This window comes from Luteimonas padinae, from assembly GCF_014652935.1.
Classification (GTDB): Bacteria; Pseudomonadota; Gammaproteobacteria; order Xanthomonadales; family Xanthomonadaceae; genus Luteimonas; species Luteimonas padinae.
The window spans coordinates 1-112895 of sequence record NZ_BMZT01000001.1 but is presented as its reverse complement, the minus strand read 5'-3'; the positions used below and the strand labels follow the sequence as shown (position 1 = coordinate 112895).

Annotated in this window: 101 protein-coding genes and 3 pseudogenes (1 of these 104 running past the window's edge); 35 read left to right on the top strand and 69 right to left on the bottom strand. The window is 71.6% G+C overall.

Annotated features, from left to right (window positions below; translation table 11 throughout):
* The 5 genes and pseudogenes from IE168_RS00515 to IE168_RS00495 all read right to left on the bottom strand — a co-directional run.
* Positions 1-588: the start of an ABC transporter permease gene (locus IE168_RS00515; protein ID WP_189494072.1), read on the bottom strand. 600 nt of this gene lie to the left of the window's left edge; the window shows 588 of its 1188 coding nt (coding positions 1-588); its start codon is at positions 586-588; the stop codon falls past the left edge of the window.
* Entirely contained in the window at positions 573-1607 is a 1035-nt protein-coding gene (locus tag IE168_RS00510; protein WP_189494071.1) for an HlyD family secretion protein, read from the bottom strand. The genes IE168_RS00515 and IE168_RS00510 overlap by 16 nt, the downstream gene beginning before the upstream one ends.
* Positions 1600-3044: pseudogene (locus IE168_RS00505) on the bottom strand (TolC family protein). Before IE168_RS00505 ends, IE168_RS00510 begins: the two are co-directional and overlap by 8 nt.
* Before the next feature lie 29 nt (positions 3045-3073).
* A complete protein-coding gene (locus IE168_RS00500; RefSeq protein ID WP_189494070.1) occupies positions 3074-6154 on the bottom strand; it encodes an efflux RND transporter permease subunit in 3081 nt (1026 codons plus the stop codon).
* A complete protein-coding gene (locus IE168_RS00495; RefSeq protein WP_189494069.1) occupies positions 6151-7293 on the bottom strand; it encodes an efflux RND transporter periplasmic adaptor subunit in 1143 nt (380 codons plus the stop codon). Before IE168_RS00495 ends, IE168_RS00500 begins: the two co-directional genes overlap by 4 nt.
* A 75-nt stretch (positions 7294-7368) precedes the next feature.
* On the opposite strand from IE168_RS00495, the gene IE168_RS00490 reads away from it, so the two are divergent.
* Entirely contained in the window at positions 7369-7860 is a 492-nt protein-coding gene (locus IE168_RS00490) for a MarR family winged helix-turn-helix transcriptional regulator (protein ID WP_189494068.1), read from the top strand.
* 12 nt (positions 7861-7872) lie between these two features.
* Here the strand turns inward: IE168_RS00490 and IE168_RS00485 are convergent, their stop codons facing one another.
* From IE168_RS00485 to rlmE, 14 genes are all read right to left on the bottom strand, one after another.
* Complete coding sequence (locus tag IE168_RS00485) at positions 7873-9348, bottom strand: M48 family metallopeptidase (protein WP_189494067.1); 1476 nt, start codon at positions 9346-9348, stop codon at positions 7873-7875.
* A gap of 47 nt (positions 9349-9395) precedes the next feature.
* A complete protein-coding gene (locus IE168_RS00480; RefSeq protein ID WP_189494066.1) occupies positions 9396-9767 on the bottom strand; it encodes a hypothetical protein in 372 nt (123 codons plus the stop codon).
* Positions 9697-11409 (bottom strand): CHASE2 domain-containing protein, encoded by a 1713-nt coding sequence (locus IE168_RS00475; RefSeq protein ID WP_189494065.1) that lies wholly within the window; start codon positions 11407-11409, stop codon positions 9697-9699. Before IE168_RS00475 ends, IE168_RS00480 begins: the two co-directional genes overlap by 71 nt.
* A gap of 71 nt (positions 11410-11480) precedes the next feature.
* Positions 11481-12773: an adenylosuccinate synthase gene (locus IE168_RS00470; protein WP_189494064.1), complete on the bottom strand. Its 1293-nt coding sequence runs from the start codon at positions 12771-12773 to the stop codon at positions 11481-11483.
* A 125-nt stretch (positions 12774-12898) separates the two neighbouring features.
* Entirely contained in the window at positions 12899-13087 is a 189-nt protein-coding gene (locus tag IE168_RS00465; RefSeq protein WP_189494063.1) for a DUF2065 domain-containing protein, read from the bottom strand.
* A gap of 16 nt (positions 13088-13103) precedes the next feature.
* The gene (gene hflC / locus IE168_RS00460; protein WP_189494062.1) at positions 13104-13967 is read right to left on the bottom strand and encodes a protease modulator HflC; all 864 of its coding nucleotides are present in this window, start codon (positions 13965-13967) and stop codon (positions 13104-13106) included.
* Positions 13964-15121 carry an FtsH protease activity modulator HflK gene (gene hflK, locus IE168_RS00455; RefSeq protein ID WP_189494061.1) on the bottom strand — a complete coding sequence of 386 codons (1158 nt, stop codon included), beginning with the start codon at positions 15119-15121 and terminating at the stop codon, positions 13964-13966. The genes hflC and hflK overlap by 4 nt, the downstream gene beginning before the upstream one ends.
* 92 nt (positions 15122-15213) lie before the next feature.
* Positions 15214-16521 (bottom strand): ribosome rescue GTPase HflX, encoded by a 1308-nt coding sequence (gene hflX / locus IE168_RS00450; protein WP_189494507.1) that lies wholly within the window; start codon positions 16519-16521, stop codon positions 15214-15216.
* Positions 16522-16592: 71 nt separating this feature from the next.
* Positions 16593-16877, bottom strand: a complete 285-nt coding sequence (gene hfq / locus IE168_RS00445) for an RNA chaperone Hfq (protein ID WP_189494060.1) — start codon at positions 16875-16877, stop codon at positions 16593-16595.
* Between the two features lie 168 nt (positions 16878-17045).
* Positions 17046-18017: a tRNA (adenosine(37)-N6)-dimethylallyltransferase MiaA gene (miaA, locus tag IE168_RS00440; RefSeq protein WP_189494059.1), complete on the bottom strand. Its 972-nt coding sequence runs from the start codon at positions 18015-18017 to the stop codon at positions 17046-17048.
* Positions 18007-19485: a sodium/proline symporter PutP gene (gene putP, locus IE168_RS00435; RefSeq protein ID WP_189494058.1), complete on the bottom strand. Its 1479-nt coding sequence runs from the start codon at positions 19483-19485 to the stop codon at positions 18007-18009. The genes miaA and putP overlap by 11 nt, the downstream gene beginning before the upstream one ends.
* A gap of 61 nt (positions 19486-19546) precedes the next feature.
* Complete coding sequence (gene folP, locus IE168_RS00430) at positions 19547-20446, bottom strand: dihydropteroate synthase (protein ID WP_189494057.1); 900 nt, start codon at positions 20444-20446, stop codon at positions 19547-19549.
* Between the two features lie 581 nt (positions 20447-21027).
* A complete protein-coding gene (gene ftsH, locus IE168_RS00425) occupies positions 21028-22944 on the bottom strand; it encodes an ATP-dependent zinc metalloprotease FtsH (RefSeq protein ID WP_189494056.1) in 1917 nt (638 codons plus the stop codon).
* 27 nt (positions 22945-22971) lie between these two features.
* Positions 22972-23604 (bottom strand): 23S rRNA (uridine(2552)-2'-O)-methyltransferase RlmE, encoded by a 633-nt coding sequence (gene rlmE / locus IE168_RS00420; protein ID WP_189494505.1) that lies wholly within the window; start codon positions 23602-23604, stop codon positions 22972-22974.
* Between the two features lie 68 nt (positions 23605-23672).
* Here rlmE and yhbY point away from each other — a divergent pair, with 68 nt between their 5' ends.
* Both yhbY and IE168_RS00410 read left to right on the top strand, forming a co-directional pair.
* Complete coding sequence (yhbY, locus tag IE168_RS00415; RefSeq protein WP_189494055.1) at positions 23673-23978, top strand: ribosome assembly RNA-binding protein YhbY; 306 nt, start codon at positions 23673-23675, stop codon at positions 23976-23978.
* Positions 23979-23992: 14 nt separating this feature from the next.
* Positions 23993-24370 carry an Mth938-like domain-containing protein gene (locus IE168_RS00410; protein ID WP_189494054.1) on the top strand — a complete coding sequence of 126 codons (378 nt, stop codon included), beginning with the start codon at positions 23993-23995 and terminating at the stop codon, positions 24368-24370.
* Positions 24371-24419: 49 nt separating this feature from the next.
* On the opposite strand, the gene IE168_RS00405 is transcribed toward IE168_RS00410, so the two are convergent.
* Genes IE168_RS00405 through surE form a run of 4 tightly spaced genes read right to left on the bottom strand, consistent with a single transcriptional unit; the run spans position 24420 to position 27400 of the window.
* A complete protein-coding gene (locus IE168_RS00405) occupies positions 24420-25223 on the bottom strand; it encodes a peptidoglycan DD-metalloendopeptidase family protein (RefSeq protein WP_189494053.1) in 804 nt (267 codons plus the stop codon).
* Positions 25224-25276: 53 nt separating this feature from the next.
* Positions 25277-25930, bottom strand: a complete 654-nt coding sequence (locus tag IE168_RS00400; RefSeq protein WP_189494052.1) for an exopolysaccharide biosynthesis protein — start codon at positions 25928-25930, stop codon at positions 25277-25279.
* Positions 25931-25934: 4 nt separating this feature from the next.
* Positions 25935-26618, bottom strand: a complete 684-nt coding sequence (locus tag IE168_RS00395) for a protein-L-isoaspartate(D-aspartate) O-methyltransferase (protein ID WP_189494051.1) — start codon at positions 26616-26618, stop codon at positions 25935-25937.
* On the bottom strand, positions 26615-27400 hold the full coding sequence (gene surE / locus IE168_RS00390) for a 5'/3'-nucleotidase SurE (RefSeq protein WP_189494050.1): 786 nt from the start codon (positions 27398-27400) through the stop codon (positions 26615-26617). Before surE ends, IE168_RS00395 begins: the two co-directional genes overlap by 4 nt.
* 55 nt (positions 27401-27455) lie before the next feature.
* Here surE and IE168_RS00385 point away from each other — a divergent pair, with 55 nt between their 5' ends.
* A complete protein-coding gene (locus IE168_RS00385; RefSeq protein WP_189494049.1) occupies positions 27456-28007 on the top strand; it encodes a Smr/MutS family protein in 552 nt (183 codons plus the stop codon).
* Between the two features lie 5 nt (positions 28008-28012).
* Here the strand turns inward: IE168_RS00385 and IE168_RS00380 are convergent, their stop codons facing one another.
* The 9 genes from IE168_RS00380 to IE168_RS00340 all read right to left on the bottom strand — a co-directional run bounded on the left by IE168_RS00380 (position 28013) and on the right by IE168_RS00340 (position 35777).
* Positions 28013-28180 carry a hypothetical protein gene (locus IE168_RS00380; protein ID WP_189494048.1) on the bottom strand — a complete coding sequence of 56 codons (168 nt, stop codon included), beginning with the start codon at positions 28178-28180 and terminating at the stop codon, positions 28013-28015.
* 104 nt (positions 28181-28284) lie between these two features.
* Positions 28285-29346, bottom strand: a complete 1062-nt coding sequence (gene truD / locus IE168_RS00375) for a tRNA pseudouridine(13) synthase TruD (RefSeq protein ID WP_189494503.1) — start codon at positions 29344-29346, stop codon at positions 28285-28287.
* Positions 29347-29426: 80 nt separating this feature from the next.
* Positions 29427-29906, bottom strand: a complete 480-nt coding sequence (ispF, locus tag IE168_RS00370; protein WP_189494047.1) for a 2-C-methyl-D-erythritol 2,4-cyclodiphosphate synthase — start codon at positions 29904-29906, stop codon at positions 29427-29429.
* Positions 29903-30592, bottom strand: coding sequence for a 2-C-methyl-D-erythritol 4-phosphate cytidylyltransferase (gene ispD, locus IE168_RS00365; RefSeq protein ID WP_189494046.1), 690 nt, complete (start codon positions 30590-30592; stop codon positions 29903-29905). The genes ispF and ispD overlap by 4 nt, the downstream gene beginning before the upstream one ends.
* A gap of 37 nt (positions 30593-30629) precedes the next feature.
* The gene (gene ftsB, locus IE168_RS00360; RefSeq protein WP_189494045.1) at positions 30630-30962 is read right to left on the bottom strand and encodes a cell division protein FtsB; all 333 of its coding nucleotides are present in this window, start codon (positions 30960-30962) and stop codon (positions 30630-30632) included.
* Between the two features lie 11 nt (positions 30963-30973).
* Complete coding sequence (gene eno / locus IE168_RS00355; RefSeq protein WP_189494044.1) at positions 30974-32260, bottom strand: phosphopyruvate hydratase; 1287 nt, start codon at positions 32258-32260, stop codon at positions 30974-30976.
* A gap of 248 nt (positions 32261-32508) precedes the next feature.
* Positions 32509-33342, bottom strand: a complete 834-nt coding sequence (kdsA, locus tag IE168_RS00350) for a 3-deoxy-8-phosphooctulonate synthase (RefSeq protein WP_189494043.1) — start codon at positions 33340-33342, stop codon at positions 32509-32511.
* Between the two features lie 172 nt (positions 33343-33514).
* Positions 33515-35179, bottom strand: a complete 1665-nt coding sequence (gene pyrG, locus IE168_RS00345; protein WP_189494042.1) for a CTP synthase — start codon at positions 35177-35179, stop codon at positions 33515-33517.
* 94 nt (positions 35180-35273) lie between these two features.
* Positions 35274-35777, bottom strand: a complete 504-nt coding sequence (locus IE168_RS00340) for a globin (RefSeq protein WP_189494041.1) — start codon at positions 35775-35777, stop codon at positions 35274-35276.
* Between the two features lie 146 nt (positions 35778-35923).
* On the opposite strand from IE168_RS00340, the gene parE reads away from it, so the two are divergent.
* Complete coding sequence (parE, locus tag IE168_RS00335) at positions 35924-37813, top strand: DNA topoisomerase IV subunit B (RefSeq protein WP_189494040.1); 1890 nt, start codon at positions 35924-35926, stop codon at positions 37811-37813.
* 278 nt (positions 37814-38091) lie between these two features.
* On the opposite strand, the gene hutG is transcribed toward parE, so the two are convergent.
* The 4 genes and pseudogenes from hutG to IE168_RS00315 form a co-directional block, all read right to left on the bottom strand.
* A complete protein-coding gene (hutG, locus tag IE168_RS00330) occupies positions 38092-38871 on the bottom strand; it encodes an N-formylglutamate deformylase (protein WP_189494039.1) in 780 nt (259 codons plus the stop codon).
* A 17-nt stretch (positions 38872-38888) separates the two neighbouring features.
* Positions 38889-40256 carry a glutathione-disulfide reductase gene (gene gorA, locus IE168_RS00325; RefSeq protein WP_189494038.1) on the bottom strand — a complete coding sequence of 456 codons (1368 nt, stop codon included), beginning with the start codon at positions 40254-40256 and terminating at the stop codon, positions 38889-38891.
* Positions 40253-41503 (bottom strand): NAD(P)/FAD-dependent oxidoreductase, encoded by a 1251-nt coding sequence (locus IE168_RS00320; RefSeq protein ID WP_189494037.1) that lies wholly within the window; start codon positions 41501-41503, stop codon positions 40253-40255. The genes gorA and IE168_RS00320 overlap by 4 nt, the downstream gene beginning before the upstream one ends.
* Positions 41504-41592: 89 nt before the next feature.
* Positions 41593-42069: pseudogene (locus IE168_RS00315) on the bottom strand (FKBP-type peptidyl-prolyl cis-trans isomerase); the annotation flags it as partial.
* Positions 42070-42186: 117 nt separating this feature from the next.
* Between IE168_RS00315 and IE168_RS00310 the strand changes: the two are divergent.
* The 3 genes from IE168_RS00310 (at position 42187) to IE168_RS00300 (ending at position 44511) form a co-directional block, all read left to right on the top strand.
* Entirely contained in the window at positions 42187-42702 is a 516-nt protein-coding gene (locus tag IE168_RS00310; RefSeq protein WP_189494035.1) for a C40 family peptidase, read from the top strand.
* A 109-nt stretch (positions 42703-42811) separates the two neighbouring features.
* Positions 42812-43468, top strand: coding sequence for a C40 family peptidase (locus IE168_RS00305; protein WP_229822965.1), 657 nt, complete (start codon positions 42812-42814; stop codon positions 43466-43468).
* A gap of 170 nt (positions 43469-43638) precedes the next feature.
* Positions 43639-44511, top strand: coding sequence for a bile acid:sodium symporter family protein (locus IE168_RS00300; protein ID WP_189494034.1), 873 nt, complete (start codon positions 43639-43641; stop codon positions 44509-44511).
* A gap of 39 nt (positions 44512-44550) precedes the next feature.
* Here the strand turns inward: IE168_RS00300 and IE168_RS00295 are convergent, their stop codons facing one another.
* From IE168_RS00295 to IE168_RS00285, 3 genes are all read right to left on the bottom strand, one after another.
* Complete coding sequence (locus tag IE168_RS00295) at positions 44551-45969, bottom strand: M16 family metallopeptidase (protein WP_189494033.1); 1419 nt, start codon at positions 45967-45969, stop codon at positions 44551-44553.
* Between the two features lie 10 nt (positions 45970-45979).
* Positions 45980-47380, bottom strand: a complete 1401-nt coding sequence (locus IE168_RS00290; protein WP_189494032.1) for a M16 family metallopeptidase — start codon at positions 47378-47380, stop codon at positions 45980-45982.
* A 301-nt stretch (positions 47381-47681) separates the two neighbouring features.
* Positions 47682-49022 (bottom strand): dicarboxylate/amino acid:cation symporter, encoded by a 1341-nt coding sequence (locus IE168_RS00285; protein ID WP_189494031.1) that lies wholly within the window; start codon positions 49020-49022, stop codon positions 47682-47684.
* Between the two features lie 186 nt (positions 49023-49208).
* On the opposite strand from IE168_RS00285, the gene IE168_RS00280 reads away from it, so the two are divergent.
* A complete protein-coding gene (locus tag IE168_RS00280) occupies positions 49209-50900 on the top strand; it encodes an alkaline phosphatase family protein (RefSeq protein ID WP_189494030.1) in 1692 nt (563 codons plus the stop codon).
* A gap of 37 nt (positions 50901-50937) precedes the next feature.
* On the opposite strand, the gene IE168_RS00275 is transcribed toward IE168_RS00280, so the two are convergent.
* From IE168_RS00275 to IE168_RS00265, 3 genes are all read right to left on the bottom strand, one after another.
* Positions 50938-52272: a peptidoglycan-binding domain-containing protein gene (locus IE168_RS00275; RefSeq protein ID WP_189494029.1), complete on the bottom strand. Its 1335-nt coding sequence runs from the start codon at positions 52270-52272 to the stop codon at positions 50938-50940.
* 24 nt (positions 52273-52296) lie between these two features.
* Positions 52297-52689: a hypothetical protein gene (locus tag IE168_RS00270; RefSeq protein ID WP_189494028.1), complete on the bottom strand. Its 393-nt coding sequence runs from the start codon at positions 52687-52689 to the stop codon at positions 52297-52299.
* 107 nt (positions 52690-52796) lie between these two features.
* On the bottom strand, positions 52797-53249 hold the full coding sequence (locus IE168_RS00265) for a CopD family protein (protein WP_189494027.1): 453 nt from the start codon (positions 53247-53249) through the stop codon (positions 52797-52799).
* A 145-nt stretch (positions 53250-53394) separates the two neighbouring features.
* Between IE168_RS00265 and IE168_RS00260 the strand changes: the two genes are divergently transcribed.
* Positions 53395-53985: a class I SAM-dependent DNA methyltransferase gene (locus IE168_RS00260; protein WP_189494026.1), complete on the top strand. Its 591-nt coding sequence runs from the start codon at positions 53395-53397 to the stop codon at positions 53983-53985.
* A 111-nt stretch (positions 53986-54096) separates the two neighbouring features.
* A complete protein-coding gene (locus IE168_RS00255) occupies positions 54097-55398 on the top strand; it encodes a polyhydroxyalkanoate depolymerase (RefSeq protein ID WP_189494025.1) in 1302 nt (433 codons plus the stop codon).
* Between the two features lie 40 nt (positions 55399-55438).
* On the opposite strand, the gene IE168_RS00250 is transcribed toward IE168_RS00255, so the two are convergent.
* The 3 genes from IE168_RS00250 to IE168_RS00240 are packed head-to-tail and all read right to left on the bottom strand — an operon-like array spanning position 55439 to position 58985.
* Positions 55439-57706 (bottom strand): CocE/NonD family hydrolase, encoded by a 2268-nt coding sequence (locus tag IE168_RS00250; protein ID WP_189494024.1) that lies wholly within the window; start codon positions 57704-57706, stop codon positions 55439-55441.
* On the bottom strand, positions 57703-58608 hold the full coding sequence (locus IE168_RS00245) for a sensor domain-containing protein (RefSeq protein WP_189494023.1): 906 nt from the start codon (positions 58606-58608) through the stop codon (positions 57703-57705). The genes IE168_RS00250 and IE168_RS00245 overlap by 4 nt, the downstream gene beginning before the upstream one ends.
* Complete coding sequence (locus IE168_RS00240; protein ID WP_189494022.1) at positions 58605-58985, bottom strand: PadR family transcriptional regulator; 381 nt, start codon at positions 58983-58985, stop codon at positions 58605-58607. Before IE168_RS00240 ends, IE168_RS00245 begins: the two co-directional genes overlap by 4 nt.
* A 100-nt stretch (positions 58986-59085) precedes the next feature.
* Here IE168_RS00240 and IE168_RS00235 point away from each other — a divergent pair, with 100 nt between their 5' ends.
* Complete coding sequence (locus IE168_RS00235; protein WP_189494021.1) at positions 59086-60015, top strand: peptidylprolyl isomerase; 930 nt, start codon at positions 59086-59088, stop codon at positions 60013-60015.
* A gap of 96 nt (positions 60016-60111) precedes the next feature.
* Positions 60112-60408, top strand: coding sequence for a hypothetical protein (locus tag IE168_RS00230; protein WP_189494020.1), 297 nt, complete (start codon positions 60112-60114; stop codon positions 60406-60408).
* A gap of 24 nt (positions 60409-60432) precedes the next feature.
* On the opposite strand, the gene IE168_RS00225 is transcribed toward IE168_RS00230, so the two are convergent.
* Positions 60433-60786: a GFA family protein gene (locus tag IE168_RS00225; RefSeq protein ID WP_189494019.1), complete on the bottom strand. Its 354-nt coding sequence runs from the start codon at positions 60784-60786 to the stop codon at positions 60433-60435.
* 105 nt (positions 60787-60891) lie between these two features.
* Between IE168_RS00225 and IE168_RS00220 the strand changes: the two genes are divergently transcribed.
* On the top strand, positions 60892-62706 hold the full coding sequence (locus IE168_RS00220; protein WP_189494018.1) for a DUF885 domain-containing protein: 1815 nt from the start codon (positions 60892-60894) through the stop codon (positions 62704-62706).
* 18 nt (positions 62707-62724) lie between these two features.
* Here the strand turns inward: IE168_RS00220 and IE168_RS00215 are convergent, their stop codons facing one another.
* Positions 62725-64317, bottom strand: coding sequence for a serine hydrolase (locus tag IE168_RS00215; protein ID WP_189494017.1), 1593 nt, complete (start codon positions 64315-64317; stop codon positions 62725-62727).
* A gap of 119 nt (positions 64318-64436) precedes the next feature.
* On the opposite strand from IE168_RS00215, the gene IE168_RS00210 reads away from it, so the two are divergent.
* The 6 genes from IE168_RS00210 to IE168_RS14670 all read left to right on the top strand — a co-directional run bounded on the left by IE168_RS00210 (position 64437) and on the right by IE168_RS14670 (position 69791).
* Entirely contained in the window at positions 64437-64868 is a 432-nt protein-coding gene (locus tag IE168_RS00210) for a VOC family protein (RefSeq protein WP_189494016.1), read from the top strand.
* 1 nt (position 64869) lies between these two features.
* A complete protein-coding gene (locus IE168_RS00205) occupies positions 64870-65721 on the top strand; it encodes a DUF72 domain-containing protein (protein WP_189494015.1) in 852 nt (283 codons plus the stop codon).
* Positions 65722-65819: 98 nt separating this feature from the next.
* Positions 65820-66761 carry a DMT family transporter gene (locus IE168_RS00200; RefSeq protein ID WP_189494014.1) on the top strand — a complete coding sequence of 314 codons (942 nt, stop codon included), beginning with the start codon at positions 65820-65822 and terminating at the stop codon, positions 66759-66761.
* Between the two features lie 4 nt (positions 66762-66765).
* Complete coding sequence (locus IE168_RS00195) at positions 66766-68466, top strand: ExeA family protein (protein ID WP_189494013.1); 1701 nt, start codon at positions 66766-66768, stop codon at positions 68464-68466.
* Between the two features lie 8 nt (positions 68467-68474).
* Positions 68475-69332, top strand: a complete 858-nt coding sequence (locus IE168_RS00190; protein WP_189494012.1) for a general secretion pathway protein GspB — start codon at positions 68475-68477, stop codon at positions 69330-69332.
* Between the two features lie 75 nt (positions 69333-69407).
* A complete protein-coding gene (locus IE168_RS14670; RefSeq protein ID WP_189494011.1) occupies positions 69408-69791 on the top strand; it encodes an RNA polymerase sigma factor in 384 nt (127 codons plus the stop codon).
* On the opposite strand, the gene IE168_RS00180 is transcribed toward IE168_RS14670, so the two are convergent.
* A complete protein-coding gene (locus IE168_RS00180; protein ID WP_189494010.1) occupies positions 69722-70111 on the bottom strand; it encodes an MAPEG family protein in 390 nt (129 codons plus the stop codon). The genes IE168_RS14670 and IE168_RS00180 overlap by 70 nt on opposite strands.
* A gap of 103 nt (positions 70112-70214) precedes the next feature.
* Between IE168_RS00180 and IE168_RS00175 the strand changes: the two genes are divergently transcribed.
* The 4 genes from IE168_RS00175 to IE168_RS00160 are packed head-to-tail and all read left to right on the top strand — an operon-like array spanning position 70215 to position 74632.
* Entirely contained in the window at positions 70215-70442 is a 228-nt protein-coding gene (locus tag IE168_RS00175; protein WP_189494009.1) for an RNA-binding S4 domain-containing protein, read from the top strand.
* Positions 70439-70996, top strand: a complete 558-nt coding sequence (locus IE168_RS00170; RefSeq protein WP_229822964.1) for a LemA family protein — start codon at positions 70439-70441, stop codon at positions 70994-70996. Before IE168_RS00175 ends, IE168_RS00170 begins: the two co-directional genes overlap by 4 nt.
* Positions 70993-72780 carry a DUF2207 domain-containing protein gene (locus IE168_RS00165; protein WP_189494008.1) on the top strand — a complete coding sequence of 596 codons (1788 nt, stop codon included), beginning with the start codon at positions 70993-70995 and terminating at the stop codon, positions 72778-72780. Before IE168_RS00170 ends, IE168_RS00165 begins: the two co-directional genes overlap by 4 nt.
* A gap of 19 nt (positions 72781-72799) precedes the next feature.
* Entirely contained in the window at positions 72800-74632 is a 1833-nt protein-coding gene (locus IE168_RS00160; RefSeq protein WP_189494497.1) for an ABC transporter ATP-binding protein, read from the top strand.
* A 167-nt stretch (positions 74633-74799) separates the two neighbouring features.
* Here IE168_RS00160 and IE168_RS00155 read toward each other — a convergent pair whose 3' ends face one another.
* The 6 genes and pseudogenes from IE168_RS00155 to IE168_RS00130 form a co-directional block, all read right to left on the bottom strand.
* Complete coding sequence (locus IE168_RS00155) at positions 74800-75945, bottom strand: COG3904 family protein (protein ID WP_189494007.1); 1146 nt, start codon at positions 75943-75945, stop codon at positions 74800-74802.
* Positions 75946-76060: 115 nt separating this feature from the next.
* On the bottom strand, positions 76061-79696 hold the full coding sequence (locus IE168_RS00150; RefSeq protein WP_229822963.1) for an error-prone DNA polymerase: 3636 nt from the start codon (positions 79694-79696) through the stop codon (positions 76061-76063).
* Entirely contained in the window at positions 79693-81174 is a 1482-nt protein-coding gene (locus tag IE168_RS00145) for a Y-family DNA polymerase (RefSeq protein ID WP_189494006.1), read from the bottom strand. The genes IE168_RS00150 and IE168_RS00145 overlap by 4 nt, the downstream gene beginning before the upstream one ends.
* A 123-nt stretch (positions 81175-81297) precedes the next feature.
* A pseudogene (imuA, locus tag IE168_RS00140) lies at positions 81298-81939 on the bottom strand (translesion DNA synthesis-associated protein ImuA); the annotation flags it as partial.
* Positions 81936-82610 (bottom strand): transcriptional repressor LexA, encoded by a 675-nt coding sequence (gene lexA, locus IE168_RS00135; protein ID WP_189494004.1) that lies wholly within the window; start codon positions 82608-82610, stop codon positions 81936-81938. The pseudogene imuA and the gene lexA, both read right to left, overlap by 4 nt.
* A gap of 187 nt (positions 82611-82797) precedes the next feature.
* A complete protein-coding gene (locus tag IE168_RS00130; RefSeq protein WP_189494003.1) occupies positions 82798-83016 on the bottom strand; it encodes an addiction module protein in 219 nt (72 codons plus the stop codon).
* 100 nt (positions 83017-83116) lie between these two features.
* Between IE168_RS00130 and IE168_RS00125 the strand changes: the two genes are divergently transcribed.
* The 6 genes from IE168_RS00125 to IE168_RS00105 all read left to right on the top strand — a co-directional run bounded on the left by IE168_RS00125 (position 83117) and on the right by IE168_RS00105 (position 92767).
* A complete protein-coding gene (locus IE168_RS00125) occupies positions 83117-84571 on the top strand; it encodes a Wadjet anti-phage system protein JetA family protein (RefSeq protein WP_189494002.1) in 1455 nt (484 codons plus the stop codon).
* Complete coding sequence (locus IE168_RS00120) at positions 84568-85242, top strand: DUF4194 domain-containing protein (RefSeq protein WP_189494001.1); 675 nt, start codon at positions 84568-84570, stop codon at positions 85240-85242. The genes IE168_RS00125 and IE168_RS00120 overlap by 4 nt, the downstream gene beginning before the upstream one ends.
* Entirely contained in the window at positions 85229-88657 is a 3429-nt protein-coding gene (locus tag IE168_RS00115) for an SbcC/MukB-like Walker B domain-containing protein (RefSeq protein ID WP_189494000.1), read from the top strand. Before IE168_RS00120 ends, IE168_RS00115 begins: the two co-directional genes overlap by 14 nt.
* On the top strand, positions 88654-89964 hold the full coding sequence (locus tag IE168_RS14445; protein ID WP_229822962.1) for a Wadjet anti-phage system protein JetD domain-containing protein: 1311 nt from the start codon (positions 88654-88656) through the stop codon (positions 89962-89964). Before IE168_RS00115 ends, IE168_RS14445 begins: the two co-directional genes overlap by 4 nt.
* Positions 89906-90031, top strand: coding sequence for a type II toxin-antitoxin system ParD family antitoxin (locus IE168_RS14780; protein ID WP_386658980.1), 126 nt, complete (start codon positions 89906-89908; stop codon positions 90029-90031). The genes IE168_RS14445 and IE168_RS14780 overlap by 59 nt, the downstream gene beginning before the upstream one ends.
* Before the next feature lie 204 nt (positions 90032-90235).
* Complete coding sequence (locus IE168_RS00105; RefSeq protein WP_189493998.1) at positions 90236-92767, top strand: excinuclease ABC subunit UvrA; 2532 nt, start codon at positions 90236-90238, stop codon at positions 92765-92767.
* A 30-nt stretch (positions 92768-92797) separates the two neighbouring features.
* Here the strand turns inward: IE168_RS00105 and crcB are convergent, their stop codons facing one another.
* From crcB to IE168_RS00080, 5 genes are all read right to left on the bottom strand, one after another.
* Positions 92798-93181, bottom strand: coding sequence for a fluoride efflux transporter CrcB (gene crcB / locus IE168_RS00100; protein ID WP_189493997.1), 384 nt, complete (start codon positions 93179-93181; stop codon positions 92798-92800).
* Position 93182: 1 nt separating this feature from the next.
* The gene (locus tag IE168_RS00095; RefSeq protein ID WP_189493996.1) at positions 93183-94310 is read right to left on the bottom strand and encodes an alpha/beta fold hydrolase; all 1128 of its coding nucleotides are present in this window, start codon (positions 94308-94310) and stop codon (positions 93183-93185) included.
* A gap of 67 nt (positions 94311-94377) precedes the next feature.
* Entirely contained in the window at positions 94378-94839 is a 462-nt protein-coding gene (locus IE168_RS00090) for a GNAT family N-acetyltransferase (RefSeq protein ID WP_189493995.1), read from the bottom strand.
* Positions 94840-94917: 78 nt separating this feature from the next.
* On the bottom strand, positions 94918-95802 hold the full coding sequence (locus tag IE168_RS00085; RefSeq protein ID WP_189493994.1) for a restriction endonuclease: 885 nt from the start codon (positions 95800-95802) through the stop codon (positions 94918-94920).
* A 6-nt stretch (positions 95803-95808) separates the two neighbouring features.
* Positions 95809-96111, bottom strand: a complete 303-nt coding sequence (locus tag IE168_RS00080; protein ID WP_189493993.1) for a hypothetical protein — start codon at positions 96109-96111, stop codon at positions 95809-95811.
* A 177-nt stretch (positions 96112-96288) separates the two neighbouring features.
* Between IE168_RS00080 and IE168_RS00075 the strand changes: the two genes are divergently transcribed.
* Complete coding sequence (locus IE168_RS00075; protein WP_189493992.1) at positions 96289-97476, top strand: porin; 1188 nt, start codon at positions 96289-96291, stop codon at positions 97474-97476.
* 118 nt (positions 97477-97594) lie between these two features.
* Complete coding sequence (locus IE168_RS00070) at positions 97595-98074, top strand: VOC family protein (RefSeq protein WP_189493991.1); 480 nt, start codon at positions 97595-97597, stop codon at positions 98072-98074.
* Between the two features lie 9 nt (positions 98075-98083).
* On the opposite strand, the gene IE168_RS00065 is transcribed toward IE168_RS00070, so the two are convergent.
* The 3 genes from IE168_RS00065 to IE168_RS00055 form a co-directional block, all read right to left on the bottom strand.
* A complete protein-coding gene (locus tag IE168_RS00065) occupies positions 98084-99538 on the bottom strand; it encodes a UdgX family uracil-DNA binding protein (RefSeq protein ID WP_189493990.1) in 1455 nt (484 codons plus the stop codon).
* Positions 99538-100758, bottom strand: coding sequence for a putative DNA modification/repair radical SAM protein (locus tag IE168_RS00060; protein WP_189493989.1), 1221 nt, complete (start codon positions 100756-100758; stop codon positions 99538-99540). Before IE168_RS00060 ends, IE168_RS00065 begins: the two co-directional genes overlap by 1 nt.
* A gap of 115 nt (positions 100759-100873) precedes the next feature.
* Positions 100874-101359, bottom strand: a complete 486-nt coding sequence (locus tag IE168_RS00055) for a DUF6165 family protein (protein ID WP_229822961.1) — start codon at positions 101357-101359, stop codon at positions 100874-100876.
* A 46-nt stretch (positions 101360-101405) separates the two neighbouring features.
* Between IE168_RS00055 and IE168_RS00050 the strand changes: the two genes are divergently transcribed.
* Positions 101406-102236 carry a hypothetical protein gene (locus IE168_RS00050; RefSeq protein ID WP_189493988.1) on the top strand — a complete coding sequence of 277 codons (831 nt, stop codon included), beginning with the start codon at positions 101406-101408 and terminating at the stop codon, positions 102234-102236.
* A 122-nt stretch (positions 102237-102358) separates the two neighbouring features.
* The gene (locus IE168_RS00045) at positions 102359-102826 is read left to right on the top strand and encodes a BON domain-containing protein (RefSeq protein WP_189493987.1); all 468 of its coding nucleotides are present in this window, start codon (positions 102359-102361) and stop codon (positions 102824-102826) included.
* 65 nt (positions 102827-102891) lie between these two features.
* Here IE168_RS00045 and IE168_RS00040 read toward each other — a convergent pair whose 3' ends face one another.
* From IE168_RS00040 to IE168_RS00010, 7 genes are all read right to left on the bottom strand, one after another.
* Positions 102892-104727, bottom strand: a complete 1836-nt coding sequence (locus tag IE168_RS00040) for a DUF885 domain-containing protein (RefSeq protein WP_189493986.1) — start codon at positions 104725-104727, stop codon at positions 102892-102894.
* A 120-nt stretch (positions 104728-104847) separates the two neighbouring features.
* Complete coding sequence (locus IE168_RS00035; RefSeq protein ID WP_189493985.1) at positions 104848-105918, bottom strand: ROK family protein; 1071 nt, start codon at positions 105916-105918, stop codon at positions 104848-104850.
* Positions 105919-105972: 54 nt separating this feature from the next.
* Entirely contained in the window at positions 105973-106638 is a 666-nt protein-coding gene (pdeM, locus tag IE168_RS00030; protein WP_189493984.1) for a ligase-associated DNA damage response endonuclease PdeM, read from the bottom strand.
* Positions 106622-109159 (bottom strand): ligase-associated DNA damage response DEXH box helicase, encoded by a 2538-nt coding sequence (locus IE168_RS00025; protein ID WP_189493983.1) that lies wholly within the window; start codon positions 109157-109159, stop codon positions 106622-106624. Before IE168_RS00025 ends, pdeM begins: the two co-directional genes overlap by 17 nt.
* Positions 109159-110865: an ATP-dependent DNA ligase gene (locus IE168_RS00020; protein ID WP_189493982.1), complete on the bottom strand. Its 1707-nt coding sequence runs from the start codon at positions 110863-110865 to the stop codon at positions 109159-109161. Before IE168_RS00020 ends, IE168_RS00025 begins: the two co-directional genes overlap by 1 nt.
* The gene (locus tag IE168_RS00015) at positions 110865-111857 is read right to left on the bottom strand and encodes a ligase-associated DNA damage response exonuclease (RefSeq protein ID WP_189493981.1); all 993 of its coding nucleotides are present in this window, start codon (positions 111855-111857) and stop codon (positions 110865-110867) included. The genes IE168_RS00020 and IE168_RS00015 overlap by 1 nt, the downstream gene beginning before the upstream one ends.
* 9 nt (positions 111858-111866) lie before the next feature.
* Positions 111867-112352, bottom strand: a complete 486-nt coding sequence (locus IE168_RS00010) for a pyridoxamine 5'-phosphate oxidase family protein (protein ID WP_189493980.1) — start codon at positions 112350-112352, stop codon at positions 111867-111869.
* A gap of 185 nt (positions 112353-112537) precedes the next feature.
* On the opposite strand from IE168_RS00010, the gene IE168_RS00005 reads away from it, so the two are divergent.
* On the top strand, positions 112538-112804 hold the full coding sequence (locus IE168_RS00005) for a hypothetical protein (protein ID WP_189493979.1): 267 nt from the start codon (positions 112538-112540) through the stop codon (positions 112802-112804).
* The last annotated feature ends 91 nt before the right edge of the window (positions 112805-112895 follow it).

The following is a 112895-nucleotide window of genomic DNA, read 5'->3' as shown; positions in this document are numbered from 1 at the left end:
GCCGAGCAGGAAGTGCTCGTAGCTGCGCGCGGAGTTGGCCAGCACGGTGGCCTGCACCCGCAGCGGCGGCTGGCGGACCGCCTGCGCCCCGCCGACCCGCGCCACCTCACGGCGCACGAGATGCGCACTGGTCGCCTGCGCCGCCTCTCCGATCCCCCGCAGCACCGCCTGCCCTGCCGTCTGGTGGCTGGCGTTGTAGTAGGCGAAAACAACGGCGCTGCCGCCACGCAGGACCTGGCGCTCGGCGCCCGCAGGCACGTGCACCACCGCGAACGCCCGGACCGCGCGCACCTCCGACCAGGCCTGCGTCAGGTCCGCCGGCCGCGCGGCCACCCGCAGGCCCGGCACGGCATCGAGCCTGCGCACCAGTTCGCGGCTGACCGCGCTGTTGTCATGATCGACCACCGCCACCGGCAGCTCGCGCGGCACGCCGGCCGAGAACATCCAGGCGAGCAGCGCCAGCGCCAGCAGCGGGACCCACGTGGCCAACGCCAGATCCCAGGGATCGGCGCGCAGCCGTGCGCACTCGCGCAACGCCGAACGGACGAACGCCTCGCGTGCCGTGGGCCGCGTCAGCGTTGCGGCCATGCGAACAGCACGCTCATGCCCGGCCGGAAGCCTGCGACTTCCGCGATCGGCCTCGCGCGCACTTCGAAACTCCTCACGTCGTAGCCGGCCGACTGCCGGGTCGCGCGCCAGGTCGCGAAATCGCCGGCCGGGCTGATGTGGTAGACCTCGAACTCGACGTCCTCGCGCTCCAGCGCCGGGATCGAACCGCGCAGGCGGCGGCCCACCTCCAGGCCCGCGAACTGGTCCTCGCGCAGGTGGAACGCCACCCACATGTGGTCGAGGTCGACCAGGGTGAAGACCGGATAGCCGGCCGCCACCAGCTCGCCGGTTTCGACCAGGCGCTTGGACACCTCGCCGGCCGTCGGCGCGCGGCCGCGCACTTCGCTTTCGGCCGCCTGCACTTCGGCCACGGCGCCTTCGGCCTGCCGCACCTGCGCCTGCGCGGCGCTCCTGTCCTGTTCGCGGGCGCCGGCCTGCGCCTGTTCGTACAGCGCCTGCGCTGCGCGCGCCTGCTGCTCGGCATCGATCGCCTTCGCACGGGCCTCGTCGCGCTGCTGCCGGGTGACCACGCCCTCGGCATGCAGCCGCTCCAGGCGCTGGAACGTGGAACGCGCCAGTTCGTGTCCGGCCTGGGCGCGCCGCCAGTTGGCCTCCGCTGCGCGGATGTCCTCCACGCGCGCGCCTTCCTCGGCCTTGTCCGCCAGCGCCTGCGCGGCCGCGAGCGCGGCTTCGGCCTGTCGCTGCTTCGCGGCGATCTCGGGGCTGTCCAGCTCGAACAGTACCTGCCCCGCCTCGACCCGCTCCCCCTCGGCCACCAGCAGCGCCGACACCCGCGCGGTCACCTTGGCCGACACGTTGATGCTGTCGGCATCGGCCATGCCCTGCACCAGGTCCGCCGGGCTGCGGAACGCCAGCCACAGGCCGCCGACCAGGATCACGGCAATCACGCCCAGGGCGACAAGGCGCAGGCGACGGCGGCCGGACGGTGCATCCGCAGCCACGGGTGGCGGCGGCGGCGACGGAGCGGGTTCATTCATGGGGAAATACCCTGTGGTCTGCCTTGCGGATGTACTCGCCAAAGCGCGCCGACTGGCCACCCAGCTCGAGCAGGTGCGCCAATGCCACGCAATAGTCGTAGGCGGCGTGCGCGTGTTCGACCCGTGCGGCGCCAAGGCCGAGCCTGGCGTCCATGACATCGAGCGAGGTCGACTGCCCCTCGCGGAACGCCAGTTCCTGCAGGCGCAGGTTCTCACGCGCCTGTTCGATGCTGCTGTCGAGCAGCAGGAACTGCTGGCGTGCCGTTTCCAGCGCATTCCAGGCCTGTGCCACGCCGATCCTGATCTGGTTCTGCGCTTCGCGCAGTGCGGCCTGCGCCTGCTCCTGCTGCGCGCGCGCGGCACTGATCTGGCGCGGGCGATCCCGCCCGGACAGGAAGGTGTACTTCAGGCCAATGCCGAAGGCCCAATCGGTGTCGGTCAGCAGCGCATCCTCACGGTACAGGTCGTACTGGCCGAACAGGTACACCTGCGGTTTCAGTGACGCCTCTGCACACGCACGCCTGCGCCCGCCTGGTCGTCAAGCGCCCGCAGCTGCGCCAGCTGCGGGTGCCGCTCAAGCGCGGCCCGGGTGAACGCCTCCAGCGTGCCCGGCGATGTGCCGACCACGAACAGCGGCGTGATCGGCGTCACCGGCCCATCGCTGCGCAACAGCAGCGCCAGGGCCTGGGCGGCGGCGTCGCGGTCGTTGAGCGCCTTCTGGTACTCGCGCTCGCTGGCATCACGCGCGACGACCGCCTGCAACACCTGCGCGCGCGTGGCGAAGCCTTCGCGTTCAAGCGATTCGGCATGGGCCAGGTGTTGGCGCATGCCGTCGCGCACCTCGCGGCGCACACTCAGCGCCTGCTCGGCCAGGCCCTGGCCGAAGTAGGCCTGGACCAGTTGCGACGTCAGCTTCTGGGACTGCTGCGCCCGTTCCGCGTCCGCCCCACGCAGGGCGGCCGCGGCCGCCGCCTGCGCGGCCGGGATCTGCCCGCCCGTGTACACGGGCAGCACCGTGGTCAACACCGGACGAAATCGCCGGTCGCGCTCCTGGAACCGCAACGGGCTTTCGATGCCGAACGCCTCGCCCACTGGCGCCAGCGAACCCAGCGGCAAGCTCAGCATCTTCTGGAACTCCAGGTAGCGCGCTTCGAGCGAAATCTCCGGCAGCCGCAGGCGCGCGGTCGCATCGGACAGGTCCTGCCGGGCGCGCAGGTTGGCGTCCGCGGCAGCCAGCGCGTCGGAAACCCGTTCCATCCGCTCGCGCGCCTGATCGAAGCTCAGTGCGTCCGCATCCTGCGCGAGTGCCGAGGTGGCCGGTACAAGCAGGACCAGACCCAACGCCAGACCGAATGCCCGTCCGTGCGCGGCGCGGGATCGCCTACGGTATGCCCCACCCAGCCTGCCAGCCTTGCCTGTCGACACCTGCCACTCCATTGCACCGGCCGCCGCCATCGTGATGCCAGTCATGGTGGCGCCGCAACCTCACTGGCGTCTGCGGCCCTCCGCCGCAACCTCCCGAGCACCCGCTCCTCCACATCATCCACCAGCGTGTACGCCGCCGGCACCACCACCAGGCTCAACACCGTCGAGGTGATCAACCCACCGATCACCGCCACCGCCATCGGCATGCGGAAGCTTGAATCCGCCGTCAGACCCAGCGCGATCGGCATCATGCCCGCCCCCATCGCCAGCGTGGTCATGATCACCGGCCGCGCACGCTTGTGGCACGCGTCCATCAGCGCCTCGTGGCGGGTCATGCCCTTTTCCTCGGCCATGACCGCGTAGTCCACCAGCAGGATCGAATTCTTCACCGCGATGCCGATCAGCAGGATCAGGCCGATCAGCACCGACAGCGAGATGTCCAGGCCGGTGATCAGCAGCGCGCCGAACGCGCCGCCCGCGGCCAGCGGCACGGCCACCAGGATCGTCACCGGCTGGCTCGCGTGGTTGAACAGCAGCAGCAGCACCCCGTAGACGCAGAAGATGCCGGCCACCATGGCCATGGCGAAGCCGCCGAACATCTCGGCGAAGATCTCGCTGTCGCCGGCGGCCTGGCGGTCCACGCCCGACGGGAGGTTCTGCAGCGAGGGCAGCGCGTCGATCTGGCCTTCCACCTCGCCCATCGCCATGCCGTTGAGGTCGACGGTGATCGTCACGTTGCGACGCCTGTCGAAGCGGTCGATCTGCGACGGCCCGCTGGCAGTGGTGATCTCGGCCACCGACGACAGCGGCACGCTGCCACCGGTGGCGGTAGGCACGCGCAGCTGGCCGAGCAGCGCGGGGTCCGACAGCGCGCGTTCGTCCAGCCGCACGCGGATCGGCACCTGACGCTCAGGCAGGTTGAGCTTGGCAAGGAACTGTTCGTAGTCGCCGCGGGTGGCCACGCGGGTGGCGGCGGCGATGTCGGCCGTCGACACGCCGAGGTCCGCGGCGCGCGCGGGGTCCGGGCGCACGATCACTTCGGGCCGCACCAGCGCCGCGGATGAACCCACGGTGCCGAGACCCGGCAGCTGCCGGATCTCGCGCTCCACGTCGCGCGCGGCCGCGGCCAGCTTGACCGGGTCGTCGCCAGCCAGCACCAGCTGCAGCGCGCGCCCGGGCTCGCCACCCTGGAAGCTCAGGCGCACGCCCGGCAGGTCGGCCAGGCGCTCGCGGACCACCGTTTCCAGCTCGTACTGGGTCGGGTCGCGGTCGTCCTTCCAGCGGATCGTGAGCGTGGCCTTGCGCAGTTCGGCGCTGGTGAGGTCGCCCGCGGGGCCGTTGGCACCCGAGTTGCTGCCGGCGGTCACGAACACGTGTTCGATCTCGGGGATGTCGGCGATGCGCCGGCGCGCGGTCTCGGCCACCTCTTCGGTGGTGGCGAGCGCGGTGCCCGGCGGCAGCTCGATCAGCACGTTGCTCTGGATGCCGTCGGTGGGCGGGATGAAGGTCACTTTCAGCAGCGGCAGCAGCGCCAGCGAGCCGATGAAGATGCCCAGCGCGACCACCAGCGTGCGGTTGCGATGCTGCAGCGCGCTGTCGACGAAGCGCAGGTACCACCGCATCAGCTTCGAGTCGCCCTTGTGCTCGGGCAGCGGCTTCAGCATGTACGCCGCCATCATCGGCGTGATCAGGCGCGCCACCAGCAGCGAGAACATCACCGCCGCGGCCGCGGTCCAGCCGAACTCGCGGAAGAACTTGCCCGGGATGCCGGGCATGAAGGCCACGGGGATGAACACGGCCGCCAGCGTGCACGAGGTCGCGATCACCGCCAGGCCGATCTCGTCGGCGGCCTCGAGCGCGGCCTGCTTCGGCGCCTTGCCCATCCGCAGGTGGCGGTCGATGTTCTCGACCTCGACGATGGCGTCGTCCACCAGGATGCCCACCACCACGGCGAGTGCCAGCAGGGTGATCATGTTGAGGCTGAAGCCCAGCCAGTACATCACCGCGAAGGTCGGGATGATCGACAGCGGCAGCGCCACGGCGCTGATGAAGGTGGCGCGGAAGTCGCGCAGGAACAGGAATACCACCAGCACCGCCAGCGCCGCGCCCTCGTAGAGCATGTGCATCGAGGAGTCGAACGAGTCCTCGGCCACCTGGGTGGTCGAGGCCACCTCGACCACGCGCACGCGCGGCTGCTCCTGCTGCAGCTTCGCCACGCTCTCGCGCACGGCGTTGCCGACGTCGACCTCGCTGGTGTTGGTGGTGCGCTGCACGGCGAAGCCGATCACCGGCCGGCCATCGAGCGTGGTGCGCTGGCTGACGGTGGCATTGCCGTCGGTCACCGTGGCCAGCGTCGACAGGCGCACACTGCGACCGTCGGGCATGGAGATGGGGAAGTCCTCGAGGTCGGCGGCGGACTCGACGGTGCCGAGCGTGCGCACCGCCTGCTCGCCGCCGCCCACGGTGGTGCGCCCGCCCGGCTGCTCCTGCTGGATGCGCGCCAGCTGCTGGCTGATCAGCGCCGGACTCACGCCGAAGCCCTGCACCGCCTCCGGCCGCAGGTCGACGCGGATCTCGCGGTCGACGCCGCCGATGCGGCGCACCGCGCCGACGCCGGGCACCGCAAACAGCCGCTTGGACACGGTGTCGTCGATGAACCAGCTGAGCTCCTCGTCGCTCCAGCCTTCGGCGGTCACGGCATAGGTCAGCATGTCGCCACCGGTGACGTTGACCAGCGACACGATCGGCGGCTCGACGTCGGCCGGCAGGTCGATGCGCACGCGGTCGATGGCGTCGCGCACCTCGTCCTTGGCGAGGGTGCCGTCCTTCTCGATCTCGAAGGTGAGGATGGTGGTCGACACGCCTTCGTTGACGATGGACGCCATGTTGCGCAGGCCGGCGATGCTGGCGGTGGCGTCCTCGATCTTGCGGGTGACCTGCGTTTCCAGCGTGCTGGGGCTGGCACCGGGCAGCGTGACGGTGACGTTGACCACCGGCACGGTGAGGTCCGGGAACTGGGAGACGGCCAGCTTGTTGAAGGCCAGCAGGCCCGCGGCGGTCAGCAGGATGAAGACCAGGATCGCCGGCAGCGGGCGGTGGATCGACCAAGCGGAGAAGTTCATTCGGCGACGGCCCCGGTCGCGCGCGCGGCCTTCGCGCTGGCGGCATCCGCGGCATCCACCGCGTCCTCGCCCTCGACCACGCGCACCAGGTCGCCATCGCCCAGGAAGCCGGCGCCGCGCGCGACCACGCGATCGTCCTGCGCCAGCCCGTCGCGCACCTCGACCAGGTCACCCTGCGCCCCGCCGAGTTCGACGACGCGCTCGCGCACTCGCCCGTCGTCGTCGACGGTGAACACGAAGGCGCGGCCGTCCCGGCGCACCACGGCGTCGCCCGGCACCAGCAGCGCCTGCGCGCGACCAAGCGCCAGCCGGCCCTGCGCGAACATGCCCGCGCGCAGCGCGCCGGGATCGGGGAGGTCGACGTAGACGGTGCCGGTGCGGCTCTGCGCATCCAGCGCCGGCGACACCGTGCGCACGCGGCCTTCGACCACGCCGCCGCCGGGTGCCTCCACGCGCACCGGCGTCCCGGCGTCGACGCGCAGCAGGTCGCCTTCGGCCAGCTCCGCGCGCCACTCCAGGCGGCCGTCGCGGATCAGCCGCAGCAGCTCCGTGCCGGCGCCGACCACCTGGCCGGGCTGCACGCTGCGCGCCGAGACCACGCCGTCCACCGGCGCGCGCACCACGGTGAAGTCGCGCTGCACGCGCGCGGCGTCACGGCTGGCGATGGCGGTGTTGAGCCGGGCCTCGGCGTTGGCGCGCGCGGCCTCGGCCTCCTCCGCATCCTGCAGCGCGACCATCTGCGAATCCGCCAGCTCGCGGATGCGCGCGGCCTTGCGGCGCGCGGTCTCGAGATTGGTCCGGGCCTCGCGCACCTGCGCGTCCGACTGCGCCAGCTGCGAGGCCAGGGTGCGGTCGTCGACTCGCAGCAGGACGTCACCGGCGGCGACCACGCTGCCGACCTCGACGGCCACGGTGGCGACGCGCAGGCCGGACAGCTCCACGCCCACGGACACTTCTTCCCAGGCCGCCACCGCGCCCGAGGCCACCACGTCGCTGGTGACCTCGCGCAGCTGTGGCGCGGCCAGGCTGACGGTGAGGCTGGGCACGGCCTCGGGCACCTCGTCCTCGCCGCAGCCCGCCAGGGCAAGCGCGAGCGCCAGGACACCGGAAGCCGCCAGCAGTCGGGAAGGAACGGGCATCGTCACGGACTCGTACCGGAAAGTGCGGCAAGGTATCAGCACACTGATAGTCAGTGGGTGACGACGGAGACCCGGATGGCCGGCCGCAAGACCAGCAGCCTGCAGGCATTCAGGACATCACGTGCCTACCGCACCGGCGTGCTGGCCCGCCGCCTGCATCTGGGCCTGAGCGCGGCGGTGGACCGTCGACTGCAGGAGGAAGGCCTGGACATGACCCGGCCGCAGGCGCTGGCGCTGATGGCGCTGGTCGAGCAGCCCGGTGCCTCGAATGCGGAGATGGCCCGACGCAACGGGGTCTCGCCCCAGACCATGCACCAGATCATGCTGCGCCTCGAACGCGACGGCCTGGTCCGCCGCAGCCCGCACCCCCGCCTGAAGCGGGTGCAGGCGCTGGAGGCGACCCCGGAGGCCGTGCAGCTGGTCGCGCGCGGCAGCGAGGTGGCACGCGCGGCGATCGACGCTGCGCTGCGCACGCTGAGCACGCGCGAGCAGGACCAGCTCATCGCGCTGCTCCAGCGCTGCGCGCAGGCCCTTCCGACAGCCGGCCCCCCTGCGCTGGAGGACTGAGCCTCCCGCGCGTCAGCGTGCCTTCGCGCAGGCGTTGCGGAGCGCCTCGTTCCCCGTGCCCCGGCAGCGTGCCGCATAGCCGTCGGCGACCCCCGCGTTGCCGGCCCGGCGATGGATGCGGATCCCGTAGGGCAGGAGCTCCGGCGGATCGTCCAGGCTCTGGCGGCTGGTCTCGAACATCCCCACCGCGGGCTCCGGCCGCAGCCGGCTGGACAGGTCGAGCACCAGCCGGTGCGCCGCGAACAGCGAGTCCCTGCGCGTGAGTTCCTGCTGCCAGGCGGCCGTGCCCTGGTCGCTTCCCAGCACCGGCGCCTGGTAGCGCAGCATCACGTAGCGCCCCAGCGGCGTCTGCCCCGCGGGGCTGGCGGCCACCCGGCGCAGTGCCGCCGCCTGCTCCGGCCCGGGACGCGAGAGGCGGCCATCGTTGCTGGCGATCAGCGCCTGCACCAGGTCGATCGACTCGAACAGCGAGGCGGCCTGTGCATCGCCGGCCCATGGCATCGGACGCATGTCGGGCCGCTCACGGTCGCCATGGCGCGCCTGGATGTGTTCCATCACCAGTTCGATGCGCGCATCGGAATCCCGGTGGCTGCGTCCGGCGCGGCTCACGCCCCTGCGGGTGGAATCCGCCAGCGAGGTGATCACGGCATCCACGATGCCCGTGCTGTCGCCATCGAGGCTGCGTCGTGCCGAGCGCGCCTGGTCGCTGCGCCGCGCATAGCGGACAGCCGCGTCGGCGACGCCACCCTGCGTGGCCGGCTGGCCCGCGGCGTCTGCGGCCGCCTTGCGCTGCGCCTCCCAGGCGTCGAGCCGACCGAGCATTTCGACCATGCCTACCGGGTTGTAGCCGGCCGCCACCATCAGGTCGACGCCGATGCGGTCGGCCTCGTCCTCCTGTACCCGCGCACGGCCGGGCACGATGCCGGACTGGACCGAATGCATCGCGGCCTCGCGCAGCAGCGCGCTGCGGATGAACGCGGTTTCCGGACGGGAGGCGCGCACCGACTGGTCGCCGTACTCGTAGTCCATGTACAGCGCGCTCAGGCCCGCCGCGATGTCCTTGGTCCGCTGCAGCGCCGAACGCCCGGCATGCCGGCGCAGCACGTGCGCGTACTCGTGCGCGACCAGGGCGGCGAGCTCGTCCTCGGTCTCCATGCTGCGCAACATGCCCACGGCGATGAAGATCGACCCCTCCTCTGTGGCATAGGCATGCAGGCCCGGGTCGGGCGTGACATGGATCCGGGCCGCGGGCGCGTTTCCGCCGGCAGCGCGGCGCAGGCTCTCCATCACGCGGGCGAGCGCCTGGTCCAGCGGCGGATGTTCCACCACCCCGTAGGCACGGCGCTGCCGCTCCAGCGGCGCCAGATCGGCGTCCTGGCGGAATGACTGTCGAAGGCCCTGGAGGAGACCGAGCCCGCCCTTGATCCGCTCCTGCGTCTGCCGGTCGATCAGTGGCTGGTCCGCGGATGCGACGGGCGGGGCCAGCATCGCCATCGCCAACAGCGCGCCCGCCGCGCACCTCCGGACCGTGCCGTTCACCTGCAGCCCTCGCCGGCGCCACGGACCGCGTTCATGGCCACGTCGTCGGCGAAGGACACGGAGCTGTCTCCCCCCAGCCGCCCGCAGTAGGCATTGGGCACGGCGGTGTTGAAGCGCAGGCTGAGCTTGTCGACCCACACCCGGCCGCCGGGGAGGTCCAGCAGCGCATAGCCCTTCCTGGAGACTTCGAGCACCCGCACGCCGACCAGCTCGTTTGCATCCAGCGCCCGATCGAGGCGGACGAAGCGGTTGCTCCCTTCCTGCAGATCGAACGCCGCCGGCTTGCCGTACACCTTCTCAACCAGGACCGGGGACCCCTGCTCCTGCGCCGCCAGTTGCATCGCCGGCAGCACCAGGCCCGCCAGCATCCAGACCATCCATCGCGTGTTCATCGTCGTTCCCCCTTGCACCACACTTGCAGCCTTCCGCGCCCTTGGACGCGACCCAGAGCACCGCACCCAGCACCAGCGCGCCCAAGCCCAGCCAGTCCTGCGGAGGCTGGCGGAGCACGTCCTGGACAAACCGGACCTGCAGGTAGGCGATCAATGCCAGCACGGCGGACAGCCCCAGCAGGCGCACGGCGCTCAGCCGCCCGGGACCGGCGCGGAACAGCAGCCACCCCGCGGCCAGCGACATCAGCACTGCCGTGCCCAGTCCGATCCACGGACCCAGCGACGCGTTCACGTGCACGCGGTCGCGGCCCCACTGCATGAGGTTGTCCAGCGCCATGGCGTGCAGGTAGACGCCGGGGACCTGCTGGTTGACCGGGGTTGAGACCAGGTCGTCCAGGCCGATCAGTCGGGTTCCCACCAGAACCACCCGGTCTTCCAGCAGCGGCCTGCCGCCGGGTCCGCGCTCCATCAGTGTCTCGTCGTGCACCAGCGCATCGGCGAACACGGTCAGGGGGAACACGCAGCGTTCGCGATTGCGGTCCTCCCGCCCGGGGTCCGCGGCACCCCGGAAGCTGTCCCAGGTCAGGCGCGCCGCCGAGGTCCAGCGCTCCATCCGGGTCGGCGACGGCCGCCGGGCGGCGACGTCCTGGGGCCCTTCGCAGCGCGTGCCATCACCGTCCCGGACCGGGGGCCGCCAGCCCCACTGCACGGCGAGCGGCAAACCCATCGCAGCCGGCGGGAACGCCGACGCCGCTTCCCGGCACCCCGCCTCCGAACCCGTGGCACAGGCATGCCGGTACAACGCGAATGCCACCGAGTCGGTGCCGGCCCCGGTCACGCCCGGCCGGTCGCAGGCCATGTGCGCGGCACCCTCGTGCACCGAGTCGGCGTCGACGCGGAGCGGATAGCCGGCGCCCACGCCCTGCCACCCGGTCACCACGTCCTGGACGCCGCCGTCGCTCGAGAAGATCGAACACTGTCCGGGCGCGCCCACGCCGAAGAACACCGGGATCGCCGGATCATGAGCGGCCACGGCCGCGTTCAGCGAGGCGTAGGCGCTCTCGAAGCTGTCGTCGTACTCGCGCTCCTCCAGCAGGAGGACATCCAGGTAGACGGCGCGCGGCCGCTGCTCCAGGACGCGCTGCAGCAGCGCGTCGTACTGGCGATAGGTGGGCGGCCAACCTATCCCCATGGCGTCCAGCGCGCGGTCGTCGATGAGCACCACCGCGATCGCGTCACGGGCGGAATCGTCATAGAACGGCGCGGCCACGCGCGCGCTGAGGCGCATCGACTGCGCCTTGCTGGCATTGGCCAGACCGAAGGGCTCGACCAGGTTGAGCACCAGGCCGGCCAGGAAGACCAGCACGAACACGAGTGCGGCCGCATCCAGGATGTACGCCGGCGTGGCGGGCCGCCACCGGCGCCGCGGCCCGGTCGCAACCGGGATCCGGGCTGTCAGCGGGCGGCACTTCGCAAACCAGCGGGAACGCGCAATGCGCCTGCCCTTCTCTCGCAGGAACCGGCTCAGCCCATGACGGCACGTACAACCACCCGTCTGGCGCTGCAGCCGGTCACTGGCCGTGAGGCGTTCGCACTCCTGTCCGCCGGATGCCTGCACCCGAGTTCCCTCGCCGGCTCCCCAATGCCGACGCGCCCACCTTAGTGCGGCCCCGGTCGCACTTCAAGCACTCAGGCGAACGGATCCTGCAGCACCATCGTGTGCTCGCGGTCCGGCCCGGTGCTCACGATCGACAGCGGACAGCCCGCCAGCTCCTCCAGCGCGCGCAGGTAGGCGCGCGCCGCCGGCGGCAGCTTCTCCCACTCGGTGATGCCGTGGGTGTCTTCCGTCCAGCCCGGGAACTCCAGGTACACCGGTTCGCACTCGGCCCAACCCTGGGCGTCGAGCGGCGCGTACTCGGTGCGCTTGCCGCGGTACTGGTAGCCGATGCACATCTTCAGCGCGTCGAAGCCGTCCAGCACGTCGAGCTTGGTGATGCACAGACCGTTTATGCCGTTGATCGCCACCGCGCGCTTCAGCGCCACGATGTCGATCCAGCCGCAGCGGCGCGGGCGTCCGGTGGTGGCGCCGTATTCCTGGCCGCGGTCGCGCAGGCGCTGGCCGTGCTCGTCGTCGAGTTCCGTGGGGAACGGGCCGCCGCCGACGCGCGTGGCGTAGGCCTTGCAGATGCCCAGCACGTAGTCGATCGCGTCCGCGCCCACGCCGGTGCCGGCCAGCGCGCCGCCGACGGTGGTGTTGGAGCTGGTGACGTAGGGATAGGTGCCGTGGTCGATGTCGAGCAGCGAACCCTGCGCGCCCTCGAACAGCACCTTCTTCCCCTGCTTGCGCAGGTCGTGGAGGATGCCGGCCACGTCGGACTTCATCGGCTCGACGTAGTCGCCGAAGGCCAGCGCCTCGTCATAGGTCTGCTGGAAATCGACGGCATCGGCGCCCAGGTACCGGGTCAGCACGAAGTTGTGGTAGTCGAGCGCCGTGCGCAGCAGCTCTTCCAGCTGCTTCGGGTAGTGCAGGTCGGCGACGCGGATGCCGCGGCGCGCGACCTTGTCCTCGTACGCCGGGCCGATGCCGCGGCCGGTGGTGCCGATGGCCTTGCCGCCGGCGGCCTTCTCGCGGGCCTGATCGAGCGCGATGTGGTACGGCATGATCAGCGGCGTCGCCGGGCTGATCCGCAGGCGCGAGCGCACTTCCACGCCGGCCTCTTCCAGCTCGGCCACTTCCTTCATCAGCGCCGCCGGGCTCAGCACCACGCCGTTGCCGATCAGGCACAGCGCGTCCTCGCGCAGGATGCCCGACGGAATCAGGTGCAGCACCGTCTTCTTGCCGCCGATCACCAGCGTATGGCCGGCGTTGTGGCCGCCCTGGAACCGCACCACGCCGCCGATGTCCTGCGTCAGCAGGTCGACGATCTTGCCCTTGCCCTCGTCGCCCCACTGGGCGCCCAGCACCACCACCGACTGGCCCATGGCCACATGCTCCTTGAACGGGAAAAAGCCGGAGGTCCGCGCTGTGCAGCGGGCCCTTCCGGCTTTTGTGGATTATCCCGGCTTTGGGTCCGCGGGGCCAGCCCGCGACGCGACCCCTGCGCGACTCAGCCCTGGCGCACCCACCACAGGGCCAGCACGCCGGCAGCCAGCACGATGGCGCCGACCTGGCGCAGCTGGCGTTCCGGCGTGGCCAGCATCCGCGCCATCGCCCGCTTCCAGGCGCCGGGTGCGGCGAACAGCACCAGGCCTTCGAACACGGCTACCAGGCACAGCGCGGCCCACAGGTCGTTCACGCGGCCGCGCTCCCGGTCAGCGGTCGCTGCGCATGTACTGCAGGAACGGGTCGTTGCGCTCCAGCACCACCACGGCGTCGCCCGAGGCGAAGGCGCGGCGATAGGCGTTCAGGCTGCGCTGGAAGGCGAAGAACCCGGGATCGCGGTTCGCGGCCTCGGCGTAGATGCGCGCGGCCTCGGCGTCGCCCTCGCCTCGCAGCACCTGGGCGTCGCGCTCGGCCTCGGCCAGCAGCACGGTCTGTTCGCGGTCGGCCTCGGCGCGGACGATGCGCGCCTGCTCCTCGCCCTCGGCGCGCAGCGCAGCGGCCACCTGGCGGCGCTCGGCGCGCATGCGGTCGTAGACCTGGCTGATGACGTCGCTGTCGGTGGGCAGGTCGATCTGCTTGAAGCGGATGTCGACCACCTGCATGCCCAGCGTCTTCGCGCCTTCGTTGATCCCTGGCAGCTGGCGCTCGATCAGCTCGGCGCGGTTGCCCGAGACCAGCTCCGTCAGGGTCTGCGAGTTGATCTCGTTGCGCAGCGATTCCTTGATGATCGGCGCCAGGCGCGCGGTCACCAGCTCCTCGTTGCCACCGGTGGCGCGGTAGAAGTCGGCGGCGTCGACGATGAAGCCGATGGCGACGAAGTCCACGCTCACGTCCTTGCGCTCGGAGGTCAGCGAGCGCTCCGGCGGGAACTCGTTGGCGGTGAAGCGGCGGTCGAACACGCGCGCGCTCTCCACCAGCGGGATCTTGAAGTGCAGGCCCGGCGCGAGGTCGGTGCGGGCGACGCGGCCCAGGTTCAGCACCAGGCCGACCTGGCCCTCGCGGACCACAAACATCGAGCCCAGCAGGCCGAGCACGACGACCAGGATGACGGGGAAGATCAGTTGCGGCTTCATCGGCTGGCTCCGTCACGCGGCGGGCGCGGCAGGTTGCTGGGGGCGGCCGGCACGACCGCGCCGGCGTCGCGGCCATCCGCGGCGGGCGCGACCATGTCCGGGGTCAGCAGCGGCTGCTGTGACCCGGCGCCGGCGCCTTCGCCGGCCATCGGCACGTAGATCAGCTGGCGGCCATCGCCGCCGACCACGGTGCGGTTCTCGGCGAGCACCTCTTCGACCGTCTCCAGCCACAGGCGCTTGCGGGTGACCTCGGGGGCCTTCTTGTACTCGTCGACCAGCAGGCTGAAGCGCTGGGCGTCACCGCTGGCGTTGGCGACCGCGGCGGTCTTGTAGCCCTCGGCGGTGGTGCGCACGCGCTGCGCCTGGCCGCGGGCCTCGGGCACGATGCGGGCGGCGTAGGCGCGGGCCTCGTTCACCAGGCGCTCGTTCATCTGCTGGGCGCTGTTGACCTCGTCGAAGGCCGGCTTGACCTCCTCCGGCGGACGGGCGTCCTGCAGGCTCAGCTCGGTCACGATCAGGCCGGTGCGGTAGGTCTCGAGCGAGGCCTGCAGCGAGGTCGCGGCGGCCGCCGACAGCGGGCCGCGCGCGTTGAGCGCGGAGTCGAGGTTGGCGCGGCCGATCTGCTCGCGCACGGCGCTCTGCGCCACCTGCTCGAGCACGCGGTCGGCGTCGCGCGAGCCGAACAGGTACATCTGCGGGTCGCTGATGCGGTACTGCACGTTGAACGACACGGTGACGATGTTCTCGTCGCGGGTCAGCACCGGCAGCGAGTTGCTGAAGGTGCGCACGCCGGTGGTGTTGATCTTGGTGACGCTCTCGATCGGCCACGGCAGCTTGAAGTTCGGGCCCGGCTGCATGACGCGCGCGAACTTGCCGAAGCGCAGCACCACCCCGCGGTCCTGCTCGCCCACCAGCACGAAGCAGTTGAAGGCGAGGAACAGCACCAGGGCGATGCCGATCCAGCGCAGCGGATTGCCGCCCCCGCCGCCACCGCCGAACAGGCCACGGAGCTGGTCGATGAGGCCGTCGAACGGCCCGCGCCCGCGGCCACCGCCGCTGCGGCGCGGCGGCCAGGGGTTCTGGCGGCGGTCGTTGCCACCGTCGCGGCCCGAACCGCGGTCGTCTTTGTTCTTGCCGGGGATGTTCCAGGCCATGCTGGCTCCAGTCTGGGGATCCCGCCGCCGGGGACCGGCAGCGAAGGGGCATTCTACAAGGTGCGGGCGCCGCGGTCCGGCGTCGCCCACGCTCAGTCGGCGGGCAGCAGGGCCCGCAGCGGTGCGCCGTCCCCCTGCGCCGCGAGGCGCCGGGCATCGGTGAGCGGCAGGTCGATGTCGAGCGTCCAGCCGTGCTCGTCGTGGGCTTCGGCGCGGATCGCGTCGACCTCGTGCAGGCGCGCGCGCAGCCGGCCGGCATCGGGCGGCAGGCGCAGCTCGGCCTGCAGCCGGCGAAGCCCCAGGCGCCGCGCCAGCGCCTCGCGCAGCAGGTCCAGGCCCTCGCGGTCGCGCGCCGAGATCCAGACCCGCTCGCGCACCGCGGCCTCGTCGGCGTGGTCGCCGGCGTGCGGCTGGTCGTGGCGGGCGGGCACGCCGAGGCGGTCGATCTTGTTGTAGACCAGCAGCTGCGGGATGTCGCCGGCGCCGATCTCGGCCAGCACCTCGTCGACCTGGGCGATGCGCTCGTCGCGCAGCGGGTCGGAGGCGTCGATGAGGTGCACCAGCAGGTCGGCCTCGCGGGCCTCGCTCAGGGTCGAGCGGAACGCGGCGACCAGCTCGTGCGGCAGGTCGCGCACGAAGCCGACGGTGTCGGCCAGCACCACGTGGCCGCCGGGCAGCGTGATCCTGCGCACCGTGGGGTCGAGGGTGGCGAACAGCTGGTCGGCAGCGTAGGCGTCGGCGCCGGTCAGGGCGTTGAACAGGGTCGACTTGCCGGCGTTGGTGTAGCCCACCAGGGCGACGCGCGGCAGCTCGCTGCGCACGCGGGCGCGGCGCATCTGGGTGCGCTGCACGTCCACCTTCGCAAGCCGGGCCTGGAGCTGCTCGACGCGCTTCTGCAGCAGCCGGCGGTCGGTCTCGAGCTGGGTTTCGCCGGGACCACGCAGGCCGATCGCACCGCCACGCTGGCTGTCCAGGTGGCTCCAGCCGCGCACCAGGCGCGTGGCCATGTGCTTCAGCTGCGCCAGCTCGACCTGGAGCTTGCCTTCATGGCTGCGTGCGCGCTGGGCGAAGATGTCGAGGATCAGCCCGGTGCGGTCGACCACGCGGCGCTCGAGGAACTTCTCGAGGTTGCGCTCCTGGCCCGGCGACAGCGGGTGGTTGACCAGCACGAGGTCGGCGCCGCTGGCATCGGCCGCGGCCTTGATCTCGTCGAGCTTGCCGCTGCCCAGCAGGGTGGCTGGATTCGGGCGGTCGACGCGCGCCGCCATCACGTGGGCGACGCTCGCGCCGGCCGAGCGGGCGAGTTCGGCGAACTCCTCCAGCGCACCTTCGTCCGGCGGGCCGCCGCGGTGCGGCTGGACCAGCAGTGCGTGCTCGCCCTTGCGGGAACGTTCAAACAGCTCGGTGGGCATTCGGTCGGCGGCGTCGGGTCATGCCCCCGACATGGGGGCGCCGGCGGCCGACGCAAGCGTCACTCGGCTTCGTCGTCGATCCCGGCCCCGGCCTGCGGCTCGTCCGCGGCCTGCACCACGCCGCCGCCCGGGCCCACGCGCACGTTGCGCGCCGGCACCACGGTGGAGATCGCGTGCTTGTAGACCATCTGGCTGACGGTATTGCGAAGGAGCACGACGAACTGGTCGAAGGACTCGATCGTGCCCTGCAGCTTGATGCCGTTGACGAGGTAGATCGACACCGGCACGCGTTCGCGGCGCAGCGCGTTCAGGAAAGGGTCCTGCAAGGACTGTCCCTTGGACATCAATGTTCCCCAGCTGTTGTTGTTGTTATGGGTGATGCGGCCCCCGGCCGCGCCGCCATGCCACTCCCCGGCGGCGGTCCGGAGGATCTTATACGACCCGCGCGCGCATGGGCCGGCCCGTGGGCGTGGCCGTGACGCGGCGCACGGCCGTGGAGGGCACCAGAGCGCTCAGCCGAGGAAGTCCCGCACCGCGCGGTCGAGCTCCGCCGCCTGCCTGGCCGGATCGAACCAGCGCGCATCGAGTTCGCCGCGCAGCCAGGTCAGCTGGCGCTTGGCGAGCTGGCGGGTGGCGGCGATGCCGCGCTCGCGCAGGTCCGCGGCGTCGCCCCGCCCGTCCAGGAACTCCCAGGCCTGGCGGTAGCCGACGGCGCGGATCGCCGGCAGGTCGAGCGGCGCGGGATGCCGCTGCAGCCCGGGCAGCGCCCGCAGCGCCCGCACTTCGTCGAGGAATCCGGCGGCCAGCATCGCGTCGAAGCGGCGCGCGATGCGTTCGTGCAGCACCGCGCGCCTGGCCGGCGCCACCACCAGCTTCAGCACCCGCAGCGGCAGGCGCGCGCGGCCGGCGGCGGAGTCCTGCTGCCACGCGCTGATCGGACGGCCGCTGATCCGCCAGACCTCGAGCGCGCGCTGGATGCGCTGCGGATCGTTGCGGCCGATACGCGCGGCGGCGACGGGATCGACTTCGGCCAGCGCGGCGTGCAGCGCCGACCAGCCGTGCTCGCGCGCTTCCGCCTCCAGCCCTGCGCGCACCGCGGGATCCGCCGCCGGCATCTCCGCGAGGCCTTCCAGCAGCGCGCGGAAATAGAGTCCGGTGCCGCCGGCGAGGATCGGCAGGCGGCCACGGGCCACCACGTCGTCGATCGCGGCGCGCGCGTCGCGGGCGAAGTCGGCGGCGGAATAGGTTTCCCACGGATCGCGCAGGTCGAGCATGTGGTGGCGCGCACGCGCCTGCTCGGCGGCGTCGGGCTTGGCGGCGCCGATGTCGAGGCCGCGGTAGACCAGCGCCGAATCCACGCTGATGACCTCGCCGTTGAAACGCTCCGCCCAGTCCAGCGCCAGCGCCGTCTTGCCCGACGCCGTCGGGCCCATCAGCGCGATCGCCGGGGGACGGGCGTCGGCCCGGCCTTCGTCAGTGGCCATGCTGCCGGAGTTCGGCGCGGACCCCGGCGTGGGTCGCGAGCACATGGGCGGGGGGCGCGCGCCCGAGCAGGCTGACGCCCACGATCGCGACGGTGGCGGCGATGAAGCCCGGCACGATCTCGTACAGCGCGCTGCCGGTGTGCTTCCACAGCACCACGGTGGCCGCGCCCACGAGCACACCGGCCAGCGCACCGTTGCGGGTCATGCGCGCCCACGTCAGCGACAGCACCACCACCGGACCGAAGGCGGCACCGAAGCCCGCCCAGGCGTAGGCCACGAGGCCCAGCACGCGGCTGTCGGGGTCGCGGGCGATGAAGATCGCCACCAGCGCGACCGCCAGCACCATCGCGCGGCCGAACCAGACCAGCTCGCGCTGCCCGGCCTGTGGCCGGACGAAGCCGCGGTAGAAATCCTCGGTCAGCGCGCTCGAGCAGACCAGCAGCTGGCACGACAGCGTGCTCATGATCGCCGCCAGGATCGCCGACAGCAGCACGCCGGCCACCCAGGGATTGAACAGCTGCTGCGACAGGCTCACGAACACGCGCTCCGGATCGGCCAGCGCCTGGCCGGGATGCGCGGCATACCAGGCGATGCCGAACACGCCCACCGACACCGAGCCGAGCAGGCACAGCACCATCCAGCCCATGCCGATGCGGCGCGCCTTCGGGATCGCCGCCAGCGACTCGGCGGCCATGAAGCGCGCGAGGACGTGCGGCTGGCCGAAGTAGCCCAGGCCCCAGGCCAGCGCCGACACCACTGCGATCGCGCCACCGGCGCCGACCCAGTCCAGCCGCGCCGGATCGACCTGCTCGACCAGCGCCAGGCCCTCGCCGAGCCCGCCGACGCCCACGATCACCATGACCGGCACCAGCAGCAGCGCGAAGATCATCAGCGTTGCCTGCACGGTGTCGGTCCAGCTGACCGCGAGGAAGCCGCCGATGAAGGTGTAGGCGATGGTGACCGCCGCGCCCCACCACAGCGCCTGCGCATACGGCAGTCCGAACACCTCCTCGAACAGCTTGGCGCCGGCGACGATGCCCGAGGCGCAGTACACCGCGAAGAACACCAGGATCACCAGCGCCGAGACCACGCGCAGCACCCGCGCCCGGTCGTCGAAGCGGTGGGTGAAGTAGTCCGGCAGGGTGAGCGCGTTCTTCGCGCGCTCGGTGTACACGCGCAGCGGACCGGCCACCACGTGCCAGTTGGCCCAGGCGCCCAGCACCAGGCCGACCGCGATCCAGCCCTCGGACACGCCGCCGAGGTAGGCGGCGCCTGGCAGGCCCATCAGCAGCCAGCCGCTCATGTCGGACGCCCCCGCCGACAGCGCGGTCACCACGCTGCCCAGCGATCGCCCGCCGAGGATGTAGTCGTCGAAGGTGCGGGTCCGGCGCCAGGCCCAGAGGCCGATGCCGATCATCAGCACCAGGTAGCCGGCGAAGGTGGCGATCAGCGGCAGGCTTGCGGTCATGCGGTGGTCCCCATGCCCCGTGGCGGGGCGTGCACCGCCGGGACTTTACGCGAGCGCGCGCTCAGTCGGGCCAGTCGATGGTCATGGGCGCGGCGGCCGCGGGCACGCGCGGCAACGGGACCGCGTCCACGGCCGCGAGCACCCTGAGCGCGTCGACGGTGGCCGCGACGTCGTGCACGCGCAGCAGCATCGCGCCGCGCTGGGCGGCGACCAGGTGCGCGGCCACCGAGCCGTGCACGCGCGCCTTCGCGTCGTCCCGGCCGGTGAGCTCGCCGATGCTGCGCTTGCGCGACAGCCCGGCCAGCACCGGCACGCCGAGTTCGGCGAAGCGCTCCAGCCGCGCCAGCAGGGTGACGTTGTGCTGCGTGGTCTTGCCGAAGCCGAAGCCGGGATCGGCGACGATGCGCCTGCGCGGGATGCCGGCCATCTCGGCGGCGAAGATGCGCTCGGCGAGGAAGCGGTGCACGTCGCCGACGACATCGTCGTACTCAGGCGCCTCCTGCATCGAGCGCGGCTCGCCCAGCATGTGCATCAGCACCACCGGCACGCCCAGCTCCGCGGCGGCGTCGAGAGCGCCCTCGGCGCGCAGCGCGCGGATGTCGTTGATCATGCCCGCGCCGGCGGCAACCGCGGCGCGCATCACCTCCGGGCGCCAGGTGTCGATGCTGACCGGCAGCGCGGTCTCCCGCACCAGGCGTTCGATGACCGGCACCACGCGGCGGATCTCCTCGTCCGCGCCGACGCCTTCGGAGCCGGGCCGCGTCGATTCGCCGCCGACGTCGAGGATGTCGGCGCCCTCCTCCGCCAGCTTCAGGCCGTGGGCGACCGCGGCATCGGCGTCCAAATGATCGCCGCCATCGGAGAAGGAATCCGGTGTGACGTTGACGATGCCCATCACCCGCGGCCGGTCGAGGCGCAGCGCGCGGCCGGCGCAGTCCAGGCTGGGGACGGTGTCGAACATGAGGCGCTCCGGTTGACAGGCAGACGGGATTATCGCCCCGGTGGAGGGGACCGTGGCGGGAAGGGTTTGAAAGCCCTTTTTCTAGGTTCTTCTCCCAAGTGAGGGATCGCGCGCTGTGCTGATCCTGGGCCAGGCCGGCGGGAGGGTGGTCGTGCTGCGGTGCGATGCCTGCTGCCGCTCATGTCCCCCGGCTGCGGCCTGCGGCCACAGCCTCCTCCTTGACTTCCCGTCAGCAGGCATCGCACCGCAGTCCGGAAGGGTGTCGGCCGCTGGAGGGTGGAAGCGGTCCACCTGGAACCACTGGAGAAAGGCGGCGGTACGTTGCTGCACGTTGCGGTTCACGCAGGGCAACGACGCGCGCCTGCTCTTCTTGCAACGGGCCGCCGGAACCCTGCCCGGCTTCGGCGCGTGGCCTGCTGACGGGAAGTCAAGGAGGAGATGTCGGCCCGGCGGGCCGGCATCGGGGGACATGAGCGGCAGCAGGCCATGCGTCGAAGCGCCGCGATGCCCCGACGCGCCCTTTCCCTCAGTCGAGAGAAGAACCAAAAGAAAGGGGCGGTTCCCCGCCCCTTCGGTGTAGCTCAGGCCTGTGGCGCCGGATCCGGAGAAATCGGCAGCGGACGCTTGCCGCTGTCGTCGCCGTCGTCGTCGCCCTTGGGCAGCGGCTTGCTCCAGCCCATCGGCGGCGGCGGCTCGCGGCCTTCCATGATCGCGTCGATCTGCGGCACGTCGATGGTCTCGTACTCCAGCAGCAGCTTGGCCATCGCGTGCAGCTTGTCGATGTTCTCGGTCAGGATCTCGCGGGTGCGGGCATAGGCCTTGTCGAGGATCGCGCGCACCACCTCGTCGATCTTGCGCGCGGTGTCGTCGGACACGCTCTTGTGCTGGGTCACCGAGCGGCCCAGGAACACCTCGTCGTCCTCCTCGCCGTAGGCGATCGGCCCCATCGCGTCGGACAGACCCCACTTGGTCACCATGTTGCGGGCGATCTTGGTCGCGCGCTCGATGTCGTTCGACGCACCGGTGGTGACCTTGTCCTCGCCGAAGATCAGTTCCTCGGCCACGCGCCCGCCGTACAGCGAGCACAGCTGCGACTCGATCGCCACGCGGTTCATCGAATACTTGTCGCCCTCGGGCAGGTACATGGTCACGCCCAGCGCGCGGCCGCGCGGAATGATCGTGACCTTGTAGACCGGGTCGTGCTCGGGCACCAGGCGGCCGACGATGGCGTGGCCGGCCTCGTGGTAGGCGGTCAGCGTCTTCTCGTCCTCGCTCATCGCCATCGAGCGGCGCTCGGCGCCCATCAGGATCTTGTCGCGGGCGCGGTCGAAGTGGTCCATGCGGACCTCCTTCGAGTTCTCGCGCGCGGCGAACAGCGCCGCCTCGTTGACGAGGTTGGCGAGGTCCGCGCCGGAGAAGCCCGGCGTGCCGCGCGCGACCACCATGGCGTCGACGTCGTCGGCCAGCGGCACCTTGCGCATGTGCACCTTGAGGATCTGCTCGCGGCCCTTGACGTCGGGCAGGCCGACCACGACCTGGCGGTCGAAGCGGCCCGGGCGCAGCAGCGCCGGGTCGAGCACGTCGGGGCGGTTGGTCGCGGCGATCACGATCACGCCCTCCCCGCCCTCGAAGCCGTCCATCTCGACCAGCAGCTGGTTGAGCGTCTGCTCGCGCTCGTCATGCCCACCGCCGAGGCCGGCACCGCGGTGGCGGCCGACGGCGTCGATTTCGTCGATGAAGATGATGCACGGCGCGTGCTTCTTGGCCTGCTCGAACATGTCGCGCACGCGGCTGGCGCCGACGCCGACGAACATCTCGACGAAGTCGGAGCCGGAGATCGAGAAGAACGGCACCTTGGCCTCGCCGGCGATCGCCTTGGCCAGCAGCGTCTTGCCGGTGCCGGGCGGGCCGACCATCAGCACGCCGCGCGGGATCTTGCCGCCCAGCTTCTGGAAGCGCGACGGATCGCGCAGGAACTCGACCAGCTCGCCGACCTCTTCCTTCGCTTCATCGCAGCCGGCGACGTCGGCGAAGGTGACCTTGACCTGGTCGTCACCCAGCAGCTTCGCACGCGAGCGGCCGAACGACATCGCGCCCTTGCTGCCGCCCTGCTGCATCTGCCGCATCATGAAGAACCAGAAGCCGATGATCAGCAGCACCGGCAGGAAGTTGAGCAGCAGCGACCACAGCGTCACGCCCGACTCCGGCGGCGCCTGCTTGATCTCCACGTTGTGGTTCATCAGGTCGTCGACCATGCGGTCGTCGCGGCGCGGCGCGGTGGTGATGCCGGTGGTGCCGTCCTTGCGCTGGAACTGCACCGAGCGCTCGTCGCTGGCGATGTCCACGGCCTTGATGCGGTCGGTCCGCACCTCGGTCATGAACTGCGAGTACATGACCTCCTGGCTGCCGGGCACCTTGGGGCTGAAGCTGTTGAAGACCACCATCAGCACGACGGCGACCACCACCCACAGCATCAGATTCTTGACCAGGTCGTTCATTCCACTCTCCGCGGCGATGCCGCCAATTTACTTCATCCGGGCCAGCTTGCCCTGCGCCAGCGCATAGACTTCCGGCGAACGCTGGCGCGAGGCCGCGGGCTTGCGGACCACCACTTTCGCGTAGCGCCGGCGCAGCTCGCGCACGTAGTCGTCGAAGCCGGCCCCGTGGAACAGCTTGATCAGGAAGTCGCCGCCCGGACGCAGGTGCCGGTCGGCGAAATCCATCGCAAGCTCGGCCAGGTACATGGCCCGCGGCTGGTCGACGGCTGTCACTCCACTCTTGTTGGGGGCCATGTCCGACAAGACAAGGTCCACGGACGCGCCGGCAAGGGTGGATTCCAGCTGCGAAAGTACCGCGTCCTCCCTGAAGTCCCCATGGATGAACTCCACGCCGGCCAGCGGCGGCATGTCCAGGATGTCCAGCGCGATCACGCGGCCACCGTCGCCCAGGGCCTGGCGGACCCACTGCGACCAGCCTCCGGGCGCGGCACCGAGGTCGACCACGGTCATGCCGGGCTTCAGCAGGCGGTCGCGCTCGACCAGCTCCTCCAGCTTGTAGGCGGCGCGCGACCGCAGGCCTTCGGCCTGGGCCTTCTTCACGAAGGGGTCGTTGAAGTGTTCCTGGAGCCAGCGCTGGCTGCTTTTGCTGCGGGTGGCCATCGCGTCGGCATGGGGGCGGGGGCCGGTCATGATACCCTGCGCACCCCCCGGACCTGACCCCTGCCCCCATGACCGTCGAGCTCACCGCCGCCCAGATCCGCTTCCTGCGCGGCCAGGCCCATGGGCTCAAGGCGATGCTCCAGGTCGGCGGCAAGGGCGTCACCGACGCGCTGGTGGCGGAACTCGACGGCGCGCTGGACCACCACGAGCTGATCAAGGTGAAGGTGGGCGCGGCCGACCGCGAAGAGCGCGACGCGCTGATCGGCGCCCTGGCGGAACGCACCAGCGCCGCGCTGGTGCAGCGCATCGGCCACGTGGCCGTGCTTTACCGCCCCAACCGCGAGAAGCGCCAGATCGTGCTTCCGCGCGGCTGAGGACGCGACACGCGATGGACCTCGTCCAGGAACGCCCAGACTATGAATACGTGCTGCGCGGCGCCGATGGCCGCTCGGCACTGGTCAACGACCGCCGCCTGGGCGCGAGCTTCATCGTCTCGCCGACCCGGCTGGTCGAGGAGTGGGCGGCGGCCCCGGTCGCCGGCCTGGCACCCGAGCAGCTCGAGCCGCTGCTCGCCCTGGATCCCGAGGTGATCATCCTCGGCACGGGCGACGCGCAGGCCTTCCCGCCGCCGCGCACCCTGGCCGCGTGCCTGGCCCGCGGTGTGGGCCTGGAAGCGATGACCAACGCCGCGGCCGCGCGCACCTTCAACGTGCTGGCCAGCGAAGGCCGGCGCGTGGTGGCGGGCTTCATCCTGTCGGGCGGCTGAGCCGCCGCACGCCACGCCGCCGCTGCGCGAGGACCGCGCGCGGAACCGGTCAGCGCTGCGGCAGGTAGCGCAGCGGATCGACCGGCTTGCCGTTGTAGCGGATCTCGAAGTGCAGCATGTCGCGGTCGGCGCCGGTGCGGCCCATCTCGGCGATCTGCTGGCCGGCCTTGACGCGATCGCCCTCGCCCACCAGCCGCCTGCGGTTGTGGCCATAGGCCGACAGCCACTGCTCGTCGTGCTTGATGATGACCAGCTCGCCGTAGCCGACCAGGCCCGAACCCGAGTACACGATGACGCCGTCGCCGGCCGCGCGCACCGCCTGCCCGGCCGAACCGGCGATGCCGACGCCCTGCTTCGTGGGATCGCCCTCGACGTAGCGGCTGACCAGGCCGCCGTCGGCGGGCCAGCGCCAGGCCACCGTGCTGCGCACCGGCGCGGGGCCGGTGGGCTGCGGCGGGGTCTGCGTCGGCTTGACCACGCGGCCGCGGCTGTCGGTGGGCGCTCGCGCGGTGGTGCTGCCCGTGCCACGGCGGCTGGTAGAGGCCGTGCTGCCGCGCGCGCTCCCCGACGAGGGGTACAGGCGCAGGTTCTGCCCGGGATAGATGGTGTACGGCGGCTGGATGCCGTTCCACATCGCCAGGTCGAGCGGGCTGATGCCGTTGTTGACGGCCAGCCGGTAGAGGTTGTCACCCCTGCGCACGGTGACGGTCTGCCCCGGCTTCGGCGTCGACGCGCGCGTGGCGCCGGCCCCACCCTCGCGGACCACCTTGCTCGTGCCGCAGCCGGCGAGCGCCAGCACCAGCGCAACCAGGGGAACGAGGGCGATGCGGGCGGAGCGGCGGATCGGGGGCATGCGCGGGAAAACCTCCATCTGTGACGTGACGCGCTCGGGCAGGACGGGACCGGTCACCCGGCGAAGCGCTGCCACAGGTGCGTGAGGGCCAGGCCGCCGCCGCCGATCAGCACGCTGAAATAGACCACGGTACCGATCGTGGCGAGGTGGCCCAGGAGCACGGCGACACCATCGCGCTGGATGAAGCCCACAGCGTAAAGCAGCAGCGCGATCGCGGGGATGGTGTTGCTGAACGGCACGAACCCGAACGGCGCCATCAGCAGCAGCGCGGCGAAGATGAAGGCGAGGTTGTTGACCAGCCCCACCGCGCGGCCGTCGACCAGCGCCGGCATCCGGTACGGGCGGCTGATGCGTTCCAGCCGGCGCACCCAGGACATGCCGCCGGCGAGCGCCGGGCGGAGGCGGTCCGCGGGCAGCTGCCGCGCGGCCAGCTTCTCCGGCACCCACAGCGGGCGCCCGGACACGCGGCTCAGGCCCACCAGCAGGATGGCGGCGCCGAACACCGTGCTCACGCCCGGGATCGACACCGGGATCAGGAACACCAGGGTCAGCAGGATCGACAGCACCAGCAGGCCTTCGTCGCCGATCACGGCGAGCAGCTCGCCCAGGCTCATCGAGCCGCTGGGCAGCCGCTCGATGATGCCCTCGAGCTGCGTGCGCAGCGACTGTCCGTCCGGCGGCGGGAACGGAGGGATCGGTCGGGTCATGCGTTCAGTCCACCAGTCCGGAGAGGAGCGGCACGAAGGCGACGGCCGCCAGCGTGTCCTGCACGACGCGGCCATCGACATCCTTGCGCAGGCGCAGCAGCGACTGCGCGCCCGACGCGCCGACCGGCGCGACCAGCACGCCACCCGGCGCGAGCTGCGCCGTCAGCGCGTCGACCAGGGCCGGAGCGCCGGCGGTGACGAGGATGCCGTCGAAGGGCGCCTCCTCGGGCCAGCCCACGCGGCCATCGTCGTGCTTGCTGCGCACGTTCAGGCCGAGCGAGCGGAAGCGCTTGCGCGCGACGCGCAGCAGGTCGCCGATGCGCTCGACGGTGTACACCTGCAGCCCGAGCGCGCCGAGGATCGCGGCCTGGTAGCCGGAGCCGGTGCCGACCTCGAGCACGCGCTGCGGCTGCGCGCCGTCGGCGAACAGCGCCTCGGTCATCCTCGCCACCACCCAGGGCTGCGAGATGGTCTGGCCGTGGCCGATCGGCAGCGCGGTGTCCTCGTAGGCGCGCGTGGCCAAGGCCTCGTCGATGAACAGGTGGCGCGGCACGGTGCGGATCGCGTTGAGCACGCGCTCGTCGGCGATGCCGTTGCCGCGCAGGCGCTCGATCAGGCGGTCGCGCACGCGCTGCGAGGTCATGCCCATGCCCAGCGCCTCCGGCTGCAGGCGCAGCCGCGGCGTCATGCCTGGCCTCCGTTGCGCAGCGCCTCCTCCAGCCCGCCGACCCAGGCCGCGACCTGCTCCAGCGCCTGGTAGCGCGTCAGGTCGACCTGGATCGGGGTGATGGCGATATGGCGGGTGCGCACGGCGTGGAAGTCGGTGCCGGGGCCGGAGTCGGCCTCGGCGCCGGCGCCGCCGATCCACCAGAAGTGGCGGCCGCGCGGATCCTTGGCCGGGATGCAGGCCTCGGCGCGGTGGCGATTGCCCAGCCGGGTGACCTCGAAGCCCTCGATCTCCGACCACGGCAGGTCGGGCACGTTGACGTTGAGGATGGTGTCGGCCGGCAGCGGATCGGCCTTGAGCCTGGCGACGATCTCGACCGCGGCACGCGCCGCGCTGTCGTAGTGCCGGCCCTGATGGTCGCGCGTCACCAGCGACACCGCGACCGCCGGCAGTCCCAGGAAGCGGCCTTCCATCGCCGCGGCCACGGTGCCGGAATAGATCACGTCGTCGCCGAGGTTGGCGGTGTTGTTGATGCCCGAGACCACGATGTCGGGATCGGCTTCAAGCATGCCGGTGATCGCCACGTGCACGCAGTCGGTCGGCGTGCCATGCACGCGCCAGGTGCCGGCGTCGAGCTGCACGGCCTGCAGCGGCAGGTCGAGGGTGAGCGAATTGCTGGCGCCGGAGCGGTCGCGGTCCGGCGCGACGACGACGACCTCGTGGCCCGCGGCACGCAGGCCCGTGGCGAGTGCGTGGATGCCCGGGGCGTCGACGCCGTCGTCGTTGCTAACGAGGATTTTCATTGCGTTCATGATAACGGAACGCGACGGCACCGGTCCCCCGCGCTAGGCTTGCGGCATGGCCGGACCAGGTGGAAAACGCGACGGGGACGACGACGACGCAGCACTGTTCCGCGCCGCGGTCGGCCCGGTGCGCGCGCTGCCGGCCACGCCGGCGCCGCCGGGGCGCCCCAGGCCGCGGCCGCGCGCGCGCATGGCCGAGCGCGACGAGGCGCAGGCGCGTGAGGATTTCCGCCTGGGGCGCGGCGAGGGCTTTTCGATCGAACGCGGCGACGTGCTGTCGCACCGGCGCGACCAGGTGCCGCCGCGCACGCTCAAGCGGCTGTCACAGGGGCTGTACGCCACCCAGGACGAACTCGACCTGCACCACGTCGACGCCGGCACGGCCGAAACGCTGCTGCGGCGCTTCCTGGCCGAGGCGCGCGACGCCGGATTCGGCTGCGTGCGCGTGGTGCACGGCAAGGGCCTCAACTCCAGCGACAGCCTGCCGGTGCTGAAGAACGTGGTCGACCGCATCCTGCGCCAGCGCTCCGACGTGCTGGCCTTCCATTCCGCGCCGCCCGCCCAGGGCGGGACCGGCGCGGTGCTCGTGCTGCTGGCCAGGCGCTGACGGGATCAGCGCGACGCAAGGGCCGGAGCGAGGCGCTTCTGCGGCGGATTGACCCACTGCACGACAACGCCGCGGTCGCGTGCGACGCGTTCGACGTTCGCCACGTACTCCGCGTCGGTCAGGATGCGCTCGCCCTGCACGCGATCGTCCGCCGGGGCCGGAGCCATTGCCATGCCGCCACTGCTGGCACATGCGGACAGCGCCATTGCAGCGGCCGCGATCAGGACAGCCCGACGTACCCTGTTCATGGCCTCATGCCGCCGGCCAGTGCCGCCGATCAGTTTCCGACGGACGGCCGGCGCGGCGTTCCGGATTCGTGCGTGGGGCCGAGTTCGGCCAGCACCGAGGTCGCATAGGCGCCGGCAGGCAGCGAGAAGCGCAGTTCCAGCACGCCCTCCGCCAGCCACTGCCAGGCCAGGCCATCGGGACGCAGTCGGGTCGCACGTCGCTCCTGGGCCAGGCCCGCGCCTTCCAGGCCCGCCCTCAGCGCCAGGCTCGCGGGATCGGCCAGCGCGGCGAGCTCCAGCGCCTTCGCGTCGCCCGTGCTGCGCAGCTCGCCGCGCCCCCACAGCGGTGCGCTCGGGTGGATGTCGAACGCCGCCAGGCGCGCCGCCAGCGCGTCGCTCCACGGCTCCGGGCCGAACACGCTGCGGCTGCCGTCGAGCATCCAGGCGTCGCCATCCAGCGGACGGTCCCAGCTGCCGCCGGCCACGCGCGCCGCCAGCACGCGGTTGAACAGCTCCGAGCGCGCCGCCGACAGCAGCAGCGCGCGCTCGTCCCTGCGCACGCGCAGGCCGGCGAACATGCGCCGCGCCTTGTCGACGTTGCCGCGGCCGTGGCCGAAGCGCTGTTCGCCGAAATAATTGGGCACGCCATGCGCGGCGATCGCCTGCAGCCGCGCCCCGATCGCATCGCGGTCGCCTTCGACCTCGCGCAGCACCAGCACGAAGCGGTTGCCGGCCAGCGCGCCACGCGGCAGCTTGCGCGCATGCCGCGCCTGGTCGAGCACGCGTAGCCGCTGACCGCTGGCCGCATCATCGCGCTCCAGCGCCGCGACGTCCGGAGCCTCGCGACCCGGCAGCTGCACGCTGAAGCGCTGCCGCGTCAGCGCATGGCGGTCCTTGAGTCCGGCATAGCCGATCGCGCGCTCGTCGACGCCGGCCCACTCCGCCAGCAGCCGCGCGACGAAGGCGGTGTTCATGCCGCGCTTCTCGATCGTCAGCAGCAGATGTTCGCCGGCGCCGCTGGCGGCGAAACCGTCGAGCTCGGTGACGTCGAAGTCCTCCGCCACCGCGCGGATTCTCCCGGACAGGACCGGCGCGCCGTGCGCGCGCGGCAGGGCGTCCGGCTCCGGCCCCGACCAGGCTGCGCCCGGACCTGCGGGTGCGGCGCCGGGCACGGACGCGCCCGTGCCGGTGCTCACACCGCCACGAGCAGGCAGACCGCCTGCGCGGCGATGCCTTCCTCGCGGCCGATGAAGCCCAGGCGTTCGCTGGTGGTGGCCTTGACGCTCACCGCATCCAGGGCGATGCCGAGGTCGGCGGCGATCGCCTCGCGCATCGCCTGCGCGTGCGGACCGACCTTCGGCCGTTCGCAGATCACCGTGGCGTCGACGTTGCCCGGCTTCCATCCGCGCTCCGCCGCCAGCGCCACGCAGTGGCGCAGCAGGGCGCGGCTGTCGGCGCCCTTCCAGCGCTCGTCCGACGGCGGGAAGTGCACGCCGATGTCGCCCAGCGCCAGCGCGCCCAGGATCGCGTCGCAGAGCGCGTGCAGGATGACGTCGCCGTCGCTGTGCGCGACCAGGCCGCGGGAGTGCGGCACGCGCACCCCGCCGAGCATCACGTGGTCGCCTTCGCCGAAGGCATGGACGTCGTAACCGTGGCCGATGCGGATGGTCATCGCGCCCTCCTCTCCAGCAGGAATTCGAAATACGCCAGGTCGGCCGGCGTGGTCACCTTGAGGTTGTCCTCGGCGCCCTCGACCAGCAAGGGCCGCAGTCCGAGGCGCTCCATGGCCATGGCCTCGTCGGTCACCTCGACGCCGTCGGCGGCCGCGGCTTCGAGCGCACGCCGCAGCTGCAGGCGGCGGAAGAGCTGCGGCGTCTGCGCGCGCCACAGGCGGTCGCGGGGCTCGGTGGCGTCGATGCCGCCGTCGTCGCCGGCGCGCTTGAGCGTGTCGCGCACCGGCGTGGCGAGGATGGCGCCGACCGGATCCTCGCGGCCGCGCTCGAGCAGCGCGGCGAGATCGGCCAGCCGCAGGTTGGGACGCGCGGCGTCGTGCACCAGCACGAAGGCATCGGCGCGCACGTCGTCGGGCAGCGCGGCCAGGCCGGCCAGCACCGACGCGGCGCGGCTGTCGCCGCCGGTGCAGGCGATGACGGGGCGTCCGCTGCCGTCGCTCCAGCCCTGCCAGTGCGCGTCGCCTTCGGCCAGCGCCACCACCGCGCCCTTGACGCCCGGGTGCGCGAACAGGGCGCGCAGGCTGTGCGCGATCAGCGGCTCGCCGGCGACCTGCAGGTACTGCTTGGGCATATCGCCGCCGAAGCGCGCGCCGCGACCGGCGGCGGGAACCACCACCCAGGTCACGGGACGAAGGCCTGCACGCGGATGGAACCGTTCGAACTCACTGTGCCTCTTCCTCCGTGTCCACCGCCGGCGCCGGCGTGGCAGGCTGCGCGCGGTCCACCACCCGGTAGAAGACCTCGCCCGGCCGGATCATGCCCAGCTCCGCGCGTGCGCGCTCCTCGATCGCCGCCTCGCCCGACTTGAGGTCGGCGACTTCGGCGGCCAGCGCCGCGTTGCGGTCGCGCAGCCCCTCGTTCTGGCGCACCTGCTGCTCGACCTGTTCCTGCAGGGCGGCGACCTCGTGGTTGCCGCCGCTGCCGAACCACAGCCGGTACTGCAGCCACGCCAGCAGCGCGACCAGCACCACCAGCACGATCCGCAGCATGCGCATCACAGCGTCCGTCAGCGCTTCAGCGAGACGAAGGCGTCGCGGCCGGCAAAGCGCGCAGCGGCACCCAGCGACTCCTCGATGCGCAGCAGCTGGTTGTACTTGGCCACGCGGTCGCTGCGGCACAGCGAGCCGGTCTTGATCTGGGTGGCCGTGGTCGCCACCGCGATGTCGGCGATGGTGGTGTCCTCGGTCTCGCCGGAGCGGTGCGAGACCACCGCGGCGTAGCCGGCCTTGTCGGCCATCGCGATCGCCTCGAGGGTCTCGGTCAGGGTGCCGATCTGGTTGACCTTGATCAGGATCGCGTTGGCGGTGCCGCTGTCGATGCCCTGGCGGAAGATCGACGGGTTGGTGACGAACAGGTCGTCGCCGACCAGCTGCACGCGGTCGCCCAGGCGCTGCGTCAGCAGCTTCCAGCCGTCCCAGTCGGCCTCGGCCATGCCGTCCTCGATGGTGACGATCGGATACTGGTCGCACCAGGAGGCGAGGAAGTCGGTGAACTGCTCCGCCGACAGGCGCTTGCCCTCGCCGACCAGGTGGTACTTGCCGTTGTCGTGGAACTCGCTCGACGCCACGTCCAGGCCCAGCAGCACGTCGTCGCCGGCGCGGTAGCCGGCCTTGGAGATCGCCTCGAGAATGGTGTCGAGCGCCTCGACGTTGCTGCGCAGGTCGGGGGCGAAGCCGCCCTCGTCGCCGACTGCGGTGGAGAGGCCGTGGCCCTTCAGCACCGACTTCAGCGCGTGAAAGATCTCGGTGCCCGCGCGCAGGCTTTCGGAGAACGAGTCGAAGCCCACCGGCAGCACCATGAATTCCTGCAGGTCGACGTTGTTGTCGGCGTGGGCGCCGCCGTTGATGATGTTCATCATCGGCACCGGCAGCACCGGCGCGCGGTCGCCGGCCAGCAGCTGCCACAGCGGAATGCGTCGCGACGACGCCACCGCGTGCGCGGCGGCCATCGACACGCCCAGCAGCGCGTTCGCGCCCAGGCGGCCCTTGTTGTCGGTGCCGTCGAGGTCGATCAGGCGCTTGTCCAGGCCCGCCTGGTCGGCGGCATCGAAGCCCTTCAGTGCATCGGCGATGGCGCCGTTGACGTTGGCCACGGCCTGCGTCACGCCCTTGCCCAGGTAGCGTGTCTTGTCGCCGTCGCGCAGTTCCACTGCCTCGCGGGTACCGGTCGAGGCGCCCGAGGGCACCATGGCCCGTCCGAACGCGCCATCGGCGAGGGTCACCTCGGCTTCGAGCGTGGGATTGCCACGGCTGTCGAGGATTTCACGGGCATGGATTCTGGCGATATCGGTCATGGTTTCGCTTTGTCGCTTTGTAGGTGGGAGTGCGGGGAAGAGCTTTTTTGCCACGGATTACGCGGATCACGCGGATTTACACGGATAGAGCAGAAGTACCTTGTGTTGCCCCCTGCAGGAGCAGCTACAGCTGCGACCGGATGGCCCGGAAATCCAGCAGTCGCAGCTATAGCTGCTCCTACAAATGAATTGCTTTCGCTCTATCCGTGCAAATCCGTGTCATCCGCGTTCATCCGTGGCAAGGCTTTTCAGACATCACTCTCGAGGAAGCCACCGCGCTTGGTGACCGCGTCGAGTTCGAGCATGGTTTCGAGCAGGGCGCGCATCTTCGGCAGCGGCCAGGCATTCGGGCCGTCACTGAGCGCCTTGGCCGGGTCGGGGTGGGTTTCCATGAACACGCCCGCCACGCCCACGGCGATCGCGGCGCGGGCCAGCACCGGCACGAATTCGCGCTGGCCGCCGCTGGAGGTGCCCTGCCCGCCCGGCAGCTGCACGGAATGGGTGGCGTCGAACACCACCGGGCAGCCGGTGTCGCGCATCACCGCGAGGCTGCGCATGTCGCTGACCAGGTTGTTGTAACCGAAGCTGGCGCCGCGCTCGCAGACCATGATCTGCTCGTTGCCGGTGGACTTCGCCTTCTCGACGACGGGCTTCATGTCCCACGGCGACAGGAACTGGCCCTTCTTGATGTTGACCGGCTTGCCGGCCGCGCACACCTTGCGGATGAAGTCGGTCTGGCGCACGAGGAAGGCCGGCGTCTGCAGCACGTCGACCACCGAGGCCACCTCGTCCATCGGGGTGTACTCGTGCACGTCGGTCAGCACCGGCACGCCGATCTGCCGCTTCACCTCGCCCAGCACGCGCAGGCCTTCCTCCATCCCCGGCCCGCGGAACGCGGTGCCCGAGGTGCGGTTGGCCTTGTCGAAGCTCGACTTGAAGATGAAGTTGATGCCCAGCGCCGACGTGATCTCCTTCAGCTGCCCGGCCACGTCGAGCTGCAACTGCTCGCTCTCGACCACGCAGGGCCCGGCGATCAGGAAAAACGGCCGGTCCAGGCCGACTTCGAAGCCACAGAGGTTCATTTTGAAAGCCTTTTTTGCCACGGATTTACGCGGATCACGCGGATGAAAGCAGATCGCACACAGGCACCCCGCTGCGACAAGGCAGGCATGGAGGCCATGCTTCTTGCGGAATGGCTGAAGAAGCCAACAGACTGATCCGCGTAATCCGCGTGAATCCGTGGCCAGAAAATGCTCACGCGCTCGCTTCCTTCAGCAGCTTCCCGCCGGCCTTGCGCTCGCGCGCGGCGCGGACGAAGCCGATGAAGAGGGGGTGGCCGCTGCGCGGGGTCGACAGGAACTCGGGGTGCGCCTGGCAGGCGATGAACCAGGGGTGGTCGGGCAGTTCGACCATTTCCACCAGCAGGTCGTCCATCGACTTGGCGCTGATCACCAGGCCGGCGTCTTCCAGCTGGGTGCGGTAGCGGTTGTTGAACTCGTAGCGGTGACGGTGGCGTTCGGCCACCACGTCGCTGCCGTAGATCGCGCGGGCCCGGGTGCCCGGCTTCAGGCGCTGCTCCTGCAGGCCCAGGCGCATGGTGCCGCCGAGATCGCTGTCCTCGCCGCGGCGCTCGACCTCGCCGGTCTTGGTGCGCCACTCGGTGATCAGGCCGATCACCGGATGCGGCGTCTGGCGGTCGTTCTCGGTGCTGTTGGCGCCCTCGAGCCCCGCCACGTGGCGGGCGAAATCGACCACCGCCGCCTGCATGCCATAGCAGATGCCGAAGTACGGCAGGCCGGCCTCGCGCGCGTGCTTCGCGGTCAGCACCTTGCCCTCGAAGCCGCGGTCGCCGAAGCCGCCGGGCACCAGCACGCCATCGACGCCGACCAGGGTGGCCGCGGCGCCGTCGCGCTCGATGTCCTGCGATTCCAGCCACTTCAGGTTCACCCGGGTGTGCTGGCGGATGCCGCCGTGGCGCAGGGCCTCGGCCACCGACTTGTAGGCGTCCTTGTGGTCGACGTACTTGCCCACCACCGCGATCGTGACCTCGTCGATCGGATGCTGCGTCGCCTCCACCACCGCCTGCCATTCCGACAGGTCGGCCACGGCCGCGGCCTTGTCGGCCAGGCGCAGGCGCTCGACCACGAACGCGTCCAGGCCCTGGGTCTGCAGCCAGGCGGGGATCTTGTAGATGTTGTCGAGGTCGACGAGCGAGATCACCGCCTTCTCGGACACGTTGGTGAACAGCGCGATCTTGCGGCGCTCGCTGTCGGGCAGCGGCTGCTCGCTGCGGCACAGCAGCACGTCGGGCTGGATGCCGATCGAGCGCAGCTCCTTCACCGAGTGCTGGGTGGGCTTGGTCTTGAGCTCGCCGGCGGCCGCGATGTAGGGCACCAGCGTGAGGTGCATGAAGATGGCCTTGTCGGGGCCGCGCTCGGTGCGGATCTGGCGGATGGCCTCGAGGAAGGGCAGCGACTCGATGTCGCCCACTGTGCCGCCGATCTCGACCAGGCCGACGTCGAAGCCGTGGGTGGCCACGTCGATGCAGCGCTTGATCTCGTCGGTGATGTGCGGGATCACCTGCACGGTGGCGCCCAGGTAGTCGCCGCGGCGCTCCTTGCGGATCACGTGCTCGTAGATCTTGCCGGTGGTGATCGAGTTCTTCCCCGACAGGCGCACGTTGACGTAGCGCTCGTAGTGGCCGAGGTCCAGGTCGGTCTCGGCGCCGTCGTCGGTGACGTAGACCTCGCCGTGCTGGAACGGGCTCATCGTGCCCGGGTCGACGTTGATGTAGGGGTCGAGCTTCATCATCGTCACCCGCAGGCCGCGGGCTTCGAGGATGGCCGCCAGCGATGCCGCCGAGATGCCCTTGCCAAGCGAGGACACCACGCCGCCGGTGACGAAGATCAGGGGAGTCATGGTCAGGCTGCCGCAGGAAAGCCATAGTCTACCGGCTGGCGGTGACCGGGGCGACCGCTTGACAGGCCGCACGCGCCCGGCGATGCGCCCGGATTCAGGCCTGCTGCGGCCGCAGCCCCTGCATCACCCGCGAGAACAGGCCGCGCGCGCCCTCCTGCGCCGGCGTCTGCGGCGCCGCGACCACCTCGTCACGGGCCCTGAAGGTCTCGACCACCACGCCCATGGCCTCGCGCCAGCGCGCCATCAGCTCGGGCGTCGCCTCCGGATCGGTGGCCTCGACCACTTCCAGCAGGCTCGCGATCCAGTCGCCATACAGCGCCGCCGGCACCGGGCAGCGCCCGTCGCGGGCATGCACCGCGCCCATCTCGTCGATCCCGCGGTCCACCACCCGGCTGCCCCCGGCGTGGAAGATGGCCATGGTGATGCCCTTGCGCAGCGCCATCCGCTGCTTGTTGAAGTCGGTGTGCGCGAACAGCGGCGGCACGTCCGGGTTGCTGGCCAGGAACACCTCGTAGAAGCGGCCGATGAAGTCGCGGTCGCGCAGGCAGCGGCCGTAGCTCTGGTGGAGATCGGCGTAGGCGTCGGTCGAAGCGGTCATGGGGAAGGCTCCTTTGCGGTGGCGCCGCATGCTCGCCCGGGCGGCGCCCCCGGCCATTGACCGCGGTCAAACCCCGCCTTGACCCCACCCTGCCCGGCCGCCATTCTGGTCGGCTTCCCCCCGCCAACGCCCTGCCAGACCCGCCGATGAGCTCCCGCTACGACGCCGCCGACATCGAAGTCCTCTCCGGCCTGGACCCCGTCAAGCGCCGGCCCGGCATGTACACCGACACCGCCCGGCCCAACCACCTGGCCCAGGAAGTCATCGACAACGCCGTAGACGAGGCCCTGGCCGGCCATGCGCGCGCGATCGCGGTGACGCTCCACAAGGACGGCAGCTGCGAGGTTTCCGACGACGGCCGCGGCATGCCGGTGGACATCCACCCCGAGGAGAAGGTCCCGGGCGTCGAGCTGATCCTCACGCGCCTGCACGCGGGCGGCAAGTTCAACAACCGCAACTACGCCTTCTCCGGCGGCCTGCACGGCGTGGGCGTGAGCGTGGTCAACGCGCTCTCGACCCTGGTCGAGGTCCATATCAAGCGCGACGGCAGCGAATACCGCATGGCCTTCCGCGACGGCGACGTCGCCAGCCCGCTCGAGGTCGTGGGCACGGTGGGCAAGCGCAACACCGGCACCCGCCTGCGCTTCTGGCCGGATCCGAAGTATTTCGACAGCCCGAAATTCGCGATCCGCCACCTGCGCCACCTGCTCCGCGCCAAGGCCGTGCTGGCCCCGGGCCTGACCGTCACCCTGTTCGACGAGGCCAGCGGCGAGCGCCACGAGTGGCACTACGCCGACGGCCTGCGCGACTACCTCGCCGGCGAGCTCGCCGGCCGCGAGCCGCTGCCGCCGGAGCTGTTCCTGGGCAGCCTGAAGAAGGACACCGAGATGGTGGACTGGGCGGCCGCGTGGATCCCGGACGGCGAGCTGGTGCAGGAGAGCTACGTCAACCTGATCCCGACGGCGCAGCACGGCACCCACGTCAACGGATTGAGGTCCGGCTTCACCGACGCGCTGCGCAAGTTCTGCGAGTTCCGCAGCCTGCTGCCGCGCGGCGTGAAGCTGGCACCGGAGGATGTCTGGGACCGGGTCAGCTTCGTGCTCAGCCTGAAGATGAGCGACCCGCAGTTCAGCGGTCAGACCAAGGAGCGCCTGAGCTCGCGCCAGGCCGCGGGCTTCATCGAGGGCGCGGCCGAGGACGCGTTCACGCTGTGGCTCAACAGCCACGTCGAGCTCGGCGAGAAGATCGCGCAGCTGGCGATCGACCGCGCCAGCGCGCGGCTGAAGACCGAGAAGCAGATCGTCCGCAAGAAGGTCACCCAGGGCCCGGCGCTGCCCGGCAAGCTGGCCGACTGCATCAGCCAGGACCTGTCGCGCACCGAACTGTTCCTGGTCGAGGGCGACTCCGCCGGCGGCAGCGCCAAGCAGGCCCGCGACAAGGACTTCCAGGCGATCATGCCGCTGCGCGGCAAGATCCTGAACACCTGGGAAGTGGCCTCGGGCAGCGTGCTGGCCAGCGAGGAGGTGCACAACCTCGCCATCGCCATCGGCTGCGATCCGGGCAAGGACGACATCTCCGGCCTGCGCTACGGCAAGGTGGTGATCCTGGCCGACGCCGACTCCGACGGCCTGCACATCGCCACCCTGCTGGCGGCGCTGTTCCTGCGCCACTTCCCGGCACTCGTCCGTGCCGGCCACGTGTTCGTGGCGATGCCGCCGCTGTACCGCGTGGACGTGGGCAAGCAGGTGTTCTACGCGCTCGACGAAGAAGAGAAGCGCCTGCTGCTGGAGAAGATCCAGCGCGAGAAGCTCAAGGGCCAGGTGAACGTGACCCGATTCAAGGGCCTGGGCGAGATGAACCCGCCGCAGCTGCGCGAGTCGACCATCCACCCCGACACCCGCCGCCTGGTGCAGTTGACCGTGGACGACGCCGACCAGACGCGCTCGCTGATGGACATGCTGCTGGCGAAGAAGCGCGCCTCCGACCGCAAGGCCTGGCTGGAGGAAAAGGGCGACCTGGCCACGCTGGAGGTCTGAGCGCGGCTGCCCGGCAACCGCCGACCGCCCTGCACCTGGCCGAAACACATCTGGCCGAAACACATCTGGTCAAACCATATCTGGCCGAACCATATCTGTAGGAGCAGCTACAGCTGCGACCAGGGTCCCGGAGGCGCCAGGGTCCCGGGTCGCCGTGGTCGCAGCTGTAGCTGCTCCTACAGGTGTGCGGCAGGTGTTGTGCGGCAGGGATGCAGGGGTGCGGCAGGTGCGGGGTGCGACAGGTGCGGGGGGCGGCAGGTGCGGGGGTGTTGCAGGGGTCAGGCGTGCAGCGCCGCCTCCAGCAGCGCGTGCAGCACCGGCTGCAGCTGCCCGGCCTTCCCCGCATCCCACTCGAACGTCGCCTCGTCCATGTAGCAGCGCTGGGCGATCTCCAGCTGCACCGCCTCCACGCCAAGTTCCGGGCGACCGTAGTGGCGGGTGATGTGGCCGCCCTTGAAGCGGCCGTTGGCGACCCAGTCGTAGCCGTCCTGCTGCGCCAGTGCGCGCGCCAGGCGTTCGGCCAGCTCGGGCGAGCAGCTCGCGCCACCGGCGGTGCCGAGGTTGAGGTCGGGCAGCCGCCCCGGGAACAGCCACGGCAGCTCGCCGCGGATCGAATGGCCCTCCCACAGCAGCACGCGCCCATGCTCCGCGCGCAGGCGGTCAAGCTCGCCGGCCAGCGCGTCGTGGTAGGGCCGCCAGTACGCCTCCACCCGCGCCCGCACTTCGCCCTCCGTCGGCTCCTGCCCGTCCAGGTACACCGGGCTGCCGTCGAACTGCCGCACCGGGCACAGACCGGTGGTGTTCTGCCCGGGATACAGCGAGGTGTCGTCCTCGCTGCGGTTGAGGTCGACCACGTAGCGCGAGTGCGTGGGCACCAGCACCGAGGCGCCGAGCCCGCGCGCGAAGTCGTACAGCCGCGCGACGTGCCAGTCGGTGTCGGGGACCCGGCGCGCGCTTTCGACCAGGCGCGGGCGCATGGCCTCGGGAATGACGGTGCCGTCGTGCGGCAGGCTGACGAGCAGCGGCCGGGTGCCGCGGTGGAGAGTGAAGATGTCCATCCCCCGATCCTAACCGCTCAGCGCAACAGCACGATCTCTTCGGCGCTGGTGGGATGGATGGCGACGGTGGCGTGGAAGTCGGCGAGCGTGGCGCCCATCTTCACGGCCACCGCGAAGCCCTGCAGGATCTCGTCGGCGGCCTCGCCCACCAGGTGCAGGCCGACCACGCGCTTCTCCTCGCCCACGCACACCGCCTTGAACATGCTGTGCTGCTGCACGTCGGCCAGCGCGTGCAGCATCGGCCGGAACGTGGTGCGGTGGCAGCTGACCGCGTCCGTGCCGAAGCGTTCGCGTGCCTCGGCCTCGGTCAGCCCGACCTTGCCCAGCGGCGGATGCGAGAACACCACCGTCGGCACCTGGTCGTGGTCGACGCGCGCGTCCGGATCGCCGCCGAACAGGCGATCCATCAGGCGCCGTCCTTCCGCGATCGCGACCGGCGTCAGCGCGAGGCGGCCGGTGACGTCGCCGACGGCGTAGATCCGCTCCGCGCCGGTGGCCTGGCAGGCGTCCACTTCGATGTGCCCGTCATCCGCGGTGCGCACGCCGGCGGCCTCCAGGCCGAGGCCGTCGGTGTTCGGCCGCCGTCCGGTGGCGAAGATCACCGCGTCGAAGGGATTGCCGGCATCACCGCCCCGCTCGCGCAGGCGCACGCCGCCACCCGCGCCCGGCTCCAGCGCCGCCAGCGAATAGCCGAAATGCAATGCGATGCCGGCCTGGTGCATGTTGCCGCGCAGGCGCTCCACCACGTCGACATCGAAGCCCTTGAGCAGGTCGCCGCCGCGCGCGAACAGTTCGACCTGGCTGCCCAGCGACTGCAGCACGCCGGCCAGCTCCACGCCGATGTAGCCGCCGCCGATGATCGCCACGCGCGCCGGCGCCGCCGAAAGCGCGAAGAAACCGTCGGAATCGATGCCCAGCTCCGCGCCGGGGATGTCCGGCCGCACCGGGCGCCCGCCGGTGGCGAGCAGGATGTGCTCCGCCTCGACCTGGGTGCCGTCGTCGCAGTCGACGCGGCCGTTCCCGGCCAGCCGCCCGCGCGCGGGCAGCAGAACGATGCCGGCCTCGTCGAGGCGGCGGCGGTAGCTGGCATGGATGTTGGCGATGTAGCCCTGGCGGCTGGCGACCAGCTGCGCCCAGTCCGGGCAGGCCGGCTCCACCGGGAAGCCCAGCGCCTTCGCATGGCCGAGCCGGGCGCCGAGGTCGGCGGCCAGCCACATCGCCTTCTTCGGCACGCAGCCGACGTTGACGCAGGTGCCGCCGAGCTCGCCCGGCTCCAGCAGCGCGACGCGCGCGCCGTGGCCGGCGGCGCGGAAGGCGGCCGCAAGCCCGCCGGACCCGCCACCCACCACGGCGAGGTCGACGTGGAGGCGACGGGCCGCGCTCACCGGAAGCGCTCCGGGGAATAGGGCGCGGGATCGATCCGCGGCGCGCGGCCGGTGATCATGTCGGCCACCAGCTGCCCGGTGGCCGGGCTCATGCTGACGCCCATCATGCCGTGGCCGGTCGCGATCCAGCTGCGGCGCCGGCCCGGCACGCGGCCGATGATCGGCACGTCGTCCACGCTCAGCGGGCGCCAGCCGTACCAGGTCTCGTGCTTCACCTGGCCCACCGGATCGTGCAGGAACTCCGCCGCACCGCGCTCCAGCGCCGCCAGCCTGCGCGGATTGAGGTCGGTGCTGTAGCCCGACATCTCCATCGTGCTGCCCAGGCGGTAGCCGCTGTCCCAGACCGTCACGCAAACGCTGGGCTCGTGCAGGATCACCGGCCGCTTCGGCACCAGGGCCGGACGGTCGTAGGTGATCGAATAGCCCTTGCCCGGCTGCACCGGCACCGCGCGCAGGCCGGCCGAACGCATCAGCGTGGTCGACCAGGCGCCGGTGGCCAGCACGACCTCGCGCGCACGCACGCTGCCGTGGCTGCCATGCACCACGACGCCGTCGGCATCCTCGTCGATGGCGGTGACGTCCCAGCCCTCGTCGATCAGGCCGCCCAGCGCACGCAGGGCGTCGGCCATGCCGCTGACATAGCGGTCGGGGCGCAGATGGGCGTCGCCGGGGAAGTGCAGCGCGCCCTTCAGGCCGGGCTTGAAGGCGGGGTCCTGACGCTCGTACTCGGCGCCGTCGATGAGCTGGCCGTGCACCCCCAGCTCCGCCAGGTGCGGCAGGTCGCGCGCGGCGATCTCGAGCTCGCGAGCGTCGCGGAACACGTAGTCGGTGCCTTCCTGGCTGAACTCCGAGCCGGGCGCATAACGCGCCACCCAGTCGGGGAAGACCTGGATCGAGTCGTTGAGCAGGCCGGCCTTGGCGGTCATCGCCGTCTTCCAGTCGCGCGCGTTGCAGCGGCTCGCGAAGCCCAGCAGCCACTGCCACAGGCGCGGGTCCAGGCGCGGCGCGACGTAGAACGGCGCGTCGGGGGTGAGCATCCAGCGCAGCGCGCGACCGATGGTGCCCGGCGCCGCCAGCGGGAAGGCATGGCTGGGCGTCAGCGTGCCGCAGTTGCCGTGCGAGCTGCCGCTGCCGAGCGTCCTGGCCTCGAGCAGGCGCACGCTGCGCCCGGCCTCGACCAGCGAGAGCGCGGTGCACAGGCCGATGACGCCGCCGCCCACCACCACCACATCGATGCGTTCATCCATTGCAGGGAGTCCGCCGCCGGTGGCCGAAATCAGCCGGCCTTGCCGGCGTCGTCTTCGGCTTCGGCGCTGGCGTCAGCGTCGGCATGGCCGTGGTCATGGCCGCCGTCGCCGTGCACGTGGCCGTGGTCGATCTCGGCCTGCTGCGCCTCGCGCACGTCCACGATCTCGATGTCGAAGTGCAGGTCCTTGCCGGCCATCGGGTGGTTCAGGTCGACGTCGACCACGCTCATGCCGACCTTCTGCACGGTGACCGCGCGCGGGCCGAAGTTGGTCTGCAGCACCACCTGGTCGCCGACGGCGAGCTTCTGGCCGCCGAAGTGCTTCTTCGGCACGCGCTGGACCATGCCCTCGCGGCGCTCGCCGTAGGCCTCGGCCGAGGGCACGTCAGCGGAGAAGCTGTCGCCGGCCTCGCGGCCTTCCATCGCCTTTTCCAGGCCGGGGATGATGTTGCCGTGGCCCATCAGGATCGCCAGCGGCTCGCCGCGGTCCTTCGAGGTTTCCACCGGCTCGCCGCCTTCGGACACGGTGTAATGGAAGCGGACGACGCGGTCTTTCTCGATCTTCATGGGCTGGGGATCCGGTGGCGCGGCGCGTGGCCGCTTGTAAGGAGGTCGCCGGCTCGGCCAACATGCCGGCCGATGGGCAAGACCACGCATTATCCGGATACCGGCCTCCGCGCGCCAATGGCCGTCGTCCTCGCCGTCGTCCTCGCCGCCGTCGTTGCCGGCTGCGGCCGCGACCGCGACGACGTCCGCCCGGCGCCGCCGCGCACCGAGCCCGTCGGCCAGCGCGCCTGGCCGCAGGTGGTCCCCGCCGATCCGGCCTCGGCCAACGCCGTGCTGATGCGCGCCATCAGCCTGGTCGGCACGCCCTACCGCTATGGCGGCAACACGCCCGAGGGCGGCTTCGACTGCTCGGGCCTGGTGAACTACGTCTACCGCGACATGCTCGACCTGAAGCTGCCGCGCACCTCCCGCGACCTGGCCGCCTACCAGGGGCCGAGGATCGAGCCGCAGCAGCTGGCCACCGCCGACCTGGTGTTCTTCGGCAGCGGCGGCAACGTCACCCACGTCGGCATCTATGTCGGCGAAGGCCGCTTCGTCCACGCCCCGAGCACGGGCGGCACGGTTCGGCTGGATCATCTCGACAGTTCTTACTGGCGCCGCCACTACAGCGGCTCGAAGCGCGTGCTGCGTTGAACTTGTGACCCGCATCACATTTTTCTTCACGCAACGCTGATGAAAAGTTAACAAACAGGGCTCTTCTCTACGGCACCATCACGCCTGCTGCAAAAACAGTGAAGACCGCGTGACCGATTCCGACCTGCCAGAACGTCGCCGCGCACCCTCCCGGGTCCGCGCCCTCGTCATCGCCAGCGTCCTGCTGCTCGCCGGATCTCCGGCCTTCGCCGCCCCCCTGATGGCCGCCGATTCGGCCGACCAGATGGTCGCCGGCTCGACCAGCCAGGCCCTGGTGGGCAGCGCGCTCGCGCCCGAGCGCACGATGCTCAGCGCCGCCGACGTGAACCAGCTGATCGAGGCCAGCCAGGCCCTGGCGGCCGGCGACAAGGCGCCGACCGGCCGCATCCAGGCCCTGCTGCAGCGGGCGATGGGCCTGCTCGGCACGCCCTACCGCTGGGGCGGCACCTCGCCCGACTCGGGCTTCGACTGCTCGGGCCTGGTCAACTACGTGTTCCGCACCACCCTGGGCATCGAGCTGCCGCGCGTCTCGCGCGAGATGGCCAGCAACGGCGAGAAGGTCGAGCGCGCCGCGCTCACCGCCGGCGACCTGGTGTTCTTCGGCCGTCGCGGCACCCGCGTCGACCACGTCGGCATCTACGTCGGCGACGGCCAGTTCGTGCACGCGCCGCGCAGCGGCCGCGACGTGACCGTCTCGCGCCTGGACACCGGCTACTGGGCCAACCGCTTCCTGCAGGCGCGCCGCGTCGAGGGCCTGGGCAGCTGAGGGCGCCGGCCCGGCCGCCGCACGCGTGAGCTGAAGGCCGCCTCCGGGCGGCCTTCCTGCATCCGGCGCCCGCGTCGCCGCGATGCCATCCCCGACCGCGCTGCGCCGCGGCGTGCACCGGATGCGCCCCCGCCCCAAGCTCGGCGGACCACGCCACCGGACGCACGCCCATGCAGGCTTCGCTGCTCACCAACGTCCTGCTGCCGCTGGCCCTGGGCGTGATCATGCTCGGGCTGGGGATGGGCCTGACCCTTGAGGACTTCCGCCGCGTCGCCCGCTATCCCGCGGCCACGCTGGCCGGCCTGGCGCTGCAGACCCTGTTCCTGCCCTGGGTGGCCTTCGCGCTGGCCCTGGGCTTCGGGCTGCGCCCCGAGCTTGCGGTCGGGCTGATGCTGCTGGCGGCCTCGCCCGGCGGCGCCACCGCCAACATCTACAGCCACCTCGCGCGCGGCGACGTCGCCCTCAACATCACCCTGACGGCGATCAACAGCCTTCTCTGCCTGCTGACCCTGCCGCTGATCCTTGACCTGTCGCTCGAGCACTTCATGGGCGCCGGCCAGTACGTGCCGCCGCCGGTGGCCAAGGTGGTGGAAGTCGCCGCGATCATCCTGCTGCCGGTAGCCGCGGGCATGGCGGTGCGGCGCTTCGCGCCCGGCTTCGCGGCCGCCTCGGCGAAACCGCTGCGCCTGCTCTCGGTGCTGGTGCTGGCGCTCCTGGTCACGGCGGCGGTCGCGCAATCCTGGCAGGTGCTGCTGTCCTCGCTGGCGACCGTGGGCCTGGCCTGCCTGCTGTTCAACCTGGCCAGCCTGGGCAGCGGCTACGCCGTGCCGCTGGCGCTGCGCCTGCCGCGGCCGCAGGCGATCGCGATCTCGATGGAGATCGGCATCCACAACGGCACGCTGGCGATCTTCATCGCGCTCAACGTGCTCGGCAATGCGGCGATGGCGATCCCCGCGGCGGTCTACAGCCTGCTGATGTTCTTCACCGCGGCCGGGTTCGCCTGGTGGCTCAACCGGCCGCGCGCGGTGCCCGCGGCCGCCTGAGCCCGACGCGCGTCGCCCCTGCGGCGCGCGCCCGGACGGTCACTCGACCGTTCTGAACTCGCCCCACTCCGCGAGCTGCCCGGCGATGGCGGCGCCGTCGCCGACCACGATGATGCTCTGTCGCTCAGGAGCGAAGTACTTCGCGGCCATCGCCCGCACCTGGCCGGCGTCGACGGCGCGCACCTTCGGCACGAACTCGCCCAGGTACTCGGGCGGCAGGCCCACCAGCCAGTTGCTGGCCAGGGTCGCCGCCACGGCGGCCTGCATCTGGTTGCCGATCAGGTAGCCGCCGGCGACGTATCGCTTGGTGTCGTCCAGTTCGGCGGCCGGCACCGGCTCGGTGCCGATCCGCTCGTATTCCTTGAAGAACTCCGTCAGCGATGCACCGGTGACCTCGTTGCGCACGTCGGCCGAACCGCTCACATAGCCACCCTGCGCCGAAGACGTGGCGCCGGCGCGGGCGCCGTAGGTATAGCCCTTCTCCTCGCGCAGGTTCTGCATCACCCGGCTGGAGAAGCTGCCGCCGAGCACGGTGCCGGCAAGCTGCAGCGGGATCGCATCGGGATCGGTGGCGGCCACCGCGGGGCTGGCCAGGCGCAGCGTCGACTGCACGCTGCCGTCGCGCTGCAGCAGCAACCGCTGCGGCGCGGCCTCCGTGCGTGCAGCCGGAGTCGGCGGGACCTCGGCGCCGGATGCCCTCCAGTCGCCGAAGGCCTGCTCGGCGAAGCGGAAGGCGTCGTCGGCCTCGATGCGGCCGGCGACGACCAGCAGCGCGCGGTCGGGATGGAAGCGGCGCGCATGCTCGCTGCGCAGGGCCTCGGGCGTCACCGCCATGATCGAGGCCTCGGTCTGCTGCGTGCGTGCGTAGGGATGGTCGCCGTAGACCGCCGACAGCAGGGCGCGGTTGGCGCGGAAGCCGGGCTGGGCCTCGGCGGCCTTGAGCGCCTGCAGTGCGTTGGCCTGGGCCAGCTTCACTTCGCCCTCGGGGAAGGACGGCGTGCGCGCGACCTCGGCCAGCAGCGACAGCATCGGCCCGGCGTTGGCGGCCAGCGCGTTGCCGTACACCAGCGCGCCGTCGCTGCTCACCGAGGCGCCGACGCTGCCGCCCTGGGCCTGGGCGAACTCGGCGATCTGGCGGGAATCACGGTTCGCCGTGCCTTCGGCGAGCAGCCCCGCCAGCAGCGAGGCGAAGCCGGGCGCGTCGGCGGCGTCGGCGACGTAACCGGCGTTGCGCACCGCCAGCACGTAGTCCACGCGCGGGATGCCGTCGCGCGGCACCACCCAGACCTCGAGGCCGTTGGCCAGGGTCTTCTTCGCGATGTCGGGCACCGGCAGCGGCTTGTCGGCGGCGTAGGGCGGCAGATCCTTGGGAAGCTCGGCGGCGGGGCCGGCGACGGCGGCGCCGCAGGACAGCGCGGAGACGGCCAGGGCGAGCAGGGTGTGCTTGAAGATCGTCATGGTCGTGTCCTCAGTCCTGGGTCGCGGCGGCATCGGGGCCGGGCCCGGCGGCCGCGGCCTGCAGCATGGCTTCGGGCTTGCGGTCGATCACCGTGCGGTTCTCGCGCGTGAGGTAGGTGCGCGCGGCGCGCTGCACGTCGGCGGAATCCACCGCCTCGATCCAGCCGGGGATGCGGTTGACCACTTCGGCGTCATCCCACATCAGCTGCAGCTTGGCCAGCGCGTCGGCGCGGGAAATGAAGGACTCCAGGCCGTTGTACCAGTCGGCCAGCATGCGGGTCTTGACCCGCGCCAGCGTGGCATCGTCCACGCCCTCGGCCACGACCTTGGCGATTTCCTCGTCGATCGCCGCAAGCACGGCGTCGGCATCGGTGGTCGGCTTGTACAGCGCGAACACGGTGAACAGCGTCGGGCCGTCGTACTCCCACTCGCTGGTCAGGCCGTAGAGCGAATCGACGTTGAGCGCGAGCTCGCGGCCCTTCACCAGGCCCTGGTACAGGCGCGAGGCGTCGCCGTTGGCGAGCAGCGCACCGAGCACCGCCATCGGCGCCTGGTCGGGGCTGCCGCGGTCGGGCATCTTCCAGGCGGCGGCGATCGCCGGCACCTGGGCCAGCTTGTCGCCCTGCTGGATGCGCTTTTCCTGCGTGTTCAGGCCTTCTGTGAAGTCCGGCGCCGGCGGCGTCGGGCGCCGCGCGATGTCGCCGAAGTACTTATCCGCCAGCGCAAAGCCCTCGGCCGGCGAGATGTCGCCGGCCAGCGACAGGATCGCGTTGTTGGGGCCGTAGTAGTCGCGGTGGAAGGCCTTCACGTCGTCCAGCGACGCCGCCTCGAGATCCTCGAAGCTGCCGTAGCCGTCGTGGTTGTTCTCCCACTTCTGGAAGGCCTGCATGCCGATATCGATCCACATGAAGCCGCCGTAGGGCTGGTTCTGCACGTTGTTGCGGATCTCTTCCTTGACCACGTCCTGCTGGTTCTTCAGCGTCGACTCGCTGAAGTCGAGCATGCGCATGCGGTCGGCCTCGAGCCAGAGGATCGGCTCGATCGCCGACGACGGCGCGATCTCGATGTAGTTGGTGAAGTCGGCGCGGGTCGAGCCGTTGTTGCGCCCGCCGCCGCCGGTGATCACGCGGTCGAACACGCCCTCGGGCGCGTTGGCCGAGCCTTCGAACATCAGGTGCTCGAACAGGTGCGCGAAGCCGGTGCGGTTGCGCGGCTCGAGCCGCATGCCGATGCCGTAGACCACGCTGACGCCGACCACCGGCGCGCTGCGGTCTTCGGATACGACCACGGTGAGACCGTTGTCGAGCGTCTTCGTGGCGACCGGGATGTTCCAGCGGTCGGCGTCGGCGGCAAAGGCCGGAGCCGCGATCAGCAGCGTGGACAGCCACGCCGCGGGCCAGAGAAGTTTCATGAGTCCCCCATCTCCCTTTGTGGACAGGTGCCGACAGTAGCGCGGCGCGGGGCCGGCGTGGGAGGCCGGAAGTCATGAACATCCGCATCGGGCGACCCCGGCCCACGCAACCCCACAACACCGTGTAGGAGCAGCTACAGCTGCGACTGCGGGTTCCGTGCGAGGTCCGGTCGCAGCTGTAGCTGCTCCTACGGCTGAGATTGCGGGTTCCGTGCGAGGTCCGGTCGCAGCTGTAGCTGCTCCTACGGCTGCGATTGCGGGGCCCGTGCGGGTCTGGTCGCAGCTGCTCCTACGGCTGCGTCTATGGGGAGGTCGGGGACTCCTCGCCTTCCTCCACCCCGACGTTGCTCGACGCGCGCTCGTACACCTCGCGGTCGAGCAGCCCGGTCTCCTTCGCCACCAGCACCGGCACCAGCACCTGGCCGGTGACGTTGGTCATGGTGCGCATCATGTCGAGGATGCGGTCGATGGCGTAGAGGATGCCGATCGCCTCCAGCGGCAGGCCGGCGGCGCTGATCACCACGGTCGCCATGATCACCGCCGTGCCCGGCACGCCGGCGGTGCCGAAGCTGCCCAGCACCGAGGCCAGCGCGATCAGGAAGTACTGCCCCGCCGACAGCTCGATGCCCATGAACTGGGCGATGAACACCGCGCCCAGCGCCGGGTAGATCGCGCCGCAGCCGTCCATCTTGATGCTTGCGCCCAGCGGCACCGCGAAGCTGGCGTAGTCCTTGTCGACGCCGAGGTTGTGCGTGGCCGAGGTCAGCGACAGCGGCAGCGCCGCGAAGCTCGACGAGGCCACGAAGCCGATCTGCATCGCCGGCGCCGCGCCGCGGAAGAACTTCAGCGGGTTCAGCCCGTGCGCCAGCAGCAGGCCGGTGTAGACCACCAGGATGTGGAAGGCGCAGGCCAGGTACAGCGCGATCACGAACTTGCCCAGCGGGATCAGCTGCTCGAAGCCGTAGGTCCCCACCAGCGCCGCGATCAGGCCGAAGGTGCCCACGGGCGTGGCCTCCAGCACGAAGCGGGTGACCTGGATCATCATCTCGCGCGACTGGTCCATCAGCGAACGCAGGCCCGCCGTCTTCTCCCCCAGCCGCACCAGCGCGAAGCCGACCAGGCCCGCGAAGAAGATCACCTGCAGGATGGTGAAGTTGCTGGGCACGATCACCCGCTGCCCGTCCTCGGTGCTGCCGGCGCCCAGCGCGGCCAGGGCGCGCACCGGGTTCTCGGGTACGATGTTGATCAGCACGTCCAGCGGGCCGGGCACGTCGCGCTGGCGGTAGGTCTCGGCCACCTGCAGGCTGGCCGCGTCCACGCCCACGCCCGGCTTCAGCACCAGCCCGAAGGCCAGGCCGACGGCCACCGCCAGCACCGCGGTGATGGCGAACCAGATGAAGGTCCGTGCCGCGAGCGCCGCGATCGAGCGCTGCCCGGCCAGCGAACCCACGGCGCTGACCACCGCGAAGAACACCAGCGGGATGGCGATCATCTTGATCAGGTTGACGTAGACCGTGCCCAGGGGCCCGAACCACGTCTCCGCCGCCGGCCCCAGCAGCCAGCCCGCGATCGCGCCGAGCACGAAGCCCGCGGCCACCCGCTGCCAGAACGGGATCTTGAACCAGGCGGTGAAGGACTTCATCGGCGTCCACTGAAACGGCAATGCCGCACCTTAGCCCATGCCGCCGGGCGGCGGCGACGGCGGAAGCGGAACGCCACGGTACCGCTATCGGGATGCTGCCGCTCCCCGGGGCGACGGGTGTCATGGCCAGGACACTGCGGGGCGCCATAATGTCGCGTTCACGACTTCCGCCCACACGGGACCTCCATGACCTGCAACCGCCTCCCGATCCGGCACGCGCTGACCGTGCTGGGCGCCTGCCTCGCCACCGCCTGTGCCACCCAGCCCGCCGGCACCGCCGCAGCGGAACCCTCTGTCGCCGCGACGCCCGTCGCCATCCGCGTCGAGATGCCGGCGATCCAGCGCCCCGAGGGCGAGACCGCACAGTGGTGGTACCGCAGCGGCGCCGCCCACGCCGCCGCCAACGGGGCGACCGCCGGCCGCGCGAAGAACGTGATCCTGTTCGTGGGCGACGGCATGAGCCTGACCACGGTGGCCGCTGCGCGGATCTACGCCGGCCAGCGGGATGGCGGCTCCGGCGAGGAGAACCTGCTGTCCTGGGAGCACTTCCCCGCCACCGCCTTCTCGCGCACCTACAACACCAACGCGCAGACGCCCGACTCCGCGGGCACCATGACCGCGATGGCGTCGGGCGTGAAGAGCCACATCGGCGCGATCGGCGTCAGCGCAGGCGCCATGAATGATTGCGCGGAGTCCCGCGGCAAGCGCGTGCAGAGCTGGCTGGCGCTCGCCGCCGATGCCGGCATGGCCACGGGCATCGTCACCACCGCGCGCCTGACCCACGCCACGCCGGCCGCGCTGTACGCGCACGTGCCGAACCGCAACTGGGAAAGCGACGCCTCCACGCCCGACGCCGCGAAGGCGGCGGGCTGCACCGACATCGCCAGCCAGTTCATCGACTTCGTGCGCGACACCGGCGGCCCGCAGGTGGTGCTGGCAGGCGGCGCGCGCGAGTTCCTGCCCGCCGAAGAGGTCATGCCCGGCGTGCGCGGCAAGCGGGGCGACGGCCGCAACCTGATCGCCGAATGGCGGGCGCTCAATCCTGCGGGCGAGTTCGTCCACACCACCACGCAGTTCGAAGCGGCGCGCGGCGCCTCGCCGGTGCTCGGCCTGTTCGAGGCCAGCCACATGCAGTACGAGCACGACCGCGACCGCGGCCCCGAAGGCGAACCCGACCTCGAGGCCATGACCCGCTTCGCGATCGAATCGCTGTCGAACAGCGAGGACGGCTACGTGCTGCTGGTGGAAGGAGCCCGCATCGACCACGCCAACCACGAAGGCAACGCCTACCGCGCGCTCGACGAGACCGCGGCGATGTCGCGCGCGGTGGAGGCGGCGGTGGAGATGACCTCGGCCGAGGACACGCTGATCGTGGTCACTGCCGATCACTCGCACGTGCTCAGCTTTTCCGGCTACCCGCGCCGCGGCAACCCGATCCTCGGCAAGGTGCGCGAGTACGGCGAGGGCCCGGCACGCGACGCCCTCGGCCTGCCCTACACCACCCTCAGCTATGCCAACGGGCCGGGCTACGCCGGCGCCAGCAACGACCAGCCCGCGGGGCCGAAGCGCCACTACCACGACCTGAAGCAGGCGCAGCCGGCAGTGGGCCGCCCCGACCTGACCGACGTCGACACCACGCATCCCGACTACATGCAGGAGGCGCTGGTGCCGCTGGGGTCGGAAACCCATGGCGGCGACGATGTCGGCATCTGGGCGCGCGGCCCGGGCAGCACGGCCTTCCGCGGCACGCTGGAGCAGAACGTGATCTACCACGTGATCGTGCAGGCCACGCCGAAGCTGCGCGAGCGGCTGTGCGCGACGGGCGGCTGCGATGCATCCGGCGTGCCGGTGGAGCTGCCGGAGGTGCCTGCGAGGTAAGCGTCCGGCCGGCAGGCTGGCGCGGGGCCGCTCCGGCTCAGATGCCGTGGGCGGCGCGCACCGGGTCGGCCGGCATCGCTGGACCGCGGGCCACGAGGCCGGGACCGTCGAGCCGCGGATCCAGCGCCTGCAGCGCACGCAGCGACTCCCGCGGCGGCACCGCACCGCTCTCGTCGAGGGCCATCCAGACCCGACGTTGCGCCGGATCGTCCAGTCGCCCCTGCACGACGAGCACGCCCGGCGATTGCCCGGCGCCGTCCCGCCCCGGGACGAGCAGCACATGGTCGGCCGAGGCCAGCCGCTGCGCCGCGGCGCGACCGGCGAGCGCCAGCGCCACCAGCTCGCCGTCCGCGTCGTGCGCCCCCGCGCCCTCCGATTCGAGGCGCCGGATGTGGCTGCGGATCTGGTCGAGCAGGCGTAAGCCGCTCCGTGACGGCGGCACCCGGCCGCCTTCGTCGAAGACCGGGGCCGGCAGTACCGGCGTGCCGAGTGCGACATCGAGCGACGCGCGCCAGGTCGGGGGATCGATGTCGGCGGTGGGCTCCAGGCCCTGGTCCACCTGGAAGGCGAGCACCGCGCCCTGCATCGACAGCCGGTACACCCCGTCGACGGTGACCGGCGCGCCGCCGACCTCCCGGTAGCCTCCGGCCACCAGGGCACGCTGCACCATGGCGATGCGCTCGCCGGATTCGCCTACGCGCAGCACCCCGTCATCCACCACCGGTCGCGGTGTGACGCCGGCGCGGTGCTCGGCCTCGACCGGCAGGCGGCCTTCCACCAGGTCGCGCACATAGCCGTCGAACTCGCAGTAGTAGCGCGTGTCCATTTCGATGTGGACGTGCTTGCCGGCATTGCGCGGCAGGCCGATGTTGTTCTGCGTGCCGAGCGACTGGCCGTAGGTCACGTGCTCGCCTACCTCCACGGCGATCGGACCCAGGTGCCGGATGCGGGCAACCAGCGAACGGTCACCCGGATCGAGGATGTCGACCACACCGTTGGGCGCATCCACGCGCCCGATGACGCCCGACACCGGCGCCGGCACGTCGACGCGCCGGCTGTCCTTCATCGCAGGGTCGTCGAGGATGAAGTCCTTGATGAGCAGGACCTGGTGCGGGGCCAGGGAGCGGTACTTGCGGTCTGTCCGCAGCGTCTGGACTTCCTGGAGCTCACCCCCGACGAGCGCATACGAGCGATTGTGCTTGTGCTCCACGTCCAGCGGCACGCCATCCTCGAACCTCGCGTTGCGATTGGCATACGGATGATGGTTGACGAGGCTCGCCAGATCCGTAACCCCGATATTCCTTGGTGGCCTTCCCGGATCCGGGTACGCGTACTGGGTGACGCGATAAGGCGTCGGGTTGTCTGCAAGCATCGGACGTCCCTGTCTCGACCGGGTTCATTCGCAGCGGACGTAGACCTCGGTCCGCTGGTCATCTGCAACGGTCAACGTGCCTCCTGCGAGCACATAGATGCGCGCTTCGAGGTGCGCCCGCTCCGGGTCAAGGCTGGACGTTGATACGACTCGCCAAGCGCGGGGAGCATCGGCGATCTGTTCGATGGACGCCAAGGTGTCGTCGTCTTCGTAGTTGCGCCGTTTGCCGTCTTCGATCAGGAAGCGCATGTCGCTGTCCGACGGTTCGCTCGCCGAACACGGCCAGGGATGCACATCCCAGACTCCCTGCAGCTCGGACGGGAAGGCGGGCTCGACCGGATCAGCGTTCGACGCGGCCCGGACGGGCAGCGCAAGGAAAGCCACGATCAGCGCGGCCACGACGATGCTGGTTCTCAAGGCGTCCTCCATGACATGCCACGACGGATCCCGAGCCTAGCAGCGCCGCCGGCGCCCCGGTATAGGGCTTTCCCGAGGCCCGGGTGCGGCCTGGCCAGGCATGCGCATCAGAACGGCTTCGCCAGCACCAGCCACACGATCACCAGCAGGATCAGCACCGGCAGCTCGTTGCGGATACGCAGCGCCTTCGTCGAGGGCAGGCCGCCGCCGCGGGCAACGCCCTTGAGCTGGCGGCCGTCGACGATGTACAGCGCGAACATCACCGCCACCAGGAGCAGCTTGGCGTGCAGCCAGCCGGTGCCGCTGCCGACCATGGTCGGGAAGTCGGGGATCACCCGGTAGCCCAGCCAGAGCACCAGCCCCGCGACCACCGCCAGGCCGAACATCACGTGCCCGAAGCGGTACAGCCGGCGGCCCATCAGCAGCAGGCGCTGACGCACCGGGCCGTCGCCGCCGTCCTCGACGATGTTGATCAGGATCCGCGGCAGGAAGAAGGCGGCGGCCACCCAGGCCATCACCAGCACGATGTGCGCGGACTTGATCCACAGGTAGCTCTGCATTGCGACGGTCCTCGAATGGAAGATCAGCGCACAAGGATGACACGTCCGCCCCGATGGAGCGGGCGTGCGGCCACGGGCCCTGCCGCGGTGCGCACCCGGAGGCGCCGCTCCCTACAATGGCCGGCCTTTCCGCCAGGCCCGCCGCATGGACAAGCGCTACGACCGCGACTACTTCGACCGCTGGTACCGCCGCGGCGGCATCGGCGGTGCGCAGCGCCTGGCACGCAAGGTGGCGCTGGCGGTGGCCACGGCCGAATACCACCTCGAGCACCCGCTGCGCACGGTGCTCGACATCGGCTGCGGCGAGGGCGCGTGGCGCGCGCCGCTGCTGAAGCTGCGGCCGAAGCTGCGCTACCTCGGCTTCGACAGCAGCGAATACGCGATCGGGCGCCACGGCGCGCGCCGCAACCTGCACTACGCCCGCTTCGCCGACTTCGAGCACCTGCGCCCCTGCCCACCCGCCGACCTGGTGGTCTGCAGCGACGTGCTGCACTACCTGAAGGCGCCGGAGATCGACCGCGGTCTGCCGGGGCTGGCGGAACTCTGCGGCGGCGTCGCCTTCCTCGAAGCCTTCGCCCGCGAGGACGCCGCCGAGGGCGACGAGGACGGTTTCATCGCCCGCCCGGGCGCCTTCTACCGGCGCCGCTTCGAGGCCGTGGGCTTTCGCGCCCTGGGCTCGCACTGCTGGCTGTCGCCGGCGCTGGTGCCGGGCGCGACGGCGCTGGAGCTGGCCTGAACCGGCCTGGGCCGGCGGAAAGCTGAACGGGCGGCCTGTACCGATGATCACTTCCGCACGCAGGCCCCTGCGTTATGCTGCAGCGCGCCAAAAACAGGGGCCGCTCCGCAGATGATCTACCAGCTCCACGAACTCAACCGCCAGCTGCTCGCGCCGTTCACCGAGCTGGCGCAGGCGAACGCGAAGATCTTCGGCACCGACGGCACCTGGCTGTCCTCGCTGCCCGGCGCCACCCGCCTCGCCGCCGGCAACGAACTGCTGCACCGCATCGGCAAGGACTACGAGAAGCCGCCCTTCGCCATCCACCAGGTGGTGAAGGACGGCCACGACGTGCCGGTGGTGGAGAAGGTCGCGCTCGACAGGCCCTTCTGCCGCCTGCTGCGCTTCAAGCGCTACACCGACGACGCCGAAAACATCCTCGGCATGAAGGACCAGCCCACCGTGCTGGTGGTCGCGCCGCTATCGGGCCACCACGCCACGCTGCTGCGCGACACCGTGCGCACCCTGCTGCCCGACCACAAGGTCTACATCACCGACTGGGTCGACGCACGCATGGTGCCGAAGGAGGCCGGCGCGTTCACGCTGGACGACTACGTCGCCTACATCCAGGACTTCATCCGCCACATCGGCGCCGAGCGCCTGCACGTGATGAGCGTCTGCCAGCCGACGGTGCCGGTGCTGGCCGCGGTCTCGCTGATGGCCGCGCGCGGCGAGGACCTGCCGCGCTCGATGGTGATGATGGGCGGCCCGATCGACACGCGGAACTCCCCGACCGCGGTCAACAACCTCGCGTCCACGCGCCCGCTGTGGTGGTTCGAGCAGAACGTCATCCACACCGTGCCGCCGAACTACCCCGGCCGCGGCCGCCGCGTGTACCCCGGCTTCCTGCAGCACACCGGTTTCGTGGCGATGAACCCAGAGCGCCACTTCATGTCGCACTGGGACTTCTACCAGGACCTGGTCAAGGGCGACCTGGAGGACGCGGCCTCGCACCGCCGCTTCTACGACGAATACAACGCCGTGCTCGACATGCCGGCCGAGTACTACCTCGACACCATCCGCGTGGTGTTCCAGGAGCACCTGCTGCCGCGCGGCGCCTGGGACGTGGCCGGCGAGCGCGTGGATCCCGCGGCGATCACCGGCTGCGCGCTGATGACCATCGAGGGCGAGCTGGACGACATCTCCGGCCTCGGCCAGACCCGCGCCGCGCACGACCTGTGCACCGGCGTCGCCGACGCCGACCGCGAGCACTTCACGGTCGAAGGCGCCGGCCACTACGGCATCTTCAGCGGCCGTCGCTGGCGCACGCAGGTGTATCCGAAGGTGCGCGACTTCATCGCCGGCCACGACGTGGCGCAGCCGCGGAAGCCAGCCGCCCGCCGGACGGCGCGCGGGCAGTCCGCAAAGCGTTGAGACATCCCGGACAGGCCACACGGCTTCCTGACGGCAGTCGTCAACCGCCGGGACCGGCCTGCAATGGCACGCGGATGAGGCTGTCCGGGTGCCATTCGATCGTCAGCGGCTGGCCCGCGTCGACGATGGATTCGTCACTGACATCCTTTCCGGTACCCAGATTCAGCTGGTGCCACGGATCCTTCAACACGTCCACGACCACCAGCAGGCGGCTGCCCGCATCCATCCTGCGCCCGGTCATGCGCGTGCGCTCGAACGGGACCGTGGTCCATTCACCGGGAACCAGAAGCTCCCGCTGCGCCATGTCCCTGGCGTAGCTCGCACGGCCGACGTAATAGGACAACTGCATCATGGCGCCGCTGGGCTTCAGCTCGTAGAGCGATACGCTGAAGTCGAAGTCGCGCTTGTCGATGCGCACCCTGAGCGTGCCCGAGAACGTACCGACCACCGAGGTCGGCTGTACGAACGGCTCGCTTGCGAAGGCGAATACGTTGTCAAACCCGGGCTGGTCGCGCACGACAGGATCCGGATAGTAGCCGTGGCCCTGCGTCGCGCGATCGGCGAAGTCGACCATTTGCCGCAGCGGTGGCGTCGCCTCCGGCGCGCGCGACAGGCACCGGTACGGCCCGCATGCCGCGCCGGAGAGGTGGAACGCCTCCGGTTCCGCGGCAGCGTCCAGAGACGGTGCGCTGCGCCACTCGTCAGCGCCCATCAACTGGTAGTTGATCCGGTCGCGCAGCAGCGCCGGTCGCGGCTTGTCGCGCAGCACGTGATCCAGCCACTGGAACGTGATTTCCTGCGTATCGAACTGCGCCACGGGATCGATCCCATACCCGGCCACGCTGCGCGGCTTTACCGGCGCCTGCGCACCGAAGTGGTCGTAGGGGCCTATCAACAGGTAGTGTTCCGCGTCCGGGCGATGCCGCAAATGCTCCTTGAAGTACTGCAGTGCCGAGACCTGTCCGTCATCGTAGTAGCCGGTGATCGACAGCACCGGAATGTCGATGCGTGCGAACTCGTCGCCATAGGGCACCATCGCCTGCCAGTAGGCGTCATAGGCGGGATGCGAGAGCCAGCGCTGCAACCAGGGGTTCGGCGTGCCGTCCACCCGGTCGATTTCGCGGTACGGCCGCCCGCTTTCGTACCAGGCCGGAGGCAGGCGCTGCCAGCGCTCGCGGTCGGAGTAGGTGTCATCGTCCAGGAACCGGTTGCTGGCGACATAGAACGGCCATCCGTAGTTTGCTGTCAAAAAGACGTTGTTCTCCATCGGCAGGCCGAGACCGGGTATCGCGGCCACGTACGGGACGATGGTTTTCAGCGCGCGGGGCATGCGCTTGGCCGCCGCCCAGGCGGCGAACCCGGAATAGCTGCCCCCGTACATCGCCACCCGGCCATCGCTCCATGGCTGTTCCGCGATCCATTCGACCGCCGCGGCGGCGTCATCAGCCTCGGTCTCGTACGGACGGATCTCGTCCCGGCTCGGTCGTTTGCCGCGCGCGTCCACCACCACCCCTGCGTAACCGTGCGCCGCAGCCTGCAGGGCCGTTGCACGGTTGCCTTCGGGCACCGTGTAGATCGTGAACACCATTGCGGCCGGCAGCGGCAGCGCAGCCCTGCGACTCCGCACCACCACTGCGGACAGCGTGGCTCCGCCCGGTGTCCGGATCAGCACGTCCGCATCGACGACGTAGCGCGCCGCCTCGTCCTCGGCGATCAAGGCCCCGACCGATCCAGCCACGGCAAGCACGTCCACAAAAGCCTGCCGGCGCGCAAGGCCCTGGGCGTCGTCCAGGGTGAGCTGCGTGGCACCTGCCAGACGCGACGCGAACTGGCGAAGATCCTCCCTTGCGCGCTCGAGGTCACCGCCAAACCAGTACTGCGTGCGCTGCGCCTCAAGATCGTCAAGCTCCACGAACCAGGTCTTGAACGCCGCTGGATAGGCCTTGTCGAAGCTGCGCCCCCGGTCTGCGCGCGCCTGCGCAAGGAGCAGGTAGGGCACCCAGCGCCGCAGGCGTTCGTGCGCGCCCTGCGACGCAAGCTCGTCCATTGCCGCACGGATGGCATCGACCGCATCGCGGTTCCTCCCGGCCGCCAGGTACAGGTGCGCAAGCCCGGCCGCAGGCACCTCGAGCCCGCTCGCACGGGCCGACAGCACGTCTTCCGCGAGCCCGGCGACTGCCTTCCCGATCCCCGCATCATCGGCATCGGGAGGTGGCGTGAAAGCAAACCCGGGTCCGGATGCCGTCGCGACGCCGCATGCCAGCGCCAGTCCAAGCAACACCAATGCGCGGATCGTACGGACGATCACGAGTACTGCGCCGTCTTCACCAGCAGGTGCTTGGCGAGCAGGCCGTGCAGGCGGCCGATGCCGCGCACCAGGTGCAGTGTGGCGAACAACAGCGCCACGCCGGCCAGGCAGACCAGCGCCAGCAACCAGGGAGCTTCCTCGGGCAGGTTGTAGCCGAACATCCACACGTTCAGGTGCAGGCCCGGCAGCAGCGCCAGCGGGCTGAGGATGCACGACAGCGACATCGCCAGCAGGGTCACCGCCACCGTGAAGTAGGCCACGCCCAGCGGCAGCATCAGCAGCATGTACAGCAGCGTGCTCCAGGTGCGCGGGTCGGTGAACATGTCGCCGATCCGCTGCCAGATGCTGCGCCCGCGCGCCGAATACAGCGGCCGCCGCGGCATGCGCTCGCCCAGCATCACTTCCACGATCCGGCCCTCGACCAGCGACAGCACCCGCACCGAGCCGAAGAACAGGATCAGCAGCGGGATGCCGACCAGGGTGATCGACAGGCCGGCGGCGGTGGAGAAGCCGGCCACCACCCAGGTGAAGTAGAAGACGCCGGTGGCCAGCGCCAGCACCATGTAGAACAGCGAGGCGTAGGTGCGCGGATCGGCGACGACGCCGAAGAAGCGCCCGGCCAGCGACTTGCGCGGCCGCGGCACCGGCGAACGCAGCGCGGTCTGCACGGTGGCCTCGGTGTCGCGGTAGATGTCGGCGACCTCGTCGGGCGCGCCGTAGCTGGACGCCACTGCGGCGATGACCTCGGCCTCGGACCGGCCCGGGTTCTCGGCCAGCTCGGAGCGCAGGTATTCCTCGGCGTCATAGAGCGCGTCCTGGATCATCGCCGGATCGGCGCCGGCAAGCGCCTTCCGCAGCTGCTCCAGGTATTCGGGGATGGTGCGGGGCAGGCTGGTGTTCATGGGGTCCCCTCCACGACGGTATCGACTGAGTCGCGGGTCGCGCGCCAGGCGGCGGCCCATTCGCGCAGGGCGGCGCGCCCGGCGTCGGTGATCTGGTAGTAGCGGCGCGGCGGCCCGGCATCCGACGGCCCGACGTGGCTGGCAAGGAAGGCCGCCGCCTCCAGGTTGCGCAGCACCGGATACAGCGCGCTCTGCTTGCCGCTCAGCACGCCCTCGCCGAAGCGCTCCAGGGTCTTGGCGATCTGGTAGCCGTACATCGGCTCGCCGGCGCGCGACAGCACCGCAAGCAGGGCCAGCGCTACCACGCCCGAACTCAGCTCGCGCTGGAACTTGCGCAGGGCGGCGTCGATGTCCGGGGGTGGCGTCTGTTCAACCATGCCCCGATGCTATTGCGAACTTCCATATAGCGAATGTGCCGATAGTCAGCCAGGCGCCGGGATGGGCAACAATCCGGGCCTTCCCACCGGAGTCCCTGCCATGGATCGAAGCCGCCGCGTCCGCCTCCTGCCCCTGCTTGCCGCGCTGCTGGCGGCCGCCGCCGGTGCCGCCGAACCCGCCGCGGCCGACGCGCCGGACCGCCCGAAGACGACCCAGGAACTGCTGGACGCATCGCTGCCGACGGACTGGCGCCGCCCGGACCCCGGCAACACCCTGTACATGGAACTCGAGGGCGGCCGCGTGGTGATCGAACTCGCCCCCGACTTCGCGCCGGCGCACGTGGCCAACATCCGCACGCTGGCCAGACAGGGCTTCTGGGACGGGCTGACGATCTACCGCTCGCAGGACAACTTCGTGGTCCAGTTCGGCGACCTCGTTGACGAAGGCGGAACGCCGCGGCCGCTCGGCGACGCGAAGCCGGCGCTGCCCGCCGAGTTCTCCCGCCCGGCCGAGGGCCTCGCCTTCCACGCCCTGCCCGACCGCGACGGCTGGGCGCCGCAGACCGGGTTCGCCGCGGGCTTTCCCGCCGCGCGCGACCCGGCGGCGGGCCAAGCCTGGATGGCGCACTGCTACGGCACGCTGGGCGCGGGCCGCGACGCAGCGCCCGACTCCAGCACCGGCGCCGAGCTCTACGTCGTCACCGGCCAGTCGCCGCGCCAGCTCGACCGCAACATCACCCAGGTCGGCCGCGTGCTGCACGGCATGGAGCTGCTGAGCGTGGTGCCGCGCGGGACTGGCCCGCTGGGCTTCCACGAGGACGCGGCTAAGCGGGTGCCGATCAGGGCCGTGCGCCTCGCGTCCGAGGTGCCGGAGGCCGAGCGCACCGACCTCCAGGTGCTGCGCACCGACACGCCGCTGTTCGACGCCGTGGTCGAGTCGCGCCGCAACCGCCGCGACGGCTGGTACGTACAGCCGGCCGGGCATATCGACCTGTGCAACATCACCGTGCCGGTGCGGATCGCGGACTGAGTCGCCGGCCCGTCACGCGGCCTTGGCCGGCGGCTTCCTAGCCTGTGGAGCACGCATCGCCTCCCCCACACGACCGCATTCCAGAGGACCCCCACGATGGCCCTGCTCCGCATCCGACTGACCGGCAGCGACGACACCGCCCGCGCCATCATCAACCTGCTGCAGAGCCTCGACGGCATCGAGCACGTCGAGGAGATCGACGACCTGATGCCGCAGCTCGACGACGCCGATTCCAGCTCCGCCGGCCTCAGCGACGTCGGCGGTCCGCAGGGCCACACCATCGAGATCGACGCGCCCAACGCCTCCACCGCGCGCCGCGTGCGCGAGGCGGTGGAAGCGCTGGCCTTCGACCTGGATGCGTTGGTGGAGTTCGACGAGGAAGACGAGGACTGAGGCCGCCTCCGTCCCGCCGCAGGCTCAGAAACTCGCGCCGTCCACCGGCGTCACCTTCAACGCCGAAAGATCGATGCCGGGCACGCAGCGCAGGTTCACCGCCGCCATCTCCGCGCCGCTTCGCGGATCGACGCCTTCGCTGAAGGGCGCGATGCCGCAGGTCGGGCAGAAGTGGTGCCGGATCGCATTCCGGTTGAAGGTGTAAGTGCCCAGCGCGGATTCCGGCGTGGACAGCGTCAGCGCCGCGCGCGGGAAGAAGGCCAGCAGGCTGCCTCGCCTGCGGCACATCGAGCAGTTGCAGTCGATGGCTTCGGTGATCGCCTCGGCCTCGAGTTCGAACGTGATGCCGCCGCAGTGGCAGCCGCCCTGGTAGTTCATCTCCTGTCCTCCGTGTGGCCAGCCGGGCCACGGTAAACCATCGGCCCGGGCGCGACATCCGGGCGCGGACTATGCTGCGCGCCTGCATCCCGCCCGAGAGCCCGCATGTCCCGACCGCTGATCACCGCCTCCCTGCTCGCACTGGCGCTTGCCGCCTGCCAGGGCCAGTCCCCCGTGCCGGCGACCGGCGATGCACCCGCGGCCACCGCCGCAACCGTGGAAAGCGAACCCGACCGCGCGTTCGCCGCGCTGGCGGCGCGCTTCCTGGACGAAGGCCTGGCGCTGTCGCCGGTCGCGGCCACCCAGATCGGCGACCACCGCTTCGATGACCGGCTGGACGACCTCGGCGCCGCCGGCCGCAAGGCCTCGGCGGACTGGATGCGCGCCATGCTGGCCGAGCTGGAGGCCATCGAAGCGACCGCGCTCTCGCGCGAGCACCAGGTCGACGCGCTCATCCTGCGCAACCAGCTCGAAGGCAGCCTGTGGGATCTCGAGACCATGCAGTCCTGGGCCTGGGACCCGCAGGTGTACAGCGGCCTGGCCGGCGGCGCGATCTACAGCCTGATGGCGCGCGACTTCGCACCGGTGTCCGAACGCCTGGCATCGGCCAGCGCGCGCATGGAGAAGATCCCGGCGCTGCTGGCGCAGGCGCGCGAGAACCTCGACCCGGCGCGGGTGCCGAAGACGCACGCCGAGACCGTGGCGCGCCAGAACCGCGGCATCTTCACCCTGATCGATACCTTCATCACCCCCAACGCCGACCAGCTTCAGGGCACCGAGCGCGAGCGCCTCGACGCGGCCATCGCCGCGCTGCGACCCGCGGTGGAGGAGCACCAGGCCTGGCTCGACGGCACCCTGGTGCCGAACGCGAAGGGCGAGTTCCGCATCGGCGCCGAGCGCTACGACCAGAAGCTGCGTTTCTCGCTGAACTCCTCGCTCGGCCGCGAGGAGATCCGCAGCCGCGCCGAAGCCGAGCTGGCGCGCGTGCGCGACGAGATGTACGAGGTGGCGAAGATCGTGCTGAAGGACCGCGCGGGCGCGCCGGACACCCCGGACCAGCCCAGCGAGGACCAGCGCCAGGCCGCGATCGAGGCGGCGATGGAGCTGGCCAACGAGGACCGCCCCGGGCGCGACGAGGTGGTCGACTTCGCGAAGCACACGCTGGACGTCGCCACCGACTTCGTGCGCGAGCACGACATCGTCACCGTGCCCGACGACCCGGTGAAGATCATCCTGATGCCGGAGTTCCAGCGCGGCTTCTCGGTCGCCTACTGCGATTCGCCCGGGCCGCTCGACAAGGGCCTGGACACCTACTACGCGATCTCGCCGATCCCGGACGACTGGAACGACGCCCAGGTGACCTCGTTCCTGCGCGAATACAACAAGCGCATGATCCACGTGCTGTCGATCCACGAGGCGATGCCGGGGCACTACCTGGAGGGCGCGCATTCGGCGAACCATCCGTCCACGCTGCGCGCCGCGCTGCGCTCGGGCCCCTTCGCCGAGGGCTGGGCGGTCTACACCGAACGCGTGGTCGCCGACGCCGGCTACCTCGACCACGACCCGCTGTTCCGCCTGATGCAGCTGAAGTTCTACGCGCGCTCGGTCGGCAACGCGATCCTCGACCAGGGCATCCACGTCGAGAACTGGACGAAGGAACAGGCGATGGACCTGATGGTGCGCCGGACCTTCCAGCAGCAGAGCGAGGCCGAGGGCAAGTGGATCCGCGCGCAGCTGTCGTCGACCCAGCTGGCGACGTACTTCGTCGGCGCGCAGGAGCACTTCGACATGCGCCGCGCCGCCGAGGAAAAGAAGGGCGCCGACTTCGACATGAAGCGCTACCACGACGCCGTGCTGGCGACGGGCGCGCCGCCGGTGCGCTTCGCCCGCCAGCTGCTGCTGGACGAGCCGATCCGGTAGCCCGGGCCGCAGGCGCCGCTAGGGCGTCTTCGGCACCAGCCGCAGGTCGTGGAAGTCGAAGCTGAAGTCGGTCAGCGGCGACACCGCCTCCATCCGCGCGCCCAGCACCTTGCCGTCCTGGTCGAGGCTGAAGTTGACGAAGGCGTCCGCGTTCAGCGTGCGGTCGTCCCAGCGCACGATGAAGCTGTCGTGCTGCCAGTGCTCCAGCCTGCCCACCAGCTGCGGCGTGCGGCTGAAGCGCATCCGCAGGCCGCGGCCGTCCTGCTCCACCACCACGTCGCCGTACCACGGGTCGGCATAGGTCGCGGCGTAGCCGTCCAGCGGCAGCGACGGCTTCGACTTCGAGTCGCGCGCGGCCACGTGCCTGGCCCAGTCCTCCTCGGCCTTGTCGCCGCCCTTGCCCACCGCGGCGGCGTAGGCCGCCACCCAGTCGGTGGCCGGTGCGTCCATGTAGGCGTCGAGCACATGCATGGTCACGGCGTTGAAGGCCGCGCCGGCTTCCTGGTTGGTCAGCACCACCACGCCCAGGTCGAGCTCCGGCACCAGGGTCAGGCGCGAGACCATGCCCGGCCAGCCGCCGGTGTGCCAGACCAGCCGGCGGCCGCGGTAGTCGCTCAGGCTCCAGGCCTCGCCGTAGCCGGCGAAGTTCGGCTTCGTCGCCGCCAGCTCGGGCACCGCTGGCGCGCGGATCGGAATCGGCGTCACCAGCGTCCACATCGCCTCGTGGCGCTTGGCGCTGAACAGCCGCCTGGCATCCTCGCCCTCGCCGTCCAGCACGCCGCCGTCAAGCTGCACGCGCATCCACTTCGCCATGTCCCGCACGCTGGAGTAGATGCCGCCGGCCGCGGTGTTGTTCGACCACGACATCGCCGGCACCGGCTCCGGATCACCGGTGAAACCGGGGCGCGCGTGGCCCGTGGCGACGTTGGTGTCGGTCGGCCGCAGCGCGTTGCTGTCGATGCGCGTGGACGACATGCCCACCGGCTCGAACAGGCGCGTGCGCACGAAGTCGGCGTAGCGTTCGCCCGACACCTCCTCGATCACCAGCTGGGCGACGGCATACAGCACGTTGTCGTAGGCGTAGCGCTCGCGGAAGCCGCCTTCGATCGGCACGTTCGCCAGGCGCTCGACCACCTCGCGCGTGTCGTAGTCGCTGGGCGGCCAGAACAGCAGGTCGCCGGCGCCGAGGCCCAGGCCGCTGCGGTGCACCAGCAGGTCGCGGATGCGCATCTCGCGCGTCACGTAGGCGTCGGCCATGCGGAACCACGGCAGGTGGTCGATCACGCGGTCGTCCATGTCGAGCTTGCCCTCGTCGGCCAGGATCGACAGCGAGGCGGAGGTGAAGGCCTTGGTGATCGAGGCGATCGAGAACAGGGTGTCGCCGTCGACCTTCCCCGGCTTGCCGACCTCGCGCTCGCCCCAGCCACCGGCGAACACCAGCTCGCCGTCCTTGACCACGGCCACCGCGATGCCCGGCACCTTGAAGGTGTCGCGGACCGATTCGACCGTCGCGTCGAGCTGCGCCAGCTGGGGCGGCGCCTGCTGCGCGTCGGCGCGTGGCGCGACGGACACCAGGAGCAGGGAGACTGCGGCCAGGAACGGCTTGGACATGTTGGAGACCCGTATGGACTGGACCTCCAGTATCGAGGCCGGCCGCCCGCGCGCCAAGCGTGCGTACCCCGGCGGCTTGCCCTAACCTGCAGGCAGCCGGTTCCATCAGGAGCAGCGCCATGGCACGACCCGCCGACACCACCGCGACCATCATCCCCTGCCTGCGCTACCGCGACGCGCCCGCGGCGATCGACTGGCTCTGCCGCGCCTTCGGCTTCGAACGCCACGCGGTGTACGCGGAGGGCGACACCGTCCACCACGCCCAGCTGGTGTTCGGCAACGGCATGGTGATGCTCGGTTCGGCCGACACCGCAAGCGAATGGGGCCGGCGCATCGCGCAGCCCGGCGACATCGGCGGCCTCGAGACGCAGAGTCCCTGCGTGGTGGTGGCCGACATCGATGCGCACTACGCGCGCGCGGTCGCCGCCGGCGCCGAGCTGGTCCAGGACATCGCCGACCAGGACTACGGCGGCCGCGGCTATTCCTGCCGCGATCCCGAGGGCCACCTGTGGTGGTTCGGCAGCTATGACCCGTGGAAGGCGGAAGGCTGACATGCGCGCGAGCGACGGCGACGTGCCCGACGCCGGCGTGCCGCCGGTCGACGGCATCCGCACCGGTATCGGCGGCTGGGTCTACGCGCCCTGGCGCGACAACTTCTACCCGAAGGGGCTGGTGCAGCGGCGCGAGCTCGAATACGCCAGCCGCCACCTGTCGGCGATCGAGGTCAACGGCACGTACTACGGCGCGCAGAAGCCGGCGACGTACGCGAAGTGGCGCGACGAGACCCCGCCCGGATTCGTGTTCTCCGCCAAGGCGCCGAAGCGCATCACGCAGTCGCGGACGCTTGCCAGGACCGGCGCGCAGGTGGAGGACTTCGTCGGCGGCATCGTCGAACTCGGCGACCGCCTGGGCCCGCTGGTCTGGCAGTTCGACGCCGGCACCCGCATCGACCGCGACGGCTTCACCGCCTTCCTCGGGCTGCTGCCGCGCGAGGCCGGCGGGCGCCCGCTGCGCCACGTGCTCGACGTGCGCGACCGCGCTTTCGTGGATCCCGGCTACATCGCGCTGGCGCGCCGGCACGGCATGGCCACCGTCTTCACCGACTCCGACGAACACCCGTCCTTCGCCGACGTCACCGCGGTCTTCGTCTATGCGCGGCTGATGCGCGCGCGCAGCGGCGTCGCCACCGGCTACACCGACGACGAACTCGCACGCTGGGCCGCCCGTGCACGCGCCTGGGCGGCGGGCGGCGAGCCGGACGACCTGCCGAGGATCGCGCCCGCGGCCGACGCCGGCGCTGCGCCGCGCGAGGTGTTCGTGTTCTTCATTTCCGCGGCCAAGGAGCGCAACCCCGCGGCAGCCATGGCACTGCACGCCCGGCTCGTGCAAGGCTCCATCCGCTGATCCCCCGCCTCCACCGCGGCCCCTTGCGGCGGAAAGTTCAGGGGAATTCCGGAGGGCCGATCCGCGATAATCATCGGCTCCCCCGCGACCTCCCCGCCATGACCCCGACCACCCGCGCCCAGCTGCAGATCCACCTGTGCGTGCTGCTGTGGGGCTTCACCGCCATCCTCGGCAAGCTGATCACGCTGCCGGCGCTGCCGCTGGTGTGGTGGCGGATGCTGCTGGTGGCCGCGGCGCTGGCGCTGGTGCCGCGGGTGTGGCGCGGGTTGCGCGCGCTGCCGCGCCGGCTGCTGCTGGCGTACGCGGGCATCGGCGTGCTGGTGGCCCTGCACTGGCTGACCTTCTACGGCGCGGTGAAGCTGGCCAATGCCTCGGTGGCCGCGACCTGCATGGCGCTGGCCACGGTGTTCGTGGCGATGGTAGAGCCGAAGCTCGCCGGGCGGCGCTTCTCGCGCGCCGAGCTGGCGCTGGGCATCGGCGTGCTGCCCGGCGTGGCGCTGGTGGTGGGCGGCATCCCCGACGGCATGCGCATCGGCGTGGCCGTCGGTGCGCTGTCGGCGCTGTTCGTGGCCCTGTTCGGTTCGCTCAACAAGCGCCTGGTGGAGCATGCCGACCCGCTGGTGGTGACCGCCGTGGAGCTGGGCGCCGGCGCGGTCGCGCTGACCCTGCTCGCACCGGTGATGCCAATGCTGTTCCCGGCCTTCGCCGGCCCGCTGTTCGTGCTGCCTGGCGCGCAGGACGCCGCCTGGCTGCTGCTGCTCGCCTTCGCCTGCACCCTGTTCCCGTTCGCGCTGTCGCTGGTGGCGCTGCGCCACATGAGCGCGTTCTCGGCGCAGCTGGCGGTGAACCTGGAACCGGTGTACGCGATCGTGCTGGCGATCGTGCTGCTTTCCGAGCAGCAGGAGCTGAGCCTGCCGTTCTACCTCGGCGTGGTGATCATCCTGGCCGCGGTGCTGGTGCACCCGGTGCTGGCCCGGCCGCGCAGGATCACGCACCCCGAAGCCCTGGCCGTGGGCGAATCGCGCGACGTGACAGACTGAGGCCATGTACCTGGAGCACTACGGGCTCGCCGAGCCGCCGTTCTCGATCACGCCGGACCCGCGCTTCGTGTTCCTCGGCGAGCGCCACCGCGACGCGCTCGCGCACCTGCTGTTCGGCATCACCCAGGGCGGCGGCGGCGGCTTCGTCCAGCTCACCGGCGAGGTCGGCACCGGCAAGACCACGCTCAGCCGGCTGCTGCTGGGCCAGCTGCCGGACAACGTGCGCGTGGCCCTGGTGCTCAACCCGCGCCAGGACCCGGTGCAGCTGCTGGAGACCGTGTGCGAGGAGCTGCGCATCGGCCTGGACGGCCGCCGCGGCAACGCCAAGGCCCTGGTCGACGCGCTCAACGCCCACCTGCTGGACGCCTATGCGCAGGGCCTGCGCGTGGTGCTGCTGATCGACGAGGCGCAGGCGCTGCCGGTGGAGACGCTGGAGCAGGTGCGGCTCTTGACCAACCTCGAAACCGACACCCAGAAGCTGCTGCAGATCATCCTGGTCGGCCAGCCCGAGCTGCGCGACCTGCTGGCGGAGCCCGGCCTGCGCCAGCTGGCGCAGCGTATCACCGCGCGCTTCCACCTCACCCCGCTCGACGCCGCCGGCACCGCCGCCTACCTGCGCCACCGCTTCCGCGTCGCCGGCGGGCAGCACTTCCCCTTCGACGACGGCGCTGTGCAGCGCGTCCACCTGCGCAGCGGCGGCATCCCGCGGCTGGTGAACGTGATCGCCGAACGCGCGCTGCTGGCGGGCTATGCGCGCGACCGCAGCGGCATCGACGCCGCGCTGGTGGAGGAGGCCGCGCGCGAGGCGCTGCCGCCGGCGCGCGGTGCGGACGGGACGCGCGGGCGCTGGCTCGGCGTGGCCGCGGCCGCGGGCGCTGCGGCGGTGGCCGCGATCGTGTTCGCGGCGCTGTGGCCGATGCAGGGGCGGCAGGTGGAAAAGTCCGCCGCGAGCGCGACGGACACGCACGCCCCCGCTGGCGATGCCGCCCCGCGACATGACGCGTCGGCCGTGGATGCGTCCGGGGCGCAAGGCTCCACGGCGGCGCCGGATGGTACGGCGCGCGAGGCCGGGACCATCGGTGGCGCAGCGCTGGCGGCCCGGATCGCCAGCGCATCCACGCCCGCCGCGCACCAAGCCGCCTGGCGCGCCATGCTCCAGGCCTGGTCGCTGCCGCACACCGCCGACGATGCCCGCGCCGCCAGCGCCTGCGCACCGATGCCCGCGCCCGGCACGTACTGCACGCGCGGCACCGCGCACCTCGACCGGCTGGCCGCACTCGGCCGCCCCGTACTGCTCCAGCTCGGCTCCGGGCGCGACAGCGCCTGGGCGCTGCTGCAGGGCACCGACGGCGCGCGGGCGCGCCTGCTGCTCGACGGCGCCGTGGTCGATGTCGACCGCGCCGACCTGCAGCGCGCGTGGCCGGGCCGCTACGCCGCGGTGTGGCGCTCGGCGGCGACACTGGCGCCACCGCCGTCGCGCGGCACCTCCGGCGCCGCCGTCGACTGGCTGCGCGAACGCCTGGTCCGCGAAGGCGTGGCCAGCGACGCGCCGTCCGGCACCGCCTTCGACGACGCCTTGGCCGACTCGGTGCGCCGCTTCCAGCGCGCGCGCGGGCTCGCCGTCGACGGCGTGGTCGGCTCCGAAACCCTGTTCGCGCTGGCCGCCGGCGATCCCGGCCCGCGTCTCCAGCGCCCCCTGGACTGAGGCCGCGCATGTCCCTGATCCTCGAAGCCCTGCGCAAGTCCGAAGCCGAACGGCGTCGCGGCGACACGCCCGACCTGCGCGTCGAACTGCCGCCGCCGGCACCGCCCAAGCGGCGCCTCGCACCCCTCGCCTGGATCGTCGCCGGCACCTTGCTGGCCGCCATCGCCCTGGTGGCGCTCTGGCCGCGCGATGGCCGGCAGGCCGCGGCGGAGCACGACCGCAGCGCCGACGCTGCGGCGGATACGCCCGCATCCGCGACGCCGCGTGCTTCCGTGGACGGGGACGCCGCGGACACCGCCCGGGCCGCGGCCGCCGGCAGCACTGCGGCTGTCAGGCCCAGGCAGGACCGCCTGGACGGTGGCTTCCCGGCGGTCGAACGCATCCAGGTGCCGGACGCCGCCCCGGCACCCGATCCGGCTCCTGACCTGCCGCTGGCACCGCCACCGATGGCCACGCGCGCCGCCGAGGAAGCCGCAGCCGCGGCCGCCGCTGCCAGTGGGAACACCGGGAACACCGCAAGCACCGCAAGCACCGAGCGTGCCGGGCGCATCCAGGCCACCCGACCCACCGATGTCGCCGGCACCGCCAACATTACGGATGGCGACGCGCCAACGGCCGCCCCCCCTCCCGCAGGCCAGGGCGCGCTGCGCATCGCCGGCCTCTCCTCCAGCCAGCGCGAACGCCTGCCCGAGCTGAAGCTCAGCCTGCACATGTGGAACGAGGACCCGGCGCGGCGCTTCGCGGTGATCGACGGCCAGCGCCGGGTCGAGGGCGACCGCCTCGGCGACGCCGCCATCACCGCCATCGACCGCGACGGCGTCCTGCTCGACCTCGACGGCCAGGCGGTGCGCGTGCCCCTGCCCTGACCCGCGCGGTGTGACAAACCGCGTCCCGGCGCGAACCACGACTCCATCACGCACACTCGAAGGGTCGCCACCGGGATGGACGCCATCGTCACGCACCGCCAGCGCGAGGACGCAGAAGGATTCGCCGCGCTGCTGCAGCGCCACCGCGGCATCGTGTACAAGGTCGCCGGCACCTATGCCCGCGGCGCCGACGACCGCGAGGACCTCGCGCAGGAGATCGCCGCCGAACTCTGGCGCGCCTGGCCGCGCTACGACCCCGCGCGCAGCGTCTCCACCTGGATGTACCGGGTGCGACACCGCGCTGCGACGGCGGCGACGGCATCCGCCGCAGCCAGCGCATCCTCGCCGACCTGGACGCCTTCGAGCGCGGCTGAGCGCGCCCGGCGGGCTCAGAACAGCGCGGCCAGCACCATCACGATGCCGGCCAGCGACACGCCCCAGACCGCGCTGCGCACGTAGGGAATGCCGGCGGCATACAGCGGGATATAGGCGACGCGGGCCCAGAAGTAGAGCTGCGCGCCCAGCGCGGTGGTGCCGTCGGTGCGTTCGGCCACCACCGCCGCCAGCACGGCCGCGGCGAAGACCGGGAAGGTCTCGAGGAAGTTCTGCCAGCTCCGGTTGACGCGGCCGGCCACCGGGCCCAGCGGCTTCGCCTCGCCATCGCGCGCGCTGGCATTCCAGGCCAGGCCGCGCTCGGAGGTTTTCATCCCCGCGTCCAGCAGCAGGTGGAACAGGCCCAGCGCCATCGCCCAGGCCAGCATCTGCAGTTCGGTCCCCATCTCGTCGCTCCCTTGCCCCGGCGGGGCACGCGTGCCGAGGGTAACCCCGCCGGACGTCGCGCGGTGCGTTACGCTCGCCGTCCGGAACCAGGCAGCGAGCCCCATGCAGCACATCGATTTCGAACTCGAGGGCGAGTACGTCGAACTCAACCAGCTCCTCAAGCTCTGCGGCCTCTGCGACAGCGGCGGCGCCGGCAAGGCGCTGGTGGCCTCAGGCGCGGTGCGCGTGGACGGCGCGCTGGAATCGCGCAAGACCGCAAAGATCCGCGCGGGCCAGGTGGTGGCACTGGGCGACGTCGAGGTGCGCGTCCACGCAGGGCCGGCGCCGTGACCGCGCTGCTGGTCGCGGCCGTCGCACTGGCCGCGCTGGCGGCATGGGCGATCGCGGCCTACAACCGCCTGGTGCGGCTGCGCAACCAGGTCGCGACCGCGTGGTCGGACATCGACGTGCAGCTGCAGCGCCGGCACGACCTGGTGCCGCAGCTGGTGGCCGCGGTGCAGGGCTATGCGAGCCACGAAGGCGCCGTGCTCGAAGCGGTGACCGCGCTGCGCACGCGCGCGCTCGCGCTGCGCGATCCGGCCGAGCTCGGCCAGGTCGAGGCCGAGCTGGAGCAGGCGCTGGGCCGCCTGCTGCTGCTGCGCGAGGCCTATCCGGACCTCAAAGCCAGCCAGAACTTCGCCGCCCTGCAGCAGGACCTCGTCGACGTGGAGGAGCAGCTGCAGTACGCGCGGCGCTTCTACAACGGCGCCGTGCGCGACCTCAACGACGGCGTGCAGCGCGTGCCCGACGTGCTGGTGGCGCGCACCTTCGGCTTCGGCGAGGCGGCGTTCTTCCAGGCCGGCGCCGACAGCCGCGAGGCGCCGGCCGTGGACCTGTCGCGATGAACCTGCCGCGCATGCGCCTGCCCGCGCTCCTGCCGGCGCTCCTGCTGGCCGCCACGCTGGCGTTGCTGGCGGCGACGGCGCCGGCGCTGGCCGCCGAGCGCATCCTCGCCTACGACAGCGTGGTCGAGGTCCGCGCCGACGGCATGCTGGACGTGACCGAGCACATCCGCGTGCGCGCCGAGGGCGATGCGATCCGCCGCGGCATCTACCGCGACTTTCCCACGCGCTACAAGGACCGGCACGGCAACAACGTGGTCGTCGGCTTCGAGGTGCTGGGCGTGGAGCGCGACGGCCGGCCCGAGCCCTGGTTCACCGAGCGCAAGGCCAACGGCGTGCGCGTGAACACCGGCGACGACGACCTGCTGCCCGTCCCGTTGGACACCGCCTACACCCTGCGCTACCGCACCACCCGCCAGCTCGGCTTCTTCGAATCGCACGACGAGCTGTACTGGAACGCCATCGGCCACGGCTGGGCCTTCCCGATCGAGGCCGGCAGCGTCGAGGTCCGGCTGCCCACGCCGGTGCCGGCCGACGCGCTTGAGGTCGATGGCTGGTCCGGTCCGCAGGGGGCCCGCGAACAGGGCTTCGACGCCGGCGTGGCCGGCCCGGGCGTGGCGCGCTGGACGCTCACCCGGCCGCTGCGGCCGCGCGAAGGCCTGACCATCGCCCTGTCCTTCCCCAAGGGCATCGTCGCGCAGCCTTCCCGCGCCGACCGGATCGGCCTGCTGCTGCGCGACAACCTGTCGCTGCTGATCGCGCTCGCGGGCCTGGTGGTGCTGCTGGCGTACTGCCTGAAGCGCTGGCACCGCGTGGGCCGCGACCCCCGGCCCGGCGTGGTGATCGCCCGCTACGAGCCGCCGCGCGGCGAGTCCCCGGCCGCGCTGCGCTACCTGGTGCGCCGCGGCCACGATGCCCGCGGCTTCTCCGCCGACCTGCTGGCCTGCGCGGTGCAGGGCGCGGTGCACATCCACCGCGACGAGGGCATGCTCGGCGACCGCTGGCGGCTGGAGCGCGGCCAGGCCGCCGCGGCGGCCCCGGACAACGCCGACGAGCGCCGCCTGCTCGACGCCCTGCTTCCCGGCCCCGGCGCCACGCTGGCGCTGGAAAAGAAGAACGCCACGCGCATCCAGGGCGCCATGCAGGCGCACGCCCGGGCCTTCGATGCGCGCTTCCAGCCGGCGATGTTCACCCACAACGCCGGCAGCATCGGCATCGCGGTGGCGATCTTCCTCGTGACCTTCGCGCTGGCGGGCGTGGCGCTGGTGTTCACCGGCGGCGGCGCGCCGTGGATGCTGGTGCCGCTGGGCCTGATGCTGGCGACCACGATCGCGCTCGCGGTGCTGGTCGGCGCGCCCACCGCCGCCGGACGCGCGCTGCTCGACGAGATCGAAGGCTTCCGGCGCTACCTCGGCGTCGCCGAGCAGGACGACATCGCGCGCGTACCGGGACCGGCCGCCGCCGGCGCGGAGGAGACCGAACCGGCGCTCGACGCCGGCCGCTTCGAACGCCTGCTGCCCTACGCGGTCGCGCTGGACGTCGAGGATGCCTGGACGAAGAAGTTCACCCTCGCCGTGGGCAGCGCCGCCGCGGCCGCGGCGACCGCGGCCATCACCTGGTACCACGGTGCCAGCCCCGGGAACATGGGCCAGCTCGCCAGCGCGGTCGGCGGCGCCCTGAGTTCGAAGATCGCCTCGTCCGCGACGCCGCCCGGCAGCAGCTCCAGCGGCGGTGGCGGCGGCTTCTCCGGCGGCGGTGGCGGCGGTGGAGGTGGCGGTGGACGCTGAGCGTCGGCGCCGGCGCGGCATCTTCGGCTGGTTCGAGTCGCGCCTGGATCCGTTCCCCGAAACGCCGCCGCGGCAGCCGCCGCGCGGACTGGTCGCGTTCTGCCTGCACTACACCCGCGGCGCCGGCGGCTGGCTGGCGCTGATGGCGCTGACCGGCGCGCTGATCGCCACCGCCGAGCTCGGCCTGTACGTCTACCTCGGCGCCCTGGTCGACCGGCTCGGGCAGCACACCCCGGCCAGCTTCCTCGAAGTCGAGGGCACGCGGCTGGCGTGGATGGCCCTGCTGGTCGCGGTCGGCCTGCCGCTGGTGGTGTGGCTGGACAACCTGATCCAGCTGCAGGTGCTGCTGGGCAACTTCCCGATGCGCATCCGCTGGAACGTGCACCGCTACCTGCTGCGGCAGTCGATGGGCTATTTCCAGGACGAGTTCGCCGGGCGCATCGCCACCAAGCTGATGCAGACCTCGCTGGCGGTGCGCGAGACGGTGGTGAAGCTGCTCGACGTCGGCGTCTACGTCTGCGTGTACGTGGTCGGGGCGATGGTCGCGATGGCGGCCACCGACTGGCGGCTGATGCTGCCCTTCCTCGGCTGGCTCACCGGCTACGTGCTGCTGATGGTGTACTTCGTGCCGCGCATGGAGCGCGTCTCGCGCGAGCAGGCCGACGCGCGCTCGGACATGACCGGGCGCATCGTCGACAGCTATACCAACATCGCCACGGTGAAGCTGTTCTCTCACTCGCGGCGCGAGCAGGCCTACGCGCGCGAGGCGATGGACGGCTTCCTCGGCACGGTCTACCGGCAGATGCGGCTCGGGTCCGGGGTCAGCGCCGGCAACTACGCGCTCAACATGGCGCTGGTGTTCGCGGTCTCGGGCATCGGCCTGTGGCTGTGGCTCGATGGCGCGATCAGCACCGGCGCGGTGGCGGTGGGCATCGCCCTGGCCCTGCGTCTGGTCGGCATGAGCCAGTGGATCATGTGGGAGCTGTCGGCGCTGTTCGAGAACATCGGCACCGTCCAGGACGGCATCAACTCGATCTCGCTGCCGCCGACGGTGGACGATGCGCCAGGCGCGCCGGAACTGCCGGCCGTGCGCGGCGACATCCGCTTCGAGGGCGTGGGCTTCCACTACGGCAAGGGCTCGGGCGTGATCGAACGCCTGGACCTGCACGTGCGCCCGGGCGAGCGCATCGGCGTGATCGGGCGTTCGGGCGCCGGCAAGTCGACGCTGGTGAACCTGCTGCTGCGCTTCCACGACGTCGAACAGGGCCGGATCCTGGTCGATGGCATCGACATCGCCAGCGTGCAGCAGGATTCCTTGCGCGCGCGCATCGGCGTGGTCACCCAGGACACCTCGCTGCTGCACCGCTCGGTGCGCGAGAACATCCTCTACGGCCGCCCCGACGCGACCGAGGCCGAGATGCTGGAGGCCGCGCGCCAGGCCGAGGCGCACGACTTCATCCTCGAGCTGTCGGACGCCGCCGGACGCCGCGGCTACGACGCCCAGGTCGGCGAGCGCGGCGTGAAGCTGTCCGGCGGCCAGCGCCAGCGCGTCGCGATCGCGCGCGTGCTGCTCAAGGACGCGCCGATCCTGGTGCTGGACGAGGCGACGTCCGCGCTGGACTCCGAGGTCGAGGCGGCGATCCAGGGCAACCTTTACCGGCTGATGGAGGGCAAGACGGTGATCGCGATCGCGCACCGGCTGTCGACGATCGCGGCGATGGACCGGCTGGTGGTGATGGAGCGAGGTGCGATCGTGGAGGAAGGCACGCACGACGAACTGGTGGCACGCGGCGGCATCTACGCGCAGCTGTGGCGCCGGCAGTCCGGCGGCTTCCTGGCCGAGGCGCCCTGACGCCGCCCGAGATGTGGCTGTTCCTGTAGGAGCAGCTACAGCTGCGACCCCAGCCTGGCGGCATGCCACATCGTGGTCGCAGCTATAGCTGCTCCTACAGGAACTGCCGCTTCGGGGTCGCAGCTGTAGCTGCTCCTACAGAAAGGCAGCGAGGGCAGCCGGGGGGGTTACGGCGAGCCACTGCTGCCGGAACGCGCCGCGGCGTCATCGGCCAGGGCGGACTCGTGGCCGCGGCGCTCGTCCACCGGGGCGTCGGGCGCCGGCGCGCGGCGCTGGAAGAACGCGCTGCGCACCACGTCGAACTCGCTCATCGGGCTGTCGTCGGGGCAGGTGGCGTCGGGGAAGCCGTACTGCTCGCGCAGCGCCAGGCCGCATTCGTTGAGCTCCTCCAGCTCGCGCTCCGGCGCCTTGCACTGGCGGTCGAAGTTGCGCTGGAAGGCATCGCGGCGGCGCACGAAGTCCTCGCCGCACTTGCGCATCAGCTGCAGCCGGTCGAGGTCGTCCTGCGCCGGGTTGGTGCCGTCCAGGCCGTACTCCAGCAGCTCGTCGGCGGTGAGCAGGCGCAGGTTGCGGTTGGGCACCGCCATCATCATGTCGGCCACGGCCACGGCGACGCCGTTGCGCGCCAGGTATTCCTTCACCCGACCATAGACCGCCTGCAGCTCCTCGTTGAGCTGCGCGCGCGAGGTGGCGGTGGAGCTCATGCGGATGATGCGGTGGATGCCGACCGGACCCGAAATCATGCGCACGTCGCCAGCGCCCAGGATCAGCACGCAGGCGCTGTGGCAGCTCGCGCCGTCGCGCACCCAGATCGTCCAGCCGGAGGCACCGATCGCGTCGCCGGCCTTGATCGCGTCCTCCACCTGGCCGCCGCTGGAGTCGATGTCGAGCACGCGCTTGCCGATCTCCATGCGGTCGGCGATGGCCGCCACGCGCTCCACCAGCGCGGTGAAGCCGGCATTGATCTTGCCCTGGTAGCGCAGCCGCAGCAGGCCGACCTCCTGGCAGGGCTTGAGCGCATCGGCGACGTTGAGGAAGGCCAGGCTGGTGAGCGCCTGGCCGTCGCCGGCGCTGGCGTAGTCGAGTTCGCAGCTGATCGCGGCGCTGCCGTCGGCCAGCGCGGCTTCGGGCCAGTCGGTGCCCGTGCGCACGTCGTAGGGCTTGGGCGCGGCTTCGACCGGAGCGGAAATGAATTCGCCGGCGCCGCTGGCTTCGGTGACCGCGTCCGGCTCGGGCTCCGGCGGCGGCTGGGGCTGCGCGCTGCAGCCGGCCACGAGGACGCACAGGGCGAAGGCGCGGAGGAAGGACGGCATGGAGGGACACGGCAAGGACATGTCGCTCCAGTCTATGGCCTGCCCGGGGCGCGGGACGCAACGCAGGATGAACCCTGCCGTCGCGGCGCGGGATGCGCCGGCGACCCGCTCGCATTCAGCGGAAGTCGCGCGATTCCGCCGGCAATCCGCCCAGCAGGCCCGAGAGGTCCTCCAGGCCGCCGGCGATCAGGTGCTCGACCCCGTCCACCCGCTCCCAGCGCCCGCGCACGCCGAGCAGGGTCGCGCCCAGCAGCGCCTTGCGCCAGCGCTCGGCCACGCGCGGCCAGACCACTACGTTCACCATGCCGGCCTCGTCCTCGAGGGTGACGAAGATGGTGCCGCTGGCGGTCTGCGGCTTCTGCCGCTGGGTGACGATGCCGGCGGTGGCGACGTGGCTGCCGTGGCGGCGACCGTGCAGCTCGCGCGAACCCAGCAGCCGGCGCGCGCGCAGCTGGTCGCGCAGCAGCGCCAGCGGATGCGCGCGCAGGCTCAGGCCCAGTGCGCGGTAGTCGGACAGCACGTCCTCGCCGGTGGTGGGCGCCGGCAGCATGACCGCGTCCTCGTCCGGACTGCCGGCCAGCAGCGGCCGCTGGCGCTCGATGCCGGCGACCTGCCAGCGCGCGTCGTGGCGATGGCCGGCGAGCGACTGCAGCGCGCCGGCTTCGGCCAGCGCGGTGCGCGCCTTCGCGTCGAGTCCGGCGCGGCGGCAGAGGTCGGCGACGTCGCGGAAGGGGCGCCGGGCGCGGGCGGCGAGGATCGCGTCCGCGACGTCCTCGCGCAGGCCGGCGACCTGGCGGAGGCCGAGGCGGATGGCGGGATTGTGGATCCGGGACACGCCTTCTCCGTACGCGGCACCATCGCCGCTGTAGGAGCAGCTACAGCTGCGACCAGGTGCCCCACGCGAGGACAGGTCGCAGCTGTAGCTGCTCCTACAGGGGGATTCGGCCAGGGTGCTGTCCCAGTCGCTGTGGGCGACGTCGACGGGGAGGAACTCCACGCCGGGGCGGTCGCCCTTGCCGCGGCGCGCGTCCTGCACGATCTGGCTGGGCGAATAGAAGCCCATCGGCTGCGAGTTCAAGAGCGCGCAGGCGAAGGCCGCCGCCTCGTGGCGCTTCAGCCAGCAGCTGGCGTACACCAGCTTGGCGAACGACGCGGCGTGGCTTTGCGGAAAGCCATACGAGCCGAAGCCCTTGATCTGCTCGAAGATCTGGTCGATGAACTCCGAGGCATAGCCTTTGGCCTCCATCAGCTCGCGGATGCGCAGCCGGTGCGGCTCCATGCTGCCGCCGTGGCGCCAGGCGGCCATCGAACGGCGCAGGCCGTCGGCCTCGCCGGGCGTGTAGCCGGCGTGGATCACCAGCTCCATCACCTGCTCCTGGAACAGCGGCACGCCCAGCGTGGCGCCCAGGATCTCCTCGATGCCCTGCGAGGGATAGCTGACCGGCTCCTGGCCCATGCGCCGGCGCAGGTAGGGATGCACCATGCCGCCCTGGATCGGCCCCGGCCGCACGATCGCCACTTCCACCACCAGGTCGTAGAAGGTCGCGGGCTTGAGCCGCGGCAGCATCGTCATCTGCGCGCGCGATTCGATCTGGAACACGCCGATGGTGTCGGCCTGCTGGATCATGTCGTAGGTGGCCCGGTCCTCCTTCGGGATGGTGGCGAGCTCGAGCTCGCGGCCGCGATGCGCGCGCACCAGGTCCAGCGCCTTGCGGATACAGGTCAGCATGCCCAGCGCCAGGCAGTCGACCTTGAGCAGGCCCAGCGCCTCCAGGTCGTCCTTCTCCCACTGGATGATGGTGCGTTCGGCCATGGCCGCGTTCTCCACCGGCACCATCTGCCACAGCGGCGCATCGGAAATCACGAAACCGCCGACGTGCTGCGACAGGTGCCGCGGCTTTCCACGCAGCATCGCGGTGACGGCGAGGATGCGCGCGATGAGCGGGTTGTCGATATCGAAGCCCACGTCGGCCAGGCGTTTGTCCATCGGCGTTTCACCATGGCCCCAGCCGAAGCAGCCGGCCAGGAGCGTGACCTGGTCGGGCGGCAGGCCGAAAGCCTTGGCCACGTCGCGCACCGCGCTTTTGCCGCGGTAGCGGATCACGGTGGCGGCCAGCGCGGCGCGTTCGCGGCCGTACTTGCGGTAGACGTACTGCATCACCTCCTCGCGCCGCTCGTGCTCGAAGTCGACGTCGATGTCCGGCGGCTCGTTGCGCTCCTTCGACAGGAAGCGCGCCATCAGCAGCCGGCTTTCCGCGGGATCGACCGAAGTGATGCCCAGCGCGAAGCACACCGCCGAGTTCGCCGCCGAACCGCGGCCCTGGCAGAGGATCCCCTGCCCGCGTGCGAAGCGGACGATGTCCTCGACAGTAAGGAAGAAGGCTTCGTACCGGAGCTCGGCGATCAGGGCGAGTTCTTCCTCGATGGTCGCGGCGACCTTCGGCGGCGTGCCTTCGGGCCAGCGCCGCCGCATGCCGGCCTCGGTGAGCTTGCGCAGGTGGCTGGTTGGCGTCTCGCCCGCCGGCACCAGCTCCGCGGGATAGGTGTAGCTGACCTCGGACATCGAGAAGCGGCAGCGGCGCGCCAATGCGGCGGCGTTGTCCAGCAGTGCGCGCGGGAAGATGTTGCCGAGCGTGTGGCGGTGGCGCAGGTGGCGCTCGCCGTTGCGGAACAGGTGCGCGCCGGCCTCGGCCAGCGGCAGGCCGTGGCGGATGGCGACCATCGTGTCCTGCAGCACGCGCTGGCGGCGCGTGGCCATGTGCACGTCGCCGGTGGCGAGCGCCGCGAGGCCGAGGTCCGCGGCCAGCGCGAGCAGCCGCGCGAGGCGCGCGGCATCGTCGTCCTCGCGGTGCAGCTCGACGGCGAGATGCGCGCGGTCGCCGAAGACGCGGCGCAGCCAGGTGCCCTCGGCTGCGTCGGGATCGCGGCCGGGAAGCCAGAGCGCGAAAAGTCCGCAGGGGGTTTCGGTATCGGCCTCACCGGCCTCACCGGCCTCACCGGCCTCATCGGCATCACCGGCTGCACCTGTAGGAGCAGCTATAGCTGCGACCCGGAGTTCCGGAAGGGCCGGGTGATCGGGGTCGCAGCTATAGCTGCTCCTACAGGGGACGTTGGGGGCGGCGGCGGCGGCGGCGGAAAGCCCGGCTTCGACATCGGTGCGGGAGAGACGGTATTCGCCCTTCGGGGCCGCGCGGCGGGCGATGGTGATGAGCCGGCACAGCTGCGCATAGCCCGCAGCGTCCTCCACCAGCAGCACCAGGCGCAGGCCGTCGTCGAGCCGGAACTCCGCGCCCACCACCAGCCTCACCCCGGTGATCTTCGCCGCCTCGTGCGCGCGCACGATGCCGGCCAACGAGCATTCGTCGGTGATCGCCAGGGCTTCGTAGCCGCACTGCGCGGCGCGGGCGAACAGCTCCTCGGCGCTGGCCGCGCCGCGCAGGAAGCTGAAGTCGGACAGGCAGTGGAGTTCGGCGTACGGCGGTAGTTGTGTCGCGGTCGCCTGTGCCGCGGTTGCATGCGCTGCGGTTGCCTGCAGCCCTGTGGGAGCGGCTATAGCCGCGACTGTCGTGCGATCGGGGTCGCAGCTGTAGCTGCTCCTACAGGGAGGGGGGGCGGCCGTTGGATCGTTTGCCGCTTCGAGGCGCGCCTGCATTTGTCGCTGCATGCGCACGATGCGCGGCGGCCTGGCGCCGGGCGTGTCCGGGGCGACGCCCCAGGGCAGTTCGTCGTCGTGATCGTCGCCGCGGCTCATGCGAACCAGCCGTGCAGCATCCAGTCGCCCTGCACGCCCGGCGGCGCGAAGGCCCAGGCGCGCTGGCCGCGCGAGGTTTCCAGCACGTAGTAGTCGCGGCGCGCATCCTCGCCGTCCCACCAGCCGCTTTCCAGGCGCTCGGGGCCGGACACGATGCGCAGCTGCGCATCGCGCAGCGGCACTGGGCGCGGCAGCAGCCAGGCCGGCCGCGGCGGGCGCGGCGGCGCGGGCATGGCGCAGGCCGCGTCGCCGCCCTCGCCTGAATCGGCACGCCGCCAGGCGCGCTCGGGACGCGGATCGCCGGAGGGCGCGATGCGGTGCACCGCTTCGTCGCCCAGCCGCGCGCGCAGGCGCTCGCGCAGCTGCGGCCAGGGCACGGCCTGCGCCGGGCGGGTGTCGAACAGGTCGCGCTCGGCCGGCACGAACGGCGGCAGCTCGCGCGCCATCAGGCGCAGGCCGATCACCGGCGCCGGCAGCGCCACCTGCTCCAGTCGGTTGCGCGTGAGCTCGAACAGCAGCCCGGCGTCGCGCTCGGCGGCAAGCAGGCCGACCGGCACCTCGGTGAAGCGCACCGCGTCCTGCTGCACCTGGTCGGCTTCGTGCGAGGGCAGCGCGTGGCGCGCTTCGTGCTCCAGGCGCAGGGTGAAACGCTGCACCCCGCCGTCGCGCGCGGAGAGATACGTGGCGAGGTCGGCGATCAGCCGGCGCAGCGGGAACAGCAGCGCCTGGTGGCTCTCGACCTCGAAGCCGAGTTCGATGCGGCCGTCGAAATGGTCCGGCGGCGCGTACAGCTGCAGCGGATCATCGGCATCGCCATGCAGGCGGTCGAGATGCTCGAGCAGTTCGACGCCGAAGCGCCGCCGCAGGCTGTCGCGCGGCAGCGCGCGCAGGGCGCCGAGCGTGCGCACGCCCATGCGCTGCAGGCGCTCGCCGGCGTTGCCCGGCAGCGCGGCGCGGCGCACCGGCACCCGCGCCAGCGCCTCGCGCATCGCGTCCGCGCTGGTGACCGCGAAGCCGTCGCGCAGGCCGGCGAACACCCGCGCCGCGCGCGGCGTCGGCGCCAGCGCGATGCGGTGGCTGAAGCCGAGGCCGTCGAGCTCCTCGCGCAGCCGCGCCTCGAAGCGCGGCCACGGCCCGAACAGGCGGAAGCTGGCGCGTACTTCGAGCACGATCACGCCCGGCCACCGCGCGCTCACCTGCGAACTGTGGCGGTAGGCCCAGGCGGCGAGGAAGCGCTGCCAGCGCGCCTCCGACGCGGGATCGTGGTCGACCATCGCCACGTCCGCCAGCAGCGCGTGCGCGGCCGACAGCCGCATGCCCGGCTTCAGCCCGGCTTCGGCGGCGGCGGCGTTGACCGCGTGCAGGTGGCGCAGCTGCGCAGGGCCGGACACCAGCGCCAGCGGCCGCGACGGATCCGGCATGCGGCGGAGGACGGCGTCCAGCGCCAGCCGCGGCAGCGCGATGCAGGCCCAGAGCATGGCGGCTCAGCCCGCCGTTGCAGAAGCAGCTGTAGGAGCAGCTATAGCTGCGACCACATCCTTGCGACACCGGGTCGCAGCTGTAGCTGCTCCTACAGCTGCTCCTGCAGTCGTGCCTGCGGGCAGCTTGAACGGCCGCCCCGGCGGATTGGCACCGCGGCATTTGCGGACATGCCAGCCGCCCTCGCCCACTGCCGCGTATTCCAGCCGCAGCGCCGCCGGCGACGGGTTGGCCGCATGCTTCGCGTCGCGGAAGGCGAAGCCCAGGCAGTCGCCGCTGTCGGCGGCCACCTGCAGCCGCCGCAGCGCCGGCGCATCGGCCTGCAGCGGCCAGCCCAGCACCGCCGCGCAGGCCGCGCTGCGCAGGCACTGTTCGAAGGCCCACAGCGCGCCGCGCGCGTCGGCCTGGATGATTTCGAGCTGGCGCAGGTCCACGCCCGCCGCCTGCCATGCCGGCGCATACGGCAGGTAGGGCGGCGCCACCAGCGCCACGATGCCGCCGGCCCGGGTCAGCCGCGCCAGCATCGGCAGCAGCAGCGAAAGCTCGCCCACGCCGTCGGCGGGCAGCAGCAGTTCGGTCAGCGCCGCGCGCGGCCAGCCGCCCTGCGGCAGCAGCGCGTCGAGCGCGTCATGGCCCGTGGGCTCGCCATCGTCGGCCACCGCCGGCGCCCGCGCCGCGCGCCAGACCGTGCGCGCCGACAGCATCGCGTCGAGGTCAGGCGGCGCGGCAGGCACGGGCATCGCAGGGGCCGGCACGGCGCTCATTCCGCGCGCACCAGCCCGCAGTAGATGCCTTCGATGGCGAAGTCGCTGCCCGGCGGCACCTCGATCGGCGCGTAGTCGGGATTGCGTGGCAAGAGCCGCAGCCGCGAGCGCGTGCGTTCCAAGCGCTTGATGGTGATCTCGCCGTCGATGCGCGCCACCACCACCTGGCCGTTGCGCGCATCGCTGGCGCGCTGCACCGCCACCAGGTCGCCGTCGAAGATGCCGTCGTCGCGCATCGAATCGCCCTTCACCCGCAGCAGGTAGTCCGGGCGGCTCGAGAACAGCGCGCGGTCGAGCAGCACATGGCGCTCGACGCCGGCATCGGCGCCGATCGGCGAACCCGCGGCCACCCGGCCCAGCACCGGCAGGTCCAGGCGGTCGTCGCGGACCTTCAGCCGCGTGCCGGGGATCTGGCGCCCGCGCCCTGCCCGGCTCGACGCGCCGCCCTGCGCCAGGGCGCCCACCACGCGGATCCCGCGCGCCTCGTTGGGTCGAACCTCCAGGTAGCCCGCCTGCTGCAACCGGCGCACGTGCTTGTGCGCCGCGCAGGCCTGGCGGAAGCCGAAGGCGTCGGCGATCTGCTGCAGCGTGGGCGGCGCGCCCTCGGCCTGGGCATGGGCCTGGATGAAGCCGAGCACGTCGCGCTGTCGGTGGGTGAGGTCGTCGGTCATGGGTAAAAATCTATTTACCTTTGCAGGCAAGGGCAAGCCCGGCTGTCGGATGGATTCCGGCACCGGGCGGTCTCAGGGAGTGAGAGGGGTTTCAGATCAGCAGCTTGGCGGCGAGCCCGACCAACCTGAACGGGCGACCTAGTCCTTTACCCGACGGACCAGTCGGGCCGGACTGCGCCGATGCGCATCAACGCCGGAACAGCTTCGACCGCACCTCGTCCCAAGCAACTGCGGAAGACGGATCGCGCTCGTGTGCATCCAGACGGGTCTGGATTTCCTGCAGCTGGCCAGACGTCAACGTGAAGGCGTCGGGGTTTTCCGCCGGAATGCTGTCCCAGATGTCCTCCGCGAGCTGGATCCGCTCGGACACGGAAAGCTTGGTGAAATCTGGCCTGGCCTGACTCATGAAAGCAGTATGGACCGCCCGTCTCGCCTGCCGCGACGCACCCGGCGATACTTCCCGGTCCAAGGAGCTGTTCCGGGCGCAGGCCCGGCCGGGGAATCCGTTGACCACGTCGCCACCCGCCCTGTTCTCGCTGGTCCCGCCGGGGCTGTTCGGCCCCTTGGCCTCGGCCAACCGCGAACACCACTGGCTACTGCTGTGCCGCCTGCACGACGAGTTCTTCGGCGGCCCGGATGCGCCCGTGCCACCCAGCCACGGCTATCCGCGGCGCGAGATCACCGCCGCGATCGAGCGCTACCTTCTCGCCGACGATCCCTGGGACGACGACGACGGCACGCCGCCCGGCAGCCCGCTCACCCTGCGCGCCAACAATCTGTACGAGCGCTTCCGCCAGGCCGGCTGGCTGCGCCAGGAAAAGTTCGGCGCGCGCGAGATGGTGATGATGACGCCGGCGGTGTCGCAGCTGCTGTCGCTGCTGGTCGAGTTCAGCGAGCGCGGCCCGACCTTCGTCTCCGCCCGCATCCGCTCGATCGAACTGCAGCTCCAGCAGGTCATCGAAGGCCGCGCCGGCGGCGACACCCTCGACGAGGCCGCCGACCAGACGCGCCGGCTGCTGGCCTCGCTGGCCTCGATGAGCCTGCAGGTGCGCGACCTGATGCCCGAGCTGAGCCGCTCGGAGACCACGGCGCAATTCGCGCGCCAGTGGTTCGAGCGCTACGTCGGCCGGTTCTTCATCGGCGACTACGCCGACCTGCACAAGGCCGACCACCCGCTGGCGCGGCGCAGCGCGATCCTGGCCATGGCCCGGCAGCTCGAGGGCGGCGGCTCGCGCGAGCGCCTGCTGGCCTGGTACGCCGACCACATGGCCGGCGGCGATGCCGGACGCGCGGACGCCCGTCTGGAGCGCAGCCTGCGCCGCCTGCGCGAGCTAGAGCGCATCGACGAGTACCTCGTCCGCCTCGACGAGGACATGCGCCAGGCCAACCGCCGCGCGATGGCCTTCCTCGACTACCGGCTGCGCGCGCCCGACCGCCTGGACGAGTTGCTGCGCCGCGCCATCCGCGGCGCCCAGCGGGCACCGGAAGACGTGCTGCGCATGCCGGTCGCACCCGGCGCGCTGATGGACGAAGCGCAACTGCGCCCGCCCCGGCGCAAGCCGAAGCCGATCCCGCGCAGCGCCAACACCGTGCAGCGCCCCACGCCGGAACAGCTGGCCCGGCTGGCGCTGCTGCGGCGCATGAAGCGCGCGCGCCTGGTCACCGCCGAGGACATGGCGCGCTACGTTGGCCGCCACCTCACCGCCGAGGGCCGCATCGACTCCGCGATGCTTCAGATCCGCTCGATCGAGGACCTGCGTGCATACCAGACGCTGCTGACCCTGGCCCAGCGCAGCCGCCGCAGCGGCGGCCTGCGCCGGGACGACCCGCTGGGAGGCCTGCTGCGCGGCTTCCGCGTCGAGCTGGCCGACGCCGGCGACGGCCCCGGCGACAACGGCTACCTGCTCGCGCCGCGCTTCACCCTCCACCGCCTCGCGCCGCCGCACCGGGACACCGCATGAAACGCAGTTGGACCACGCTCAGCCAGCTCACCAACGGCACCTATGTCGAACAGGACTTCGAGCGCGCCGCCTGGCGCCTGGTGACCGAGCAGGTGCTGTACGCCACCGACCACCGTTCGCGCGTGGCCTACCACCTGGTCGAGGAGTTCCTCGACGACTTCACCGCCGCGCTCGCACCGCTGGGCATCCGCCTGGAGCGCAACGCCGCCCACCGCTACATCATCGCCCTGCCCCGCCACGGCGAAGGCACGCCGGTTCGCCTGGACGAGACCCTGTTCCTGCTGGTGCTGCGCCAGCGCTACGACGAAGCCATCCGCCAGGGCCGGGTGGAGGAGCACGGCGAGGTGGTGGTGGAACTGCCCGACCTGCAGGAAGCCTGGCCGGCGCTGACAGGCCGGCCGATGCCCGATATCGGCACCCTGCGCATGCTCGCCGCCACCCTCCGGCGCTGGGGCTGCTGCCGCCTGGTCGAGGGCGAGGGCGACGCGCTGCAGCCCTTCCACCTGATGGTGCGCCCGGCCATCGTCGACATCGTCGGTGAGCAGTGGCTGCAGCGCCTGGACCAGCACAGCCTCGACGACGAGGACGACGGCGACGACAGCGGCAGCGACACCGGCAACGCCGATGGCAGCACCGTCGCGGCCGCGGAGGACGACGATGCAGCTGCTTGAGCGCATGCACCTTGTGCAGTTCTTCCTGTTCGAAGCGCAGACCCTGCAGTTCGACCGCACCAGCGCCATCATCGCGCCCAACGGCGCCGGCAAGAGCGCGCTGCTCGACGCGCTGCAGATCGTCCTCCTCGGCGGCGACCGCCGCTACATCCACTTCAACGCCCAGGCCGGCGGCAAGGCGCGCTCGCGCAGCATCCGCGACTACTGCCTGGGCGTGTACCGCAGCGGCGACGAGGGCCGCAAGCGGCGCGCCGCCACCACCTACATCAGCCTGGTGTTCCGCGACCAGCACAGCGGCCTGCCGCTGACCGCGGGCATCGCCCTTGGGGCCTCGGCCGACGAGCCCGAGCACCGACAGCACGGCCTGTACCTGCTGCCGGGGGTGGCGCTGGACCTGGAGGACCACGTCGAGCGGATCGATGGCCTCGAGCTGCCGCTGGAATGGAGCCGCTTCCGCGCCCTGGCCGGACAGCGCTGCCGCGAGGCCGGCACCGGCCCCGAATTCCACGCCAGCGGCGAGCGCTTCGTCCGCGACCTGCTGACCCGGCTGCGCGCCTCGCCCGGCGCCCACCCGGACTTCAACGCCTTCCGCAAGGCGTTCCAGAACGCGCTCAACCTGCAGCGGGTGGAAGATGTCGACCTGTTCGTGCGCACGCTGGTGGCCGAGGACCGGCCGACCGATGTCGCCCGCTTCCGCGCCCTGCTCGACAGCTTCCGCCAGATCAAGGAGCGGATCGAGCAGCTGCAGCAGCGCATCGACGCCGCGGACGGGGTGGATGCGAAGTACGGACGGATCGCCACGCAGTCGGTGCGTGCGGCCTCCTACCGCGCGCTGGCGGCGGAATACGAGCGCGATCTCTTCAGCGAACAGGTGGAGACCGCGCAGGACGAGACCGGGCGCGCGGGCGAAGCGCTCGCCGCCCTCGGCCGCGCGCTGGAAGAAGCCCGCTTCGGCCGCGCACGCCTGCGCGAGGAGTACGACCAGGCCCGGGCCAGGCTGCAGGGCAGCGAAGGCTACGGCGAGCAGGCGCAGCTGGACGAACTGGCCGAACGCGACCTGGCGCGCCTGCGCCAGCTCAAGGCCGCGCTGTTGCAGGAGATCAACCAGGTACGCGACCGCTTCCGCGACGTCGGCAGGCTCGGCCTGCCCACCGTGGACGCCGGCGCGCTTGCGAAGGCACGCGCCTACTGGGATGACTGGCACGAGGCCCTCGCCGCCCTGCCCGACGCCGTGGCGCTGCCTTGGTCACCCGAAGCCCTGCACGCGCAGGCGAAGGCGGCCCTCTCCGCGGCGGCACCGCTTGTGGCGGCGGTTGAAGGCCACGCGCGCGAGCGCCACGCCGCGCTCGACAAGACCCGCGACCGCCTCGCCAGCGCGCGCCAGAACCTCAAACGCCTCGCTGCCGGGCAGGCCGAGCTGAATCCCGAAGCCGTGCGGCTGATGAACTACCTGCGCGACGAGGGCATCGCCGCACAGCCGGTCTGCGACCTGGTGCGGGTCACCGACCCGGCCTGGCAGGCGGCGATCGAGGCCTACCTGCGCGGCAACGTCGAAGCCCTGCTGATCGCGGAAAAGGACGAAGAGCGCGCAGTAAGGCTGTACCGCTCGCTGCGCGACGCGCGCGCCGTGTACGGGGTCAAGCTGGCCCTGTCCAGCCAGGCCCGCGGCACCCGCGGCGCCGAGCCCGCCGCCGGCAGCGTGGCCGCCCTGCTCACCGGCGACAACGCCGACGCCCTGGCCTTCCTGCGCCGCCAGCTCGGCGAGTTGCGTTGCGTCGACACCGAGGCCGAACTCGTCCGCAGCCGCCAGGCCCTGGCCCGCGACGGGCTGCTCGCCAAGGGCGGCAGCATCGAACGCCTGCGCCTGCCGGCCACCGCCGAGCTGAAGATCGGCGCGTCCAGCAGCCGCGAGCGCGCGCGCGTGCTGCGCGAGGATGCCGAGGCCGCCGAAGCCGACGTCCGCCGCCTCGAGCCCGAGCTCAGGCGCGCCGAGGACTGCCAGCGCGGCATGGCGCGCATGGCCGACCCCGAAGGCCTGGCACACGCGCTGCACGCCAGCGCGCTCGAATACGTCCAGGTCGAGGCCCGCTACCGCAGCGAACAGGACAGCCGCACGGCCGCGCTCGACGCCGACCTGCTGCGCATGAGCGAACGCGTGGCGGCGCTGAAGCAGGAGGCCGACGAGGCGGACGCCCGCTGGGTGCGGCTGAACCGCGAGGAGGAGCTGGCCGGCAGCGCCCTGAAGCAGAAGCAGGCCCTGCTGGGAGCCCTGCGCACGGAGGCGGAGAAGGCCGCCCGCGCCGCGGTCGACGCCTTCCGCGACCAGGACGTCGACGCCAACATGGTCGAACGCCACCGCGACGAACTCGACCAGAAGTTCGCCGACCTCAAGCACCGCACCGACACCTGCCGCAAGCGCGAACGCGACAATGCCGAGCAGCTGCAGAAACTGCTGCCCGAGGCGTGGAGCGCGCTGCAGCAGTACGCCACGACGCACGGCGTGGACATCGGCTTCGAAGCCAGCGAGTGGCGCGAGGCCCGCCGCCTGCTGCAGGGCGAACTTGCGCGCCTGCGCGACACCGAGCTGGTCAACTACCAGGCCGAGGCCCGCCAGGCCTACGACACCGCGGTCGAAACCTTCCGCAGCAACGTTGCCAACACCCTGCACGACAACTTCGTGCGCCTGAAGACCCAGATCGATGCGCTCAACCGCACCCTGCGCAACAGCCCCGCGTTCTCCAACAACGAGCGCTACCGCTTCCACTACGAGGTGCTGCCCGACTATCGCGACCTGCACCGCTTCATCGGCCGCGTCGCCGACCTCGGCGGCGAAGACACCCTGTTCGGCAGCGCCGGCGAGGTGCCCGCGGCCTTCGGCGAACTGATGGACGAAAGCGCCAGCGCGCGCGCGATCGACTCGCCGCTGGACGACTACCGCCGTTTCTTCCAGTTCGGGGTGCAGATCCGCCAGGACGAGCGCGTGATCGGCACCCTCAGCGAGCGCATGCGCTCGGGCTCCGGCGGCGAGCACCGCGCGCCTCTGTACGTGATCGCCGGCGCCGCGCTGGCTGCGGCCTACGGCAAGAGCGAAGCGCATCCAGGCGGCCTGGGCCTGGTCCTGCTCGACGAGTTCGGCGACAAGATCGACGCCCAGAACGCGCGCGCGACCACCAACTACCTGCGCTCGCTCGGCCTGCAACTGGTGCTGGCCGCGCCCGATACCGCCCAGGGCACGCTCAGCGGCGTGCTCGACAGCTACATCGAACTGTTCCGCGACGAGGACCTGCTGCAGGCCGAACGCGTCGAAGTGAAGGAAGCCGCGCGCGAACTGCTGCTGAGCGACCAGTTCGACCTGCACCCGGAGCTGCTGGCCGAGGAAACGGCGCGGATCCAGGCGCAGCAGGCGCCGTCGTGAACCCGGCGCGCGGGACGCTGGAGCGGCTGCTGCGCAAGGGCGAGCGCGCGCGGCTGCGCGGCGATGCCGCGGCGGCGTCGCTGCCGATGACGACCGCCGCCAGCGCGAAGGACTACCTGGCGCTGGACACCCTGGCCGACCGCGAGGCCTTCCATGCCCGGATCGCCATGGCCGAGCGCAGCGGCGCCATCGGTGTCGAACGCGACCGGCATCGCGGTGACGGCCAGCGTCTGCTGCGGATCACAGTGGCCGACTTGGATGCGCTCGCCGCGCACCTGGGCGTGCAGCTGCTGGATGCCCGCGCCGCGACTGCGGCAGGACTGCTGCAGCCGTGGCAGGCGCGCTTCCCGGTCCTCGATACCGTGCTGCAGGCCTGGCGCAGCGACCGCAAGGTGCGCGCCCAGGGTCCGGAGGCCGCCGCCGACCTCGCCGATGCCGCCCGCGCGGTGGCCGCCCTGCAGGACGCCCCCGGCGGCGAGCGCATCCTGCGGCGCGAGAGCGTGCGCCTGTTCGGTGACAGCAAGCGGTTGGAGCGGCTGACGCCCTTGCTGGAGCTGCTGGTCACCGGCGAAACCGCCGCATCGGGGCTCGTGCGCGAGGAGGTGTGGTCGGCGATCGGCCTGCGCCGCGAACCGCAGCCTCTGCTGCTGGCCGGCCGCGGCCACGTGGACCTCGAAGGCAGCGTCCTGCCGCTGGTCCGCCCTTACCTCGGCCTGCCCATGGACACGCTGCGCAGCCTGGCCACCGACGCCCGCTACCTGTTGACGATCGAGAACCTCGCCAGCTTCCACGACGCAACGAGCCACCCGGCCGCCGCGCACGGCCTGCTGCTCTACACCGGCGGCATGCCCTCGCCCGCCTGGCGCCGCGCCTGCGCGCGGATCATCGCCGGCCTGCCGGCCACGGCCACCCTGTACCACTGGGGCGACATCGACGAAGGGGGCTTCCGCATCGCCGCCGTGCTGGCCGAGGTGGCACGCGGCGCCGGACGCACCTTGCAGCCGTGGCGGATGTCGATGGCCTCGCTGGACCAGACCATGGACGAGGGCATGCATCGCCAGCCCACTCCCGCCACCCTCGCCGCCATGCAGCGCTGGGCGCGGCGCGCCGGCTGGGACGAGGTGGCCGGGGACCTGGCGCGCCAGCCGATGCAGCTGGAGCAGGAGCGGCTGGAGATCGTGCTGCCGGTGGTTACTATCCGGCACATGCCTCCGGATGACAGCCATGGCCAAGCACACGAGCATCAGCATGGACGAAACAGCCGAAAGCAGGCTGGAAGTGCTTCGCCAGGCACTACGCGAAGGTGAACGCAGCGGGCGGGCCGACTACAGCTACGATTCCCTGGTTTCCGAACTGGACGCCGAGCAGCTTTGAGCTGGTTTTGGCCTCACCAAGGCCACCCGGGCTGATCAAGACCCCGCCACGCGCCGGCGCGCGTGTCCGCGCCCTTGGCGCTGGTGATCCAGTCGGCGTACTCGCGCTGCTTGAGCGGGCTATCGCGGCCTGCTTTGACGGCGCGCTTTGACGGCGCGTTCCTTCACCACGAGCGATAGTGGCCGGCCACCCGGGAGTCCACGCATGCCCCGCTCAACCAGATCCCGCGGATCCGCCCCCACCAGCGCCTTCGTGCAGGTCCGCGGCGCCCGCGAGCACAACCTCCGCGACGTCGACGTCGACATCCCGCGCGACGCGCTGGTCGTGTTCACCGGCATCTCCGGCTCCGGCAAGTCGTCGCTGGCCTTCGGCACGCTGTTCGCCGAGGCGCAACGGCGCTATCTCGACTCGATCTCGCCCTATGCGCGGCGCCTGATCGACCAGGCCGGCGTTCCCGACGTCGATTCCATCGAGGGCCTGCCGCCTGCCGTCGCCCTGCAGCAGCAGCGGGGATCGCCCAGCACGCGCTCCTCGGTCGGCAGCGTCACCACCATCTCCAATTCGCTGCGCATGCTGTACTCGCGCGCCGGCCTGTATCCGCCGGGCCAGGACATCATCCATGCCGACGGGTTCTCGCCGAACACGCCGGCGGGCGCATGTCCGGAATGCCATGGCCTGGGCCGGGTCTACGACGCGACCGAAGCCTCGATGGTGCCCGACCGCAGCCTCAGCATCCGCGAGCGTGCCGTGGCCGCGTGGCCGCTGGCCTGGCACGGGCAGAACCTGCGCGACATCCTGACCACGCTCGGCCACGACGTGGACCTGCCCTGGCACCGGCTGCCGAAGAAGACCCGAGACTGGATCCTGTTCACCGACGAGCAGCCGGTGGTGCCGGTGTACGCGGGGTTCACCCTGGCCGAGACCCAGCGCGCGCTGAAGCGGAAGATGGAGCCCAGCTACATGGGCACGTTCACCAGCGCGCGCCGCTACCTGCTGCACACCTTCGCCAACACGCAGAGCCCGCTGATCAAGCGGCGCGTGTCGCAGTACCTGCTGAGCACCGTTTGTCCCACCTGCGACGGCAAGCGTCTGCGCCGCGAGGCGCTGTCGGTCACGTTCGCCGGCCTCGACATCGGCGCCCTGTCGCAGCGGCCGCTGACCGAGGTGGCCGGGCTGCTCGAGCCCGCTGCCAATGGAAAGACCGGCACCACGAAGCAGCACCCCGAGCAGGCGGTGGCGGCGCAGCGCATCGCCGCCGACCTGCTGGCGCGCATCCGCATCGTGGAACAGCTGGGCCTGGGCTACCTGACGCTGGAGCGCACCACGCCGACGCTGTCGCCGGGCGAACTGCAGCGCCTGCGCCTGGCCACCCAGATCCGCTCGCACCTGTTCGGCGTGGTGTACGTGCTCGACGAACCCTCCGCCGGCCTGCATCCCGCCGATACCGAATCACTGCTGCGCGCGCTGCACGCGCTGAAGGAGGTCGGCAATACGCTGTTCGTGGTCGAACACGAGATGGACGTGATCCGCGATGCCGACTGGATCGTGGACGTCGGGCCCGGTGCGGGCGAACACGGTGGGCGCGTGTTGTACAGCGGGCCGCCGGCCGGGCTCGCGCAGGTGGAGGCGTCCAGCACGCGGCGGTATCTGTTCGACGGCGCACCGCGGCCGGCGCGCGCGCCGCGCACGCCCACGGGCTGGCTGCGCATGCGCGAGGTCACCCGCAACAACCTCGACCAGGTCGACGTCGACATCCCGCTCGGCGTGCTGGCCACCGTCACCGGCGTGTCCGGCTCCGGCAAGTCCTCGCTCGTCAGCCAGGCCCTGGTCGAACTGCTCGCGGCCCACCTCGGGCAGGCACCGGGCGATACGGAAGAGGAGGTCGATCCGCTGGAACGTGGTGACCCGCAGGTGTCCGCGGGCCGCGTCGAGGGCCTGGAGCAGGTGCGCCGCCTGGTGCAGGTGGACCAGAAGCCCATCGGCCGCACGCCACGCTCCAACCTCGCGACCTACACCGGCCTGTTCGACCACGTGCGCAAGCGCTTCGCGGCGACGCCCGCCGCGCGCAAGCGCCGCTACGACGCCGGCCGCTTCTCGTTCAACGTCGCCAAGGGGCGCTGCCCGACCTGCGAGGGCGAAGGCTCGGTGTGCGTGGAACTGCTGTTCATGCCGAGCGTGTACGCCCCCTGCCCCGACTGCCACGGCGCCCGCTACAACGAGGCCACGCTGGCAATCACGCTCGAGGGCCGCAACATCGCCGAGGTGCTGGCCATGACCGTGGCCGAGGCCGCGCGGTTCTTCGCCGACGATGCGGCGGTGCTGCGTCCCCTGCAGGTGCTGGAGGAAGTTGGCCTGGGCTACCTGCGCCTGGGCCAGCCCGCCACCGAGCTGTCGGGCGGCGAGGCGCAGCGGATCAAGCTCGCCACCGAGCTGCAGCGCGCCCAGCGCCGCGACACGGTGTACGTGCTCGACGAGCCCACCACCGGGCTGCACCCCGCCGATGTCGACCGGCTGATGCAGCAGCTGCAGGCGCTGGTCGACGCCGGCAACACGGTGCTGATGGTCGAGCACGACATGCGCGTGGCCGCCGACAGTGACTGGATCATCGACATGGGGCCGGGGGCCGGGCAGGACGGTGGCCAGGTCGTGGTCGTTGGGCCGCCGGGCAAGGTCGCGGGCCACCGGCGCAGCAGGACGGCGCGGTTCCTTGCCGCCGAGCTGGCCCAACAGACCTGACGCGCCCGGCGGTAGCGCCTGCCGCGCGGCTCAGCGCCCCGCCAGCCCCACCAGTTTCAGGCCCAGCCACACCGCGGCGATCCCCAGCACCACGCTGCCGCCGGCGTACAGCTCGGCGGTGGCCAGCTCGCCGCGACGCAGCAGGTGCACCGCTTCCAGGCCGAAGGCCGAGAACGTGGTGAAGCCGCCGAGCAGCCCGGTGAACAGGAACAGCCGCGCGTCCGGCCCGAAGGCGTGGTGGCGCTCGGCGAGGCCGGCAAGGATGCCGACGACCAGGCAACCGAGCACGTTCACCGCGAAGGTGCTGTACGGAAAGCGCCCCTGCGCCGTCAGGTGCAGCACCAGCCCGCCGAGCGTATAGCGCGCGACCGCGCCGAGGAAACCGCCGAGGCCGACCAGGAGGATGGGATGCATGTCAGCGGCCGTCCGGCGGAACCGGCTTGGCAGGCGCCGCAGCCAGTGGCCGCACGTGCTCCAACAGCGCCAGCAGCGTCCGCCCCGGCTCCTCCCACGGAATCATGTGCGCGGCGTGCTCGAACCAAACCGCGCGCTTGTACGGAGCCTGCACCTGGTCCAGCCACTCCGCGGTCGGCGCCGAGGGCGTGGTGTAGTCGTGGCGGCCGAGGAACATCACCACCGGAATCGGGAACTCGCGCACGCCGCTGAAATCCACCTGCAGGAACTCGTCGAGCACGTGTTCGAGCGTGAACACGTTGCCGGCGAAGAACGCGCGCCGGTCCTCGCAGTCGTAAGCGGGCGACAGCAGCGAGGCACCGTAGTAGTAGTCCTGCTCCGCGTCACGGTAGGCATTGAGGCCGCCGTAATGCTGCGGCCACTTGCGCGCGATGATGATGCGATCGCGGGTGATCGGCGCCTCGCCCGGATAGGGCGCGATCGACTCCAGCTCGGCGACCGCCGCGGCATTGCCGTCCGCGCGTGCCCGTGCCAGGCCATATTCGAAGCTCAGCCGCTCGTTGCGCCGGGTGTCGATGACCTGGCCGATACCGACGTAGGCGTGGAACAGGTCCGGTCGCTTGAGCGCCGCGTGCATGGCCACCACCGTGCCCCAGCTGTGCCCGGCCAGCACCAGCTTGTCCTTGCCGTAGCGCCCGCGCAGGTGCTCGGCCACCTCGATGGCATCACGGACGAAGCGCTCGATGGCCATGTCGCCGGCCACCGCGTCCGGATCGTTCGCGCGATGGGTCTTGCCGGCGCCGCGTTGGTCGTAGTGGGCGACGGTGAAGAACTCCTCCACCGGCCGCTGCCACTGCCACGCGCTGGGCATCGCCGGCGACGACGGCCCGCCGTGCACGAACAGGATCATCGGGTTCGCGCGATCCTGCCCACGCACCTGGATCCACTGGTCGATGCCACCGATGCGCTCGGCGTAGGTGTCCTGCACGCCGTCGGGCGTGACGATGCGCTGCAGGTCGGCCACGACCGCGCGGGCCTTGTCGAAGGACTCGCCGGAAGGACAGGCCGCCTGGCCGTGGGCGAGGACAGGCAACGCGAGCAGCAGCAGCGCGGTGAACAGTCGTCTCATGATCCGGTTTCCGAGCGGTGGAGCGGGAAGCCTACTGCGCCGCCCGGCTTCCGACATGGGGCAACGGTCATCGCACGGCGGGACGCGGCGTCCACGCCATGTGCAGCGTGCCTTCCGCCTCGGACTCGACCGCGAAGCCCAGCCGCGCGTACAGCACCCGCGCCGCATTCTCCACGTAGACCCGCAGCTGCAGCCGCCGATGGCCTCGCTGCAGGGTGATCGCCTGCGCCTGCCGCACCGCCCAGCCGCCGACGCCCTGGCGCTGGCGCGCCGGCACGATCTGCAGGTCGCGCAGGCCCAGTGCCTCGCCTTCGGGAAGCAGGCGCAGCAGGCCGATGGCCTCGTCGCCGGCGACGATCATCAGGTTCTCGAACTCCGTCCAACTGGCGCGGAAGCGCGCCGGGTCCCAGGCGAAGCCGCGCGCTGCGCGGTAGCCGGCCATGTTGGTGCGGCTGAGGTGTTCGCAGAAGGCGAAGTCATGCGCGGTGGCGGGCCGTAGGGTGAGACTGGCGATAAGTGCTCCCGCCATCGGCTCAGAACCCGACGACCTGCTGCGCACGCGCGTGCTGGATCGATCCAACAGCGGGCTCCGGTCAACCATCGCGATCTATTCCCGGTACACCGCATGAGGGTCAGGAGGAAGTTGCAGCTCCGGCGTGGTGTCCTCGATGATCCGAATGGCGGCGTCGCTCCTGCGCCTGGCCTCGGCCGCGTCGATCTCACGTGATGCGGGCGCGGCCCGCGACCGCTCGAAGGCTGGAGCTTCCGGACGCTGCGCTGGGCGCGGGTGCTGGGCCTGCGGCGGTACGTGGCGCGGCTCAGCAGTCTGTGCCGCTGGCAATGGAGTTGGCGCGCGCCCGGTCCCGTTCCGGACGGAGCAGTGCCACAGAACCATCATCACCAGGACACCCAATGCCACGAGCGCCTGGATGCCTTGCGCATCCTTCTTGGCCTGCATCCGTCCATACCGGACACGGCCCGGAGCAGGACGCGACGGCGGACCCGACAGCGGCCAATCGAGCGGCGCTTTGACGTCGGCACCGCGAGCAGCGGGCGAGTCGACAAGCGCGTACTCGGGAAGCATCTCCCGCAGCCTGTCGCCGTCGATGAGCTCAAGGCGAGTGTCCCTCCGCGCGCTTTCCCAGGCATAGGGTGTGAACTCGCCGGCGTTGACGACGATGGCCCGATCCGCCTTCTCGGTCAGCATGATCCCGAGGAGTTCGTGGCCGACCTTGTGCGTGACTTGAAGCGCGTTTTCCCGCTTGCACTGGACGACGGTGTACGAGCCATCGCGGTACATCTTCAGATCGATGCCGCCATCGAATCTCCTCCCGCCCTGGCCCGCCCCGCAGTGCTCCACCTGGTAGCCCAGGCGCCGGTAATAGCCCGCCACCACCCGCTCGAACTCCTGCGGATCCAGCAGCGCAAGGCGATCGGAACGGCGGTTCCGGACGTCTGGACGTCCGAAGCCACGTCCTCCGGCTCGACTCATCGCACGTCAGGCCTCCAGGAAATCGGGCCAGAGGAAATACGGCCCGTAGCGCTGACTCATCCTGAATTCGCCTCCTGCAGCCTTGCCGGCATCGGTGAGGTAATGCTTGTCGTCCTTGATCTCGAGATAGCCCTTGGCCCCAGCCGCTCCAGCAACTCTGCGGTCTTGATCCGGGTTCTGAAACTCCGGGCGCAGCCACCGGACGTGGCCGCGCGCTTCTTCGGCGGCGCGTTCAATGAAGGCCTCCGCGGCCGCGTCGGCCGTGGCCCTGGCCGTGGCATCGGCCGGTGTCTGTGCTGCGTCCTGCACGCGCCCCCCTTGCACTGCGCGTCCTGCGGACGTTGAAGCATACCGCCTTGCCCTGCGGACGCGGCCCGCCTGGCGCTTGACCGCGGTCAAGGTGTCCGCACCACGGCAGGCGCATCGTCTGCAGCATGCTCCGGACGACCGTCCTGGCCCGGTCCGGCGCCCTTCCCGGAGGCCCCCATGCACTCCCGCGCCAACCACCCTCGCCTCACCCCCATCCGCATCCCGGACCACGCGCCGCGCGTACTACCGGTCCTGGCCACGCTGCTCGCCCTTGCCGCGGGCACGGCCCACGCCGGCGACGCCTGGCAGGCCAGCGGTGACGTCCGCTTCGGCTACGTCGCCTCGGAGACCCGCGCACGCAGCGGCGCGGAGTCCGACAGCGACAGCCTGCGCGCCCGCGTGCGGTTCCGCGTGCGCGGCGACCTCGGCGGCGGCTGGCATGCCAGCGGCCGCATCGCGGCCCGGCTCGACAGCGAACAGGGCGACGAGGCCTTCTGGATGCGCACCTATGCACCGGATCCGACCGGCCTGGCGAACGGCCAGGCCACGGTCGACGAGGCCTATCTGGAATACCGGCCGGCCGAAGCGCCCTGGAGCCTGCGCGTCGGGCGCTTCCAGGCCGCCTGGGGCCTGGACGACGTGATGAAGAAGTCGCTCGACCAGAACGACAGCACCAACTTCGACGTCACCTGGACCGACGGTGCCTGGCTGCAGTGGCGCCCAAGCGAGGACTGGACCACGCACCTCATCGTCCGCCACAACGACCGCCGCGGGCCGACGGGCACGCTGCGGCGCCCGCTGGCGTTCGGCGACGGCGACTCGCGCATCGGCGTGTTCGCGGCAGTGGAGTCGAAGACCGCGATCGGGCCGCTGGTGCAGCGCATGGTCACGCTCAACTGGCTGCCTTCGGCGCTGCACCGGTACGGCGTCAACGATGCGAGGACCGTGGACTACCTCGCCGTGACCGCCAAGGCCACCGCGGAATGGCCGCTCGGCCAGGACGGGACGACGCTGCGGCTGGGCGGCGAGCTCGGCTACGCGCCGGAGACGCCGCGCCGCGAGGCGATGAACTCCGGCACCGGCCGCGCCGACGCGCTGTCCTGGCAGGCGTCGGTCAACGTCATGGACCTCCTGCCCGACCACGACCTCGGGCTCGTCTACGGCCGGGTCGCCGACGGCTGGCTGCTGTCGAGCGACTTCCGTCCCAACGACGAACTGGCCGAGGTGCGCTGGGTCTGGCAGGCGACGCCCGAATGGCAGCTGGATGCACGCCTGCGCCGTCGCCGCGAGATCGACCTGCCGGCCGCCGCCGCCCGCCCGCGGCGCGACGACGACCTGTACCTGCGGGCGACCTACCGCTTCTGACACGCGTCAGGGCGCCGGCGCGGTCGTCAGGCGGGCCAGGAGCGCGCGCGCGTCCGGGGATAGGTGAACCGGCGCGGCCGGGCGCATGCTGGACGCCCTGCCCCACCGGAGCCCCGCCATGCCCGCCAGGAACACCATCTGCCTCTGGTTCGACGGCACCGCCCTGGATGCCGCCCGGTTCTACGCCGAAACCTTCCCCGACAGTTCGGTGGACGCCGTGCACCGCGCGCCCGCCGACTATCCCTCCGGCAAGGCCGGCGACGTGCTCACCGTCGACTTCACGGTGATGGGCATTCCCTGCCTGGGCCTCAACGGCGGGCCGGCGTTCACGCACAGCGAGGCGTTCTCGTTCCAGGTCTGCACCGAGGACCAGGCCGAGACCGACCGGCTGTGGGACGCGATCGTCGGCAACGGCGGCCAGGCCAGCGAATGCGGCTGGTGCAAGGACCGCTGGGGGCTGTCGTGGCAGATCACGCCGCGCGTGCTGACCGAGGCGGTCACCGGTCCCGACCCGGCGGTCGCGAAGCGCGCGTTCGAGGCGATGATGACGATGCGGAAGATCGACGTCGCCGCGATCGAGGCCGCGGTCCGCGGCTGAGCGCTGGGGTCAGGGTTGCGCGGACGCGGCCCGGAGCAGGCGCAGGTCGGCGATGAAGTCACGCCACGCAGCGGGACGTTCCGACTCCGGCAGGCGCAGCAGCCACGAGGGATGCACGGTCGGCAGCACACGCAGGCCGTCGTCGAGGCGGTACCAGCGTCCGCGTCCGGACAGCAGCGCGAAGCCGCGGCCCAGCAGCGCCTGCGCGGCGGTGGCGCCGAGGCACAGCACCATGCGCGGCCGCACCGCGGCGAGCTCGGCCTCGAGCCGGGGCCGGCAGGCGGCCTGCTCGGTCGCGTCCGCGCGCACGTGCATGCGGCGCTTGCCGGCGGGCCTGAACTTGAAGTGCTTCACGGCGTTGGTGAGGTAGAGCGTGGCGCGGTCGATCCCGGCCTCGGCCAGCGCGCGGTCGAACAGCTGCCCGGCCGGCCCCACGAACGGACGCCCGGCGAGATCCTCGCGGTCTCCGGGCTGCTCGCCGATCACCATGATCCGCGCGTCCGCCGGCCCCTCGCCGGGCACGGCCTGGGTGGCGGGCGCCCAGAGCGGGCAGGCGCGGCAGGCGGCGACCGATGCGTGGATCGCCGGCAGTCCGGGCGACGCCCCAACAGGCACGGCGGCACGTGCGCCGGGCGTGTCGCGCGGTGCCGGGAACGCCTTCCGCGACACGGTCGGGGCGGCGTCGACCATCGCGTGCATGCGCGCGCCGGCATCGCGCACCAGCGCCGGGATCAGCGCGGCCTCGGGCATGTTCTTCCAGTAGCGCACCGGCATCTCCTTCACCATCGCGCCGACCTTCAGGCGCGCGGGGTTGAAGATGTTGGCGTAGTACACGCGCCAGAGGTCTTCCAGCGCATCGCCGTCGGGCGCGTCGCCACGCCGGGCGCCCTCGCCCAGGTGCAGCGCCTGGCCGTCCCAGTGCGCGCTGCGCGCGGGCGTCAGGATCGACCAGCGCATGCCCGCGAAGCGCCGCACGAAGAACGGCGCGACCTGCGGCAGCACGTCATGCTCGGGTTCGAACCAGGCCACGTAGACGCTGCCCTCACCGTCGACCACCTCGCGGAAGCGGACGAAGGCCTTCATCTTGTGCTTCTCGCGGCGGACCGCCTTCGCCGCGTGCCGCGCCCAGGCGACGTCGTCGTCGGTCGCCATCGCGAGCAGCGCGCGCTCGCCGCGGGCGATGCGCCAGAGCAGCCGGTAGAGCAGCGCGTGGCGGCGCGGATCGGCGTGGGCGATGACCAGGCCGGCCAGGTCGAGGAAGTCGCGCGGGACGCGCAGGCCGGCAGGCGAGCCGCTGCGGCGCATCGCGTCGCCCATGGCGTCCACCACCTCGCCCAGGAGGTCGCGCTGCGCCCCGACCTGCCACAACACCTGCTCGGGTGGCACGCCGTCGGCCAGCAGCGCGCGCGCCGCGTCGCGCCACTGCACGAGGTCCGCGCCATCGGCGAGTTCGACGCGTCGCATCAGTGGCCGAACAGGTCCGGCTGCTTCGGCGGCGGCGCGACCGCCGCGCGCAGCACCGCGCCGTCGACGTCGGCGCGCGGGCGGTGGTCGAGCGTGGACACGAACGGCGCCACCTTCGTCACCGACACGCCCAGCTTCACCAGGTCGGCGTAGCGCAGGCGGCGATGGCGGCGCATCGCGAGCAGCCGCCGCACCGTCTTCACCCCCAGGCCCGGCACCCGCAGCAGCAGCTCGCGCGGTGCGGTGTCGAGGTCGACCGGGAACTGCTCGCGGTGGCGCAGCGCCCACGCCAGCTTCGGATCGATGTCGAGGTCGAGCATGCCGTCGTTGCCCGCGGGCGCGATCTCGCCGACGTCGAAGCCGTAGAACCGCATCAGCCAGTCGGCCTGGTAGAGGCGGTGCTCGCGCATCAGCGGCGGCGGCCGCAGCGGCAGCGCGCGCGAGGCGTCGGGAATCGGGCTGAAGGCGGAGAAGTAGACGCGCTTGAGCCCGTAGCTCGCATACAGCGTGCTGCTGGTCTCGAGCACGTCGCGGTCGCTGGCGGGATCGGCGCCGATGATCATCTGCGTGCTCTGGCCGGCGGGCGCGAAGCGCGGCGCCTTCTTTTCGGCCTTCGCCTCCTCGATGCCCAGGCGCAGCCGGCCCATCGAGCGGCGGATGTCCTGCGCGTCCTTCTCCGGCGCCAACGGCTTGAGCCCGCCCTCGGTCGGCAGTTCGACGTTGATGCTGAGCCGATCGGCCCAGCGGCCCGCGGCCGCGAGCAGCTCGGGCGAGGCGTCGGGAATCGTCTTCAGGTGGATGTAGCCGCGGAAGCGCTCCTCCACGCGCAGCCGCCGCGCCACTTCCACCAGCATCTCCATGGTGTAGTCGCCGGAGCGGATGATGCCCGAGGACAGGAACAGGCCCTCGATGTAGTTGCGGCGGTAGAAGTCCATGGTCAGCCGCACCACTTCGTCGACGCCGAAGCGGGCGCGTTGCACGTTGGAACTGCGCCGGTTGATGCAGTAGGCGCAGTCGTAGATGCAGAAGTTGGTGAGCAGGATCTTCAGCAGCGAGATGCAGCGGCCGTCGGGGGCGTAGGCATGGCAGATGCCGGTGCCTTCGTTGGAGCCGATGCCGCCGGTGCCGCGGGAGTGACGCTTCGCGCCGCCGCTGGACGAACAGGAGGCGTCGTACTTGGCTGCGTCGGCCAAGATCGTGAGCTTGTCGCGCAGCTGCATCGCGCGAGACTGGCAGGCGTCTGTCTCGGGATCTGAGACTGGCAACTGAATGGGCATCAGGCGGCGGCGGACACGCGGCGGTGTCGTCCCTTGGGCTGCGGCCCACCCGCCGGAGCTATTGCCCGGCCTGGTACTGCTTCTCTTCGATGAAGGCCGAGCCGGCGAGGCGGTTGATGCCGTTCTTGATCGCCACCCGCTCGCCGTTGCGCACGGCCACGGCGCGGGCGAGTTCGATGAACTCCGCATCGAAGGTCTTCGCGGCCTCGCGCGCACGCAGCCCGTCCTGCACGTCCCACATCAGCTCGTTGACCGCCTTGAGGCGGTCGTAGTGGCCGGCAAGTTCCGGATTGGACGCGACCACGCCATCCCAGATCGGCCGCAGGCCCGCCATCTCCTCAGCCACGTGGGCGCGCTTGGCCGGGTCCTGGATGCGTTCGTGCTTGATGTGCAGGATCGAGAGCTTGTCGGCCAGCTCCCCGACCGACACCGGCACCGAGATCGTGGCCTGCCTGTCCGGCGCGCTCACGGGCGCGTGCTCGGCAGCGGCATGGATGCGTGGCGGGACGGTGTCATCGGGATCTCCGGCGGGACGGGCGGTCATCTTGTTCCCGTACACTTGCGCGGGCAAGCCTGATTGGATGGACCCAATGACCGCTCCGCCCCGCACCGCCCTGTCCTGCCTCGTCGCCGTGCTCGCCTGCGGCGCCGCCGATGCCGCCCCCCGGACCGCGCCCGCCGCGCAGTGCCTGGACGCCCGCGAGGTGCGCGAGGTCTTCCAGTCCGATGCGCGGACGCTGGCGGCGGTGCAGTCCGACGGCCGCCGCTACCGCATCGACCTGGGCGCCGACTGCCCCGACATCGACGGCGACGCGCCCGCGCGGATGCTCGCAGCCGAGGGCTGGATGTGCGGGGCGGGCAACGAATACGTGGCCGTGGGCCAGGACCTGTGCCCGGTGGCCGGCGTCGAACCGATCACGTCGGCCGAGTACGCGGGCCATGCGCGCGCCAGCCAGACCAGCCCGGACGGCAGCACCACCCTGGCGAACGTGGTGGTGAAGGGCGAGAAGCGGCGTGGCTTCGCGGCCTCGCACAGCTACTGCTTCAGCCCGCGGCACGTGCGTGGGTGGTCGGAGGATCCCAAGGGACTGGTGGTCGAGGTCAACCCGCGGCGCTCCAGCGGCAACCGCTACTACCGCGTGGAACTGGTGCGTTCGTGCCCGCATCTGTCCGGACCGGTGGAGATCGCGTTCCGCTCGGGCATGGGCATTGGCGTCATCTGCGGCAACCCGGGCGACGACATCAGGACCGGCACTCGTGGCAACAGCGCCCTCGGCTTCCAGAGCGTCAGCGGCCAGGGTCTGCCCCTGGTGGCATCGAATGGCCGGCCTTCGGACTTCCTGATGACCGGCTCCGACGCGCTTCAGGTGCTGGGTGCGAAGTCCGGCTGCCCGATCCGCGCGGTCTACCCGATCGATTGAGTGGCCTCCAGCGCCGTGCACCGGGGTGGCCTCCACGCCGGCGTGACGCGGCTTGAACATCCACGGCCGGACACTGGTGCCGTTGGGCGCGCCGCGTCCGTGACGACACAGGAGGCCATGCCATGACCCGATCCACTTCCGGCCAAGCCGCTGCCGATGAGTTCCGCGAGGTCGCGCGCGACGCGATGAAGCTGGGCGGACGCTGCGTGGGCGCCGCGCGCGACTGGCTGGGCGAGAAGCGCGAGGAGTTCGCCGCCGGGCGCAGCGCCGGCGCCGCCGGCGTGTCGGCCCACGGCTACCGCGGCGTCGGCCCGCGCGGCTATCGCCGCGACGATGCGCGCATCCGCGAGGACGTCTGCGACGTCCTCACCGAGAACGACGCGCTGGACGCCAGCAGCATCAGCGTCGCCGTACAGGACGGCGTGGTGAAGCTTTCCGGCACGGTGCCGCACCGGCTGATGAAGCGCCTGGCGGAGGACCTTTCGGAAGGCTGTCCGGGCGTGCGCGACGTGGACAACTCGCTGCGCGTGGGTGTTTCGCAGACCGCGGGCACCGGCAACGATGTTCCCGGGATGGATCCGCTGGGCTGAGCCCCGCGCCCCGCGCATGCACGCGCCCGGTTTCGCCGGGCGCGTCGATGCAACCGGCGGCGCGGTCAGCGAGCCTCGGCGAGCTGCTCCGGAGTGCCGGCCTTCCCGCGCGCGATGAAGGCCCGCATTTCCTCTTCCAGCACCGGCAGCGGCACCGCGCCCAGCGCGAGGATCGCGTCGTGGAACGGGCGCTGGTCGAAGCGATTGCCCAGCTCGCGCTCCGCTTCCGCGCGCAGGTCGCGGATGGTGCGATAGCCGATGTAGTACGACAGCGCCTGGCCGGGCCAGGAGATGTAGCGGTCGACCTCGTTCTCGATATCGGCGCGCGACAGCGCGGCGTGGCTGGCGAGGTACTCGATGCCCTGCTCGCGGCTCCAGCCATAGGCGTGGATGCCGGTGTCGATCACCAGGCGCGCGGCGCGCCACATCTCGAAGCTCAGGCGGCCGAACTCCTCGTAGGGCGTCTCGTAGATGTCCATGCGCGTGCCCAGCCACTCGGTGTACAGCGCCCAGCCCTCGCCATAACCGGAGAAATAGCTGTTCTGGCGGAAGTCCGGGCGCTCCGGCGCCTCGAGCGCCAGCGCCGCCTGCAGGCTGTGCCCGGGCGAGCACTCGTGCAGCACGAGTGCCGGCAGGTTGTACAGCGGCCGCGACGGCAGGTCGTAGGTGTTGAACCAGCAGGCGTCCAGCCCCCCGCGGCCGGCGGTGTAGTTGGGCGCGATGTCGTCGGCCACCGGCAGGATCGTGAAGCGGTAGCGCGGCAGGGTGCCGAGCACGTGCTTGAGCTGGCCGTCGACTTTCTTCGCCACGTACGACGCATGGGCGAGCAGCTCGCGCGGCGTCTTCGCGTAGAACCGCGGGTCGCTGCGCAGGTAGGCGAGGAACTCTTCGAAGCTGCCTTCGAAGCCGGCGCGCGCCATCACCTCGTGCATCTCGGCGGTGATGCGCGCGACCTCGGCCAGGCCGAGTTCGTGGATCTCGCGCGGCGACATGTCGAGCGTCACGTACTCGCGGATCTGCGCGCGGTAGAACGCCTCGCCGTCGGGCAGCGCGCTGGCGGCGATCGTGGTGCGGGTGCGCGGCAGGTAGTCCTCGCGCATGTAGGCCAGCAGTTCGCGATAGGCCGGCACCACGTCGCCCAGCACCACCTTGCGGCCTTCCTCGCGCAGCTGCGTGCGCAGGGGCTCGGGAATCGACTGCGGAATCGCGTCGAAGGCGTCGAGCAGCGGATTGCCCGGGCCTTCGCCGGTGTAGGCCTCGATGGTGCGGTCGCGGCCATCGAGCGAGGCGCGGGGCACGCTCCAGCCGCGCGCCAGCCCGCGCTCCATGTTGGCGATCTGCTCGTCGAAATGGCGCGGGATGTCGGCCAGCCGGGAGATGAAGCGCCGCCAGTCGGCTTCCTGCTGCCAGGGCTGGCGCGGCGCGAAGCCGGCCCAGAAGAACGTGTCGCTGTTGAACGGCGCCTCCCAGGTGCGGCGCACGGCGTTGTCGAGCTCGGCGGCACGGGTGGCGCGGAACACCGCCAGGTTGACCTGGTCCTCGCGCGAAAGCGTCGAGGGGAGGATCGCGTCGAGTTCGCGCAGGATGCGCGTGACGTGCGCGATGCGCCGATCCCAGGCTTCGGGCAGCACCGACGGCAGGCGGCCCGACGGACGCCAGCGCCCGTCGACCTGCTCGTATCCGAATTCGCGCTGGCGCCAGGCGGCGTCTTCGGCGAAGAGCGCGTGCAGCCGCGCCCGCGATGAATCGGCGGGCGCGGCGGTCGTGGTGGTGCTGGCGGCCGTGGTGGTGGAACCGCTCACCTCCGCCTGCGTCGCCATTGCCGGCCCGGACAGGCCCGCGGCCAGCAACAGGCCCGTCAGCAGCACCGGTCGACGTGAGGGATGGCGGGTGGTCGGCATGGGCGGATCTCCTGGCAGGTCGGTCGCGGCGCGCGGAATTCCGCGCGGGCGGTCGCGCCCGGCATGGAGTCCCCGCATCGATTCTCCGCGAAGCGTCGCGCCCCGGCCATCCGCCAAAGGTCAGCCCAGGTTGGAGTAGGACGCGTTGCCCAGGCCGGTGCCGATGGTCAGCACGCCCCAGCGCTTGGCATTGCGCATGCGCGGGCGCTCGCTCAGGCCCTGCACCACCGCGTCGTTGTGCAGCAGCACGCGCGGCGCGCGGCCGCGCACCGGCGCCAGCCAGGCGCCCAGCGCGTCGGCCAGGAAGAAGTCCTCCGCCGCCCAGTCGCCCGGCAGGTTCTGCGCGCCGTTGAGCAGGTGGCCGCGCGCGTCGACCTCGCCCGGACAGGCGATGCCGACGAAGGCCGCGAGGTCGATCCCGCGCGTGCGCGCATGCGCGGCCAGGCCGTTGAGCATCGCCCCCAGCCGCTGCAGCGCCTCCTCGCGCGTCGGCGCATCGTCGGCGTGGCGCCACTGCGCGTGCTCCAGGATGCGTGCTTTGCCGCCGCTGCGATCCTCGCCCAGGCGCGGCTCGACGATGCCGCAGCGGATGTTGGTGCCGCCGATGTCCACCGCCAGGAAGGCCTGCCGGCGCAGCGCGGCCGACGGCGCCAGCTGCACCCAGCCGAGCAGTCCGCCTTCGTCGCTGTCGTGGCCGAGCACGCGCAGGCGCACTCCGCTGCGTGCGAGCTTCAGCAGCCGCGCGGCGCGGCGGATCGCCAGCCGTCCGGCCTCGTGGCCGGGGAAGCCGCCACCCAGCACGATGTCGCGCACGCCGCGCCATTCCGGCTGCGCGATGAAGCTGCGCACCACCGCCACCAGCGCACGCGCGTACTCCTCGACGGCGAGGTGCACCACGTGCGCCGCGTCGGGATCGCCGCCGACGAGCACCATGTCGATCTCGCGCTTGTCGAGTTCGGCGGTGGGCGTGCGCCCGAAGGGATCGCGCGCGCAGGTGCTGTGCGCGCGGCGCGCCTGGTCCAGCAGTTCGCGGAACGCGGTCTGGCTGGCGCGGTCGCCCAGGAATCCGCCTTCGGGATGGCGCAGCGGCAGGTTCCAGCTGTCGATGCGCACGCCGGTGCCGCGGGTAGCGGCATGGCCACCGCGGCGCGGGGCGGCGCGGTGGCTGGACGGTGCCTGGCGTGGCGGCATGCGGAGCTCCTGGTGCAGGACGCCCACGCTAACCGCCGCGGCGTCGTGCGCCGGTCAATGCGCTGCTGCCCGCCACGGTCCGTCGCCGTTGCCGGCAAGCTCGCCCTGCGCGCAGGCGATCCAGGCCTGTGCGTCCGACAGCAGCCAGCCACCGGTGAACGCCGAGAACGCCGGCAGGATCGCCTGCCCCGGCGCCAGCGCCAGGGCCGGATGGCGTCCGGGCAGGCCCGGCAGTCGCGCCACCGGGTGCACGTGTCCGCACATCACGTGGCCGAGGGCGGGATCGGGGGCTTCCAGCGGCACATGGCGGAAGCGGAACGGCCCGTCGCGCACGTCGTCGGGCAGGTGCACCACGCCGGCCGCATCGGCGACCAGCGCCCGGTCGTGGTTGCCGGCGACCACGCTCGCCACGCAGCCCGGATGCGCGGCCAGCAGGGCGCGCCACTCGGCCTCGACGCGCGGGTGGCGGCGGCCGTGCAGGAAGTCGCCCAGCACCCACAGTTCGCGTGCGCCGGTCGCGTCGAGCAGGACGTGCAGCCGGTCGAGGTCGTGGCGCGTTCCGCCCGAAGGCACGGCGATCCCGGCGGCGCGCATGATGTCGCCCTTGCCCAGGTGCAGGTCGGCGATGAGCAGCCGTCCGCGCGCCGGCCAGTACAGGGCGCGGTCGGCCAGCAGGCGCATCGGCTCGCCGGCCAGCAACAGGTCAAGCACGGCGGGCATGGCGCTCCTCCAGGCGTTCGGCGGCGCGTTGCACGCGCGTGCGCCAGTCCTCGGTGCTGAGCTGGCCACGCATCGATTCGGCCCACAGCGGGAAGGCCAGCGGCGTCAGGCCGCGCGGGCGGTGCAGCGCGAGGGGGCGCCGGCCACAGCGTTCGAGCGCGGCGCGCAGCCGCACCACCTCCAGCTGGGCTTCGAGGACTTCGCGCTCGGCCTGGGCCAGCAGCACGTGGCCGGGATCGTGGCGGCTGAGCACGTCGAACAGCAGGCTGCTCGAGGCCTGCAGCTGGCGCAGCGACCGGATGGCGCGCCCCGGCAGCGACGGCGGCAGCAGCCCGGCGACGCGCGCGATCTCCCGGAACTGGCGACGCGCGAGCTCGGCCAGGTTGAGGCTGGCGCGCAGGTCGTCGACCACGCCGTCCACGGCGAGCATGCGTGCGAGCAGGGCCTCGTCCGGCCAGGCTTCGGCCTGCGCGCTCAGCACCAGGCCGTAGTCGTTCACCGCCCAGGCGAAGGTGTTGGGCGCCTCGCGCGCCCAGCGCAGCGCCAGCAGCGGCGCCAGGCCTTCGTGCACCGCGCGCCCGGCGAAGGGAAACAGGAACAGGTGCCAGCCTTCGCGCGTCTTCACCGCCTCGGCCAGCAGGCTGTCTGGGGTGGGCAGGGAGGAGAGCCGCGACTGCAGCGACAGCAGCGGTGCCAGCGCGCGCATCTCGGGACTGCGCGGTGGCCGGGCCAGCACCGCCTCGACTTCCGCGGCCAGCTCGCTCGATAGCGGCATGCGCCCGCCCTGCCAGCGCGGCACGCTGCCGTCGCTGCGCCTGGCCAGGCGCACGAAGGCGGTCATGTCGCGCAGCTGCACCAGCTCCAGCGTGCGACCGGCGAACTGGAAGCGGTCGCGCGGACGCAGGCGCGAGACGAACGATTCCTCCACCGCGCCCAGCCGCGCCCCCTTGGCGAAGCGGACCTCGACGCTGCCGGCGCTGGTGATCGTGCCGATCGAGAGCCGGTGCCGGAACGCGACCCGGCGATCGAGGACGCGCCACGCGCCATCGTCGTCGCGCACCACGCGCCGGTAGTCCGGATAGTGCTCCAGCGCGCTGCCGCCGCGGACGATGAAGTCGAGCACCGCCTGCCAGGCGTCGTCGGACAGCGCGGCGAAGGCGTGGGTGCCGCGCACTTCGTCCAGCAGCGCACCGGCGTGGAAGCCGCCGCCGAGCGCGAGGGTGACGCAGTGCTGCGCCAGCACGTCGAGCGACAGCCGCGGTGGCACGCGCGCCTCGATGCGCCCGGCCTCGATCGCGATGCGCGCCGCCGCGTACTCCGCCAGCTCCAGCGCATGCGTGGGCACGCAGACGACGTGACCGGCCTCGCCCGGACGGTGGCGCGCGCGGCCGCCGCGCTGCACCAGCCGCGCCATGCCCTTGGGGCTGCCCACCTGCAACACCTGGTCGACGGCGGGGAAATCGACGCCAAGATCGAGGCTCGACGTCGCCACCACGCAGCGCACGCGGCCGTCGCGCAGGCCGGCCTCGGCCTCGGCGCGCAGCGAGGCGTCGAGCGAGCCGTGGTGCAGCGCCAGCGTCGCCGGATCGTCCAGCCACACCGCCTGCAGCGCCCGGTGCCAGAGCTCGGCCTGCGAGCGCGTGTTGGTGAACAGCAGGCTGCTGCGTGCGCGCTGCAGCACCGCGGCCACGCGCTCGAGCTGCGACAGGCCGAGGTGGCCGGCCCAGGGGAAACGCTCGCCCTCGGCCGGGATGAGGGTCTCGAGCGTCAGCCGCCTCGGTTTCGGGGCGGCGAGGATGGGCGCATCGGGCTGGCCGGGCAGCAGCACGTCGCGCGCTTCCCCGATGTTCCCCAGCGTGGCTGACAGCCCCCAGGTCCGCGCCGCGGGTGCGACCGCACGCAGCCGCGCCAGGCACAGCTGCAGCAGCACGCCGCGCTTGTTGCCCAGCAGCTCGTGCCATTCGTCGACGACCACCGCGCGCACCCCGCCCAGCAGGTCCGCGGCGTCGGGATAGGACAGGGCCAGGGCGAAGGATTCGGGCGTGGTGACCAGCACCTCCGCCTGGCCCTGGCGCGCCAGGCGTCGGTCGCGCGCGCTGGCGTCGCCCGTGCGCATGGCGACGGTCCACGGGATGCCGAGCGCCTCCACCGGTTCGCGGATCGCGCGCACGGTGTCGACCGCGAGCGCGCGCAGCGGGGTGATCCAGAGCAGGCGCAGGCGGGGTCCGGGCGATGATGCGCCGCGTCGCTTCGGCGCCGGTGCATCGCCGAGCCGGAGCGCTTCGAGCAGCGGCCCCCCGAGCGCGGCCAGCGTCTTGCCGCTGCCGGTGGGCGTGACCAGGAGGCCGGAGCCACCGGTCAGGTAATGCCGCCAGGCCTGTCGCTGGAAGGGCGCGACGCGCCACCCGCGCGCGGTGAACCAGGCCGTCAGCGGGGCGTCGAACCGCCCGCGGCTGCGCGCGGGCGGCGGCACTGCGGGCTGTCCGGCCGGCGATCGCCTGGAACCGGCGGCGGGCGCCATCACCGCGCCAGGGCCCGCAGCGCGTCGAGCGTGTCGGCCTCGCGCACCGGCTTGTCCTCGCGCCAGCGCAGGATGCGCGGGAAGCGCACCGCGACGCCGGACTTGTGCCGCCGGGACCGGTTCACGCCTTCGAAGCCGAGCTCGAACACGTGAGCGGCCTCGACCGAGCGCACCGGTCCGAAGCGCTCCAGCGTGTGCGCACGGATCCAGCGGTCCAGGCGCAGGATTTCCGCGTCGTCGAGCCCCGAGTAGGCCTTGGCCACCGGCACCAGCGCGTCGCCGTCCCAGAGGCCGAATGTGTAGTCGGTAAACAGCGTGCTGCGCCGGCCGCTCCCGGACTGGGCGTAGATCAGCACCGCATCGATGCTGAGCGGATCGACCTTCCACTTCCACCAGTCGCCGCGCCTGCGGCCGTGGCGGTAGGGGGAATCGCGGCGCTTCAGCATCAGGCCCTCGACGCCGCGATCGCGCGCCTCGTCTCGCAGCGCGGCGGCCTGCGCCCAGTCACGGGCCTCGACCCGCGGCGACAGCGCGATGCGAGCGGCGCTGCCGCCAGTGCCGGCACGGTCGTCGCCGTTCGTGGCGCTCCCGGCCTGCGCGGTTTCGCCAAGGAGAGCAGCCAGCAGCGACCGCCGCTCGTCCAGCGGACGCGCGCGCAGGTCCTCGCCGTCGAGCTCCAGCAGGTCGTAGGCCAGCACGCGCGCGGGCGCGGAGGCCAGCGTCTTCGGCCCCGGCTTCAAGCGCTGGATGCGGGTCTGCAGGGCGCTGAACGGCATGGGCGCGCTGGCGGCAGGCTGCCAGGCCAGCAGCTCGCCGTCGATCACGCAGTCGCGCGGGAGCACGGCGGCCGCGGCTTCGATCTCGGGGAAGCGCCCGTCCATGCGCTCTTCGCCGCGCGACCAGAGCGCGACCTCGCCGGCGCGTCGGATCAGCTGCAGGCGGATGCCGTCCCACTTCCATTCCAGCAGCCAGTCGTCCACCGGGCCGAGGCCATCGGGATCCGACTCCAGCGGCGAGGCCAGGAAAAACGGATAGGGCAGCGCGGCATCGCCCGGCTGCGCCTCGGGCGACAACAGGGTCTCCATGAAGCCGGCGCCCGGCGTCCAGCGACCGAGCATGCGCTGCGCGATGAGGGCGATGTCGACGCCGGACAGTTCGGCCAGCGCCTGCTGCACCAGGCCCTGCGAGACGCCCACGCGCAGGGCGCCGGTCAAGAGCTTGTTGAACACCAGCCGCTCGCGGAACACCAGGCTGCGCCAGGCGTCGACCACCACGGCACGGCGTGTCTCCGGGTCGGCGTTGGCGACCGGCGCGAGGCGACGTTCGATCCAGTCCGCGAGGCCGAGGCCGGCGCCATCTTCGCCTGCCGGCAGGTACGGCAGTGCGTTGCCGGGCCCGGCGCCCTGCGTCACGGGCGGATCGTCCAGCAGCAGGGCCAGGGTTTCAGCGAGGTCGCCCACCTGGTGGTGGCAGGCTTCGACGAGCCAGTCCGGCGTGCCGGTTTCCTCGCCGATCCACGCGCGCAGATCGCCCGTGGCCGCGATCTTCGCGCGCGCGCCGCCGATCTTCCCGCCGGCCAGCAGCCAGAGCGCCCACGCCGCATCGCGCGGCGGCGCGTCGCGGAAGTAGTCGACCAGGGCGCGGCGCTTGTCGGCGGTGCCGGTGCTGCGGTCGAGCCGCTCGTACAGGGCGGCGAAGCGGCGCATCAGTCGTCCTCGCCGTAGCCGGTCGCGAACACGCCGGTGTCGATGCCCTGCGTATTGAGCACGCGGACCAGAGCGTCGGTGTCACCGTGGGTGGCGATCACGCGGCGCGCGCCGGTCTCGTGCGCGGTGCGCAGCAGCGACGGCCAGTCCGCGTGGTCGGACACGACGAAGCCGCGATCGTAGTTGCGGCGGCGACGGTTGCCGCGGATGCGCATCCAGCCGGAGGCGAAGCCCTGCTGCGCGCGCCGGAAGCGGCGGATCCACGGACTGCCCGCCGCGGACGGCGGCGCGATGACCAGCTCGCCGGCGAAGTCCGCCGCGCGCGCCTCGTCGGCCACGCGCCGCGTGTCGAGCAAGTGCACGCCGGCCTCCCGATAGACCTGCACGCCCGCGTCGATCGCGCCATGCACGAACACCGGGCGGTCGGTGTGGGCCGCGAGTTCGGCGAGGATCCGCTGCGCCTTGCCCAGCGCGTAGCAGTAGAGGATCGCGGCCTCGCCGTTGCCCGCGCACTCCTCGCGCCAGGCCACGATGTCCCGCGCCACCTCCGTGGCCGGCGTCCAGCGGTAGATCGGCAGCCCGAACGTCGATTCGGTGATGAACACGTCACAGGCGACAACCTCGAAGGGCGCGCAGGTGGGATCGGGGTCGCGCTTGTAGTCGCCCGAGGCCACCCACACCTCGCCGCCCGCCTCGATCCGCACCTGGCTGGATCCGAGCACATGGCCGGCCGGATGGAACGACAGCGTCGCGCCTCCGATCCGGAAACGCTCGCCGGCGGCGTGCACGCGGTAGTCCTGGTCGCCAAGGCGCCAGCGCAGGATCGGCAGGCCCTCGGCCACCACGTGGTAACAGCCCATCCCTGAACGGGCATGGTCGCCGTGGCCGTGCGTGATCACCGCACGGGGCACGGGCCGCCACGGGTCGATATGGAAGTCGCCGGCCGGACAGTACAGTCCTTCGGCCGTTGCCACCACGAGGTCACGCTGCATCGGCGGCCGTCAGCGCAGGTCGACTTCGCCGACCTTGTCCTTGTAGTCCTTCTTCGGGTCGACGCCGAGCAGCATCTTCACGCCGGCGAGCATGCTGCTGGCGTCGATCCAGACTTCGGCGTCTTCGGCGTCGAGGCGCAGCAGGCGCAGCTTCGGATCGTCCTTGCCTTCGTACCAGGCGCCGACGAAGGGGTTCCACAGGCGCTCCACCACCGCGCGGTCGGTATCGACGCGCAGTGAGCCGCGGATGCTGGCGAAGAGGTCGTGGCCCTTGGAGGCGAATCCGGCGATCGCGCGGCCACTGCCCGTGCCGAGCTGCTTGACCAGCGCATTGTCAGCGGACGTGAAGAACCAGATCGGCGAGCGCCGGTCCTCGGCAAGGCCCGTCATCGGCCGGGCGTGCCCGTCCTCCTGGCCATCGAGGCCGAGCATGACGGTGCGGTCGCTCTCCAGCGCCTTCCAGAACTTTTCTTCGAGTTCGCGGGGGTCGGTCATCGGTGTGCTCCTGTCGCACGGGGTGAGCCCCGGATGTGAGCACCCGCGCAGTGACAGCCACGTTGGCGTACACCGGTTCACCCGGCGCGGACCGGGCATGCGCGAACATCGATCACCCATCCGGATGCACGTGGACAACATGCACGTCGACGCTCCGGATCACACGTCGAAAGGATCCGCGAACGATGAATCCCGACATCATCGGCTGGACGGCCTCGGCGATCCTGCTGGCCACCCTCTGCCGCCAGATCGTCACGCAGTGGAAGGACAAGGACGCGAAGGGCGTCTCGCGCTGGCTGTTCCTGGGCCAGATGGCGGCCTCCGTTGGCTTCATCGCCTACAGCTGGATGCTCGGCAACCGGGTGTTCATCGTCACCAACTCGCTGATCCTGCTGACCGCGGTGATCGGCCAGATCGGATTGCTGATGCGGCGACGGGAATCGGCGGGCTGAGGCCGCCGCGCGCCCAAAGAAAAACCCCGCAGCCGAGGCTGCGGGGTTTTGGGGTAAAGACCCTGGCGATGACCTACTCTCGCATGCTGGA

Bases quoted from the DNA above. Each gene is read 5' to 3' on its own strand.
- IE168_RS00510 (WP_189494071.1), bottom strand. From the start codon at position 1,607: ATGAATGAACCCGCTCCGTCGCCGCCGCCGCCACCCGTGGCTGCGGAT.
- IE168_RS00500 (WP_189494070.1), bottom strand. From the start codon at position 6,154: ATGAACTTCTCCGCTTGGTCGATCCACCGCCCGCTGCCGGCGATCCTG.
- IE168_RS00495 (WP_189494069.1), bottom strand. From the start codon at position 7,293: ATGCCCGTTCCTTCCCGACTGCTGGCGGCTTCCGGTGTCCTGGCGCTC.
- IE168_RS00490 (WP_189494068.1), top strand. From the start codon at position 7,369: ATGGCCGGCCGCAAGACCAGCAGCCTGCAGGCATTCAGGACATCACGT.
- IE168_RS00485 (WP_189494067.1), bottom strand. From the start codon at position 9,348: ATGCTGGCCCCGCCCGTCGCATCCGCGGACCAGCCACTGATCGACCGG.
- IE168_RS00480 (WP_189494066.1), bottom strand. From the start codon at position 9,767: ATGCTGGCGGGCCTGGTGCTGCCGGCGATGCAACTGGCGGCGCAGGAG.
- IE168_RS00470 (WP_189494064.1), bottom strand. From the start codon at position 12,773: ATGGGCCAGTCGGTGGTGGTGCTGGGCGCCCAGTGGGGCGACGAGGGC.
- hflC (WP_189494062.1), bottom strand. From the start codon at position 13,967: ATGAAGCCGCAACTGATCTTCCCCGTCATCCTGGTCGTCGTGCTCGGC.
- hflK (WP_189494061.1), bottom strand. From the start codon at position 15,121: ATGGCCTGGAACATCCCCGGCAAGAACAAAGACGACCGCGGTTCGGGC.
- hfq (WP_189494060.1), bottom strand. From the start codon at position 16,877: ATGTCCAAGGGACAGTCCTTGCAGGACCCTTTCCTGAACGCGCTGCGC.
- miaA (WP_189494059.1), bottom strand. From the start codon at position 18,017: ATGGCCACTGACGAAGGCCGGGCCGACGCCCGTCCCCCGGCGATCGCG.
- putP (WP_189494058.1), bottom strand. From the start codon at position 19,485: ATGACCGCAAGCCTGCCGCTGATCGCCACCTTCGCCGGCTACCTGGTG.
- folP (WP_189494057.1), bottom strand. From the start codon at position 20,446: ATGTTCGACACCGTCCCCAGCCTGGACTGCGCCGGCCGCGCGCTGCGC.
- ftsH (WP_189494056.1), bottom strand. From the start codon at position 22,944: ATGAACGACCTGGTCAAGAATCTGATGCTGTGGGTGGTGGTCGCCGTC.
- rlmE (WP_189494505.1), bottom strand. From the start codon at position 23,604: ATGGCCACCCGCAGCAAAAGCAGCCAGCGCTGGCTCCAGGAACACTTC.
- yhbY (WP_189494055.1), top strand. From the start codon at position 23,673: ATGACCGTCGAGCTCACCGCCGCCCAGATCCGCTTCCTGCGCGGCCAG.
- IE168_RS00410 (WP_189494054.1), top strand. From the start codon at position 23,993: ATGGACCTCGTCCAGGAACGCCCAGACTATGAATACGTGCTGCGCGGC.
- IE168_RS00405 (WP_189494053.1), bottom strand. From the start codon at position 25,223: ATGCCCCCGATCCGCCGCTCCGCCCGCATCGCCCTCGTTCCCCTGGTT.
- IE168_RS00400 (WP_189494052.1), bottom strand. From the start codon at position 25,930: ATGACCCGACCGATCCCTCCGTTCCCGCCGCCGGACGGACAGTCGCTG.
- IE168_RS00395 (WP_189494051.1), bottom strand. From the start codon at position 26,618: ATGACGCCGCGGCTGCGCCTGCAGCCGGAGGCGCTGGGCATGGGCATG.
- surE (WP_189494050.1), bottom strand. From the start codon at position 27,400: ATGAAAATCCTCGTTAGCAACGACGACGGCGTCGACGCCCCGGGCATC.
- IE168_RS00385 (WP_189494049.1), top strand. From the start codon at position 27,456: ATGGCCGGACCAGGTGGAAAACGCGACGGGGACGACGACGACGCAGCA.
- IE168_RS00380 (WP_189494048.1), bottom strand. From the start codon at position 28,180: ATGGCAATGGCTCCGGCCCCGGCGGACGATCGCGTGCAGGGCGAGCGC.
- ispF (WP_189494047.1), bottom strand. From the start codon at position 29,906: ATGACCATCCGCATCGGCCACGGTTACGACGTCCATGCCTTCGGCGAA.
- ftsB (WP_189494045.1), bottom strand. From the start codon at position 30,962: ATGCGCATGCTGCGGATCGTGCTGGTGGTGCTGGTCGCGCTGCTGGCG.
- eno (WP_189494044.1), bottom strand. From the start codon at position 32,260: ATGACCGATATCGCCAGAATCCATGCCCGTGAAATCCTCGACAGCCGT.
- kdsA (WP_189494043.1), bottom strand. From the start codon at position 33,342: ATGAACCTCTGTGGCTTCGAAGTCGGCCTGGACCGGCCGTTTTTCCTG.
- pyrG (WP_189494042.1), bottom strand. From the start codon at position 35,179: ATGACTCCCCTGATCTTCGTCACCGGCGGCGTGGTGTCCTCGCTTGGC.
- IE168_RS00340 (WP_189494041.1), bottom strand. From the start codon at position 35,777: ATGACCGCTTCGACCGACGCCTACGCCGATCTCCACCAGAGCTACGGC.
- parE (WP_189494040.1), top strand. From the start codon at position 35,924: ATGAGCTCCCGCTACGACGCCGCCGACATCGAAGTCCTCTCCGGCCTG.
- hutG (WP_189494039.1), bottom strand. From the start codon at position 38,871: ATGGACATCTTCACTCTCCACCGCGGCACCCGGCCGCTGCTCGTCAGC.
- IE168_RS00320 (WP_189494037.1), bottom strand. From the start codon at position 41,503: ATGGATGAACGCATCGATGTGGTGGTGGTGGGCGGCGGCGTCATCGGC.
- IE168_RS00310 (WP_189494035.1), top strand. From the start codon at position 42,187: ATGGCCGTCGTCCTCGCCGTCGTCCTCGCCGCCGTCGTTGCCGGCTGC.
- IE168_RS00300 (WP_189494034.1), top strand. From the start codon at position 43,639: ATGCAGGCTTCGCTGCTCACCAACGTCCTGCTGCCGCTGGCCCTGGGC.
- IE168_RS00295 (WP_189494033.1), bottom strand. From the start codon at position 45,969: ATGACGATCTTCAAGCACACCCTGCTCGCCCTGGCCGTCTCCGCGCTG.
- IE168_RS00290 (WP_189494032.1), bottom strand. From the start codon at position 47,380: ATGAAACTTCTCTGGCCCGCGGCGTGGCTGTCCACGCTGCTGATCGCG.
- IE168_RS00285 (WP_189494031.1), bottom strand. From the start codon at position 49,022: ATGAAGTCCTTCACCGCCTGGTTCAAGATCCCGTTCTGGCAGCGGGTG.
- IE168_RS00280 (WP_189494030.1), top strand. From the start codon at position 49,209: ATGACCTGCAACCGCCTCCCGATCCGGCACGCGCTGACCGTGCTGGGC.
- IE168_RS00275 (WP_189494029.1), bottom strand. From the start codon at position 52,272: ATGCTTGCAGACAACCCGACGCCTTATCGCGTCACCCAGTACGCGTAC.
- IE168_RS00265 (WP_189494027.1), bottom strand. From the start codon at position 53,249: ATGCAGAGCTACCTGTGGATCAAGTCCGCGCACATCGTGCTGGTGATG.
- IE168_RS00260 (WP_189494026.1), top strand. From the start codon at position 53,395: ATGGACAAGCGCTACGACCGCGACTACTTCGACCGCTGGTACCGCCGC.
- IE168_RS00255 (WP_189494025.1), top strand. From the start codon at position 54,097: ATGATCTACCAGCTCCACGAACTCAACCGCCAGCTGCTCGCGCCGTTC.
- IE168_RS00245 (WP_189494023.1), bottom strand. From the start codon at position 58,608: ATGAACACCAGCCTGCCCCGCACCATCCCCGAATACCTGGAGCAGCTG.
- IE168_RS00240 (WP_189494022.1), bottom strand. From the start codon at position 58,985: ATGGTTGAACAGACGCCACCCCCGGACATCGACGCCGCCCTGCGCAAG.
- IE168_RS00235 (WP_189494021.1), top strand. From the start codon at position 59,086: ATGGATCGAAGCCGCCGCGTCCGCCTCCTGCCCCTGCTTGCCGCGCTG.
- IE168_RS00230 (WP_189494020.1), top strand. From the start codon at position 60,112: ATGGCCCTGCTCCGCATCCGACTGACCGGCAGCGACGACACCGCCCGC.
- IE168_RS00225 (WP_189494019.1), bottom strand. From the start codon at position 60,786: ATGAACTACCAGGGCGGCTGCCACTGCGGCGGCATCACGTTCGAACTC.
- IE168_RS00220 (WP_189494018.1), top strand. From the start codon at position 60,892: ATGTCCCGACCGCTGATCACCGCCTCCCTGCTCGCACTGGCGCTTGCC.
- IE168_RS00215 (WP_189494017.1), bottom strand. From the start codon at position 64,317: ATGTCCAAGCCGTTCCTGGCCGCAGTCTCCCTGCTCCTGGTGTCCGTC.
- IE168_RS00210 (WP_189494016.1), top strand. From the start codon at position 64,437: ATGGCACGACCCGCCGACACCACCGCGACCATCATCCCCTGCCTGCGC.
- IE168_RS00205 (WP_189494015.1), top strand. From the start codon at position 64,870: ATGCGCGCGAGCGACGGCGACGTGCCCGACGCCGGCGTGCCGCCGGTC.
- IE168_RS00200 (WP_189494014.1), top strand. From the start codon at position 65,820: ATGACCCCGACCACCCGCGCCCAGCTGCAGATCCACCTGTGCGTGCTG.
- IE168_RS00195 (WP_189494013.1), top strand. From the start codon at position 66,766: ATGTACCTGGAGCACTACGGGCTCGCCGAGCCGCCGTTCTCGATCACG.
- IE168_RS00190 (WP_189494012.1), top strand. From the start codon at position 68,475: ATGTCCCTGATCCTCGAAGCCCTGCGCAAGTCCGAAGCCGAACGGCGT.
- IE168_RS14670 (WP_189494011.1), top strand. From the start codon at position 69,408: ATGGACGCCATCGTCACGCACCGCCAGCGCGAGGACGCAGAAGGATTC.
- IE168_RS00180 (WP_189494010.1), bottom strand. From the start codon at position 70,111: ATGGGGACCGAACTGCAGATGCTGGCCTGGGCGATGGCGCTGGGCCTG.
- IE168_RS00175 (WP_189494009.1), top strand. From the start codon at position 70,215: ATGCAGCACATCGATTTCGAACTCGAGGGCGAGTACGTCGAACTCAAC.
- IE168_RS00165 (WP_189494008.1), top strand. From the start codon at position 70,993: ATGAACCTGCCGCGCATGCGCCTGCCCGCGCTCCTGCCGGCGCTCCTG.
- IE168_RS00155 (WP_189494007.1), bottom strand. From the start codon at position 75,945: ATGCCGTCCTTCCTCCGCGCCTTCGCCCTGTGCGTCCTCGTGGCCGGC.
- IE168_RS00150 (WP_229822963.1), bottom strand. From the start codon at position 79,696: ATGAGCCGCGGCGACGATCACGACGACGAACTGCCCTGGGGCGTCGCC.
- IE168_RS00145 (WP_189494006.1), bottom strand. From the start codon at position 81,174: ATGCTCTGGGCCTGCATCGCGCTGCCGCGGCTGGCGCTGGACGCCGTC.
- lexA (WP_189494004.1), bottom strand. From the start codon at position 82,610: ATGACCGACGACCTCACCCACCGACAGCGCGACGTGCTCGGCTTCATC.
- IE168_RS00130 (WP_189494003.1), bottom strand. From the start codon at position 83,016: ATGAGTCAGGCCAGGCCAGATTTCACCAAGCTTTCCGTGTCCGAGCGG.
- IE168_RS00120 (WP_189494001.1), top strand. From the start codon at position 84,568: ATGAAACGCAGTTGGACCACGCTCAGCCAGCTCACCAACGGCACCTAT.
- IE168_RS00115 (WP_189494000.1), top strand. From the start codon at position 85,229: ATGCAGCTGCTTGAGCGCATGCACCTTGTGCAGTTCTTCCTGTTCGAA.
- IE168_RS14780 (WP_386658980.1), top strand. From the start codon at position 89,906: ATGGACGAAACAGCCGAAAGCAGGCTGGAAGTGCTTCGCCAGGCACTA.
- IE168_RS00105 (WP_189493998.1), top strand. From the start codon at position 90,236: ATGCCCCGCTCAACCAGATCCCGCGGATCCGCCCCCACCAGCGCCTTC.
- crcB (WP_189493997.1), bottom strand. From the start codon at position 93,181: ATGCATCCCATCCTCCTGGTCGGCCTCGGCGGTTTCCTCGGCGCGGTC.
- IE168_RS00095 (WP_189493996.1), bottom strand. From the start codon at position 94,310: ATGAGACGACTGTTCACCGCGCTGCTGCTGCTCGCGTTGCCTGTCCTC.
- IE168_RS00090 (WP_189493995.1), bottom strand. From the start codon at position 94,839: ATGGCGGGAGCACTTATCGCCAGTCTCACCCTACGGCCCGCCACCGCG.
- IE168_RS00085 (WP_189493994.1), bottom strand. From the start codon at position 95,802: ATGAGTCGAGCCGGAGGACGTGGCTTCGGACGTCCAGACGTCCGGAAC.
- IE168_RS00075 (WP_189493992.1), top strand. From the start codon at position 96,289: ATGCACTCCCGCGCCAACCACCCTCGCCTCACCCCCATCCGCATCCCG.
- IE168_RS00070 (WP_189493991.1), top strand. From the start codon at position 97,595: ATGCCCGCCAGGAACACCATCTGCCTCTGGTTCGACGGCACCGCCCTG.
- IE168_RS00065 (WP_189493990.1), bottom strand. From the start codon at position 99,538: ATGCGACGCGTCGAACTCGCCGATGGCGCGGACCTCGTGCAGTGGCGC.
- IE168_RS00060 (WP_189493989.1), bottom strand. From the start codon at position 100,758: ATGCAGCTGCGCGACAAGCTCACGATCTTGGCCGACGCAGCCAAGTAC.
- IE168_RS00055 (WP_229822961.1), bottom strand. From the start codon at position 101,359: ATGACCGCCCGTCCCGCCGGAGATCCCGATGACACCGTCCCGCCACGC.
- IE168_RS00050 (WP_189493988.1), top strand. From the start codon at position 101,406: ATGACCGCTCCGCCCCGCACCGCCCTGTCCTGCCTCGTCGCCGTGCTC.
- IE168_RS00045 (WP_189493987.1), top strand. From the start codon at position 102,359: ATGACCCGATCCACTTCCGGCCAAGCCGCTGCCGATGAGTTCCGCGAG.
- IE168_RS00040 (WP_189493986.1), bottom strand. From the start codon at position 104,727: ATGCCGACCACCCGCCATCCCTCACGTCGACCGGTGCTGCTGACGGGC.
- IE168_RS00035 (WP_189493985.1), bottom strand. From the start codon at position 105,918: ATGCCGCCACGCCAGGCACCGTCCAGCCACCGCGCCGCCCCGCGCCGC.
- pdeM (WP_189493984.1), bottom strand. From the start codon at position 106,638: ATGCCCGCCGTGCTTGACCTGTTGCTGGCCGGCGAGCCGATGCGCCTG.
- IE168_RS00025 (WP_189493983.1), bottom strand. From the start codon at position 109,159: ATGGCGCCCGCCGCCGGTTCCAGGCGATCGCCGGCCGGACAGCCCGCA.
- IE168_RS00020 (WP_189493982.1), bottom strand. From the start codon at position 110,865: ATGCGCCGCTTCGCCGCCCTGTACGAGCGGCTCGACCGCAGCACCGGC.
- IE168_RS00015 (WP_189493981.1), bottom strand. From the start codon at position 111,857: ATGCAGCGTGACCTCGTGGTGGCAACGGCCGAAGGACTGTACTGTCCG.
- IE168_RS00010 (WP_189493980.1), bottom strand. From the start codon at position 112,352: ATGACCGACCCCCGCGAACTCGAAGAAAAGTTCTGGAAGGCGCTGGAG.
- IE168_RS00005 (WP_189493979.1), top strand. From the start codon at position 112,538: ATGAATCCCGACATCATCGGCTGGACGGCCTCGGCGATCCTGCTGGCC.